The sequence below is a fragment of the Lacrimispora sp. BS-2 genome, from assembly GCF_040207125.1.
Classification (GTDB): Bacteria; Bacillota; Clostridia; order Lachnospirales; family Lachnospiraceae; genus Lacrimispora.
Map to the genome: position 1 here is coordinate 2,937,431 of NZ_CP157940.1, position 115,343 is coordinate 3,052,773.

The following is a 115,343-nucleotide window of genomic DNA, read 5'->3' on the forward strand; positions in this document are numbered from 1 at the left end:
CTTCGCTGTCAGAAATGTGGCTCTTCTATGTTGGTTTTAGAAGTTTACCACAAAAAAACTGCACTATTTGAACGATATCGAAAGGTCATGGGATATGGATATATCCATATCTGTAATTCTTCCTTTATAGTCAAATAGTGCAGTCAAACCAACAAAACAAAAAACCTCATAAGCAACGTCATGGCGAAGCCCTCCTTCGCTCTTTTGCTATGCTATTTTTTATTTCAATACTATTATACACTATTTTTGACTATTTGTGGAATTTCCTATAAAGTAAAAAAGGCCGATATATTAATACATCAGCCATAATTACCACACAAAACAAAAAAAGCTAATCCCCCTCTCATAGAATTTGCCGCATCAATATGCCAGCAAACATTGTATTCAAACTGAATACATTTAATAAAGAAATTAGCCTATTTTTATAGTTTACCGTATGTAATATAATTTTGAACAGCCATTTAAGGGTGCCCAACAAAGATAAATTATGATACTTATAATAAAAAAAAGAGGGTCAATCACATAAGCGATATACTACTCTGATATCAATTGGATCAATCGCTTAACTTATTGACATTGGTTGCAAAACTAACGTAAGTTAGTTTTGCAACGCCCCTTTTCGATATTAAATTAATACTTTTAATAATCTGACATACTCCACTTTCTCACTATTTTTTCTTTCCTTCTTCCCAGACGCCTTCCTTATTCAGATAGTATTCTCCAACCCAGGTATCCGTAAGTCTTGCACCTCTTGTTCCGTCAGACGCTTCATTCAGGTAGTACCATTTTCCGTCAATCAATTGCCAGCTAGTAAGCATTTTTCCATTCGTGGCATCTAACGCGGTATTCAAATAATACCATTTTCCGTTGGTGAAAACCCAACCAGTAACCATGTAACCATTCTTATTAAAATGATACCATTCGTTCTTCCCTAACGTTTCCAGTTGGAACCAGCCATCCTTTGGATAGGTTCTGTCGGCGTTCTGATACCACCAGCCGGTGGCATTCTGAATCCATTTTCCGCCTTTGGCGGTTGTGGCTGCGAACCTGCCGCGGGGGCCTCCACCGCTGTGGCCGCCACCGCCTCCGCTTGAGTTAGAGGATGATGGTTTCATAATACTAAAGGTTGAAAAACTGCTGGTCTGGAATGTGGCTGAATTGTCTTTTCCATCATAAATGAAGTCCAGCCATTCATCAATTCCATTTCCCACATGATGAATTCTTTCACCGGCAATGTATTCTCCCGGAAGCATAACCTTTACAGTGACCGGAACTGCAAGCGTTACAGGATTGCCGTTCTTACTGAGAGTACAGTCAAAGGTCACTACCGCTCCGGTTTCCGGCTGTTTCTGCACTACGTTAAATTTCACCTGCTTACCAGTATCAGTAGTCGTAATACCTGCCGCAAGCAGAGCTCCACTAATTTCTGCCCCCTCTATCTGTTTTTTTCCTGTAATCTCTGGTGGTATAACCAACTGGGTAGCTGGTGTGATTCCGGTTGCCTCCTGTAACAGTTGTTCCACCTTTTCCAGCGTTTCCGGATTCATGTTTTTTCGTTTCGCTGGATCCATCTCCCTGATTATATTCGCCACTTTATCAATTTCATCCGGATCGTCAGAATTCATATTTTTTACTGCCTCTACTATCTCATCTACTGTAGAATCCTCGTTGAGACTGCTGCCCTTTTCAATTTTCAGGTATTTATATTGGCTGATACCGTCCGCATCATACTTTACTTTGGGGCTGCCGCTAGAGTCTGTGCTGGCTATGATTTTAATGTTAGTATAACCGCTGGTATCCGGCGCCTTGTTCATAGCTGCGCCGCTGCCTTGATTTCTTACCGTCACCTTGGCATCAGCGCTGATTTTAATTGTGCTGTCAGCACCCGCCTGAAAAGCAGCATCTGAACTATTGGCAGTTACATCCATACTGGTAGACTGGTCAATTATCACGTTGCCTTGCACTTCAATTTTACCATTCACCGTCAGCTTGGCGTTGTTATCGGCATTCGACCAGATTGTGAGATCTTTAGGCACGACAATAGCGGATTCTGAACCATCAATCTTGACTTCGCCCCTGTTAATCTTAATTTGGGCGGGACTTTCAGTCGCAAACACGATTTGTTTACACCCCTTGAAATCACTGTTCAAATCCAGGTTATTCTTATTCCAGTTCCAGCCCTCACTTTTGACTCCGCCAGCCTGGGAAGTAAGCGTCAGGATACCGTCCTTCAACCCTGTTGCAGCGGCGGAGGCTTTGACAAATTTGTTCTCGCGGTCTCCCACATAGAGACCCGCGGTAAGTTGATTATCAGCAGCAGCGGTATCGGCTGCTCCCACGGTCACCTCGTTTCCTGAATTAAATGTTTTCCCCTGGTCACTAAGTTTATTGGCCATACCTTGGACTTTGGAACCCTCTATTAAATAGATACTGCCGCTGTTCTCACTGATCAGCACGCCACCGTCAATGTTAATCTTGCCGTTTCGAGTCAAATTGATACCGGACGGATTACTTCCCTTTCCGCTGGCATTAATGGCGATGGTTCCCCCATTGTTTATGTTTATGGTACCATCGCAGATGATAGCGCTTTCATGGAAGTTTTCAATCTCAATGCTGCCGCCCTCGTTTACGTTCAGTGTCTTGGACGATGCCACACTTATCAAATTTTTATGTTCTGAGGAGTCCACTACAATCTTCGCACCAGCATTCACGTTTAGTATATCAGCCCGTATACCATTATCTTTTTCTGTTTCCAACCAAACAGTAATGTCCTTCAGTTCTATCTTGCCACGCAGAGCCTTACCTTGCATACGTACAGCCCCTCCGCCCTGGATAGATAAAATCTTTCCTCCAGCACTAAGCGTCTCAATGATAGTCAAGGTTTTTCCACTGGGAATAACCAGGGTATGATCCGCCTTCATCGTTACCATATTCTCCAATTTGATGTCATCACTCACAGTAATGCTAGACCCGGTGGTGTTTGTCAACGCACTGATTAGTTCAGTAGCATTGGAGACGCTGACAGTGCCGGTGCTTCTTCCAATTCTGACAACCACCGGAGAAAAATGCTCCATTTCAGCCTGTACTGCCTGCTCTGTCACGGTGGTATCACTCTTCTCCATAACCTGGTTCTCTTCGTCCAGATGATAGATTTGATAATCCTGCACTTTTGTCCGCTCTGCGCCCTCCGTCTGCTCTATCAGGTTTTCAAAGGATATGGTTATACTACCCTTTTCATTATCGGGCTGTACTTCATTTCCGTCTTTGTCCAGGACAGTAACATCAAAATATACCAGGTCCTCGTCGACTATATTAATGTTCCCTTCCAGTTCTTCCAATGCCTGTTTGAGGTTTTCAGTTGCGTCCTTGCTTTCAATCAGTTTTACTAACAGGCTCACATCCTCTGGGAACACATCTGTATCAGCGGATACCATAACGAGGTAATCTCCAGCCTCGGCGGTGAGGACAAGACCATCTTTTTCCGTTTCATCCTCCACAATCACCTTAATTTGTGGCAGGGATACGTCTATGTCCATCTTATAGCCGGATGGTATCACCGGCTCATAAACATAGGTTCCCTCTATGTCGGAGATAAACTTTTGCTCCGTACTTTCCACAAAATTTAGTTCCCATTCTATTTCCTTAATTTTCTTTCTTATGGTTTTTTTCTCAGTTTTCTTTTTATCCCTCTCTGACGCTTCTGCCTGGGAAGAAGTAGCTGGCTTTAGTTGGCTGCTTGTCACATCACCCTCTGCCGCCACGTCATCAGCCAGTTTCTCGTCCTCTATTTTTTCTATAAGCATGTCCGCCCAAATGCCGGCAGGAAATTTGATATCCTCCTCATCTGCCCCTATTGGCAATTTCTGCAGTGCATACTTCTCATTCAGATTCTCTAAACCAACAATCGTTTTTTCGGCATTACCGTCTTCTGCCGCATAGAGCGATCCAATATTTATACTGGATAACGCCAGAGCGCCCGTCAAAAGTACCGACAGTTTCCGTTTTAATTGCAATTTCATACTCTGCACTCCTTTTATCTATATTTTTTGTAATACCTATGTCATGAAAGTCTCATTTGCTATGCCAGATAGCAGGAATCCCGCAATGAAACCAGTCCCAAATAAGTCCTCCAGCTTTCCTTCCAGGCCTCCCTGGTATAATGGGCACCCAGAACTCCTGTTACATTATAGAGCTGAAGCGAGGACTGCCCCACATACCAGACGCCCATATTGTCCGGAAGAACAATCTTTTCCCTGTTGTATTTTCCATGCCAGGGCATGGGGATATCTAAGGGAGGATTGGAAGCAAGAAACATGGTGCTTAAAAACAACGGTTTCTCCGTATCCCGTTCATCTGCATTTTCTCCCAATCTACTCTTCCACTGTAATGCTTTGAATCTTCTCACTCTTCACCTTGAATTCATAGCCATCTACATCCACTGCATTTTTCTTATTTTTAACAATATCACCATTGGGACCGATTAGATAATACTTCACACCTGGCGGATCGTACCTTACAGTCCACACAGTTTCTTCCTTTTTTTCATTATAAATACCTGAATTACATACCTCTGCAATGAAATCTTCGACTTCCATCTTATCAAGCTTTTTATACTTAAATAAAACATTTGTATGAGGATTCTCCTCTGATACCGATTCCTGCCTGATAATAGCATACTTCTGTTCCTCTTCCGGTTTAAGCAGCCAGCCTGCCCTATACAGCCTGCCATCTTTTTTCCCATTTACACCGCTTCCTTTTAAATAACCGCTATCTTCAAACATAAACTCAAAGGACTGATCACCCAGCTTTACTATCTGCTTTCCCGTCAGAGCAGAGCTATTTGGACCGCTAAAGAAATAAAAACGCCTTTTGTGATTATATATTTCATCAGCGAAACTTTCTCTCAGGTATCCGCCAACGCGCCTTTCATAATCTAATAATTCTTCAAATTTCTCTTCGTCAGAAAATTCACGCCCCTCTTTGTCCTGGTACCATGTGTTTATAATTCGGCTGGATGTTCCTTTGTCTTCCATTTCCAGGCATACCAGACCGCTTATCAGTCTGCCATAATTGTCAAACCCATATCTCTCACCGTCAATGGTACGAATTTCATTTGCATAAAGATTTCCATCGCCATCCGCATAGTACGAATAAGTTTCATTATCTAAATGCTTAGACTCCATCAGGTAACGGCTTGGAGTAGCTCTAAACCATCCCTTGCTATATCGCGCTCCTGATTCCGGGCTGCCAAAATACATAAATTCCTTTGTATATAAGGAGCCTCCCTGCCTTGCAGTTAAATTTTCCTCCGCACTCACGTTCTTATCATAGATGTCCGTTGTAATAAGATCCGGATCCGCGTACCAGGAAGAAATCATACGCCCACATTCATCAAATCCGTATTTCTGTCCATCGATTGTCTTTTGTACAAGCCGATCTGGCTTACCCCTGGTTTTTTTACCGGATGAAGAGAAATAAAACCATCTTTCCTGTTGCTCATCATCCCACAAACCATCACCGGGCATCATTTCGTCCTCAGGATCCGCCTCCACGCGGATCCGATCCCAGCCACGACGCATTGCCCCATCACCTTCCGGGCCAAAATAATAATCACAGTCTTTCCATGCATCCTCACCGGTCTGACGTTCTCCATCTGATACCCAGCCATAGAGCATCCGGCCTTCTGCATCAAATGTATATTTCTTTCCATCTATTTCTTTGGTCTTTATGGAACCGGAGGATGCGCTGTCAGGTCTCTTGCAAGCTTTTCCATTATCTTGAAAATAGTACCAATACTGCTCTGGTTCACCCTCCTGGTCCGCATTTTTATTGTCAAGGGCCACCCATTGGTCATGAGCCATGGCTCCATTCTGCTGAAGGTAATAATAATTATTATCAATCTCTAACAGCTGCTCCGCGGCCATTTGTCCGCTGCTGTCCATCCAAAACCAGTCATTTCCGGATTTGACCCAGTCTTCGGTTACTCTCTCTCCATTTTCCTCATAATATGCCCAGCCGCAGTTTTCCTCTATCCAGCCACTGGCTGCAAAGGATGTCAGCGCTGCAATGGCCGATAACATTGCTGATGTGGAAAGGGCCATTATTAATTTTGTCTGCTTCTTCATAAATAATTTCCTTTTCTCCTGATAGAATATTTTATTTGTTCAGCTGCAAATGATAGGTACCGGCCTGTCCTGTGAAGTAAATAATACCGCCTTCTTTTTTCGCTGTCTTCTTCTGGGATATGCCCTGTTCATCCGTAATGCTCCATTCTCCCTCAGAGATTCCTGCAACCGTCACCGCAACCTGCCCTTCTCCCGGAATTGTAACAGATACGTCCTTGGTCAAGCGCTCCTTATTTTTAGCAAATAAGGTTACCTTATCAAAAATTCTTGCGCCCAAGATATCCTCAGTTTCAATCAAAACCGCCTTATCCACCGGAGACTGATTGTTAGCGTCGGATACATACATCACATTCAGAAAATAGTCCGTTGCCGATTCTCTGGATGGACTGATTTCCACACGTCCCCAGCCATGCTCGGAACTGTAGTAGCTGTCGTAGTTTTGATAGTATTTACCGCCCTTTGGAGGGTAATTTCTGTCTAGCACCCAATACTGGCGTCCCGGTCCGCCTACCTTTGTAATCTGTGCATTCTGGGGATATAGGGTCTGCATTGTCAGTTTTCCGTTATAGCCAATGGTATCTCTCTTTATTTCGATAACATTGCCATCTACCTTTGGTTCCTGAAGTGAATGCATCAGGAAGATTTTCTTAAAGGATGGTTTTCGTGCCGTCACCTTGTCCATTACCACGAAGATTGCCGGTTTTTCTTCAATCCCTGTAGGCATGAACAGCATAGAACGTCTTACTTCCGATACCTTGTTGGAATATCCTGGTGCCAGATCGCCGCTTATGTAAGAATATTCCGGTTCCTTGGGGTCTTCCCCATATTCCATTGCAAGAAGATTTGCCTTATGTGATTTTTCATCCAAAAGGTCAGTCAGCACTTTCTGTTCTGCAGCCTCTCTCCGCTGTCCGCCAGAATTCCTGGGAGCCGGTATGGTTGTATTGCTTACCATTTTTTCATCCGGATCATAAATCAGAAGAGAGTTATGCCCAATTGTCTCCTTGGAAAAGTTGGCGTCATGCTGAGACCCAAAACTGTCATAACGGCCGATATCCCAGGCAAGCTGTCCCTTATAATAAATCTGGAAACTTCCTGAATCCAGATGGGCGTGATTTCCCACATATGTTTCTCCAATTTTAGCCCAAACAATTGCATCGGAAGACTCCACACCTTCGTTTAAACCGGTTCTGGCTACCATCAGACCATTGGGTGAGCCAAATAGCCTGGTATGAGGAAGTTCGGTCTTGGGCTTGGAAACCACATATGGATCGTTAACAATCAGGAAATTAGTTGGTGTCAGCAAAGGATGAAAACTATTATACGAAAAGAATTTATATCCGTTGCTGCACCTCTCATATTCACTTTTCAGATATCCGTCGTCCCAAATGGAAGAAGCATACAATAAATGGGGCATATCCCCTCTTGTCCAGGTAGGTATCTTGCCCACCAGGGAATCTCCATTTGTATCCCCTTCCGGGAAGGAACGGCCGTCAGGTCTGTTGTTATATACCAGCATATAGGGTACTTTTCCCATATCATCACTATACAGCTTTGTTCCGTTCATCCGGTAAAACAGAAACTCGGCCTGCAGCTCCACGGCAAACCTTAGGGGATTATATCCCAGGCCCTGATGGTAGGTGCCAGAACGATACCACCAGTTTTTAGTTTCAACCAGGCCGTTCATGATATAGCCGCCCACCAGATTGTAAATATCTGGATATTCATCATAGCAGGCAATGGAAAACGCCAGGAGATCCCGCTGGATATGGGTCTCAGAATTGTGCCCGTGAACGGCGTATACCTGGGTCATGGGCCAGCCGCCCATACCAGTAATCGTGGCCGCCAGCTTTTCCGCATGATCCACAAAAAGCCTCTTATCCTCTGCCGACATCAAAGGATAGCACCAGTCATAGACCAGTGCAGACAGATAGATAGTGGAGCCCTTTTCTCTTACCACATCTGACGCCTTGGGATTATATTTAAATGTATTCACTAAATTCCTGGTAGCTGTAACCGCCTTTTTCCCATTTTCCACATTCCCGTTAAGCGCATAGTCAAAGGCATATGCCTCAATGACTGCAAAAACCTTATAATCAAGATTGGATCCGGCCCCTGTCAATTCTTCGGGCAGCATACCGTCTGTATCAGTTGCCAGTAGCTTCTCCAATTCCCTCATAGCCGGCGCACCCTCGGCTCCAGTCATGTTGGCCCGTATAGCAGGAATATCCTTTTTTGAAAACATTACCCGCGGGTGCTCCCCCTTCACCGGGTAGGTGGACGGCATACCAAAACTTGCCGGCAGTATTTTTCTCTCAGCCTCCGTCTGAGCACTTGCTTGCACCGCCGTACCCGCCACTGCTTCATTTGTCGCAAAACTGATGTTTGTAGAAGAAATTACCATAGCGGCAATCAGCAACAAACTGCCCACAGCCCTTTCCCATTGTCCTTTCATTTGCGAACCCCTTTCCCATCCTTTTTCTAAATTTTCCTTATTTGTGCCGGTTCTTTCTCTCAACTATCCATGGTGTTTTTATTGACAGATAGTATCGGCATCTGGTAAATCAAACTTATCATGGAAGATATACAGGCACAATAACCAAAAAAATGCGAAATAACACTTTTTTGCAATCTGGCGTAAAAAACCCCGAAAGTACCGTACTATGAGCAAGGAAGGAATCCGGTATCGAATGAATCGCTTGATTCAGGCAGAAGGAGCCTTTGGAGTATTGAAATACGATTATGGATTCAAGAGATTTCTGACATGTAGAAAAACCAATGTAAAAATTGAACTTCTTCTGCTGAGTATGGGATATAACATAAATAAACTGCACTCAAAAATGAACTGCATCCTGTCAAGTAGACACATAAAACATCTAAAAATGTGGGCATGGTATACTTTTACAAAAACCTGTTATTGTCACCGTAAAACTCCTTTTGCTATACTGAATTTGAATCAAATTCAGCTTCACAAAAAGATCAGACAGGAAGGAGACCGGCCTCAAAAAGAGACCGGCAAAAACAGGGATGCATATTACAGAAGTACTAAAGGACGGCATGTCCGTAAGTGATGTTCTGAGGAATTTGGAGAAACGCGAAGAAAAATTTTTAAATGGCATGACATTTGCCGAAAGAGGAGCTATTATCCGTAAGCTTTTCCCACAAGTCTGCGAGACGAGGATCAAACAGGCTGACAACAGCCTGGAGGGCCACATGATTCTTCCCGGCTGCTCTTCTCTTCATTTTATCGGAGATCCGGTAAAATGGCATGAGAACATCTTTGATTATGATGAATACACCTATCAGCTAAACCGCATGGACCACTGGCGTTTCCTGGCGGAAGCATATTCCTACACCGGAGACCGGCGCTATGCAGAAAAAATCATCAGGGAATTCTACCACTGGATCGACGACTGCCCTTCCCAGCTGCTCTACCGCGCCAACGGCGAACTGGCAGTCGAAGATTTTGACGGCTGTGCATGCAACCAGGGAATCTGGCGCTCTCTTGAAGTGGGAATCCGCATGTATCGAACCTGGCCGTGGGTCATCCATCATTTAATAAGCGGCGGCTTTATCAATGAGAAATTTTTGGAAGCTTACTTAACAAGCGCTTATGAGCACGCTCAGATTCTCTATCTGGTGGCGCCGAAGCTGTGGCCCAACGCGGATCATAACCACTATCTGATGGAAAACAACGGGCTTTTATATTTAGCCTCCATGTTCCCTGAGTTTAAGGATTCTGAACTTTGGCAGAAGCACGCACTTCATGAGATGGACCGGAGTATCAATGCTCAGATAACCGAGGGCGGCGGGCAGATTGAAGGCTGCGCCTCCTACCACAACAGCTCTGCTTACTGGTTCTGCCTCCCCCTTCTACTTTCGGGAAAGTACGGGTTTACCGTCTCTGACGCCTATAAGACAAGACTTGGAAAGATGGTAGAATATTCTGCCCACGCCACCCGTCCCTGCGGCGGCAATTCTTCCTGGGGCGACAGCCACACCTACAGCAGCACACTGTCTACCGGCGCTTTCTGCCACTATATGGCCTTCGGTGACCCTTCCTACATGGAAAACGCCCATTATTATTACACCATGGATGAACTTCTGGGGGGTATGGCTCCCTATATCTGGGAAGTTCCGGACTTATATGACTTGCATAAGCAGATTGAGCGCATCACCACTAAAAAGACAATGCCGGATCTGCCCGTCTTCTCCTGGCAGAAGCAGCTGAAACAGGTGTTTTTACGAACCGACTGGTCCAATGATGCGCTGTATGTCATGTTTGCCTGCCGTACTCCTATCCAGAATAATCATGCCCATATAGATCCCGCAGGCTTTGAATTTACCGCTTACGGCCGCTGCCTTCTGGGTGATCCCGCCATCTATTATTACAAGGATGACGAGAACAGAAAGAATTTAAAATCGGCTCATTGGCACAACTGCCTTACCTTAAACAATAAAAATCCCTGGGAATACATCTCTTCCTGGCAATATGGAGAGCAGCAGCCCGGAGACATTCTGGCAGTAAAACAGACCGACCGGCTGATCTACTCCGTGGCTGAACACAGTAATTACCGGCCAACACTGCATAAACGCGCAGTCGCCATCGTTGATCAGAAGTTCCTTCTGGTTCTCGATATTCTGGATCATGTACTCCCGGACACCAGCGTTCAGATTAATTTCCATATGGACTCTCCCGTTGCTCTGGTCAATACGGAAGCTTCTTATGCCCACTCCTTAACCGGGGAAGCCAGCGTTGCTGTCTATTCTGACGCAAGCCTAAAACCGACCCTGGTTCCCGCCAAGATTTCCACCAAAAATGATGTCTGGCATGATACCGTTATCGCCCATTTTGAGGCAGAGCATTTAAACGACGCGCAGTGTGCATTTGTATGTGTTGCCATACCAGCCCGCGCCGGCGAGGTCCCCCTGAAGGTTACGGAGATAAAAAAGGAATTATATGCCAATGGAGCAGTCAAAGTAACCTTCGCAGTCTCCCACCAGAATTATGAACTTACCTTTTTAAATAACCAGCTTTCTATTAAATGATCCAGACAGAAATGCCGACAGCAAAGAGGCTGCGTTTGCGACAATCTATCGAAAAAGCAGCCTCTTTATTTTTTAATTCAAAATCTTCATACAGAGATATCCAGGGTTTCACCGATCTTTATTCTGTCTGTTTTTCTTAAACTGAAGTGGCGTTATCCCGTACGCCTCTTTAAATACTTTAATAAAATACTGGGAAGAGCTGTATCCCAACTGCTCCGCTATTTCTTTGACACTGTATCCTTCATCCAGCAACCGGATAGCGCGGTTTAATTTCTGTTCTTTGATATATTCCGCGTATCCTTTGCCCATCATCTGCTTAAACATACGGCTGACCGCGTCGAGACGCATGTGCAGTTCATCGGCCAGATAATCCAGAGAAATACAGGTCTCCAGGTTTTCATCAATGATCCGGAGGATTTTATCCTTTAAATCCACATCAACAGATTCCTTCTGATGCCTGATATTTCTGATAATGCTTTCACCCAGGTAATTTCCCCACTGATGGAAGGCGTCAATATCCGGAATCTGCATATAATATTCCCTGATGTCATAACCGAACACTACCCACATATCCAGCTGATACTGCTGCATCATGTGATAGAACATGGTAACTAAATCCCGAAGCGTGGAATTGCAGTAAGTGATGTCATAATTTCTGCTCTTAAAGGACACGATCAACCCTTCCATGCGGGTTTTAAAATCCAGAAAATTCTCATTTACAATATCACGCTCCATGACTCCAAACAGTTTTAAATGGCTTCCAGAGTGTTTCCGTTTTTCCAGCTGCAGCATCTCGTAAGACAGCCAGGCCTCTTCTACATAAATATAACGGTATTTTGCAGCTTCAGCCGCAGTTCTGTAGCTTTCCTTCACTCCCTCTTTTTTCATGGAGCAGTTCCTGCCGGAAACCATGCGGCACATATTCCACCGGACTCCCATCTCTTTCATGAAGCTTTTTCTGGCTGCCGTCATATTCTGCTCAGATGCAACAATAACAGCTACAAGCCCATCGTTCTCCATGGTTGTAAACAGCACTTCATAAGGTCTGCTTCCAATCGCATACTCTTCCTGCAGGCTTTCCACCGACAGCTTTCTGCCATCTTTTTCCGAGAGATAGAGGAAGAAGGTACATACACAGTCTCCCGTAAGATAGGGTTCCAGTTTATCATACCCCATCTCCGGATTTTTATTGAGAATGACTGACCGGACCGCGCTTTGAAACAGCAGCGCTTTGGAAGAGTCGATAGACTGATGCAGGGAACTGATTTCACTGGTCAGCACCTGGAGTGTTCCCTCAAAGCTTCTGGTGGCCTGTGAGATATCAATCCCCGCCCCCCTGGATACCTGCTGAATCCGTGTTCGATAGGCCGTGTTATTATAGTAGGTAATCATGGCAAGTACCAGCAGGTTAAAGGCGATTGACACCAGATAACCAATGATAAACATACGCTTTGTCACGTTATATTGCTGATAGAAGTTGCTGTCGGCAACCCGGTAAAGATATAACAGCCCTGTGTCCGGGGACACCGTATAAAACACGGTCTGCCTGTCTCCGCTCACATTCAGCGATACCGGCTGTCCGCCTTTTTCAAATACGATTCCATTTCTGCGGGCTTCTGCCATAACGGCACCCGCCGACATTCGTTCCGCTTCATATAAAGGAGTATCATAGATGACCTGCCCCTCTTTCCCTAAAATGGCCAGAGATCCCTCCTGCTCACTGATATACTTTCCAAACGCAGACTTCGCGATATGGATTCCCAGATAGATGGAGCTTCCCTTCCACTTGTGCTGGGTCAGCTTTACCACATACGTGATTACCGGCTCTTCTACTGAATACACGTTTATAGATCGGTGCATAAAACCATTCTCCTCCCCGCCCTCTTTCCATGGCTCAAGCCAGGGAAGATACTGAGTAAACCTCTCCTGAGTTTCCGGAAAATGAACCTTATCAAAGCCGGTCACCACAGTCCCCGTACCTTCATAGTAAATATCCATGCTTTTCACATAGGGGTAAACCTTCTGCAGCCTACGCATTTCGGCCACCAGCGCCAGAACCCTCTCCGGCGAACCGGCAATATCCTGTTCCTGGGGATACAAAAGGTCATCATTCTCCACCACGGGAGAAAAGTAGAACTGGGGGGTCTGGTAGGCAGACATCATAATTTGCTTATCAATATTGCTGAAGGCCAGATCCGTCACCTGGCTGTTGTACTCAATAAAACTTTTTAAATATGCTTCGTTGCTCATCCGGTGAAATACAAAATAATTAAACAGAGAGACCGCTGCGATGCTGAACAGGTTGAGCCATAAAATCACCACAAATACTGACGATTGCAGATATTTCCCTCTGACAGTTGTTTTGTGCTTCATACCCCACCTCCTGATACAGACACCTGGCGGTCTCTTTTTTAATTAGTATATCATATTTGTCTATCCTTTTACAGAACCAACGATCATGCCTTTAACAAAGTATTTCTGGAGAAACGGATAAGTACATACAATGGGTATCAGCGATAGTACCAACGCCGCCATCTTCATCGTTTCTGTATGAACCAGAACATCTGCAGCCGCTTCCATATCCGCGGTCTGTCCATTAGTCAAGATTGTCTGCAGTACATATTGCAGGACATACAGACTTTTTTTCGACACATACAGCATATTATCCATCCATGAGTTCCAGTGCTGCACGCAGTACCAAAGGGAAATCGTTGCCATGACCGGCATGGACAGTGGTAAGTACACCTGAAACAGTACCTGTAAGTTTGTAGCGCCGTCAAGCTTCGCTGACTCTTCCAGCGCAGCCGGAATCCCCATAAAGAAGTTTCTTGTGATAATCAGGGCAAATCCCGTAATCAGGCAGGGCAGAATATAAACCAGGAAGTTATTCGCTAAATGCAATTCCTTGATCAACAGGTATTTGGGTATCATACCTCCAGAGAAATACATGGTAAACACTATGAACATCATCAGGAACTTGCGGTAAGGAAGATTGGATTTTGCCAGCGGATAGGCTGTCAGTACCGTCACCAGCACTCCCGCCGCCGTACCGGCCACCGTTCTAAAAATGGTAATCAGATAGCTGTGCCAGAAATTGGGATCTGTAGAAATCTGCTCATATCCCGAAAAATTAAACTTGGTCGGAAACAGATGAAATCCCGTTTCATTTACAACTGATGCCGGGCTCATGGATATGGTGACTACCTGCATAAAGGGAAGCAGGATCGATACCATCAGTATCAGCGCAAATCCGTATGCGACTCCGTCTACAAGCCAGTCTTCCGCTGATTTTTTTCTTTTTCTTCGTATGGTGTTCATGACCACTCCCCCTTTACCATAATGCGTAATCATTTGTCCTTCGCGCTATGTAGTTCGTCAGCATGACAAGCATGAAAGAAATGATATTTTTAAATAAATCAACTGCTGTGGTGAAACTGTACTGCATGTTCTGAATACCCATCCGATATACGAAGGTGGAGATTACATCACCTACTCCATAAGTTGTCGGAGACAGGAAGTTATATACCTGCTCAAAGCTGTCGTTCAGAATTTTGCCGGACTCCATAATCAGCATAACCGTAACAATAGGCGCCAGGGCCGGGAGCGTAATATGCAGAATTCTCTGTATTCTGCCCGCCCCGTCCATCTCTGCCGCCTCGTAGAGGGCCGGATCGACAGAGGTAACCGCAGCCAGGTACACGATAGAGCCCCAGCCAATGGACTTCCACATGTCGGAAAGCACTAAAACTCCGCGGAAATACCTGGCCTCCCCCACAAAGAATACGGGGTCAAATCCCAGGTTCTGCAGCAGAATATTAACCGGCCCCCTGGATGGGGATAAAAACTCGATGATGATACCGGAGACTACAACCCAGGAAACAAAGTGCGGCAGATAAGAGATGGACTGGGCCACCTTTTTAAATTTAACATGTTTAATCTCGTTCAATACCAGGCACAGAAAAATCGGCGCCGGGAAGCATATCAGTAATTTATATAAACTGATAATTAATGTGTTTTTCAATACTGATAAAAAGAATGGATTGGAAAACAAACTCTTAAAATGCTTCAGACCTACAAAAGTACTTCCTTCAATTCCCTTCAAAGGATAGTAATCCTGAAATGCAATGATGAGTCCATACATAGGTCCATAGCAGAATACAAGGAAGAACAAAATTCCCGGAATCAGCATAATATAATACTCTTTATACTGTGATAAATTACCCAAAAAACCTGTCTTTTTTGGGGCTGCTTTTATTTTTGCTACTGTCATCTTTACCTCCCGAATTGTTCAGCCATTATTTCTGCAGCGCTTTCTGCTGCTCCGCATAAGCTTCCTGAACAGCCTTCTCAGCCGTGTCTCCGCCGGCTGCCTTAAATTCTGCTACGAAGGTATCGAAATAGTCAAGAGGTTTTGCACCTGTGATCATGTCAAAATAAGCCTGTTCAGTCAATGTATCCAGGGTTGCGCTTACATTGGCAAATTCTTCTGTAGCGGGAGCGTTAAAGCGATAGTAGCCGTTTCCTGTAATATCATTACCAAGCTTCACTTTTGATGCATTTAAACTCTCCGCATAAAGAACCGTGTCACCAAAATCCACCTGCATAATGCCCTGTTTACGAAGCTCAACTCCGTCTCCAATACGCTTTCTCGTTTCTCCGGCCATCTCGAAGTGCTTGCCTTCCAGACCATAGTTTGACAGTTCCATAAATTCTACATCTGAATAGTAAGCATCCAGAATTGCCAGGAATGCATCAACTTTTCTAGGATCGGAAGCGCCCTGTGTGGTCAGGCAGGTTAAGCGTCCTACTTTTGACCATGCCTCTGTACCGGATTTTCCATCTGGACCTACCGGTGCAGGTCCTGCTACAATTTTCGCTTCCGGATTCAATGCCTTCATCTCTTTTAAGCAGATAGCCTGGTTGTTTACATCATCAGAATCTGTGCTGTAGTAAAAATAGTGATATGGCATAGCGCTTGTCAGACCAATCTGTCCGTTCATAAAGGAATGAGACAGCCATGCGTAACCGCCATGATTTTCGCCTGTGATGAACTCCTTGTCGATGATTCCCTTTTCATACCATCTGTTTAATACTTCCAACGCCTGTTTTGCTTCGGGACGGATATATGGGAAGAAAGGAACGTTATCATCACCAAGCTGCATTTCCTCTACCAGGAAGCCTGGATTACCGCCGGTCATGCAGCGAAGACCAAATGCACCGAATACGGCTCCGATGGCTCGTTCCGCCATACCTGCTGTATCTTTTTTACCATTGCGGTCAGGGTCCTGCTCTACAAATGCGGTCAGCACCTCTTCATATTCTTCCAGTGTTTCCGGTACTTCCAACCCCAGATTATCCAGCCAAGTCTGGTTCCAGAACATGGCCATAGGCACTACGCTCATGGGATTGGAAACCCCATAGTTCTTTCCTTTATAGATCATCGTACTCCACAATGAGCCATCATCGTTTTCATCCGCACATTTTGCGAAGTTCGGCGCTTTCTCCCTGATAGTTTCAATAGGAAGTTCTGCAATAATGCCACCCTCCACATAGGTAGCCAGATCAGCCGGGCTTCCAATAACCATAACATCCGGCATCTCGCCACCGGCAAACTTTACATTTAAATTTTGCTGATAATTATTGGAATCTACATAAAAACCTTTTAAATCAATATTGAAGCGTTCCTCTATCATCTTAACTACTTCCGCGTCATCATCCACCTCTGCGGAGGTCTGACCAGTCAGCCACGACATTTGAACCGGCTCCTCACTTACCGCCCCGGTTGTACTTCCTTTATCGGATGCAGTTGTCTGGCCGGAACCACATCCAGTCAGCATACTTCCTGTCATGGCTGCCGCCATCATGCACGCTGTCCATCTCTTCCATCTTCTCATTTTATCGTCCTCCATTATAATTTGAAATTTGCCTTTTTACTCGCTCCCCATTTAGTACTCCATGATTTACTCCCAGCCTGGCGCCTGTCTGTATAAGGAAGGCGGAGCACATGGGCCGTACATTAATGTGAGAATAGCACATGTCTTTCCTCCAGACAATCCACAAAAAATTGCAAAATAACACTTTTTTGCAGCCGGTATATACTTCGTCTTTTCTATACCTTTTCCATATATCCATGTTATTCCCTTTGTTTATTTGGTTTTTTGCCTCACCACCCAACAAGAAGATATCATATTGCAGAAATGTATCATTGAAGCTGCAAACGGCTTTTCTTATAATAAAGATAACATTTATACAGGAGGATTTTTATCTATGATTACTATTCCGGTAAAGGAAAGGGAAGTAACTGATGAAGATTTATTTTCTGCTCTTCAGCTGTCGTATCCCGGGCTTTCAGAAGTACGTCATTCGTTAGAAGCCGGCAACACACTTCTTGCAAAAAAAGAACTGGTCACTTATTTTCAGACCCGGACCAATGTAACTTATTACTTTGATTACCGCAGTCTCCCTTTAAAACCCATCGATACCGACAGCAATCCTCAGCTGTTCCAGGCGGCTCTAGGACTGAAGGGCAGCTTAAAAGAGTTCTGTCTGTATGCAGGAAAAAAGATGATGGAGCGTGTGTATGTCCGTCCGGGCGGAGATGTGGAAATCGAGCTGGGGCCTGACTACGAGAATCTCCCTCATTTTAATGTTAAAGAAGATATAGGTAAAAAACACCGTACGGTTCTGGATATCTTTTCAAGGGGACAGTTTTTTGAATACCTTGCCGTCCTTTACCATGAAACAGGGGACCGGGCAGTGTTGGAAAAATTGGAAGAAACCCTTCAGATGTTCTGGGAGCATTATCCCTTGGATCTGGAATTTACCGATCCGGATATCTCTCATTTTTTACATACCGAGGACCGAGATGTGATGAGTACCGGGTTTCTGACCCTTTGCTATCTCAGTTTATTTTATACAAGGATTCCTTATGAGATTTCTACGGAAATGGCTTTTGGAATCCTAAAACGAATCTGGTTCCTAGGTATCCAGTTCCGCCGGTTTGACACAGATACATACCGGAAATTCAACCATCATATGTGGGAAAGAGGTCTGGTGCCGTTTATGCTGGCTACCCTGCTTCCTGAGTTTCCGGAGCTTGCAGCCATGAAAGACAGGGGTACCCAGGTAGTCCGCCAGCACGTCATGGATGATTTCAATGAGGCCGGAGGTTACAGCGAGCATTCTATTCCATACTGGAGCGGCGCCGCTCTGGGCGAGATGATCAGCAACGGCATTTACTTAGGAAACTTAAACCGTACAACGCTTCTGGATGAAGAAAGCGGATGCCGAATTCAGACCAGCTACGATATCCTGGCTAGTATCGCCCCGCCTCATGACCGTTTTCCGTCTCTGGGAGATAACGGCGGCCCCAAGGTGAACCAGATCTTATCCAACGGTGCTTACCGTGCGGGCAATGATGCCTGCAGAGAGCTGCTCGAATACCGGTTAGGACAGACTGAAGAGCTCCCGAAGATACCTCTGGATTACTGCAATGACAAAAGCGGTTTTTTCTGTTCCCGAAGCAGTTTCTCTGCCGACGCCAACTATGTTTTAATGTCTGCCAAGGTGAATTGCGGTGACACCGGGCATAACCACATGGATATGCTTTCACTCTTTATTTCCATGAGGGGACAGGAACTTATCGGTGAGCCTCATTCCAGACAGCTTTACCACTCAGTCCGGGCAGGAAGCCCCCAACGCGGATATATGTATAATATGACTTTCCACAATACGGTACTGGCTTATGGAAACCCGGTTCAGGATGACCGGTTCTATGCTTTAAAATGGGGCGTAATGAGACCGGACTCTCCCGTAGAGTACTTCACCTCCAGGGAAGAAGGCTGTTTTGTCAGCGCATACCATGATGCTTATACCTTCTGCCGCCATACCAGAAAAATTCTCGTCTGCCGGGAGAAAGGATTTCTGATTCATGACTGTATCCGGGGCGGTGACCGCCTTCCCGATTCCCATATACAGCGGTGGAATCTTTTTCCTGACGTATCATACCGTCAGCTTGATGACCGAAGTGTCCTTCTGGAAAAAAACGGCGCTCTTACCCTGCTTTTATGGAACGGAGCCCCCAGTCTGCATATCTGGCAGAAAGAGGACTTATATCCTGAAATCGTCAAAGACCGGAATCAGCTGTCAACCATCGTCGATGTGCACTTTACACCTGTCATGGATGCTGATTCTGGTATCGGCCCTGTCTCGCAGAGTTTGCTGATTCTGGATGTGACAGACGGTATTCCTACAATCGGGGATAGCGACAGCCTGTGTGCCGGTCTGCTTTCCTGCGCGGAACACGATAACCTTGCCGGAGCCCTCGACTTATTCCTGCAAATAAAATAGTTTTATTAAAAGAAAGGAAGATAATTTCATGAATGGTCTGTTTTCAATCAACAGTCCCCTTTGGAGTATATCCAGCAAAGCACTGAATTTTTTGTGGCTGAGTATCTTATGGCTGGTCTGCAGTCTGCCGGTCATCACCATAGGGGCTTCAACCTCCGCACTTTATTCCATAACGCTGAAATACGTCCGCAATGAAGAAGGATACTTAACAGCTTCCTTCTTCACCGCTTTTCGGCAGAATCTCAGGCAGGGAGCCATTATCTGGCTCGTACTCCTGCTGGCCGGTTTATTTCTGGGCCTTGATTTTGTGTTCTATTACCGGGGTGAACAGACCGGGATCGGATACATGATATTAATGACCCTGTTTTTCAGCCTGGCACTGGTCTTTGTCCTGATGAATTTGTATGTGTACGCGGTCCTGGCCAAATTCCAGAACTCTGTCTTCCATATCATAAAAAGCTCCTGCATCATGGCCCTCTGCCACTGGCCTTCCAGCCTAGCTATGCTGATGCTGTCACTGTTAATTCTGGCGGTGGGATTCCTGGCATTTCCACCTCTGCTTTTCTTCGCACCGGCCGGCCTATGCTATATGCATTCCAAGTTTTTATGCCGGATATTCGACGGCTACATCGCAGCCTGATGCCATCACTCATTTGGAATGCAGGCAAAGAATACGGATATGCAGACATTTACTGATTCTTTCCATCGTGTTCTCCCTTTGCTGAATAATCTCCTCACCATATCAGAAAATCTTTTTCTGCAAGACGAAGAACAGCCTCTGCCATAAAATAATCCGCATAAATCAGATCTGTCTGCTGATTCCCGGTGCTGTGGTAATCTACCTTACAATTCTGGACAACAGAATCATTTTCCGGATTCCAGTCACAACACCGCTCTGACACCGCCTTCACAATCTGCTCCGCATGACTGCGGTACAGCCGCTTCTCCTGCTCTTCTACATGTTCCGCTATCTCCAGCAATCCACAGGCCGCGCAAAGCCCGGCCGACGCGTCCCAGTATACCGGCTTCTTAGGCTGTCTGAAATCGCACAGAGGAATATAATCCGTTAAAGAGATATTAGAAATAAAATAATGAGCCGTCCTTTTTGCCGTATCCAGATATTCAGGATCTTTCGTATAACGGTAGCTCAACGCAAATCCATATAGTATCCAGGATTGTCCGCGTGACCAGGAAGAGGCGGCCGAATATCCCTGTCCCGCCATAATCTCTGTAAGTTCACCGGAGTCCGGATTCAGGCATGCAATATGGCCGCAGGAACCGTCGGCCCTGACAAGAGTTCTTTTTACAGTATCCGCATGAGCCTTTGCAATATAATAAAATCTGGGATCCTTTAGTTCTTTAGAGGCCCAGTAAAGAAGCGGTATGTTCATCATTGAATCCACGATGATCCAGCCGGTACAATCCTGCCCTTCTTCCACACATTCAGGATTCCAGGCTCTGATATATTTTCCTGCCGGATTATATCTGCCCGCCAGAATATTGGCCGCCAGAAGCCCGCGTGTTCTGGACTCCTTTGAATCGGTCAGCCGGTAATCCGCAACTGCACTGTGAAGCCACATAAATCCAATATCATGATGCAGTCCCATAAAATCATGCAGCGCCTTATCCAGCTTCCTCTCCGCCAGTTCCGCACATTTACGATAGTTATCCTTCCCCGTGGCATGATACATCTTCCATAAAATCCCCGGCCAGAAGCCATTTGTCCACCAGTAAATATCCGTTTCACCATAATCCGTTTTATAGCTTCCTTCTATTGTCCGATAAGGAATCTTATCCCCCATTCTTTCACATTCTGCCTGAAATTTGATATCCATTTTTTGAAATAAAAGCGCTAACCATTTTTCCACAGCGTAAAAACCTCCTTTACATAAACCGGTTAATAATTATAATTTTTCATAAATTCTGCGGGATTCCAGGGCGGAAGAACCAGATCATCCTGTATCTCCTGAAGATGGGATTTAAGCAGTGTATTCAGTTCCATCGCTGTTTCCCAGTATCCGTTCTTTTTATCTTCCTCTTCTTCAAACAACAGATTTTTTGTTTCCTGCCTGTCATTTTTCAAATCGTAAAGTTCCAGATAATACTCATCTTTAAAAAGATCCACAATATATTTATAGTTCTTCCATATCACGCACCTCTGGAAATTGCCGCGGGAACCATTGCCATCATACTGGATATAGACAGGGCGTTCTTTAACTCTTCCTGTCCCCTCTAAAAGCCCCTTTAAGGAAGCGCCACTTACATCACTGGCCGGAGTGACTCCGTAAAAATCGCAGATTGTAGGAAATACGTCAATATGGCTGATAAACTCTTCCCTCACCATCCCTTTTTTACTTCCCCCTGGCAGATGAATGCTGAAAGGAGTTTTGGCAGACTCTTCATACATGCACATTTTCTGGAACAGGCAGTGAGAACCCAGCATTTCACCGTGATCAGAGGTGAATACAATCATAGAATTCTCATACAGGCCCTTTTCCTTCAGCTTCCCGATAATCCGGCCCACACACTGATCCAGCAGGGATACCAGCCCCAGATAGGTCCTCCAGGCTTCTTTCCAGTCTTCCAGCCGGTAAGCGCCACCTATGTATCCCGTAAGATTATATTTTTGTAAGGGCGACTGGTTCTCATACCATCGGTTCACATTGTCCGGCAGTTCCACATCCTCTGTTTTTACCTGAGAATACCAGGGGTCCGGAATATCAAACGGTGGGTGGGGCGCCACATACATCATGCTCAAAAACAAAGGTTTTTCACCGGAAAATCCGTCCAGCGCCTTCACGGCAGCATTCGTAAAATAACCGTCGAAATAACAGTCATATCCTTCCTCGTACAGTCCAGTATGAGGATTGGAATAAGAACAGACTCTGGTATGTACACCGTCAGCCATCTCCGGGATCGGGGTGGTAAAGAGTGGCCCTCCCGGCATGCGCTTCCCCTGACCTCTCACAAAAGTACGGTAACTCTCCTCTGTCGTCAGCCATCTTGTCTTCGTATCAGGGCGCTTCTCCAGCGGTATTCCTTCTACAAATAAATGCTGTTTTCCACTGTGGATACACTCCATCCCCAGGTGTTCCATAATGCTGTAGAGATGGTCAGTCCCTTCTTTTACTTTGGAATACGGTTCCTCGGGCGGAAACCATCCATTAATCAGGCTTCCATTCACTCCCGGATAAGTTCCGGTAAACAGCGCGCCTCTGGCGGGCACACAGAGTGGACTTGCACAGTACGCGTTGGAAAAGCGGACACTGTCCTGCATCAGGGCGTCAATATTGGGGGTGTATCCTTTCTCCAGCACATCATAACGAAGCTGATCCGCAGCTATTAATATACAGTTTGGCATATCTTCCTTTTTGCCGTTCTTATTCATGTTTTTCCCTTTCCCCTCCGTCCGTATAATTGTTTTTTATACAGATAAGGCGTAGTTCCATTATAGTGAACATATCATGCATATTCTTAAAACACAATAATCAAATAATTGTAAAATAACACTTTTTTGCATGGTGATTTCCCCTCATATTTTCAATTATTTTACGGATATACCCACTTTTTTTGTTGTTTTCAACAGGTTTTTCTTCCTTTTACACACGCTCCGCAAAAAGATTGTTACCCCGCGAAAAAGTATCATTGAAGAAATCTTATCCTTAAATTACACTGAAACCAAGCATAATGCCAGGCACAATACAAGAAACAATCAAACTGAAAAAGAGGGGATAAACAATGGTACAGAAAATCAGGATAAACACTTTATGTGAAACTCTGCTGAAAGACTGGTGTGAAAAGCTTTTAACCCTGCAGATTACATGCTCTGACGATAAAGGGCTGTACGGCGGTATTCTGTGCCCTGCCTGCGCTGGCCGCCTGTTCCAGAATTACCGGGGATACAGAATTAGAATACAGGGTTGCACGGTCTTTCGAAACCCATCTGCATGCGTTCTTGCCTGACGGAGGCTGGAATAACAGCTTTGGTACACGGAATTACAAATGGAGCTACTGGGTAAGCCGTACTACGGATGGTTCTGCATTCGGCCTGCTCCTACTGGCAAACCATAATCCCGCATTCGCCCCGGCGGCATACGCCAATCTCCAGTTACTCCGGCGGTGTACCCACAACGGTCTGCTCTATGACGGCCCCCACTATACTGCAGTCGGTGAACGCGCCTGTGTACACCATACATTTACTCACGCAAAGGTTCTTGCGGATATTTTAAACCAAAAACCTTCTTTTCCGGAATCGCCCATGCCTGTTCTCCTTTTCAGAGACGAAGGTATCCGGCATTTTGCTGATATTGACAGTTATTTCATCAGCTGTCACGGTATGCTTGCTTCTATCACCGCAAATGATTTTGAATATATTCCGGGTGGTCACGCCAGCGGCGGAAATCTAACCATGTTATGGCACCCCGCGGCCGGCCCCATTTTGTGCGCCTCAATGAGTCAGTACCAGACAGAAGAACCGCCGAACATGTAGCTTCCCCGTTTCGCCCGCCACGAGTGCCTTTCCCCTGCCCTGGAATATGAGGAAGACGGCATACGCTTCACGTCCCTGTACGATTTCGAATGCGTGATGTCATATCAGGACACCCCAGGCGAGTACACAGTACACGTCCAGGGGCATCTTCCTGACATAAACCATGCACTCCCCGCTAAGCGGACAACACATGAAAGCCGCTATACTTTCCGGGAAGACAACTTTCGTTTCAAAGCAGATGTAAGCGATTCCCGCGTTTTTTATCAGTGCCCCCTGATCTCAAAAGCGGAAGAATCCGCATTACTGAGCGAAAACCGGCTTATAATCAAAAAAGAGCTCTCGGAAATCATCTTAACCGTAGAACAGGGCCATTTGCTTCTGCCCCATGGCCTGGAACGATGTTATAATCTGGCTCCGGGATTACAGGCCATAAAGGCAGTAATTGCCTCCAAAGACAGTCAGATTTGTTTTCATCTGAAAGTAAATAAACTTTAATTTAAAAACCAACAGCGAAAGGAGGTTTATCAGTCCGTCATGGGCTGATAAAAACAGCATGAAACACATTACAGAAGTATTGAAGGACGGACTTTCTGTCCACGACGTCCTCGTGAACCTTAAGGAACGGGAAAAAAAATTCCAGCAGGGCATGTCTTTTATGCAGCATGGAGATACCATACACCGTCTCTTTCCTGACATTTATAAAGTGCAGGTGGAACAGGGTGAAAGCTGCTTTAACGGAATGGCCGTTCTCCCTGGTTCCGCTTCCCCGCATTTTATCGGTAATCCAGTAAAATGGCATGAGAACCTTTTTAACGATGCGGAATATACCTACTTTTTAAACCGTATGGATCACTGGCGAAGCATGCTGGAGACCTATTCTCTGACCGGTGATGACAAATATGCCGGTAAAGTAATAGAAGAGTTCTATCACTGGATCGAAGTCTGTCCGCGCCAGCCATTATATGATGAGACCGGGAACGTGATTGTAGAGAATTTTGGAGGCTGCGGATGCAATCAGGGTATCTGGCGTTCCCTCGAAACCGGCATTCGCATGTACCGGACCTGGCCGTACATAATCCATCATTTAATTGATACCAGCTATATAGATGAAGATTTTCTAGAGACCTATCTCACCAGCGTCTATCAGCACGCCGAAGTCCTCTATGCCGTTCCTCCGATTCTATGGCCCAACGCGGATCATAACCACTACCTGATGGAAAATAACGGACTGCTCTACTTATCCTGCATGTTTCCGGAATTCAGAGATTCTGAAATGTGGAAGCAGCACGCTGTGCATGAGCTGGAACGCAGTATTTTCGCTCAGGTCACCTCCGGAGGAGGACAGATCGAGGGGTGCCCGTCTTACCATAACGGCTGTCTTTACTGGTTTGTCCTTCCTATTTTGCTGTCAAAAAAATACCACTTTACTGTCTCTGATGAGTACCGTAAACGTTTAAAGCGTATGGTGGAGTATTCCGTTCACGCCACCTGCCCCAGCGGGGGGAACTGTCCATGGGGAGACAGCAATACCTTTACAGGAACCTTTTCCTGGGGAGCTTTCTGCCATTATCTGGCGTTTGGGGACAGCAGTTATATCGCCCAGGCACGGACCTATTACAGTTATGAAGAACTGGAAAAAGCCGCCTCAAAATATATCTGGGAAGTGGACGACTTATATGATTTACACCGCGCCCTCAACAATGCAAAGGAAAGCCCATCGCTTCCTGTACTGCCCACAATTTCGTGGCAGAAAGACTTAAAGCAGGTATTTATGCGCACAAACTGGTCACAGAATGCCCTCTCTTTGATGTTCGCCTGCCGCACACCAATCCAGAACGCACACGCGCACATGGACCCGGCAGGATTTGATTTTACCGCTTACGGATTCCCTCTTTTGACCGACCCGGCCATCTTTTGTTTTCGTGATGATGAAGACCGCAAAAAATTTAAATCCATCCACTGGCACAACTGCCTGACACTCAATCATCAGGACCCCTGGAAATATATCTCCTCCTGGAACTACGGCCCACAGCAGCCAGGTGACATTCTATCAGTGAGCTCAACAGACAGACTGATGTATGCCGTGGGAGAGCATTTAAACTATACCCCGGCCATTCATAAACGCGTTGTTTCCCTGGTGGACAAACAGTTCCTGCTGATCTTGGATCTGCTGGATGAAGTTGTGCCTGATTCCAGTGTGCAGATCAACTTCCATATAGACTGCCCCACTGTCATGGTTGATTCGGAACACCGTCTTGTCCGTTCTCTGTCCAATGAAGCTAACATCGGTATATTCTCTGACGGCCAGACAGTTCCTTCTCTCATTCCCGCCAGAAGATCCACGAGAGATGACGTGGCTCACGACACCATAATTGCTCGGTTTGAAGCAGAACATCTTGCTGAAGGACGCCATGGTTTCGTATCTGTTGCTTATCCAGTCCCTGCAGGAAGCCCCCTTCCGGAAGTTACCAGCATTAGTAAAGAGTTCCAGGCCGATGGTACCTTCCTTGTATCATTCAGAACTGACGGACACGACTACCGCCTGTCGCTACATCAAAACGAGCTGACGCTTCTATTGTAAACCTGTAAGCAAAATGAGGCTGAAAGCCTGATTAACTGAATAATGCGGGCATTTGCTGCAGATGATTGCCTGGCTGATTTTTGCTGATTTTTAAGATAGAGCTTTTCCTTAACATTTTCTGTATTAAAGGATAATATAAATGGTACCAGAAAATTTAATAGCAAGTTGTATTAACACACAAAACCCCAGGGGCGCAATGAACTGCCTGTCTCAGATGCAGCGGAACAGCTAGACATCCATATAATAGTTTATATCGTTGGATTCATGAATACGAAGATTATAGAGAAAGTGCGTTCCCAGGTCATGGGTGCGCACTTTATAATTATCAGTATAAATTTAATAAATTAAAGAGTGAAAATAAGTATTTGTTTGTCCCTCATTACTTCGACGCCCTCTGCGATCCACCGCAAGTGTATATCGCGCGACTGCCAAAATCGGCAGATACTTAACCTAAAAATAAAATATTTTACTGTTCTATTAACGGGAATAACTCCACTTCAAACAGTACCCTGATGGTCAGACACAGAAACAGAGGCTGTTCCCCTCCTTTCCATATCTTTCTATCAGGGTACATTTTACTTTTTTATGAAATGCCTTTGTTTACCGTCAGGCATTTATCAATGGAAGCTTTATCAATTTCATTAATATTGGAAGAATTTTCCGTACGGGTGTAATAGCAGCTAGAATCACTGTTTATGGATCCTATGGACAGCGTAAAGGTTTCTTCCGAGCCGTTCTTATCATAGGTATAGGTAACGACCGCAGCCGGCTGATCCAAGCCGTAGCCTGCCAGTTCATTTTCCTGTACCTTATAATTGGGACAGCTTTTTGCCTTTAAGCTGCTTAAGGAATCCGCCAGAACATTTAAGCCCGAATTATCGGAAAGTTTGTTGTCCGGCTGATCTGCCGAGTCCCTGTACCATTCGATGGTCCCATCTTTACCATCCAGCTTCTTTTTTACATAGAACTCACTGGAGCCTGCCTTTGTAACCGTAATGGTATTTATGTCAGCTCCGGAAACAGCCGGAAATTCTTCCAGGGCCATCAGATCATTTAGTCCGGTGCTGGTTTCGTTGTACAAGGCAGAACTTATAAGATACGGGGTGTCCTGCCCCTCCAGAGCGGCATAATAATCCCCGTCCCCGGTGGCATTGCCAAGGAGGATCACAGATTTCGTCCCATCTTCTGCTGTTGCGGTAATCCTTCTTATGGGCTGATCCAGGCCATAGGCCCTTAAGCTGTCACCGCCTTCCAGCTTCCGCAGGGCTTCAAGCTTTGAAACCGTGAAAGCAATGGCATCCACTTCCTCCTGTTTCACCGGGAAAAGGTCATCTCCGTCATAGTTCCATTTACCCTCCTTCTTTGAAAAGGACAGCTCCTGGCCGTCAAAATCATAGGAAAGGCTGGAAACATTGGAAAGGTCGGTGAGATAGACCATCTCTCCCTCCTTCTCCTCCTTCGCCAGCTCCTGGGCGCGGTTCATATACTGGCCCACTCCCACATAGACCACACACAGGACCGCCAGGGCGGCTATTCCGTATAAAAGGCCTCTCTTCTTTTTCATGTTATAGCCTCCTTTTACAGACGTCTGCGCTTCAGCCAGATCATAAGTCCCGCTGCCAGCGTCACCACGGGGATGACAAAAATAAACAGGATTCCCCACATGCCTCCATGGGTAACCGTGTTATAGGTCACATCCAGACTCTTGGCCGGAATGGATACATTGGAAACATCATCAAAATTGGCTGTAACCGCATTCATGAAAAGATCTAAATTGATTAAGTTGGTAAAGCTGGTGTTTAAGCCCTCATCAATAAGGGAAGGGGTACTGAATACGGTCAAACGTGCTGTTCCTGAGCTTAAAGTCTTTTCTGCTACGGCTCCCAGAATATAGGTCCCCTGTGTCTGCTTATCGGCCGTTACCAGCATACCTTCGTCACTGGTCTCCATAAAGGGAGTGACTTCCACGCCTTCCGGCAAATCCTCCCTCTGGGTAAGGGCTGCGGACTGCAGGACAAGAGCCGTACTTTTTTCGTCAATGCCGTTTGTCACTTCGCTTCCTGCCTGTATGGTCGGAAAGATATAGTAGGGATTGTTCTGATAAAAATTCCTGGTATCTGCCGCAAGTCCGTTTTCCAGATTCAGGCCGTAATCATTCATCAGGGCACTTAAGTTAGGACGGTCCTTCTCAGCATAGCCGGCAAGGATCATGACCCTTCCGCCTTTATCCAGGTAATCAGAAATCATCTTCTTTTCATCATTAGCCAGGTCTGATGCCGGAGCATTGATGAGCAAAAGTTCACAATCCTCAGGAATACTGCCTCCTGTCAGGAGATTTAAAGAGTTCACAGTCAGGTTAGATTTTTTCAGCATGTCAGAAGCCGCAGCTCCCAGAGCCGGTTCTCCATGGCCTTCTGTCACGTAAACCGTTTTCTGCACATCGTTGATCACACGGGAAATAGCCCCGGTAAGCTGGCCTTCTCCGTCAAATTCGGTTTCCTTGGACTGTCCGTAATAATAGTAGGACATTTCATCTATTTTAATAATATCCATCAGGGCGATGGATTCTGTCCTGCCTGTAGAATCGCAGCTTACCAAAAGCGTATTATCCTGGGCTTTCAGTTTTTTTACCTGGTCCGGATGAAGGACAGAATCCACGGTCTCTACCTTGATGTGACCGGACAAATCCTCATAGCGTTTTATAAAGCTTGTAATCCGCTTATCCACAGAATCCGGAGCAGCCACTACATAAATCGTAACATCCTTATCAAGTCCCTTAACAAGATCCTTTGTGGTCCCGCCCAGAGTATAGATCCGGCTGCTGCTCATATCCCATTGCCGTACCTTTTCCGGAAGACGGCCCACGATTAAGTTTAATATTACCACGGCAGCTATGACGATCACGGAAAGAATCGCCGTATAGCCTCCCTTTTTTAATTTTCTGGTCATTTCCATCCTCCTAACTCCATCTGCGTTTCTCTATGGACTGCACGGTCAAGAATATCAGCAGGAATATGATGCTGATATAGTAAACCAGACCGCCTACATCAAAGATGTAATGACTGGCAAAGTTCTGGAACACGTCGGTCACCGCAATCTTTTCCAAAACATTAGTCAGAGCACGGTCATAAAGACCTTTTTTCACAAGGTACAGCACTGCAATGCAAAGGACTCCTGCCGTTTCCAGAACCGCTGCAAGGGGAGCATGGCTTGTTACACGGTAAACAACAAAAACAATTCCAGTCCAGAGAATCAAAAACCCTGCTGCAGAGCCGGCAGCCGATGTGGGCAGAAACCCTACAAGACTGGGCCATAAAAGCAGCAAAAGGATGATCCCAAAGGTTCCTACCGCAGCAATGATCTGGCTCTCAGTTAAGGAAGAAATAAACATCCCTACAGCAATATAGACACAGCCAAGCAGGAAAAAGGCCAGTATGGCAGCATAATCCGCCTTTAAATTCCCATTTCCGTTCAGCTTGATGATAAGAGGACAGATTCCAGAAAGCAGTACCGGAACAGCAAAGACGGTTATCATGGAAAAATATTTTCCAATAACAATCTGGGTAACGGATACCGGAGAGGTGAGCAAAAGCTGGTCTGTTTTCGTCTTCCGGTCATCCGCAAAGCTTCTCATGGTAAGCACCGGAATACCGATCATGATAATGGTCACCATGCCGGATAAGGTATAGGAAAAATAGGGATATCCGCTCAGCATGTTATAGGCCATAAAGTAAATTCCTATGAACAGCACCATAAAGGCGATAAATACGTATCCTGTCATGGACTGAAAGTAGGCTTTCAGTTCCCTTCTATATATAGCTGCCATTATTCTTCATCCCCCTCTCCGTCTGCATTCTCTTCCTTAAAGCCAGACTTTGAAGGCTCCTCTTCAAAATCATCTGTTTCAAAGCCTTCGCCTGCCTCTGTAACCTCTGTCTCCCCTTCTCCAGTCAGCTCAAGGAACACCTCTTCAAGAGAAGCCTTTGTTGTCTGCATGGAAAGAATAGGAAGCCTCTGGCCGGCAAAAGCAAAGAAAATGGTTTCCCGGATATCCTCTCCGCTTTCTTCCTCTTCTGTGGAGATTCGGAAAGTCACCCTGCTTATTCCCTCTTCTTTGCTCTCCTGTACCAATATATCGGCTGCCTGGGGAATGGTTTTCAGAATGTTAAGGATCTGTTCTGATCCTCCTTTCACCAAAAGCTCCATTCCGGCGGTTCCTGCCATCTGGCGCTCCAGATTCTCGGGCGTATCGCTGACGATCAGCTTTCCCTTATTAATGATCATGATGTGATCGCATACAGCGCTGACCTCGGAAAGGATATGGGAGCTTAAGATCACCGTATGCTTCTGCCCCAGCTTGCGGATGGTATCCCTGATTTCAATGATCTGCTTGGGGTCCAGTCCCACGGTAGGTTCATCCAGAATAATGACCGGCGGAAACCCTAAAACAGCCTGGGCCAGACCCACACGCTGCCGGTAGCCTTTTGATAAGTTGCGTATCAAACGGCCTTTCACATCAACCAGTCTGGCAAGGTCCATGACCTGGCAAACAGCCTCATTTCTCTCCTTTTTCGGAATTTTCTTTAATTCTGCAGCAAACAGCAGCTGCTCCTCCACAGTCATATCCACATAAAGCGGGGGAAGCTCCGGCAAATAGCCAATACACTTTTTTGCTTCCTCCCCATCTTCCAGTATATTATGGCCATTGATCAGCACATCCCCCGAACTGGCACCGATGTACCCGGTCATAATGTTCATTGTAGTAGATTTTCCGGCTCCATTTGGCCCCAGAAAGCCATATATCTGGCCATCGTTGATGGTAAAACTCAAATGGTCCACAGCCAGATGGCCGCCGTAATCCTTTACCAGATTCCTGACTTCAATCAACTCTCTCTCCTCCTGTTCTTTTATGCATTACGCATCCATACTTAGGGTAAAAGGGAATTGTGAAAATTGTGTGATATATTTTTGTTTATTGTGTGATGAAAGTATGAAACATTTCGACAAACTTAAAAATGAGCCATACACAGGAATGACTTCATTCCTGCACATGGCTCAAGCTGCAAGGATCAAACACCCGGCAGCTTGCTGCGGGAGGTCTGATTTATCTTATAATAAAACATATACTGCTGTAGAATTCCGGCATATCCCTGATACCTCTCCAAGGGAAAGCCCTGAGGATAGTGAAGCTCTAAAATCTGCTTTACGTGGGTATCCACAGGAAAGGCCCCCACATGATGAAGACCGAACAGACAGACACAGTCTGCAACCTTTCTTCCGATCCCATACTGCTCCATCAGCATGGTGTGGGCACTTTTATAATCCGCTTCCTTTAAGCGCAAAAGCCATTCCCTTCCCTCCGGTCCGCTGCAGATTTCTGCAATGGACAGGATATATTTATCCCGGTAACCAAGGCCCAGGCCGGACAGTCCCTTTAGCCCTGCCGCAGAAAGGCTCTCCGGCTCCGGAAAGGCATCATAGTCTCTTTCCGTTTCTTTCCAGCTTCCGTCAGGAGACATGGTCAGGCCAAGTCCTTTCCTTTTATCGCCGAACCGTTTGCACAGCTCCTTAACGCTGCCTGTAATGCGGGTGATATTATTATTCTGGGAGATCAAAAAGGTCACCAGCATTTCCCACAAGTCCTGATGAAGGATCCGGACACCCCACCCCCATTCCATGGCTTCCTTAAGATAGGAATCCTCAGAATCCACACGTCTTTTATAGCCGCCGTAATCAGTCTGCAAGTCAAAATAACCGGCCCATGTTTCCTTGAACTCCCTTTCTTTGCAGGAAAAGAGGAAACCATCTTTCTCTTTCACCGCTTCCACATATTCTCCTGCTGCCGCAATCGTCCAGACTCCGTTTTCTTTCTCCCGGCATTCCATCCGGAAGCACTGGCCTGATCTGGCGATCTGTTCAAAATCCATATCCTTTATCTGAATCCGGTACATAATAAGCGTTTCTCCATTTCATTGCAAAACCACAAAACCTCATAATTTCAGGCTACTTCTAGTTATCGTTGATATGGGTCAAAAATTCCTTCAGCCGTTTCACATCTCCGTCCTGGAAACAGTATCCATCCATGCTGCAGGCCCTGGCCCCTTCAATATTCATGGGCAAGTCATCGATAAAGAAGCATTCCTCAGGCTTTAAATGGAACCGTTCGAATAAATGGCTGTACATTTCCTTTTGGGGCTTCAAACACTTTACTTCAGCGGAAAATAACCTCCCGTCAAAATGTTCAATTCCTGGAATGATATGATAACACGTCAGCAGACGGAGAGAAGCATTGGAACAAAGATAGATGCCATATCCTTTCTCCTTAAGCTGTCCTACCAACTCCCCCATCTCTTTATCTGGCCACATATTATATTCATGCCAGTGCTCCAGGCAAAGAGCTGCCATTTCCCTTGCATGAGCGGTGTCAAGACGCGCCTGCATCTTCTTTAAAGCCTCTTCCTCTGAAATCAGCCCCATATCCAGAAACAGCCACTCCTGCGACTCAAAAACAGCGATTCTTACTGCCTTCCGCTCCGCTTCATCCTCAATAAAATGCCGGCAGACAATGTCTCCATCATAGTGTACCAGCACTCTGCCCATGTCAAATACTATATTTTTAATCATGATTTCTCTCCTGTAATAATTCATTTTTCTTTTTAAACCAGAAATAGTAGGGAACCTGATATAGCAGCATACAGGCCCAGCCAGCCAGACATGCATAGGGAACGCCGTTCATTCCCATGGAGGGAACAAGCAGGACCACCAATGCCACCCGGACGGAAATCTGGATCAAGGTGGAGATCAGGGTGATGGACATATTTCCCATTCCCCGGAAAAATCCCTGGATCCCATTGGTAAAGGCCGGCAGCAGATAAAAAAAGGCCATAAGGCTTAGATATTCCGCTCCAATCCTTACCATGTGCCCATCACCATTGGACACAAATAATCTCATCACCGGCTCTTTCACCAGCCAGATAACAATGCATATGATCACCCAGTAACCTGCTTCTATGATAAGCCCGGTCCGAAAGCCCTTCTTCACCCGTTCCCCGTTACCGGCTCCCCGGTTTTGAGCTACAAAGGTCATTATTCCGCTGGAAATGCTCTGCTCCGGCGTAAAGGCAAAATCATCCACCCGGTTCACCGCCTGAAACGCAGCAATGGTGCTGACGCCCAGAGGATTTATAACCCCCTGTATTAAAAGCTTGCCAATTGGCTGGCAGGATTGCTGCAATGCCGTGACCGCTCCCTGACCGGCCGTAAGTCTTAAAAGCTCCCGGTCTATACGGAATTCCTTTGGCTTAAGTTTAAGAAAGGGAACTTTTTTATATATGTAGGTAATGCACAGGACCGCGGAAACTGCCTCCGCAATGACCGTAGACAGTGCCGCCCCGAAAACTCCCATGCGAAACTCTGCCACAAATAAAAGATCCAATAATGCGTTTAAAACCGAAGCCATGGCCAGAAAGTGGACCGGGGTCTTTGAATCGCCTACACTCCGGAGGGCCGAGGCCACTCCATTGTAAAAAAAGGTAAAGGGCGTTCCTATTAATATAATCCTTAAATAAACAGCTGCATCTTCTGTGATCTCTTCCGGCACACGGAGAAGCCTTATGATCCCGCCGGAACAAAGCAGCCCCAGGCCCGCAATAACCAGAGAAAAATATAAACCAAACAACAGGGTGGTAGCTATCTCCCGCTTTAGCTTCTCACGGCTTCCCGCGCCAAAGAATTCACTCATCAGCACAGAAGCCCCAATGCATATCCCCGTAATCCCCAGGATCACAATGTTCATGACGGGGCCTGCCGCACCAACCGCTGCCAACGCCTCCTCCCCTGCAAACCGTCCTACTACGATGGAATCCACCGCGTTATAGGTGAGCTGGAATAAATTTCCCAGAACCAGCGGAATGGAAAACAATATCAGCCCGGAGGAAATGTTTCCCCTTGTCATATCTTTCATCATATCAGCCTGTCCCTTTGGCAGATCAATAGCTTCTCAGCTTGTCACTGCCATCATCCTTTGTATTTTCCAGGCGCTTCACCACTACGTAGTAGCCTGTTTTGTCATCAACCTTTACATAAACCCGGTCACCTACCTTATGCCCCATGATCGCCCTTCCTAAAGGGGACTCTGAGCTTATAAGGCCTTTCATGGAATTCCCGCGGACAGTTGTCACAAGCTTATAGGTCTCCTCCTCGTCATCATCCTCAAAATAAAGATCAACCGTATTATAAAGTCCGATCTCATCGTCTTTGGATTCATCTGATATGATTTGAGCCGTTTTTATCATCTTTTCCAGATAACGGATTCTGCTTTCATTCTGGTTCTTATCCTTCTTTGCGGCATGGTATTCAAAGTTTTCACTTAAATCCCCATGGGCTCTTGCCTCTTTTACCGCTTCCAAGGCTTCCTTCCGGACGACCAGCTTCCGGTAGCCTATTTCTTCCTGCATTTTTTTAATATCATTTTCCGTTAATTTGTCAAACACGTTATCCCTTCCTTTTTTTGCATTCTCCTATAAGAACTGTTATTCCTTCTTTTGGGCGATCACCTCAATGCGCCCGGAAGCAGTCCCAACATGACGGTATGATTTTATGGAAAGTCCGCATTTTTCCGCCAGAGCATCTATTCCCCTGTCCGTCAGGCAAACCTCTGCCGCCTCTCCCTTCCACATGGAAGCTCCCTTTTTCTCCAGATTTCTAATGGATTTATCCAGGTCCGGCCCGTCAAACCAGAGAATCCCGTCATCTGCCAGGTACTCCGCCGCCTGGGTTAAGATCAGCTTCATATCCTGAGTGCGGGGGATCCGGTCAATGAGGACGATCCGGTATGTGTCCTTACCGCCTTCCCTCTGGCTTCCGGCTTCTTCCAGGGACATGGCCTGAGGATTATATCCGGCCTTTTTGGCTTCTTTATATAATGGACTTTTCTCTTCTCCAATAAACAGCATGGTTTCTTCTGCCGCAAATACACCGATATCAGCCAGAAGCTGTTCACATCTTGCCTTTGTGCGGCGAGAGCCCTTTTTTCCGTTTACAAACCGGCTTTCTTCCTTTGTAAGATAATAATTACCGCACTCTCTGCACTTCATAAAGATCCGGACCGGCTCCAGCACATATTGATCCGGCTCTCCGCTTTCCATATAGAACACTGCCCCATAATGGGGGCTGCCTTTCCCTGAGCAGACGGGACACCGTTCTATTTCTGCCGTCATCAGATTCCGAAGTTCCTTTAACGTTGAAAAATACCAGCGGTACAGCCTGTTTTTAAATTCCTGATCATAAACAAACAGCCTGTTCTTTATGACTTCTGCCATCCATCTCGTTTCATGGATCACGGATTTATCTGCCTTAAATACCCTTAAATTCTCCTCCAAAGTAAAAAGCCCTGTAACAGCGTCCTCATTCAGCCGTTCATTTTCCTCATAGGCCATAAGGTGTTCGATTCCTTCTACAACACTACTGCATAAATTGACCATTACCAACAGCTGATTCATTCTGCCTGTTGCCATATTATTTCCCTTCTTTCAGTTGCCTGTATTGTCCATGCATACTCTTTTATATTAGCATTTTTAAGGGGTGAAAAGCAAGATGCAATCAGGAAAACCAAAAATCAGTACATGGGAACCGTCTGCCATGGCTCCCATGTACTGATTTTTTTGAAATGGTATAAGGCTTATAAAAGCAATTTTACTTAAGTGATATCTCTGCTGAATAAATCGGTTTCTTCCAGCAGGCTTTCAATGCTGTCCAGGTTTAAACGGTGCAGCAGCTCGATCACATATGGATTCTCAGCGGGATGCCCATAAGTTGCCTTTTCTCCGTAATCATTGACCAGTTCTGTTCCCTGTTCCACTCCTAATATTGCTCTTGGGCCGCCCACACAGCCTCCCACACATCCCATGCCTTCATAAAAGTTTGCTTCGATCTTTCCAGCCATAATATCCTGGATCATTTTCCTGCAGGCAGGCACTCCATCCGCCTGTTTGGTACGGATCTCTGTTTTTTTATTGGGATTAATGGCTCTTACCGTACTCTCCACCGCTTCACTGACTCCGCCCTTTCTGGCGTAAATTCTTCCGGCTCTTGAGGAATGGTCCTTTTCACTTTCTTCCATGACAGCCGGATCGATTCCCAGGGCATCAAATATATTCTTTACCTCCTGGAATGTGAGCACATAGTCAACTGCACCAGCCAGATCCTTTTCCCGGGCTTCCGCCTTTTTGGCAAGACATGGCCCGATGAACACGGTCAAAGCATCGGGATGGAGCGCTTTTACCACTCTTGCGCAGGCAACCATGGGTGATACTGAGCCAGGCACATGGGGAACCAGCTGGTTATAGACCTTACGGATCATGCCGATCCACATGGGACAGCAGCAGCTTGTCAGCTGGTAATCGTTAATATCATTAATATTTTTATCAAATTCAAGGGCTTCTTTTAATGTAAGGATATCCGCAAACAGAGCAACCTCCAGCATTCCGTCAAACCCTACGGCTTTTAATGCCGTCCTTAGCTTTCCGGGAGTAACCTCCTTGGAAAACTGGCCTAAAAATGCGGGAGCTATCATTGCGTATACCAGTCCCTTGGAGCTTCTGACCGCTTTTAAAGCAGGGATAATATCCGTACTGGCTGTCAGCTTTTCCGGGGCGCAGCCTTCAATGCAATTTTCACAGCCCAGACACAGTTCCGGATCAACGGTAACCCCATCCTTTCCGATTCCCAGGGCACCGAATGGACAGCGTTTTAAGCATTCCTCCCGTTCCTCTTTGGAACAGCTGCAGGTTCCGGTGCGGATCACCACCGGGTGCTTCTCCGGATTCAAAAGACAGTCCAGATGATGAGGATCATATGAGGTTTCTAAGTCCTTCTCAGGATCCGAATCATTATTCAATACGGACTTTACCATACTTTCATACAACTGCTTAAATGTCTGCATAATATACCTCCCGCAAGTATGTTTTGATTTACTTTATAGTGCTGTGATTTTTTCAATTCAGGTGATCATATTACAGCTATTATTATAATACTTTTTCTTCATCCTTACCATACCATTCATGGGGAAGGTGATAATTTCAGGAAAATTATGGATGGAACAAGAAAAACCCTTGTTTCATATTCATTTTCTATTTTTCCATAAATTCCTTTTCTATATGCAAATGCTCTATTTTATCCGTACATGTTCCGTTTTCAAAATCTAGCTCTATGATATATGGCATCCAATCCAGAATCCGCAGGAAAGAATCACAGTTAAAGCCTGTATCATAATGATTCCCATTTCTCCCACTTTCCCGTTCACGGAGGCGTTCATCGGTGATGACTTCCTTTTCATAATACGCTGCCGCTTCCTCTATGGTATCCATACTCCGCTTGTATGGGCTGCAATAAAATGAATCAATATTTTTATCCTGCAAAAATTCCAGCACCTTCCTGGAATCCTTCCTGCCTTCCACTGTCAAGGGCCTGGTCCTGTCATCCTCCCAGGCATGGTCAGGCTGTGCGTGGCGAACAAAATATACTTTTGTCATTATGGCTTATTCTCACTCTCTGTCCGTTATAGCTTATTTTGTCAAATAAAATACTCAATGGTATCTGCCGGTCTCTTCTGTGTCACTCTGTTAAAAATGATGACAGCTTCTCTTGTTTCCCTGGGTCCAAGGGCATAAGTGCCTTTTCCCGTGTCATTAAACATTTCCCATGGGACGCACCGGTTCCTTTGGTAAGGCATATCCGTGATCAGCTCCAATCCCTTTTGCTTAAAAGGTTTCTTTCTGAAATAAGGATCAAACAAATAAACGTTCTGACCATCAGCCTCTGTCAGCAATACATAGTGCCAGCTGCCATACATCACCCTCGCAACCACAACTCCGCCCTGCTGCAGGCCATACATGACCTTGCTGTTTTCCCCAATAAACACCTCGTCTCCAGTCAGATACTCGCTTTGAACAGGAAACTTTTTCATCTTGCCAAACTGGTTGATCCAATTGCTAAAAAACATCATCGCCATACGGGAGGTTCCGTTTTTCCCAAACTCCCCCTTCGCATTATAGGAATCGAGACAAAAAAGCATAATATGTTTGATGATATCCGGCGGAATCTGTTCTCTGGTAAAGAGATAGCTCATTGCATTAAGTAATGTGGTGGGGCCGCAGTCGTATTCCGTGACCTGATAGTTTAGTGGATTTTTCATATTGGGTTCACTTCCTTTAAAATTTTCATACACGGTTACCCGCCATATGTTAAAAATACCGGATATCCCTTTAATCGTTTCTTACTATTACAGGAGCCAGACAATCTTCCTTAATAACCTCATATACCATCTTTCTTATAAGCATTATTTGTATCATTTTAACACACTGTTGTCAATATAATTCCATCTCAATTAATACCCTTTATATCCTGCCGTCATAATGCTTAAACCTTTTTGCCGGCTGATGATTGTTTCTTTCTTGGCAGATCGTATGGCTGGTTCACTATAACATTGTGCCACAAATTTTAACCCTTATTACATAAATGTAATTCATTCCTTTATAAATTCCATATATAAAAAAGACCCCATGAGAAAACTCTCAGAGTCTTTTCTTACCCTGCAATTTACAGGCAATCCTTATCTTCAGGAAAATAGCTGGGAGGTTGGAAGTTGCTTTTCCAGCTGTTCACTTAGTTTTTGCTTGGTCTTCTCCATATGATTTATTTTCTTCCGTATGTAATAAGTAATCCCTGCACCTTTAAAAATGATTTTCGTCTTTCCGTATTTCTAAAATATTCCGCTATTTTAGATTGCATATTTATATAAGCTTCCGCCTCAACACGATCCATCCCTCTATTCATTAATAACTCAATGGTATTTTCCCTATCGGATATGTCAGAAGATTTATCCCAGCCATGTATTTCAATAAAATCCTGTACTTTCTCCTCATAATCCTGCATATCAGGATTTACATATATGATTCTGTCATTCATGCGGATATCGATATTACGCAGCCCTATTTGTTCCATATAAAATGGTAACCGCATTCCGATAGCATAATCTCTGCCTTCACATTCCAGTTCTTTCTTCCATACCTTATGAAAATCAAAAGCCCTGCAAAGATAATCATAGCTAATGTCATCAAAGTATAATCCAACATTTTCCAACTCCCGATTGACATCCATACAAACAACAAGGCCATCTTTTTTAACAGACTCCACCATTTTCTTTAATACTTCCATTGGCTTGTTCATATGACGTAATCCTACCTGGCAAATAGCTATGTCATATTTTTTATTTGTTTTAAGAGAGTATATATCTGATACAATAAAATTTATATCAAATCCCGTGTTATTAAAGTTTAATTTAGCTCTATTAGTAAAATATTCATTATCAACCCCTGTATAAGTACTTCCTGCAGGCAGATATTCAAGCAACTGCATTCCTAAGCAGCCTTCTCCACATCTTAATTCAATAACATCTACTGGTCTATCTACGTGCCAGACATTCTTCAAAAGAAAATTCAGGTAGTCATCATTCCAAAAATATTTTCTATTCTTATAAAGTTCATTAGTCTTTCCATTCCAATTATCACGATAATCTGTATTACGTGGTATGTAAGCTTGTTGGCGCAGTGGTTTAAGGCCTAATAGTTCATCTACAGAAACATTAAAGTACTCAGCAATGCCTGGCAGCAAGGTTATATCGGGCATCGTTGTACCAGTTTCCCATTTGCTGACTGATTGAAAAGACACACCCAATACATTTGCTAACTCCTGCTGGCATATCCCTTTATTCTTTCTCAATTCTGCAATTTTAAATTTAACTGCTGTCATATAATGACCTCCCATAAATTTATAACTGAATTTTAACACACAATTCCAGTCAAACCCATAACGCAACAGGCGAATTTACTCGCATTTAAGTTGAGAAATTAAATTTTATAAGAGGACGGGTATTATTGGGTTTGTTCATTTTTCACCAATATCCACCACCACTTTACACCGTAGTCCGGTAGCAACCGGATCATCAAACCAAAGAGTATAGACCTGTAAGGTATCTGTACCTAATAATTGATTAAGACCACTAAGATTCTCAATAACGAAAATTCCACTCTTCTCCAGCATTCTGTCAGCAGGCTCATGCTCTTCTCCACGGCGTATCCCCGAACAGTCAATTCCCAAAAAGCGAATTGGCTGATTCGAAAGCCACTGAATCAACTCGTTAGATAACTGGGGGTGTTCCTTAAAATAATCAGGTGTACCATACTTTTCTTTCTCACTTCGGCCAGTGCGTACTAGAAGAAATGCATTTTCAGGTATATTTAAATTCTTAATATCGGAAAGGGAAATTTCACGGTTTTCTGCAATATCTGATACATCCCAAAGAATGCCTGGGCAGGTCATGTACTCCAGCGGGATAACACTTTTCTCATAGGTGTCTAAATGCGTACCCACATGTCCTGTGGCTAAATGGCGGTTTTCCTGTGTGGAGAGCCATTGTTCCATGAAATGCGGGTCCACTTGTGTTGTTAAGTCATATTTCATTATGATTCCTCCTGTATTTTTGCTTGCAGGTAGTTATTAAATTTCTGAAGAAAGTCAAGGATTACTTCTTGATCCTTTATTGGAACAGAATATAAAAAAGCAATATCTCGTTCTTCCCATTTTATATGAGCAACCTCATGTTCCTTATAAAGAACCTCTCCTTTCGAGGTCAGCCGATAGTAAATTTCTTTTTTATTATCAGGCAGAACATAACGTTCTATAAGGCCGTCCTGCAGCAATCGTTTAGCCAGCCTCGTAACTGCCCCCCGGGTCATCGAGAGAATTGCAGCGAGCTGCACTCCATTTGGGTGATCAAGCTTTCCGATTACTTCAATACAATGCAATTCAGAATTACTATATCGTGAATTTAAACCACTATTTATAAGGTTGCTAAGCATGTCCTGATTGTTATAAAGCTGTGTAAACTGTTGAAGTATTTCTCGCTCCATTTTTTATCTCCTTATTGTTTCCTGGTAAGCAATAATATAATAGCATGGTTAAATATTGTTGTCAAGTCAACAAAAAACAGAATAAAAAATGAGCTGGATTTTGATTACGTTTTCATTTTATCATCGTAATCATAAATCCAGCCCATTGGTTTCTTAAATCCCCATCTCTTCCTTTACGCATTTAAAGCATTCCACCGCAAAATCCAAATCCTCCCTGGTGTGGGCGGCAGATATCTGAGTACGGATTCTGGCTTTTCCTTTTGGCACCACCGGATAACAGAAACCGATGACGTATACGCCACGTTCCAGCATCCTTGCTGCAAATTCCACAGCCGTCTTTGCATCATACAGCATAATCGCCACAATCGGATGATCACTCTCTATAATATCAAATCCCACCTCTTTTATCTTTTCCCTGAAATAACGGGTATTTTCATGAACACGGTCCCTGTATTCCGTACTCCGCTCCAGAATTTCCAAGGTCTTTATGGCCCCGCCGGCGATTGCAGGAGCTACGGTATTGGAAAACAGATACGGTCTGCTCTTCTGGCGGAGCAAATCCACGATTTCCTGTCTGGCGCTGGTATATCCGCCGCTGGCTCCACCCAGGGCTTTGCCCAGTGTACCAGTGATGATATCCACCCGGCCCATGACGCCGCAGTGCTCGGGTGTGCCTTTACCAAGTCTTCCCATAAATCCTACCGCATGGCTATCATCCACCATCACCAGCGCGTCGTACTTGTCAGCCAGATTGCAGACTGCTTCTAAATCAGCCACAATGCCGTCCATGGAAAATACACCGTCCGTGGCAATCAGGCGTATCCTGGCATCCTGGGAATCCTTTAAGCACTGTTCTAACTCCTCCATATTATTATTGGCATAACGATAGCGCTTTGCCTTGCATAAACGTACGCCGTCAATGATGCTGGCATGATTTAACGCATCGCTGATCACCGCATCTTCCTCCGTCAGCAGTGTCTCAAACAGGCCTCCGTTTGCGTCAAAGCAGGAGGAATACAAAATCGTATCATCCATGCCCAGGAAGGAGGAGATTTTTGCTTCCAGCTCCTTGTGTATCCCCTGGGTTCCGCAGATGAAACGTACGGAAGACAATCCGTATCCCCATGTATCATAAGTAGCTTTGGCAGCTTCTATGATCTCCTTGTTATCAGAAAGTCCAAGATAATTGTTGGCACACATATTGATGACATTTTCTGTCTTCGTAGTATTGATTCTGCTTCTCTGGGGAGTTGTGATTATGCGCTCTTCCTTGTATGTTCCGTCTCCTTTGGCCTGCTCCACCGCATCTTTAAAATAGTTTAATGCTTTTTTCATCATATTACCTCTCTCCTATGTTTTATTATCTATGTCAAACTAAATAAACTTATCCTTGTCAATCTGTTCTTCCCTTCCTCTTTCAGACCTGCGTCCAGTCCAGAACTACCTTTCCGCACTGCCCGCTGTTCATTACGTCAAAGCCCTTCTGGAACTCCCGGAAATCGAATTTGTGTGTGATAATCTTTTCTATCTCAAGACCGCTGTTCAGCATTGCCATCATCTTATACCAGGTTTCAAACATTTCCCTTCCATAAATTCCCTTTAACTGCAGACAGTTAGTCACGATCTTATTCCATGGCACCACGGTATCACTTCCCTGAAGTCCCAGAACCGCAATCTTGCCGCCATTGTACATATGGTCAATCATGGAAGTAAATGCCTTACCGTTGCCGGACATCTCAAGTCCGATATCAAAGCCCTCCTCGATATGAAGCTCCCGCATCTTATCATCTAAGCTCTCCCTGGCTACATTGACAGTATGGGCATCGCAGATTTCCCGGACCAGGTTCAGCCGGTAATCATTGACATCCGTGATCACCACATGTTTAGCTCCCACGTGGCGGCAAATCGCCGCAGCCATGATGCCGATAGGACCAGCTCCTGTGATCAGCACATCCTCTCCCACCATATTAAAGGACAAAGCTGTATGCACCGCATTGCCCAGTGGATCAAAGGATGAGCATAATTCCTCGGGAATTCCCGGCTCACAGATGATGACATTGGTCTGCGGAATCACCAGATACTGTGCAAATGCTCCGTCACGGTTTACCCCTACACCCACGGTTTTTTTGCAAAGATGGCGCTTTCCTGCTTTACAGTTACGGCAGTGCCCACATACGATATGCCCCTCTCCCGATACGATATCTCCGATTTTAAATTCCTTCACCAGGCTGCCCTTTTCCACGATCTCACCTACAAACTCGTGTCCAATGGTCATCGGCGGTTTTATGGTTTCCTGAGACCACTTATCCCAGTTATAGATATGTAAATCCGTACCGCAGATTGATGTGTAGTGAATCTTGATCTTTACATCATTTTCTCCTGTCTCGGGAATGGGGACCTCTCTAAGCGCCAGACCACTGGCCGCCTGCTCTTTTACAATTGCATACATCATTCTTTCTTTCATTGTAAACCTCCACCTTTCTTATCATTTTATATGTCTTTGTGAGACGAAAAATGTCTTTTCAGTGCAGACACTTTTCCTTTTAATGTCTCCCCCTCAGGGACATAATAGCATGAATGATGGTAGATTGCAATCCTTTTTCTTATGATTTTCGTTGGGAAATTTAGCGAGAAAAAACAAAAGACCAGGACAATTGATCAGGAGGTTTTCACGAAAAAAACTTTGCCTGCAGGACCTCCTCCATGCCGGGTAAATTAAAAAGGAGAGGGGTTGCTTCGTCCTTTTACGCCTTATTTATTACACCCTTGTGTGTACTGTCTGCCACGCTGATAAGATTTTTTTCTATGTCGATACCCCTTAGAATAATCTTCTGATAGTTCTATGGTTCTCTGTGTGCTCTGTGTGTTCCCTAAATTAGTTTTTTGTGGTTTTTCACACCTACCTGAAAATAAAGAAAACCCCGAAAGTATAAGCACCTTCGGGGTCTTCGCTGTTTTAAATAATTTGAATTTATTATCTCTTTGAGAACTGTGGAGCACGACGAGCTGCTTTTAAGCCGTACTTCTTTCTTTCTTTCATTCTTGGATCTCTTGTTAAGAAGCCTGCCTTCTTAAGAATCGGACGATACTCTGTATCTGCCTGAAGTAAAGCTCTTGAGATACCGTGTCTGATTGCACCAGCCTGTCCAGTGAATCCGCCGCCGTGAACGTTTACAAGAATGTCAAACTTATCAACTGTCTCTGTAGCAACTAACGGCTGACGTACAACAAGCTTTAATGTTTCAAGACCTAAATACTGGTCAATATCTCTCTTATTGATGGTGATCTTACCTGTACCTGGTACTAAATATACTCTAGCGATAGATTTTTTTCTTCTACCTGTTCCGTAAAATTTTGCATTAGCCATGATAACTTCCTCCTTTCAGCGCCTCTGATTAAAATTTGAACTCTAAAACTTCTGGTTTCTGAGCAGCATTGTTATGTTCTGCACCTGCGTATACGTGAAGTTTTGTTATCATGCTTCTACCTAAAGGTCCCTTTGGAAGCATACCTTTAACAGCCAGTTCAATTACTTTTTCAGGCTTCTTAGCCATCATTTCTCTTAAAGTTGTTTCTCTCATACCACCCACATAGTCAGAGTGATTGTAGTAGATCTTCTGATCTAATTTCTTACCGGTTACGGTAATCTTATCTGCGTTTACAACGATCACATAATCGCCGCAATCCATATGCGGTGTGTAGATCGGTTTATTCTTACCTCTTAATACTTTAGCTACTTCTGAAGCCAAACGTCCTAATGTATATCCTGTAGCGTCAACTACGTACCATTTTCTTTCAATTGTTGCTGGACTAGCCATAAAAGTCTTCATTGGACAACCTCCTGTAAATTATGGTGTTTTTAAGCATAACTATATTACAAAATGCTCACTCCGGGGCTTTGGCTGAACATTTTCGTCTAACGTCACAGTTATACATTATATTACATTCAGCCGGATGTGTCAACCTCTTTTCCCATAAAATCAAGGTTTTTCGGCTTATTTTTGCGTCACGCACCACTCATGGTTTTCAGGATCAGCCTGAAAAGTATAAAATCCATAAGGCTTTCCCAAAATGATCCTTCCATCCTTTTCCTCGTCCCGTACAAAAATGGTTTTAGCACCGTTTTGCACTGCCTGATGGACCACACGGATCAAAAGCCTTTCAAAGTCTTCTTCCCTGCACCGGTGAATATGAAGCCAGGCCTTTCCTTCCGAAACAATCTTATCCTGGAAAAGAGTATAGCTCCATTCCTTATTCTCTCCCTGGATCTTTTTCTTAAGTTCCTTTTCATAATCAAGGCTTACCAGAGTAAGCCCCTTTGCCGCAGCCTTTGGCCCGGCCACCATCCGGTCCCTGGCATCGAGGATCTCTTCCACATGGGCCGGCGGATACACTCCCATGCCGACCTTCATCAGGGTCCCGGCAATGATCCTCACCATGTTGTATAGAAAACCGCTTCCCTTGATGCGGATTGTAATGAGATCCCCGGTCTTTTCAATGTCCAGGCTATAAATGGTACGTACGGTTTCTTCCGCCTGTCCACGGGCCGTACAGAAGCTTTTAAAATCATGTTCTCCCACCAGGTAAGCCCCGCCTTCCCGCATCCGCTCCACATCCAGGGGGAAATAGCAGAAATAGCTGTAAAGCCTCATGGTAGGCACTTCAATTTTCCGGTTCATGATTTTATATTCATAGGTTTTAACGCAGTTCTGTTTTCTCGGATGATAATCCGGCGCTACCTCCTCAGACTGCAGGATCCGGATATCATCCGGCAGCCTTTGGTTTAAGGCAAAGCATATTTTGTCGGCAGGCATTCGGTTTTCCGTATCAAAGACTGCTACATTGCCCTCAGAGTGAACCCCGGAATCGGTTCTGCTTGCCCCGATTACGGTTATAGGCTCCTTTAAAAGACAAGTCAGCTCCCTGTTAAGAACCTCCTCAATGGTGATTCCGTTTTTCTGGATCTGCCAACCGCAGTAATTGGTACCATCATAGGCCACAATCATTTTAACCCGTTTCATACATCCTCCTATTTTATGGGAACCTTATCCCATGATCCGAAGTCCTGCGATAGCGGCCAGATATACCAGAAACACCAGATAGGCGATCCCGTCCTGCTTCCCGTACCGGAGAGGCTTCATTTTAGTCCTTCCCTCTCCGCCCCGGTAGCATCTGGCCTCCATGGCCATTGCCAGATCCGTGGCACGGCGGAATGCGGAAATAAATAAGGGAACAAGGAGAGGAATCATATTTTTTGCCTTCTGAATCAGATTCCCTGTTTCAAAATCAGCTCCCCTTGCCATCTGAGCCTTCATGATCTTATCAGTTTCTTCCACAAGGATGGGAATGAATCTTAAGGCAATAGACATCATCATGGATACTTCATGGACCGGAACTCCCACTTTCTTTAAAAATCCCAGGCTCTTTTCCAGGCCGTCGGTCAGCTGGTTCGGTGTGGTGGTAAGAGTCATGATGGAAGAACCGACCACCAGGTAAATGAGCCGGACTCCCATGAAGAGCGCCGTTTTCACACCTTCCCTTGTCATTTTCAAGAAGCCCAGCTGGAAGATGGGCTCTCCCGGAGTCAGGAACAGATTAAAGCTGACACTGATGAGCAGCAGAAATACAATTGCCTTTAACCCCCGTACCATGAACTTAAATGGAACCTGACTGAAACGGATTGCTGTGATAAGAAAAAAAGTGGCGATCAAATACGCCCATATATCATTTGCAATAAAAAGGGATATGATGAAAACCATAGTCCCAAACAGCTTTGTCCGGGGATCCAGCCTGTGCAGCTTTGAGTCCACCGGATAATACTGTCCTAACGTAATATCTTTAAGCATAATATCTCCCGATCTATTTTCCAAGAAGCCGTAAAATCTCGTCTCTGGCTTCTTCTACGGTTGTAATGTTATCATCAACAGGAACTCCGTGATCCCGCAGCGAATGGACCACATAGGTGATCTGAGGCGCTGCAAGACCAATGGCTTCCAGCTCCTTATAATGCTTGAACACTTCTTTTGGAGTATCATCAAACACCTTTTCCCCGTGATTCATAACCAGAATCCGGTCCACATACCGGGCAATGTCCTCCATGCTGTGGGAAACCAGAATTATGGTCATATTCCTTTCCTTATGAAGCCGCTCAATCTGGTCCAGAATCTCGTCTCTTCCCCTTGGGTCCAGGCCGGCAGTAGGCTCGTCCAGTATGAGCACCTCCGGCTCCATAGCTAAAACCCCTGCAATGGCAACCCGCCTTTTCTGCCCTCCGGAAAGCTCAAAGGGCGAACGGGCATAAAAGCTTTCATCAAGCCCTACCATAGTAAGTGCTTCCCTTGCCCGTTTCTCAGCATCTTTTCTGGAAAGCCCCTGATTCTTTGGACCAAAGCAAACGTCCGTAAATACATTGATCTCAAAAAGCTGGTGTTCCGGATACTGGAATACAAGTCCTACCTTGCTTCTTAAAGCCCGCAAATTGTATCCTTCCTCATAAATGTTTCTTCCATTATAATAGATGGCGCCGTCAGTGGCTTTCATCAATCCGTTTAAATGCTGGATCAGGGTGGATTTTCCGGAGCCTGTGTGCCCGATAAGGCCAACAAATTCCCCATCCTTTATTTCCAGATTCACGTCCTTTAACGCGCGCTGCTCAAAGGCTGTTCCAAGCCCGTAAACATAATTCAAATGCTCTGCTTTAATTGCCATCTTTTACTCCATTCTCCAGGGTTACCTTTCCGGGAAAACGCTCTGCAAACTTTGGCAGAAGATTTTCCATCAGCTCTTCCAGTGTCAGTATCCCATCCGGTAAGTCCACACCATTCTTTTGAAGCTCATAGGAAAGCTCTGTTACCTGGGGAACATCAAGACGGTAGGATTTAAGCTCTTCAACCCTTGAAAAAATATCCTTTGGAGTTCCGTCCATGACCACCTTTCCGTTGTCCATGACAATGACCCGGTCTGCGTCTGTGACCTCCTCCATATAATGGGTGATCAGCAGGACCGTGATTCCTTCCTTCCTGTTTAATTCCCTGACCGTTTTCACAACTTCCTTCCGTCCGTTAGGATCCAGCATGGCTGTAGGCTCGTCTAAAACAATGCACTGAGGCCGCATTGCCATAACGCCGGCAATGGCGACCCTTTGCTTCTGGCCTCCGGAAAGCTTATTGGGGGACTTTAAACGAAATGCAGCCATTCCAACACTTTCCAGGCTGTCATTCACCCGTTTCCATATCTCTTCCGTAGGAACACCCAGGTTCTCAGGCCCAAACCCTACATCTTCCTCTACGATATTTCCAATGATCTGATTGTCCGGATTCTGGAATACCATTCCGGTCTTTTTCCGGACCTCCCACAAATTCTCTTCCACGGAAGTGTCCATTCCCTGAATCCACACGGTTCCATCCGTTGGAAGCAGGATCGCATCCAACTGCTTTGCAAAGGTAGACTTCCCGGAACCGTTGTGTCCAAGAATGGCTACAAACTGCCCTGACTTAATATCCAGGCTGACGCCGTCAATGGCACGCTTAATTTCTTCAATATTTTCTTCCTCATCTCTTCTGATATAATCATATATCAGCTTTGAAGTTTTTATTATTCCCATAACAGACCTTTCTCTGATAAATTCAAACAATCATATGCCACATAATTTTAGATGAATATTCCACAACAGTCAAGCATCGGCGCGAATCTTTTGCAAATTCATGTTGATAACAAGGCAATATAATGAAGGTTCTGGTGGATTACTGCTGAAGAAAGGGGAATAAAACGGGTAATAAAAATAGCACAGATGCCTGTGCCATTTTTATTACGGAATCCAAAGCCCGGAAGCGTCAATTTGGTAAATACCATTGACCTTCGTATTCACTGCCAGGCTGCCGTCACTATAGAGATAATACCACTTTCCAGGCTGCGGCTGGATCCAGCCGATAGCCATGTCACCTTCAACGTTTAAATAATACCACTTTCCGTTTATCTGCTGCCATCCGATCATCATCTGGGCGTTTGCTCCCATATAATACCATCTGTCACCTATAAACTGCCAGCCAACAACTGCGTAGCCTTCTTTATTAAAATAGTACCATTTTCCGCTGACCATCTTCCATTGGCTGACAACATAATTGCCGTCCTCACCCCTGTACTTTTTCCCGTTCTGATACTCAGCCCAGGTTCCCGAAGTATCTCCCAGTTCCTGAACCACGGAATCATCAGAAGTAGTCACTTCTCCTTCTTTTAAATAATCTTCCTCAGAAGAATCCTTTGGGATTGCCTTTACGGTATAGTAGTATTTATAACCACCCTCCATATACTGTAAAAGGTCCACAGAAGTAGATGAGGTGGTCAGGCTCTTGATCCAGATGCCGCCTTCCTTATAAAGGACTACCTGATACCTGGATGCAAAAGGAACCTTTTTCCAGGAAGCCTTTGTTTTTGCGCTGTCACTCCAGCCTGCCCTTTCCGGGCATTCCAGCATTGCTACCGGAACATAGGAGACCTTTATTTCGGTTTCCCCATCCTTTGCGTTTACAGAAACCAGCTTTCCACCATAAATAGTGCAATCGGATCTGGTAAACGTGCCGTTTACTGTTATGATGCCGGTAATCTTCTTACCGGGAACCCAATCATCTGTATCATCCTTGCTCCATTCCGGACTTATCTCGGAATAGTTGGCGGTTACATCCGGAACCTGTATTCCTGCCGTCCAACTGGTCCTGCTCCCATGATCCAGACGGATCTTCAAGCTTCCGGAAGCCGGTACAGTCATCCCTGTTCCAAGAACCATGAAAGCGCATAAAAGCACCAGCCACTTCCTTTTCCCCTGCATCCATTTCATTGATATCTACTTCCTTTCCTCCTATTACTTGCGCCAGATGCCGTTGCCATCTACCGGGAAACCACTGATCGTGGTATTGACAGCTTTTGAACCTTCTCCTGGATAGAAGTAGTACCAGTTTCCGTCTACCTGCCTCCAGCCTTCCTGCATGGCTCCGGTGGAATCCGTATAATACCATTTGTTATTGTAATTGATCCAGCCAATGAGCATGGCTCCCTCTACTCCGCTTGTAGTAGATGGATTTAAATAATACCATTTGTTATTAGAAACAATCCAGCCGGTCGTCATTGCACCATCGTTGTTTAAGTAATACCATACATTATTTCTCTGCTGCCAGCCAGTCACCATAGCGCCGTTAGCATCAAACAGGTACCACTTATTATTGATCTTCGCCCAGTTGTTCTTTTGATAGGTTCCATCAGGATAGCGGTAATACCAGACGTTTCCGGTCTTGATCCAGCCAACCTGGCCGTTTGCTACAGCGCTGTCATCCTGGCCGCTTCCATCGGATACCTTTTCCTGAGGTACATATACTTCGTTAGATTCTGTCCAGTCACTGTTCTTTCCATACTTCTGCTCGCTTTCTGTATATGCTACGGTACGGACTTTAAAGCTATAGGTACCCGCTTTCGTCATATAAGGATAGAAATTGTAGCTGGTGGCCTTAAGCTTCTCCACCTTCTTTACCACACTGCTTCCGCGGTACAAATAAACATCATAGGCGCCTGAACTATTATCTACAGAACTCCACTTGGCACTGCCGTATCCGGACTCTCTCCAAAAAGCATCCTCCGGTGAATCATAAGTGCCCTTTATTGGCTTAAAGGTAAAAGTAACATATAGAGTATCTGATCCTGAACGGCTGGCAGAAACATAGGTTCCTCCCTTAATGGATACGTTACTGGACTGATAGCCGCCCTTAAAAGCATATTCATCAGAGTTTGTCGCTCTTAAAGTTACCTTCATCTTTGGTTCAGAACCAACCTTCATTTCCTTGGTATCAGATGTGACCCAGTCCAAATCCGTCACTTCGTATCTGTCGTTATTGGTATAAACGTAATTTCCAGTTCCTTTATTCGTCTCAAAACTACTCTCCGCTGGCAGAGTCTCTCCTGAGTCAATCTCCTCCAGTCCTGCGTAAATGGTCACTGATGGTATGGTCTTTACAGCAGCCAGGGATTCAAATGGGATACTAAGTCCCAGAAGGCTCACCATAGAAGCCAAAGCAACCAACCGTTTAAAATGTCTCATAAAAAAAACCTCCCACTATAAATTAACGTAATTTGACAAAACAGTCATCTACTTCTACTACTGACATTATATCCCTAAAAGCAATTATCCGTCAACTTACGATATTCTTTCTTTATTCTTGCGCTTCTGTATGGATTAGAAGAAAAACAAAAAAATCCCGGTATTGGGGGTGTCCAATACTGGGATGGGGCATTCGCCCTATGAATAAAGGCCCGATATAACTTTCTTATGTGCGAGCACAACGAAAATTATATCAGACCTTTATTCAACACTGCTCATTGCTTTCGTGGATTATACGAGTTCAAGCACAACTGCCATTGCTCCGTCACCCTTACGCTGGCCGATCTTAACGATACGTGTGTAACCACCGTTGCGGGATACGTACTTTGGTGCAACTTCATCAAACAGTTTCTTTGGCAGATCAACAGATTTTGTATTTTTCTTTCTTCCTGCAGCCTGTGCGGGAACTTCTGTTACATCGTAAAGAACTTTTAACATCTGTCTTCTTGCGTGAAGTCTGGAAGGAAGGTCTTTCTTGATCTCTTTCTCTACTTCATCGTATACGGTAACTTTCTTGCCGTTAACAACTTCTTTTACTCTCTTGCCGTCTTTATCTTTACGTGCAACCTTTGCGGTAACTTTAACAGTCTCAAAGTTGTCTTTTTCTTTTACCGCTAAAGCGATGAGGCCTTCAGCCACCTTGCGGATTTCTTTTGCTCTTGCCTCTGTTGTCACGATTTTGCCATTATATATTAATGCAGTTACCTGGCTTCTGATTAATGCTTTTCTCTGGCTGGAAGTTCTTCCCAGCTTTCTATATCCTGCCATTTTAATATTCCTCCATTTGTGGAACACAGGTACACGCTTCTTCGGACTTACTGTACCAGTGCTTAATCTCCATAAATTACCTGCTTCAAGCGGTCCAGTTATACACCGGCATCATCGCTTGGGTTAAGCTGCAAGCCTAACTCTTTTAATTTGGCCAACACTTCTTCTAAAGACTTGCGGCCCAGGTTACGAACCTTCATCATGTCTTCGGAGGTACGGTTACACAGTTCTTCCACTGTATTGATACCGGCTCTCTTCAGGCAGTTGTATGAACGGACAGAAAGCTCCAGTTCATCAATGTTCATCTCCAGAACCTTTTCCTTTTCATTATCCTCTTTTTCCACCATGACTTCTGCAGTCTTAGCGTTCTCAGATAGATCAATGAACAGGTTCAAGTGCTCGCTGAGCACCTTTGCGGCAAGGCTGACCGCCTCATCCGGTGCCGAAGTACCGTTTGTAAATACATCTAATGTCAGCTTATCATAATCGGTAACCTGACCTACTCGGGTGTTTTCTACCGTCATATTGACGCGCTCGACTGGTGTATAGATAGAATCAACGGCAATTACGCCAATCGGTAAATCTTCACTCTTATTCTTGTCTGCGCTTACATAGCCACGGCCTTTGGTGATAGTAAGTTCCATATAGAATTTGCTGTCAGTGCCGCCGCTGAGTGTTGCAATGATCTGCTCCGGATTCATAACCTCAATATCCGGATCCGCCTGAATGTCCGCAGCCGTTATTACGCCTTCGCCTTCAAACTCAATGTATGCAACCTTTGCTTCGTTGGTATCGCTGTTATTTTTAATAGATAAGCTCTTGATGTTCATGATGATCTCAGTCACATCTTCCTTAACACCTGGAATAGAACTGAATTCATGCAAAACGCCGTCGATTTTTACCTGACTGACTGCAGCGCCCGGTAAGGAAGAAAGCATGATTCTTCTTAAGGAATTTCCTAAAGTCGTGCCATAACCTCTTTCAAGCGGTTCAACTACAAACTTGCCATATTTCTTGTCTTCTGAGATTTCAGCAATCTCAATGTTTGGTTTTTCAAAATCGAACACTAATAGCCCCTCCTTTTGGGTATTTTGTATCGAGGGTCTTATACTCAAACCTTGCCCAGGGGGGGAACCCCCGGGCGAAAGCCGGCTTCAATCAACAGACTTTCAATTATTTGGAGTACAACTCGACGATAAGCATTTCATTCACCGGAACATCAATCTCATCTCTTGTTGGTAACTCTTTTACAGTACCACGTAAATTCTCATGGTCAACATCAAGCCATGCCGGAACCATACGTCCTGCGGTTGATTCCTGAACACTTTTGAATCTTGAATTGGCTTTGCATTTCTCTTTAACTTCGATCACATCTCCAGCCTTAATTAAATAGGAAGGAATGTTTACGCATTTGCCGTTTACAAGAATGCTCTTATGGTCAACCATCTGTCTGGTCTCTCTTCTTGTTCTTCCGAATCCCATACGGAATACTACATTGTCAAGTCTTCTCTCCAGAAGGATCATCAGGTTTTCACCTACCAGACCATTCATTCTGGAAGCCTTTGCATAGTAGTTACGGAAAGGTTTCTCAAGAACTCCGTAGATGAATTTAGCTTTCTGCTTTTCTCTAAGCTGAATGCCGTATTCACTCATCTTTCTGTTAGCTCTTTTTAATTCTCTGTTTGATTTTTTATCTATTCCTAAATAGATTGGATCAAGACCAAGGGATCTACATCTTTTAAGAACAGGAACTCTATCAACTGCCACTGTAATTACCTCCTAATTAGACTCTTCTACGTTTTGGTGGACGACAACCGTTATGTGGAACCGGGGTTACATCCTTAATGCTGGTTACCTCTAATCCGCATGCCTGAAGTGCACGAATAGCTGCTTCACGGCCTGAACCAGGACCTTTAACCATAACGTCTACTGATTTTAAACCATGCACAAGAGCTGCCTTAGTAGCAGTTTCTGCCGCCATCTGAGCTGCATATGGAGTAGATTTCCTTGAACCTCTAAAGCCAAGACCACCAGCACTTGCCCAGGATAATGCGTTACCCTGTGTATCTGTTAATGTCACGATCGTGTTATTAAAAGATGACTGGATATGTGCTTGTCCGCGTTCAACGTTTTTCTTTACGCGCTTTTTTGTCACTTTTTTAGTAGTGGACATTTTTTTAGCCATTTTAAACTAACCTACTTTCTTTTTACTTGCATCTGAATCCTGTTATTCCTGTTTTTAAAACATGTAACGTGATTCGCTGTTATTGGGTGTGGATATTCTTATCCCTGCTTATTTCTTCTTGTTTGCTACAGTCTTTCTAGGACCCTTGCGAGTTCTTGCGTTGGTCTTTGTCTTCTGACCACGAACTGGCAGGCTCTTTCTATGACGGATTCCGCGGTAGCATCCGATTTCCTGAAGTCTCTTGATATTCATAGCGATCTCTCTACGTAAATCACCTTCAACGATCTGAGATTCAGTAATTACTGTTGAAATTCTCTTTACTTCGTCGTCTGTTAAGTCCTTAACACGAGTATCAGGACTAACGCCAGCCTCTGTCAGAATGCGGTTTGAACTTGTTCTGCCGATACCGTAGATATAGGTCAAGCCGATCTCAACACGTTTTTCTCTTGGTAAATCAACACCTGAAATACGAGCCATTTGTGTATTACACCTCCATTAATTTTTTTAACCTTGTCTCTGCTTATGCTTAGGATTTTCACAGATTACTCTGATACTGCCTTTTCTCTTGATGATTTTGCACTTTTCGCAAATTGGTTTGACTGATGATCTAACCTTCACAGCAATTCTCCTTTCCGTTATGCGCCCTTTCCCACTCAGCATTTACCGTCTGTCTTTCAGACGTTTCCGCACAAAAGCGCTCCCACACCCGTCCGGCTCTTTTACGAGCCTGGTGGCGATGGAGCTCTTTTTAGAAAGAGCCTTCTGAGTATACCCGCAGTGTGTTTTATCGTAAAACCAGTGCTGCCCGTAAGGGCATAATACACCCAGTATTTCAACAAAGTCGCTATAGCATTATAACACTGTTTATTTTAAAATGCAAGCACTTTTTCCTATATAATTATTAACCCTTTACCCTGGCGTGTCGCGCCTGAGAAACAGGCAGTGTTTTATGAAACAACGCCTTATTTGTCTCTCCAGATAATTCTTCCCTTGCTTAAATCATAAGGGGACATCTCAATGGTCACTTTATCTCCCGGTAAAATACGAATGTAGTTCATGCGAAGTTTTCCGCTGATGTGAGCAAGTACCTGATGGCCATTCTCCAGTTCTACCTGGAACATGGCGTTGGGAAGCTTCTCCACAACGGTTCCTTCAATTTCAATAACATCTGCTTTTGACATAAAGCTTACCTCCTAACAACCTGTTCTTCTCTTTTGAAACATCTGATGAAATGTTTGATTTCTTCATCGGTGACTGATTTATTTTCCCGGATCTTCACTCCGGGAGAATGCTTCTCCCATAAAAGGGCTTTCACATGCTTTTTCTTTTTCTTCTTCGGGCAATTGAAACGTCTGCTTTTTCCGTCCACCAAATATATATATTCGCCTTCTTCCCGCAATATGAAGAAATAACCGCCTTTATCGTGTCCCGCCGTAGATTTCACCAATGCCCCGGTACTTAATTCCATGGGCATTTCCTCAGCGGACATGGGAAACCAGACTAAGAATCTCCGGTTCACCCTCCGTAATCAATACGGTATTTTCATAATGAGCAGAAAGGCTTCCATCCTCTGTTACCACGGTCCAGTCATCATCAAGCCATACGACCTCCGGTGTTCCCCCATTGATCATGGGTTCGATGGCCAGGGTCATTCCCGGCTTTAATTTGATTCCCCGTCTTTTCCGTGCAAAGTTCGGCACCTCCGGCTCCTCATGGAGATGAGTGCCGATTCCATGGCCTACCAGATCCCGGACAACTCCAAATCCAAATTTTTCTGCATGGATCTGGATTGCAGCAGATATATCATTGAGATGATTGCCAGATTTTGCAAATTTAATCCCTTCAAAGAAACATTGTCTTGTCACTTCTATGAGCTGCCCTGCGTGGGGAGTGATCTCCCCGATTCCGTAAGTCCTTGCCGCATCGGAATGATATCCTTTGTAAATAACCCCGGCATCCAGGCTTACGATATCGCCCTCCATTAAAACCCGTTTTTTACTTGGAATCCCATGAACCACTTCATCGTTTACAGAAACGCAGATGGAGGCAGGATAACCGTTATAATTCAGGAAAGAGGGTGTACAGCCGTAGCTCCTTATGATTTCTTCTCCCAGATGATCAATATCCCAGGTTGTCATCCCCGGCTTCAAGGCTTTTGAAAGTTCTTCGTGAGTTTTACAAAGAATCCTTCCCGCCTCTCTCATAAGTTCTATCTCTCTTGCAGATTTAATCGTAACTGACATAAACTATGCTCCTAATAGGACAGCGATGTCCGAGAACACCTTGTTTAATTCCTGTGTTCCATCAATATTCACCAACACACCGGCTTCCTTATAATATTCGATCAGAGGCTTTGTCTGATCATGGTAGACCGACAAACGCTTTTTAACGGTTTCCGGTTTATCATCATCCCGCAGAACAAGTCCTGCTTTGCACACGTCGCATACATCGGGAACCCTGCTTGGATTATACACAATATGGTATGTAGCTCCGCAGGCAATGCAAGCACGACGGCCTGCCATTCTGTCTATAATTATCTCATCCGGTACATCCACATTAATCGCAAAGTCAACCTTCTGTCCCATCTCTGAAAGCGCCTTTTTAAGGCTTTCCGCCTGGGGAATGGTTCTTGGAAAACCATCCAGCACGTATCCGTTTTCACAGTCATCATCCTGAATACGGTCCATCAGCATGCCAATGGTCAGTTCATCCGGCACAAGAGCGCCCTGATCCATGTATTCCTTTGCCTTCCTGCCTAACTCTGTTCCTTCTTTAATATTGGAGCGGAAAATATCTCCAGTAGAAATATGGGGAATCTGATACTTTTCAGCAATCTTTTTTGCCTGGGTACCTTTGCCGGCACCAGGAGCACCTAACATGATAATTCTCATAAACAGTCCCTCCCTTACATGAAATACGTAACTTTCTTAAGGTTAATGATAAGAAACATGCTATGCGGGCTTCTTATCATTACCGCGGCAGTGGCCTCATGGACATGCAAGCATGCTCATTGGGCTCGTTGCACGCGTAAATAACACAAATTCCAAGAGAAACACGCCGTGCGTGTTTCTCTTGGTTTGTCCTCTAATCGTTTAAAAATCCTTTATAATAGCGCACAAGCATCTGAGATTCAATCGCCTTCAACGTCTCTAAGACTACACTGACGATGATGATTAAAGATGTACCTCCAAAGGATAAATGGCTTACATTGAATAAGCCGGAAACCATGATCGGAATGATACAGATGATCGTCAAGCCGCATGCGCCTATAAATACGATATAGTTCAAAATAGAATTGAGATAATCACTGGTTGGTTTTCCTGGACGGATGCCCGGGATAAAACCGCCGGATTTTTTCATGTTATTCGCAACTTCAAGCGGATTAAAGGTGATTGATGTATAAAAATAAGCGAATATAATGATAAGTGCTACGTATACAAGCAGACCAATGGTATATAAGGGTCTTTCCGGTTTGAACCAGCTGGAAGAATTCAGTGCCGTTAAAATGTGGCCTCCAATGCTGTTGTAGTTGATCTTAGTCCCAAAAAACTGGGAAATCACTACTGGGAACGACATAATGGAGGAAGCGAAGATAACCGGGATAACACCGGCTGTATTCACCTTTAACGGAATGTTGGTGGCTTGACCGCCGACCATCTTCCGTCCCTGCATCTTTTTGGAATACTGCACAGGAATTCTTCTCTCACCATTCTGAAGGATAACAACAAATACAACTATGGCTACGATAACAGCTACGATAATAATGGCTGCAACTGCTGCTACGGCAACCGCTTTTCCAGAGATAAATCTGGTATATAAGGTTGACGCATCGGACGGAAAGCTGGAAATAATGTTAAAGGTCAAGACAATGGAAATACCATTTCCCACACCTTTTTCCGTAATACGCTCACCGATCCACATCAGAAGAGCACTACCTGCCGTCATGGTTGCAACAGCAATGATAATACTTAATACGTTAAATTCTTTTAACAGACCCTGGCCGCCGAATCCAATCGCCATAGCGACGGACTCGATTAAAGCCAGACCAACTGTTACGTAACGGGTGTATTCTGCAATCTTTTTTCTCCCATCTTCCCCATCGCGCTGCATTTCCTCAAGCTTTGGAATCGCTATAGTCAAAAGCTGCATAATAATGGAAGATGTGATGTAAGGGGTAATGCTCAGTGCGAATACTGACATGTTGGTAAAAGAACTACCTGTCATAGCGTTGAAGAATCCAAACGCGTCGTTATTCTGCCGAGCAAAAAAATCTTTAAAGAAGCTTGTTTCAACTCCTGGAATCGGCAATTGAGAACCGATCCTAGTAACCACCAGCATCATGAACGTATAGATGAGTTTCTTTCTTACGTCCTTGATCTTGAATGCATTACGGAGTGTTTTTAACATATTAGATCACCTCGCAGGTTCCACCTAAAGCCTCGATTTTGGTTTTTGCGCCTTCGCTGAAAGCATCTACCTTTACTATAAGCTTTTTGGTTAATTCTCCATTTCCAAGGATCTTAACACCGTCACGCGGATTCTTAACAATACCGCTCTCTAATAAAGTTTCAACAGTAATAACTGCACCATTGTCAAAGCACTCTAAAGCACTTACATTGATACCGATAATTATTTTTGTATTTCTATTTGTAAAGCCTCTCTTAGGAATACGTCTGTATAAAGGCATCTGACCGCCTTCAAAACCTGGTCTGGTTGCACCGGAACGTGCTTTCTGTCCCTTATGACCTTTACCTGCTGTCTTGCCGTTACCTGAACCATGTCCGCGGCCTCTTCTGAAGTTGTCGCTGTGTTTGGAACCTAACGCAGGCTGTAAATTTGATAAATCCATCGCTTGCACCTCCTTACTGTATTCTCTTAAATCTCTTCAACTTTTACTAAATGACGCACGCTGGCGATCATACCTCTTACCGCGCCATTGTCCGGCATCTCAACTGTCTTGTGAAGCTTTTTTAAGCCTAATGCTTCAACGGTTGCTTTGTGCTTCGGAACAGCGCCGATCGGGGATTTCACCAATGTGATTTTTAATTTATCTGCCATCTTCTTATCCTCCTTAGCCTAAAATCTCTTCTACAGATTTGCCGCGAAGCTTTGCAACTTCCTCAGGAGTTTTTAATCTAGTCAATCCTTCAATTGTAGCCAGAACTACGTTAGTCTTATTATTGGAACCTAAAGACTTTGAATGGATATTCTTAATTCCTGCAAGCTCTAAAACCGCACGTGCAGGGCCTCCTGCGATAACTCCTGTACCTTCGTTCGCTCTCTTAAGAAGTACGGATGCACTTCCAAATTTGCCGATCAGGTCATGAGGAATACTGTTGTTCTCATCCATGGGGATTGCAACCATGTTCTTAACTGCAGCCTCTTTTCCCTTACGGATTGCTTCTGGAACTTCACCGGCTTTGCCAAGACCTGCACCTACGTGGCCGTTGCCATCACCTACGACTACTAAAGCAGAGAATCTCATGGTACGTCCACCCTTAACGGTTTTAGATACACGCTTGATAGCAACTACTCTGTCGTTTAACTCTAACTGATTTGCATCAAAAATTGTACGTTTCACGCTGTCATTCTCCTCTCTACTTAGAATTCCAGACCAGCTTCTCTGGCTGCGTCTGCTAATGCCTGAATCTTACCATGATATATAAAACCGCCTCTGTCAAAGACAACTTCCTTAATTCCTTTTTCAAGGGCTCTCTTTGCAACTACGGTACCTACATATGCTGCAGCATCAACGTCGTTAGTTTTCTCTAATTCTGCCTTTACTTCTTTTTCTACTGTAGAAGCAGCGACTAAAGTCTTACCAACTGTATCGTCAATAATTTGAGCATACACATGATTATTGCTTCTAAACACAGCTAAACGTGGTCTTTCTGCAGTGCCTGCAAAACGGTTACGTAATCTGTTGTGTTTTTTAACGCGAACTTCGCTTCTTGACTGTTTGCTAACCATCTTTACACTCTCCTTAATTATTTCTTACCAGTCTTACCAACTTTACGTCTGATAACTTCGTCAGCATACTTGATACCCTTGCCCTTATACGGTTCAGGTCTTCTCTTATCTCTGATTTCAGCAGCGTACTGGCCAACTTTTTCTTTATCGATACCTTTAATAATGATGACGTTCTGTCCTTCCATGGTAGATTCGATTCCTTCCGGATCTTCCATCTCTACCGGGTGGGAATAGCCCAGAGAAAGAACAAGCTTCTTGCCCTGCTTCTGTGCTCTGTAACCAACACCATTGATCTCCAGTTTCTTTTCATAACCGTTCGTAACACCAACGATCATGTTGTTTACTAATGTTCTTGTCAGACCGTGTAAGGATTTCATTTTCTTTAAATCATTCGGTCTTGAAACAACGATATGACCATCTTCTTCTTTGATTGTCATCTCAGATGGCAACACTCTTTCAAGAGTTCCCTTAGGACCTTTTACAGTCACTTTGTTATTTTCTGCGATTGCAACAGTTACGCCTGCCGGAATCGCGATAGGCATTCTTCCTATACGTGACATGCCGTCTACCTCCTTAAATTTTCGGAAAAAGCTCTGCGCTTCTTCTGTTTTCAGATGTTTCGTTAATTACCAAACAAACGCCAGTACTTCTCCGCCGATGCCGATGGTGCGCGCTTCCTTATCGGTAATAACGCCCTGGTTTGTGGAGATGATAGCAGTTCCTAAACCGCCAAGTACTCTCGGTAACTCTTCCTTGTTTGCGTATACACGTAAACCTGGCTTAGAGATTCTCTTAATACCTGTGATGATTTTCTCATTTTTATCTTTACCGTATTTTAAGGTGATCCGGATGGTCTGGAATGCACCGTCTTCTACGAGATCGTATTTCTTAATGTATCCCTCTTTTACAAGGATATCAGCAATAGCTAATTTCATCTTAGATGAAGGTACATCTACTGTATCATGTTTTGCAGTATTTGCATTACGGATTCTTGTAAGCATATCTGCGATTGGATCGCTCATTGTCATTTTGAAATTGCCTCCTTCCTTATTTTACCAGCTTGCTTTTTTAACGCCTGGGATCTGGCCCTTGTATGCTAATTCACGGAAGCAGATTCTGCAGATTCCGTATTTTCTCAAATAAGCATGTGGACGACCACAGATTCTGCAACGATTGTATTCTCTTGTGGAGAATTTTGCAGGTCTCTGCTGTTTGATCTTCATTGAAGTCTTAGCCATGGATTATTCCTCCTACTATTTTGCAAATGGCATATTGAATAATGTCAAAAGTTCACGGGCTTCTTCGTCTGTCTTAGCGGTAGTAACGAAAATAATGTCCATACCTCTTACCTTGTCAACTTTATCGTACTCAATCTCAGGGAAAATAAGCTGCTCCTTGATGCCAAGAGCGAAGTTTCCTCTGCCATCAAACGCATTAGGATTTACACCTCTGAAGTCACGTACACGAGGAAGTGCAAGGTTGATCAGGCGATCAGCAAATTCATACATTCTCTGGCCGCGTAAGGTTACTTTACAGCCGATCGGCATACCTTCTCTGATCTTAAAGTTAGCAACTGACTTTTTAGCCTTTGTTAAGACTGCCTTCTGACCGGAGATGATTTCTAAGTCTCTGACTGCAGAGTCTAAAATCTTGGCATTTTCCTTTGCTTCACCAATACCCATATTGATGACAATCTTATTTAACTTCGGTACTTCCATGATGTTCTTATATCCAAATTTCTTGATCATAGCTTCTACGATCTCTGTCTGGTACATCTCTTTTAATCTAGCCAATTTTTATTCCTCCTCTCCGAATTAATCAATTACTTTACCGGTTGCTTTTGCAACGCGGACTTTTTTGCCGTCTTTTACCTCAAAACCAACTCTGGTTGCTTTTCCGTCAACAACAAGCATTACGTTAGAGATATCAAGTGCAGCTTCTTTCTGAACGATACCACCCTGTGGGTTTCCCGGGCCTGGTTTCACATGCTTTGTGATCATGTTAACACCTTCCACTACCACTTTGCTATTCTTCGTATCTACGTGAAGAACTTTGCCCTGTTTGTCTTTATCTTTTCCTGCGATAACCTTTACCAGGTCGTCTCTTTTAATTTTATGCACAGTCCGATACCTCCTTATAATACTTCCGGAGCTAAGGAAACAATTTTCATGAACTGTTTCTCTCTTAACTCTCTGGCAACCGGTCCAAAGATACGAGTTCCTTTTGGAGTCCTGTCATCTTTGATAATTACGGCAGCATTCTCATCGAACTTGATATAGGAACCGTCTTTGCGGCGTGCGCCCTTAACAGAACGTACGACAACGGCCTTTACAACGTCGCCCTTCTTCACAACACCACCAGGTGTTGCATCTTTTACGCTGGCAACGATAACATCACCAATATTAGCATATCTTCTTGTAGATCCGCCCATAACACGGATACAAAGAAGCTCTTTTGCACCAGTATTGTCGGCAACCTTTAATCTGGTCTCCTGCTGAATCATGCCTGTTACTCCTTCCTGGATATATTATTTCGCTCTCTCGATAATCTCAACAAGTCTCCATCTCTTGTCTTTGGACAGCGGTCTTGTTTCCATTACTTTAACTGTATCGCCCATGTTGCAGTCGTTGTTCTCGTCATGAGCTTTTAATTTATACGTTCTTTTTACGATCTTGCCGTATAAAGGATGTTCTACATGGTCTTCAATAGCCACAACGATGGTCTTATCCATCTTGCTGCTTACAACCTTACCAGTACGGGTTTTTCTAAGATTTCTTTCCACGTTCGGTATTCTCCTTTCGAGTTTTGGCCCTGGCGGCCGAATCTATAAGTTTACACACACTCGTGTGTGTCATGCTTTTTAAAAAACTGCAACTTAAGCTAATTTAGCCTTCTCAGTTATAACAGTCTGAATTCTGGCAATGTTCTTGCGAACCTCTTTGATCCTGCTTGTGTTGTCAAGCTGGTTGGTCGCGTTCTGGAATCTTAAGTTGAAAAGTTCTTTCTTTGCAGCTACTAATTCTTCATTCAGTTCTGCAGCTGATTTTCCTTTTAATTCTTCAACATACTTATTAATTTTCACTGTCATTCACCGCCTTCTAAATCTGCTTTAGCAGCAATCTTACACTTGCACGGTAACTTATGCATAGCAAGACGTAAAGCTTCACGTGCTGTTTCTTCAGGTACTCCAGCGATTTCGAATAATACACGGCCTGGTTTTACTACTGCTACCCAGTATTCCAGAGCGCCCTTACCGGAACCCATACGGGTTTCTGCTGGCTTTGCTGTTACAGGTTTATCCGGGAAAATCTTGATCCAGACTTTACCGCCACGCTTGATATAACGGGTCATGGCAACACGGGCTGCCTCGATCTGGTTAGATTTGATCCAGCATGGTTCTGCAGCGACTAAACCGAATTCACCATAGCTGATCACATTGCCTCTTAAAGCTTTACCAGCCATGGATCCACGGAACTGTTTACGACGCTTAACTCTCTTAGGCATTAACATTATTTATCGCTCCCTTCCTTGTTTCCTTTAGTTGGAAGTACTTCGCCATTGTAGATCCATACCTTTACACCAATCTTTCCAAAGGTTGTATCTGCTTCAGCGAAACCATAGTCAATATCAGCTCTGAGTGTCTGTAACGGAATGGTTCCTTCGCTGTAGAACTCGGTACGAGCCATATCAGCGCCGCCAAGACGTCCTGCAACTGCAGTCTTGATGCCCTTTACGCCAGCCTTCATGGAACGGCCCATGGTGGACTTCATAGCCCGGCGGAAGGATACACGGTTCTCTAACTGCTGTGCAATGGATTCAGCTACTAACTGAGCGTCTTTATCAGGTCTTTTGATTTCCTTGATGTCAACAAATAACTTTTTATCTGTAAGCTTCTGAACTTCAGCTTTTAATTTTTCGATCTCAGATCCGCCCTTACCGATTACAACACCTGGTTTTGCGGTGTGAATTGTAAGCTTCACGCGGTCAGATGCTCTCTCAATTTCGATACCGGAAATGCCAGCGCTGTATAATCTCTTCTTAACGTACTTTCTGATAGCATAATCTTCTACCAGGTTATCTGCGAAATCAGCTTCAGCATACCATTTTGAGTTCCAGTCTTTAATAACACCGACTCTTAAGCCGTGTGGATTAACTTTCTGTCCCATTATTTGCCTCCTTATCTTTCATTAAGCACAACGGTGATGTGGCTCATTCTCTTTTCGATCCTGTAAGCGCGGCCCTGTGCTCTCGGTTTTACTCTCTTCATTGTCGGTCCCTTGTTTGCAAAGCATTCCTCTACGTAAAGTTTTGCAGGGTCCATACCGTTGTTATTCTCAGCATTAGCGATTGCTGACTTTAATAACTTCTCTATTAAAGTAGAAGCATATCTGGGATTGTAAGTTACAATACCAAGTGCTGTCATTACATCTTTGCCTCTGATGGCATCTAATACGAAGCATGCTTTCTGAACAGAAACCCTAGCATAGGATAACTTTGCTGATGGTCTGGTGTCCTTCACGGCATTTCTTTCTCTCTTAATCTGGCTTCTATGTCCCTTAGCCATTGGTGAATCCTCCTTTCAACTTAAACGCCCCTGGGAATCCGGAAGAATACCCGGAGGAGTTTGTTTCTATCTACTTACGGCCTGATTTTTTCTCGTCCTTACCATGTCCTCTGTAGGTTCTTGTGGCAACGAATTCACCCAGTTTATGTCCAACCATATCTTCTGTAACATATACCGGAACGTGTTTTCTGCCATCGTGAACTGCAATTGTATGTCCAACCATCTGCGGGAAGATTGTAGAACGGCGAGACCAGGTCTTTATTACCTGCTTCTGTCCTGCTGCGTTCATAACATCTACTTTTTTCAGTAAATGAGCATCTGCAAATGGTCCTTTTTTAAGTGAGCGAGCCATAGATTCTAACCTCCTTCAATTATTTAACGGTCTTTCCATCTCTTCTTCTAACGATCAGTCTGTTAGACTGCTTGTTTTTCTTTCTGGTCTTTAAGCCAAGCGCTGGTTTGCCCCATGGTGTACTTGGACCTGGGCGTCCGATACCAGTCTTGCCTTCACCACCACCGTGAGGATGGTCATTGGGGTTCATTACGGAACCACGTACAGTAGGTCTGAAGCCCATGTGACGTTTTCTACCAGCTTTACCGATATTGATCAGGTTGTGATCGCCGTTGCCTACAACGCCGATGGTAGCTCTGCAGTTGATTGGAACCATTCTCATCTCGCCGGAAGGTAAACGAAGAGTTGCATATTTGCCTTCTTTTGCCATTAACTGAGCAGAATTTCCTGCAGAACGAACTAACTGTCCGCCTTTTCCAGGATAAAGCTCAATGTTATGAACCTGAGCACCAACCGGAATCTTGCTTAATGGTAAGCAGTTGCCGACTTTTGCTTCTGCCGTCTCACCGCTCATAACCTTCATGCCGTCTGTTAAACCAGCAGGAGCAAGGATATAAGCCTTTGTACCATCTTCATAGCAGATCAGTGCGATGTTGGCAGTTCTGTTTGGATCGTATTCGATACCGATAACAGTTGCTGCAATTCCGTCTCTGCTGTTTCTCTTAAAATCGATGATTCTATATTTTCTTTTAACGCCGCCTCCGCGATGTCTTACCGTGATCTTACCCTGGTTATTACGGCCGGCTGTCTTATTGATCGTTTTGCTGATTAAGGACTTCTCAGGAGTTGACTTTGTGATTTCACTGAAATCAGAACCAGTCATGTGTCTTCTGGAAGGGGTATATGGGTTATACTTTTTAATTCCCATGATATTTCTCCTTTCTTCTTTACTGTCCAAGGGTTTTGGACATAAAGGGATGCCCTTGGCGTTTCTGCTTTATTCCCCGCGTTCTCAGGGTTAAAGGTCAGTACTTCAACGCCGCCTGGCGTATCTCAATTATCGTGATATAATGTTCATCACATAGAAAACTGAAAACCGTTTACGCCGGGTTTGAATAAATTCTCACCAAGCGTCCCGATCTTACAGTCCTTCGAAGATTTCGATGTCTTTGCTGTCTGCTGTCAGCTGAACGATGGCCTTCTTTGTCTTAGAGGTCTTTCCAAAGGTCATACCCCTTCTTTTTGTCTTACCATCTAAGTTCATAGTGTTCACTCTGGCAACCTTTGCACCTGGGAACATCTTTTCAACAGCTTCTTTGATCATAGCCTTATTAGCATCTGTGTGCACAATAAATGTGTACTTTTTGGACGCCATAGCGTTCATGCTCTTCTCAGTTACTACAGGCTTCTGGATTACGTCGTAATACTTAATATCTGCCATTATGCGTACACCTCCTCGATTGCTGCAACAGCAGTCTTGGTAGCAACAACTGTGTTGTACTTTAAGATATCGTATACGTTGATGGTGTTAGCAAAAGCGGTCTTAACAGCAGCGATGTTTCTTGCGCTCATTACTGCATTTGCGCTGTCGTCGCCAACAACTACAAGAGCTTTGGATACCTTTAAGTTATTTAATACAGTCTGGAATTTCTTTGTCTTGATCTCATCAAACTTTAACTCGTCAACAACGATGAACTTGTTGTCATTTACTCTGCTGGTCAGAGCAGACTTAAGAGCAAGTCTTCTTTCCTTCTTGTTAAGTCTGATTGTATAATCTCTTGGTGTAGGAGCAAAAACAACTCCACCGCCTGTCCACTGGGGAGATCTTGTTGAACCCTGTCTTGCGTGACCGGTTCCTTTTTGCTTCCACGGTTTTCTTCCGCCGCCAGATACTTCTGCACGTGTCTTTGCTTTCTGTGTTCCCTGGCGCTTATTTGCAAGCTGGCTTACGACTGCCATGTGTACGAGATGCTCATTTACATCTACGCCAAACACTGCATCGTTTAACTCTAATGTGCCAACTTCTTTACCTTCCATATTGTAAACAGATACGTTTGCCATCTGTATGATCCTCCTTTCTTATAAAAGCATTAGTTAGATGCCTTTACTGTTTCCTTGATTGTTACTAAAGACTTCTTAGGTCCTGGTACGGCACCCTTAACCAGAATCAGGTTGTTTTCTGCATCAACCTTAACGATTTCAAGGTTCTGGATTGTAATCCTCTTGTTACCCATCTGGCCAGGCATCTTTTTGCCCTTGAATACCTTGCTGGGATCAGAAGCAGCACCGTTGGAACCTGCATGACGGTGGAACTTGGAACCGTGAGCCATAGGTCCTCTGGACTGTCCGTGTCTCTTAATAGCACCCTGGAAACCTTTACCTTTGGAGATTGCGGTTGCATCGATCTTGTCGCCTGCCGCGAAGATCTCAGCCTTGATTTCATCTTTTACAGAATACTGATCAGCATTCTCAAGCTTAAACTCTCTTACATATCTTTTGTAAGATACACCGGCCTTATCAAAATGGCCTTTTACTGGCTTGCTGACAAGTTTTTCTCTCTTATCAACGTAACCAACCTGTACTGCACTGTAACCATCGTTCTCTACGGTCTTTACCTGTGTTACTACACAAGGACCAGCCTGAAGAACTGTTACCGGAGTTAAGACTCCGTTTTCATTGAAGATCTGTGTCATTCCGACTTTGGTAGCTAAAATACCCTTCTTCATGTTTTTACCTCCTGTTTGTTAATTCTACAGCGGATTGCTTTCGCAATCATCCTAGAACAGCCCAATATACGTGGAACACTATGACTCCGTCTGACGGTATCATGATCGCACTGCAATCATGATCACCATTCGCCGCTGACAGAAAGTGGTAACACTCTCTTCTCGCTTTTGCTCATGGAGATGTTGATTCCTTACAGGAAAAAGTGTTGCTTCTATATTAAAACCCTTCAGGACATGCATGGAATAGTTTCCATAATGGTTCTGATGAAGATTATTTATTCTTCATCTTGATATCGATATACACACCTGCCGGCATTTCCAGTCTGGATAATGCATCAACAGTCTTCTGGCTTGGTGTAATGATATCAATGAGTCTCTTATGCGTTCTCTGCTCGAACTGCTCTCTTGAATCTTTGTACTTGTGAACCGCCCTTAAGATGGTTACCACTTCCTTCTTGGTTGGTAACGGCACCGGTCCACTCACTTTTGATCCTGTCTTTTTTACAGTGTCGATAATTTTACCTGCAGACTGATCAACCAACTGATGATCATACGCTTTTAATGTGATTCTCATTACTTGACTTGCCATAAAAAAAGTCGCCTCCTTTTCGCACTTAGTAGAAGTACGACAAGCGGTGACTGTACACGTTCCCGTGTGTGTCCTATAGGATCACACACTGACTTCCTGTTTAGATAAACAGAATTTTAAATTGTACAGTGACTTGTCGCCAGTTTCCTAACTTGACATTCGCTCCACGGAAAACCTGCTTTTATAAGCAGCAACCTCACGCTTCACAGCTATCCTGCCACAGCCTTTGTATGATAACATATTTTTTTTTACATTGCAAGCATTTTTTTCAAAAAAATTGGCGTAAAACCTGATTTTCCAGGTTTTACGCCATAAATCGCTCTTTTCCTAATTCCATGCCGGTTCTGTGGGGGTTCTGCCTTCTCCGCTTGGGTTTTCATCATCTACCTTTAATAAATTCCCGTTGCTTCCGGTCTTATACTTCACTCCCTCAGAGTTCTTTACCGTGGTATTTTTGGCTACCTTGCCGGAAGTATTCACCACATAAGTAGTGGTGGTGCTTCCTGTCGGAATGGCAATGGCTTCATATTTGGTTCCTTCATCCGCACATTGAAGCTTTCCCATATAATACAGGGAACCATCCTTAACTCCGGTATAACCGCGGCCGCTGTCACTGAAATAATAGGTGGCATCGCTTCCGTCTCCCTCGATCACCTTTACCCTTCCCTTTTGCATGGTGCTGGTTTTCTTATCTCCGAAATAAAATGCCGTATATTCTGAAGAATTTCCAATCATCACCTTCTGCAGTCCATATACAGGGTTGCCCAGGTTGTTAAACAGATAGGTTTTATCATTAATTTTAGTTATATTCTGAGTGGTGGCCTTTCCTTCCTTTGGACCGGTCTTTGGAACACCGGAATTTGAAAAATAAAACCATTCTACGCTCTCTTCATAGCCGGAAATATCCTGAGGCGGTTCCACAGAATACCAGCCCACTCTCAGTTTTCCATTGCTGTCATAATATTTATAATTCTGGATATCATACTCGGCAGTTTCAACTCCAACGTTCTTCCAGCCGGTCTGAAGCGCTCCCTCTGAATCAAAGCAATAGGCTACTCCGTCAATCTTATAGGAAGCATAATCCCCGGACATATCCCTTGGTGTATACTTTTTCCCGCTGTCATTAAAGTAATACCAGTATTTTCCATCGTCGTTATCCCCAGGAGTGACACGGTCACTGTCGTAATTGCTGTCCGGGGAGAAAAGCTTCTGCCAGCCGGTACGCATGGCTCCATCGGTTCCGCAGTAATACAGATTATCAAGGACCCAGCCGGTCTGCATCTCGCCATTGGGATCAAAGTAATACCACTTGTTATTGATCTTGGACCAATTATCCATAATGGCTTTTCCGCTGCTGCCAAAATAATACCACTTGTACTGAGAGCTGCCTGAATCCTGGAATTTCATCCACTTATCCGTGACCAGGATTCCGTTGGAGTCCATATAATAAGTATTTTCCACCCAGGTATTTACGGCCATCTCACCATTGCTGTTTAAATAACGCCAAAGGTTGTCCGCTCCCTTTTTCCAGGTATTTGTAACTCTGTTCCCACTATCATCTTTATAAATCCATGCATTCCCCGAACCAGACTGTTCCCAACCAGCCCAAGCGTCCATGGATGAAGTACCAATTGCCAGCATAGCCGCAGCAGCTAACACAATGAGACCTTTTCTTTTCATATCCTCACTCCTTACAGGGATTTCCTTTTTTGCTATTATTTATTTTAACAATTAATCTTAGATTATTCAACTGTTTTAATCTTTCAATTCTATTACGAAATTATTTCCCTCTGCCTTTTTTACGTCTTTACCTTAAAAAGAGCAGTCAAAAATATTGAAATATTTGATTTACTGAGTTTATTTACTGAGTTTCACATCAACTCGAAAAAAGAAATGCAAACTAATAGGACTGAGTCCTGTACAATACAGAATCCAGTCCCATAAAGCTGCTTAATGAAATGATGCCCTGCATAGAATCCTCAAACAAGAATTCTTTTTAAGCTAATTGCAGCGATTGTTACAGCCCCAGCTGCCACAGCATCTATTGCACCGGTTGCAGCAGCCCCGATTACAGCAATTATTAAAGCCGCTGCTCCAGCCCCAGTTACATCCATTGTTCCAGCCCCAGTTACATCGGTTGCAGCAGTTATTATTGATTCCCCAATTCCAGCCGCAGCCGCAGTTACCGGCAGTAAATCCTATATTAAAACAACACATAAATTTTACACCTCACAATTTGGAATTATACTATATTATATAGGACAAAAGACAAGGTGTGATTATAGCCCTTTTTCCATCGATTTTCCCGTACTTGACGCTCCCGGCTCTATCCAGTATAATCAAGGAAGTTCAAATTGCCTTTGGCTCATTGAACGGATCATTTGAGAAAACTACTATTAACTATTTATGGAAAGGGCGGCACCAATTATGTGGATTGCAGACGGCTGGAAAGATTATGAAGTGATAGACTGTTCAGAAGGAGAAAAGCTTGAGCGCTGGGGAAACTATCTCCTTGTTCGTCCTGACCCACAGGTTATCTGGTCCACTCCCAAGAAAGAAAAAGGCTGGAAGAAAATGAACGGCCACTATCACCGCAGCGTGAAGGGCGGAGGCGAGTGGGAGTTTTTCGATCTTCCGGAACAGTGGACAATCAGTTATAAGGATTTAACCTTTCAATTAAAGCCTTTCAGCTTTAAGCATACAGGACTCTTTCCGGAGCAGGCAGCCAACTGGGACTGGTTCAGTGAAAAAATAAAACAGGCCGGACGGCCTGTAAAAGTGCTGAACTTATTCGCCTACACCGGAGGTGCTACCCTGGCAGCGGCAAAGGCCGGAGCTTCTGTCACTCATGTTGATGCGTCCAAGGGAATGGTCGGCTGGGCCAAGGAAAATGCCCGCTCCTCCAATTTAGAATCCGCTTCCATCCGCTGGATCGTGGATGACTGCGTGAAATTCGTTGAAAGAGAGATCAGAAGGGGAAACCATTACGATGCGATCATTATGGATCCTCCTTCCTACGGAAGAGGGCCAAAGGGCGAAATCTGGAAAATAGAAGATGCCATACATCCTCTCGTTCATCTGTGCGCCCAGCTTTTATCCGAAAAACCACTGTTTTTCCTCATCAATTCCTATACCACAGGCTTGGCTCCTTCTGTATTAACCTATATGATATCCATTGAGGTGAAACAAAAATACGGCGGTGTTGTAGAGTCCGGGGAAATCGGGCTTCCAGTCACAAGCACCGGTCTTCTCCTGCCCTGCGGCGCATCCGGCAGATGGTCGGCAAACGCGTAAGACCCGTTTACCTTCCACCGTTTAACAGACACCACAGGCCCGGAAGGAAACGCCTTAACAACCGCCCTATCTGATAACTGAAGAAGACACAAAAAAGCGGCATGAGCAGAAACAGGCCAAACGGCACTGCAGAAACAGTCGGGAGCAGCAATGCTCCCGTTTTGTTCATCAGCCTCACCATGGCAAAGTGAGTTGCATAAAGGAAAAAGTTCTGCTTCATCCATTCCTTTGCCTCTATCAGATGCTTCTCCGGTACCATGAGCCATAATCCCACCGGAACAAGAAGCCGGAAACATACGTCAGAAGCTGCCATCTCCCCTTTGATATCTCCTGGAAAATCAACCCAGTATAGAAAAAAGGCTGCTATAAGAACCGCGGCACCTGCCTCAAGGTATTTTAAATTCCAGGGCCCTTCTACGATCTTTTTCCCATGAATGGCTGCAAAGGCCCCGAAAGAATAATAAAACAGGGCATCCAGATTCAAAAAAGGAAGCACCGCTCCCATATAGATTGCTGCCAAAATTCCCGCAAGAAATAAACAGCCCGTTTTCTTCCGCTTTACAATGATATAAATAAGGGGGGCCAGAAGGATCAGCTGGATCAGTTGGTTCAAATACCAGAATACATAATTATACTTATAATGAAGGACCGATTCAGCTGCCATGGTAATTGTAAAAGGCACTTTTCCCTTTCCTATGATATCAGAAAGCACCGGAATCCGGCTGCCGACGACATATCCAAGATAGTAAAGGAAATTCCATACAATATAGGGAACCAACACGCTCCGTATCCTGGAATTCCACTTTACCATGAGGCGGTCCAGAGTAAAGCCTCGAAAGAAAAGATAGGAGGAAATCAGGAAGAAGCCCGGTACGGCAATCTGCGCCACCGCGCCACCTAAAAACCGTTCCATCCAGTCTGTCTTATAGGCCAGCCTTGTGCTGCCTAAGAACAATACCGCATTGTAGGAGTGGACCCATATGACCAGAAAACTATATAGAAATGTAAACCATGTGATTTTATTTCGAAAATATTTTTCTTCCACGAAAGCCCTCCTCTCTGCATTTTTATATTTTATCACAGGACAAGAAGCTTTATCAAACTATTTTCACCAAAACGATTCTGATTGGTCAAATGAGGCATTACTACCAAAATAAGGAAAATTTTCAAAATTTTCACATGTTTTTCCACCCTACTGCGTAGGGTATATGGTATAATACACACGAAAGCAATGAGCAGTGCGAAACAGTCCATGACAAGATTTTCGTTGTGCCTGCACATAAGAAAATCTTGTCATGAACTGTTTCATAGGGCGAATGCCCGTGAGCTGGTAAAACCGCAGGTTTTACCAGCTGCACTGCGGACCTATGGCATAATAAAAACAATTTCAAAAATTGTTTTATATATAAGGAGATAGAAACCATGAAAAAAACAACTCGCGCTGCCTGTCTGATCCTAGCCCTCCTTCTCGCAGGCCTGCCCTTTATTAACAGCCCTGATCCCGGAAAAGCCCCCCAAAAGACCTTGACCAGCGCACTTCAAACATATTCTTCGGACAGCGGACAAGCCTTGCGGACTATGGCCCTTGGCCCGGGCCTTGTAAACTTATCCCCCTCGGATGAATTTTCCACTTACCAGTGGGGACTAAAAAATGACGGAGAATTCCACCTTATAGAGTTAAAATCCAGATTTAAATCCGTTGATAATATTTACGATGGGAGGAAATCAAAAGATGGCGCATTAAAGCCCGGCCCCGGAGATTATGAATCTACAGTAATCGGCGCTGTCACGGGAATTGATATTAACATACAGCCTGCATGGAAACTTTATGACCAGGCTGAAAACAAGCGTTCCGTTATTGTTGCCATTATCGATACCGGCATTGATATCAATCATCAGGAGCTTAAAGATGCCATATGGACCAATCCCGGCGAGATTGACGGGGATGGGATCGATAACAACGGCGACGGATATGTGGATGATATTCACGGTTGGAATTTTTATTCCGGAAACAACCAGGTCTTTACCGGCAGTGAGGACACCCATGGAACCCATGCGGCAGGAACCATCAGTGCTGCACGGGGAGCCTACGGCATTGCCGGAATCACGGATAATAATTACGTTAAGATCATGCCCTTAAAGGCCCTTGGAGGCGAAGACGGACTGGGATCCCCGGAGGCAGTAATCCAGGCTATCCATTATGCCGAAGCACATGGTGCTTCCATCTGCAATCTGAGCATGGGCACCACTGCTTACAGTGAAGAACTGGCCCTGACCATAAAAAATTCCAGGATGCTGTTTGTGGTTTCCTGCGGAAACGGCGGAATCTCCGGACTTGGATATGATACAGACATCTACCCTGTTTATCCGGCTTCCCTGCCTTATGACAACATCATTTCCGTGGCAAACCTCCTGTTTGACGGAAGCTTGGGCAAGGATTCCAACTATGGCGCAAACAGTGTTGATATAGCCGCCCCTGGCAGCTACATATTAAGTACTGTTCCAGGAAATGCCTATGGCTTTATGAGCGGCACTTCCATGGCAGCTCCCATGGTAACAGGCGTAGCCGCTATGCTCTATTCCTACCGGCAGGATATATCCCTGTCTGATGTAAAAAATATTCTTTTAAGCTCCAGCAGGAAGCTGGATACCCTGACAGGAAAAATGGTAAGCGGAGGCCTTTTAGATGCCCACGCCGCCCTGACATGGCAACATTCACGATAGCAATGAGCAGTGCGAAACAGGACAGGAAAAGATTTTCGTTGTGCTTGCACATAAGAAAATTTTTTCCTGTCCTGTTTCATAGGGCGAATGCCCGCGAGCCAGCGAATCTGCAGGATTCGCTGGCTGCACTGCGGACTTACGTCACACTGAACAATAAAAAAAGTCTGTACCCCCCAGCTTTCACCAATGGTTACAGACTTTTTTATTATAATTTTTTAAAGGAAAAGAATTATACCAACTTCACCCCAAGCCCCTTTTGAATAAAAGGCAGATATTTCATATGAGAATCATGTACCTGTCCTATGACATTTACCCTGACCTCACCAGGCAAATCAACTCTGGCAATTTCCAGTTCTCCCATATACCTTAAATAATGAGCATTGGACATGCAGACACTTCCCCGCTTCCTCACTTGTGACTGATTATCAGTATCAGGCTTAATATCCTGCCTATATTGTCTTGATTCCTGGGAACGAAAAACATATTTGCTGGAATCCGGCCTGTCATGATGAATAATATCCCTTACAAATTCACAGGAAGGAAGTATGTCCGCCTTAAGCTCCACATAATCGTGGCTTAAGCATTGAATATCCTTCCAGTCCTTTTCTTCCACATCCACATCGCCGATCAGAACCACATCGCAGGAACCTTCATAATAAAGCTCCAGCATGTTCAAAAGCACCTGGTCTTTCCTCTCCCGGTGTTCCTCCACCGTGGGAAGGCCTTCAAATAAGGGACCTCTAAGCTCCAGATTCCCAGGCACAAAAGCCATGGTAGTAAATCCAAGATATTGAAGCCTCTGATTCATTTCCCTAGTCCGTTTTAAGGACAGGGCCGTAAACTGCTTGGGATAAAAATTATGGCAGGCTGCAAATCTGGTAAAATCAGCCCCATACTTTTTCCACTCCAAAAGTTCCTCCTCCATAATGGTGGAGGCATTAAACACCACATGAAAATCCTTGGAAATCTCTACCGTTTCTTTTGCATCAAAGCCATAATCAAGGCGGACATGGGTGATCCCAAGCTCTTTCAGCTCTGCAATGCTTTCTGTTCCAAGCTTTTCAAGGGTCTCCGGGCCAACATCCACAATGAGATTTAACCCGCCTTCCCTGCACATGCCCAGGAGCTTTTGCACATCCGAACGGTAATCGACTCCTGTCTCCTCCGGAATGTGGAGTGAAGTAAATGCATACTTCACTCCGCTCTTTACCGCTTTTTTTATTAAGCGTTCATTTTTTTCCATTCCGTTTGAAAAATAGATTGAAATTCCTGTATTCATTTATTCTCCATATACCTCATTAATTCTGTCTTCATCCACTCCAAAGAAATAGGTTACCAGGAAGCCGCCTGCATAAGCAATGAGCATGGATAGTATATAGCCGATCTGCTGACCTGGCTGGACAATCAATAAGCCAAATAAACCGGATACTCCCTGAGATACGGTACCAAGGTGCATCAGTGCTGCAACAGCTCCTCCAAATCCTGAGCCAACACAAGCGGTAATAAAGGATTTGCCAAGAGGCAGGGTTACTGCATACATCATGGGCTCTCCGATTCCAAGAATCCCTACTGGTATAGAATCCCGGATATATCTCTTTAATTTTACATTTTTAGTCTTTACATACAATGCAATACCGGCACCCACCTGTCCGCCGCCTGCCATCATAAGGATGGGAAGGAGATAGTTGATTCCTTTTGTTGCTCCTTCCGGATCATTTAACAGGGCATGGATGGGGGTTAAGGCCTGATGTAAGCCTACCGCTACCAGCGGAAGGAAACCTGCTGATAAAATGTATCCGCCTACAACGCCCATTTTTTCATATACAAAATTTAAAACAGCAAAAATCACCTTTGTTAAACCTGCACCCAGAGGCTGGATTACCAGCAGTGCAACGATACCGCCGATGATAAGCACTAAAAGAGGGCTTACAAAGGTATCAATTAAGTCAGGCATACGTTTTCTGATATTCTTCTCAAGGAAGGCAAAAAACGCACCTGCGATCAAAGCTGCTAAAAGTCCGCCGGAAGCCGGATTAAATACCGTATTGGTTATAGGCAGAAGAATCTGGGCATCATTTACCTTTGCAAGCAGAGGCATACCCGGATTGGCAATGGACATGGCGCCTGCAATGGCTCCAAGAACTCCTGAACCGCCGAATTCCTTTGCCGCATTGTATCCAACCAGAATGGGCAGATAAGCAAACAGTGCCCAGCCCATAGTCCGGATGCATTGATACCACCATACTCCTGAAAAAGCTCCGCCTGTAGAAACATTAATAACATTACAGATACCATTAATTAAGCCTGCTGCAATGATGCCGGGAAGCAGTGCTACGAAAATATTGGAGATCTTCTTCAAAAATCTTTGTACCGGCTTATCATATTTCGCCTTCTGAAGAGCCTTGTTTTCCTTTGCAACCTCATTGATCCCCTGGTCCGGGCCATTCTCAGCCTGTCCCTTTGCAAGCCCTGTAAGCTTATAAAATTCATCTAATACCTTATTTACTTTCCCCGGTCCAAATACAATCTGGATCGTGTCACTTTCAACTACTCCAAGAACTCCCTCTACCTTTTTCACACCTTCAATATCTGCCTTGGATGTATCCCTTAAACCGACACGAAGCCTTGTCATGCAGGCAGCATTGGAAGTTATGTTCGCTTTTCCCCCAAGCAGAGTTAATAATTGTTCACTGATTTGCTTGTAATTCACGATTATCCTCCTTTTAAAATATAATGATGTTGCTTAAAATGCTTTTAAAACCCCTTTTTTATCTTAAAGCCTTTCGGATCTTTCCTCCGGCCTGCGATAACTTTTGTTTTGCATCCTCTGGATCACAGTCCAGCAAAATCATGGTAACAGCAGTTTTAACATGCCCTTCTGCCTGTTTTAATACCTTTTCGGCCTCTTCTCTGGTACAGCCTGTTGCGGCTATCACAATGTTCTGTGACCTGACCACCAGCTTTTCGTTGCTCTGCTTTACGTCAACCATGAGATTTTCATAGGCTTTTCCGATTCCAACCATGCTTCCCGTTGAAATCATATTGAGGATCATCTTTTGTGCTGTTCCTGCCTTTAATCTGGTTGATCCTGTCAATACCTCAGGTCCGGTCACCGGTTCAATGGCAAGTTTCGCTTTTTTCCCTACATCAGATCCTTTATTACATGCAATGGCTACGGTATGACAGCCTGTTCTATTCGCATAATCAAGGCCGTAGATTACGTAGGGCGTTCTGCCGGATGCCGCCAGGCCGATCACAATATCCTTTGAGGTAAGGCTGATTTCCTTTAAATCCGCCTCACATAAGGTCTCACTGTCCTCAGCTCCTTCTACCGCCTCTACAAAAGCTTTATCTCCCCCTGCAATCAGGCCTACTACCAGTTCTCTGGGGACACCGAAGGTAGGTGGACATTCTACCGCATCCAGTACTCCCAGACGTCCTGATGTTCCTGCACCAATGTATATGATACGGCCTCCTGCTTTTAAGCTGTCCGTCGCCCATTCAATTGCTGTGGCAATCTGGGGGAGGACTTCTTCTACGGCTTTTACGGCTCTTTCATCTTCCTGGTTCATAATGGCCGCAATTTGAAGTGGTGTCATTTCATCCAGGTTCATGGTATCCGGATTACGGGACTCTGTTGTCAGCACTGACAAATCAATCATGCTCTGTACTTCCTTTCCTTAATTATTGTCCATGCTTTCTGGACGTAGAGGTATCCCTGAAGGGGGTTTCTTCTGTATATAATTTTTAGTGAATTTACTCATACATACCTCATAATTTCTATTAACATAAGCAGTAAAAAAAATGTCTATTACATTTAATTGTGAAATACGGGAAGACATGGCGCCGCTTCTGTGTATCAGCTCTGTTGCCGCAACGGGAAGGACGAAATCAGCCTCCGAAGCAAGTTCTGATTCCACTGCCCTTGTTATGGCAATCACCTTTGCCCCATTTCCTTTTGCTTCTTTCACACATTGAAGTATTTCTTCCGTAAGTCCTGAATAGCTGATGGCAATGGCTAAGTCATCTTTTCTTAAATTTCTGGCAGCCAGCAGTTGTGTATGCCAGTCATCGCAGACATTGCACAGCACATCCGCCCGAAGGAGCTTTAAGTATAAATCTCTTGCCGCCAAAAGGGAGGTCCCCAGTCCAAATAAGGTAACACTTCTGCAGTTTTCCAGCAGCTTCACACATTCTATTACAACCTTAGGTTCAATAAGCTTTTGGGTAGTTTCCAATGATTCAATATTTTTCTTTGTGACCTTATAAATAATATCCTCTATGGAGTCTTCCCGTGTGATCTTCTGAAACGCAATTTTCCTGCTCTCCTGGAATAATGCCACCTCATAAGCAAGGGTATTCTGAAAATCCTTATATCCCTTACAGCCCAGCTTCTTGCAAAGTCTTACAACGGTTGCCGGAGAGGTATAAGTTTCTTTGGCAATCTCCTTAATACTCTTTCGAAGGACAGATTCAGGATTTTTATGCAGCCTTTTTATCAGCTCTTTTTCCGCTTCTCCAGCCTCCTGGAGATAGCTGTCAATTCTTACAAGTAGACCCTTCATGCATTTCTTCTCCTTTCTTTAAAGCCAGAAGAAATTTCACATATCTTTTACCTGATATCATTCTAGCTTTATTGCATTATTTTTTCAATATATCCAATGTTTTATGAAACTTTTTTTCATATTATGATGCTTTAAAAAGAAAAAGCAAGTTGGAAAGCGGATTGCGAATGTCCGCTTCCCCAGATAATTAAAACGCAAAATGGAGGCGGAAACATTCCGTTCCCACCTGTTTTTAATATGCAGAAACCGCCTTTAAAATAATTTTAAAGGCGGTTTCATGCTTAAAAAGCTAAATATTCGTTGCGCAATTTGCTATTATTATTTCTCCAGAGATCTCCACCGGAAATTTGGAACGACATCAGACCATTTCTCAATTCCTATGATGGATTTGGCGAATTCCGTTGATTCCAGCGTGTATTTCTTTTTATCAATATCCCTGAATACCTGCCAGATTTTACGGCGCCTTGTGGCTACAATGTCATCTCCCCGGTCCATGGAACATTCCCAAAGTCCGAAGGATAAGCCGCTCCTCACTTCCAGAGGGGCATCCACCTGACGGCTTAAGATATAAGCATCAATATAAGGATTGCTGTCAACCATGTAATAGGAATAAGCATAAGCGGCCGCCTGAATCTGAGCTACATTGCCTCTTGTCTGGCTTGTTGCCGTAAATCCCTGTTCTGTCAGAATGATGTGGCGCACATGGCCGGCAGGAGATTTTAAGGGATCCTGAGCCATGTAATCGGTCAATGTGGTTAAGTTTTTGAAGTTAATGACCGGAGAGTTGAAATCATTGGTGATCAATCCGGTCTGTTCATCATCCCAGAATTCCGGTTCTGTCATAGGACAAGGATAAGGATGATAGGATAACCCCCAATCCATCTGCCCCTGTTCATTGGCAATGGAATTAAAGGTATCTACAATTGCTCTTCCACCGTACTTCAGCTTATTATCGATTTCATTATTCCAGTTATAATCCAGGGAGTAATATACCCGGTCATTGGCACTGGTGCTCTTAATGGCTGTGTAGAAAATCCGGAACGCATCCTGGTAAGCCTGTACGTAGCTGTTAATATCCTTAGGCCCCATGTAATTCCACTGCTGGTTGTTGATCTCATTACCAATGATCCAGTTGGATATCTTTCCATGGTTTGGATTGGTACCATTGTACCGCTCCGCTAAGAAAGCGGCAATGGCTCTTGTCTGGTCCAGCCCTTCCTGGGTCGCCGGATTGAACATGTAATAAAATGCATTGGCATTTTTCTTTGTTCCCGGATAGATCAGATTCGGCTCGGCATCATTCCACCCATTTAAAATAATGGCTGTTACCGTCATTCCCTTGCCGGATAAAGCGCTGATCGTCTCATCATAGCTTGCGATGGCATTCTTATCAAAATGATAGGTCTTTCCATCGTACTGGTAATCAATTCCCTGGCCCAGGATCTGATGGAAAGAGATATTGGTGGCAACGTGCTTCACGCCTAATTCAAAAGCATCACCAAGCATGTTGAGCTGAATGTTTAAGCCCTTCTTGGTAAGAGGATCATTAAATGGCTGGGTATTTGCCGCAACCATTTCAGGGTTTGTAATATAATGAGGTTTGCTGATTTCAATATATTTTGTTCCATCCCAGACAGCAATGACGAATTTGCTGTAAAGTCTGTCCTGGTCCGTATTACGGTTTAATGGAAATGTAAAGGTAACCCTGCTTCCCGGTGCTGCAGAAGCCGCATAATCCGTTCTGCCGTCCAGATTGTTCTGGTAAGGCTGAAGCTCTACCAGGTAGAGAACGCCATCTGTTCCTGCCATATTCGCATTGCTTTCTGCCTGAACCGTCACGCTGTTCTTGTCAGAATTGACCAAACAGGACTGAATCGTTGCCTGTACACCGGCTGCGCCTACATCTGCCAGCGCAACAAAGGCAGAGGCACAGCATAAAAATGCAGCGGTAAAAAGTCCGGTCATGACCCTGCCTATATTTATTTCCTTCATCTTCGCATCCCTCCATGTTGTCTTAATCAGGTTCCATACAATAATAACCAATTTTCCTACTTTTTACAATAACGTTTTTATTACGTATTCGTAAAAAAACCGTAAGGACCAAAAAATCCGCATTGAATACTTGACAAATTAAATATCACCTGCTAAACTGATAATCACATTATCGATAATTCAATTATCAATTCTGTAACAGGAGGTAACATAGATGGCCAGACCTGATCATTCCATTGATCCCCGAATTCTAAACAGCGCTAAAAAGGTATTTTTAACACATGGGTTTCAGAACGCATCCTTAAAGGAAATCTGTGAGGATGCCGGTATCACTACCGGTGCCCTGTATAAGCGTTACAAAGGAAAAGAAGCCTTGTTTAACGCCGTAACGGCGGATACGGTTGCTGCACTTGATGACTTTTTAAAACAGCGATGCACTGTGGAGGCCGGATTGTTGTCTGATGAGGCACTGATAAAGGCATGGGATATGGACGAAGAATACATGTTGGGATATTTTCGATTCTTACAGGAATACCGCGACGGTTTTATTCTTCTCATAAAATGCGCAGAGGGAACGGCGTATTCCAACTTCCAGCACGACTGGGTTGAGAAAATGAGTGTAAAGACCTACGAGTATTTTCTGGAAACGCAAAAACGAGGACTGACCCACAGAAGCATCTCCATGGAAGAGCTGCATATCCTGCTTTCCGCATTCTGGACGACGATCTACGAGCCGTTTATCCACGACTTCACATGGGAACAGATAGAAGCCCATTCCAAACTCATCTGCGGTCTGTTTAACTGGTATCAGGTTTTGGGGTTTTAGCACCCTGCCTCCCCTCCCATGGAGGGGTTCCTATTTGCTCGTTAGTTAGTCAAAGCTAACTTACATAAAATCATAAAGGAGGTAACGATCTTGTTTCAAAAAGTACTGGAATATGCCGGTGATTACCGCAAAACAACCTACGGGGCCATTGCCGCCATGCTGGTTGGCATGGTCATGAACGTACTGCCGTTTTGGTTCATTTACCAAATCATCCGTCCGCTGCTGATGGGGGAAAATATGACGGCAGCGTATGTTGCCTGGCGCATTGCCGCCATCGCAGCCTGTGGACTGATGTATGCCGTGTTCTATCTCTGGGGCCTTTCCCTCTCCCACCTTTCAGCCTATAATACGTTGAAAAATCTGCGCATCTCCCTGCAGAGCAGGCTGGAGAAGCAGCCCCTGGGTGCTATTCAGGAAAAAGGCGTCGGCACCATCAAAAAAATGTTTATTGACGACATTGAGACCATTGAGCTGCTGCTGGCCCACGCTCTCCCTGAGGGGATTGCCAACCTGGCCATCCCGGCACTGGTATTCGCCGGAATGTTCCTTGTAGATCCCAAGCTGGCACTTCTGGCCCTGTGCTCCCTGCCACTTGGAATGATCGCCATGATGGTGATGTACCGGATCGGCATGAAAGACATGGGCAATTACTATGGGGCGGCGCAAAAGATGAACAATACCATTGTGGAGTATATCAATGGCATGGAAGTCGTCAAGGTGTTCAACCGTGACGGCGAATCTTACCACCGGTTCGAAGGGGACGTAAAAAGCTACCGGGATTTCACCCTGGCATGGTATAAGGCCTGCTGGCCCTGGATGGCACTTTATTCCAGTCTTGTTCCCTGTGTGGCACTTTTTGTCCTGCCTGTGGGTTCCTATTTTGTCATTCAGGGGTATTCAACGCTGCCGGATCTGGCACTGGTTTTGTGCATGTCCTTCGGGGTGGGGGGACCGCTTCTAAAGGCCCTTAGCTTTATGTCTACCCTGCCTCAGATCAATCATAAGATCTCCGGCCTGGAGCAGATGATGAACACGCCGCCGCTTAAACAGTCCGACAAGCCCTTTTCCGGAAAGAATCATGGAGTGCAGTTTGAGGATGTGCGGTTCGCTTACAAAGATACCCAGGTACTGCACGGCATCACACTGGATGTGCCGGAGGGCACTCTGACCGCGCTGGTAGGGGAATCGGGCGGCGGCAAGTCCACCCTTGCCAAGCTGCTGGTGCATTTTTACGATGTAACAGGAGGTTCGGTCAAAATAGGCGGGCAGGACATACGCAGCATGAGCCTGGAAGCACTTAACGACCAGATCTCTTATGTTGCCCAGGAGCAGTTTTTGTTCAACATCAGTCTGCTGGAAAATATCCGCCTCGGCAAGCCGGAAGCAACGGATGCTCAGGTAATGGAAGCAGCAGAAAAAGCACAATGCGGTGAATTTCTGGCCCGGTTTGAAAAGGGCATTCACACCATGGCAGGCGATGGCGGAAAGCAGCTTTCCGGCGGTGAACGCCAGCGTATCTCCCTTGCCCGCGCCATTTTAAAAAACGCGCCCATCATTGTTCTCGATGAAGCCACGGCCTTTATGGATCCGGAAAATGAGGAAAAGATGAATGAAGCCATTGCCCAGGTCATCCAGGGGAAAACCGTCATTGTTATCGCCCACCGCCTCCACTCCATTATGGATGCGGATCAGATTTGTGTTATGGATTCCGGTAAGCTGGCTGCCGCCGGAACCCATGAGGAGCTGCTTAAGAGCTGCCCCGCCTATCAAAAGCTATGGCAGGCCGCTGAAGGCAGCGCCCAGTGGACAGTCAGCACGGCGAAAGGAGGAAATGTACAATGATCGCTTTAATGAGACGCATTCTGGCTGTTTCCGGGGATTATCAGGGCAGGATCAAACTGGCCTTAGTATTTTCCTTTTTTAAATCAATTCTGGCAAAGGCTCCCATTGGCTTTGCATTTTTTACCCTGGCCTCCTTTTATCACGGTACGGCGACGGCAGAAATGTGCCTGCGGATCGGTTTTGCCTTGGCCGCCTGCCTGTTGGTGCAAATGCTGTTCCATCACATTGCCGACCGTCTGCAGTCGGCGGCAGGCTTCCTGTTGTTTGCAGAGAAGCGCATGGAACTGGGCAGGCATCTGCGCAAAATGCCTATGGGGTATTTTACCGAGGGCAATATCGGAAAAATCAGCTCGGTACTTTCCACGGACATGGTATTTATCGAGGAAAACTGCATGACAGTTCTGGCGGATATGATGAGTTATATATTCGCACAGGGCATTATGCTCCTGTTTATGCTGTTGTTCAATGTATGGCTTGGACTTGCGGCCATTGGGGTTGTGGTGATTCTGCTTCTCACGGCAAGGGGGCTGGAAAAAGAGGCTCTGGCAGATTCCGCCATCCGCCAGGAACAAAGTGAAAACCTGACCGAAGCCGTTCTCGACTTCACCGAGGGAATCGGAATCATCAAAGCCTATAATCTGATGGGCGAAAAGTCAAAGGCGCTCTCCGACAACTTCCGTGAGACCTGCCGTACCAGCATTGCATTTGAAGAAAACCACGCCCCCTGGCAGCGCCGGCTGAATATCCTCTATGGGTTCGGTGCAGCCGCCATTATCACCCTTTCCATGTACTTAAATTCCCGTGGTCTGCTGGATGTGACCTTCCTCGTTGGCATCATGCTCTTTGTATTCGATCTGTTCGGTCCTTTGAAGGCGCTGTACGGCCAAAGTGCGCGGCTCACTGTCATGAACAGCTGTATGGATCGCATTGAAGCGGTATTTCGGGAACCGGAACTGCCGGACAATGGTACAGACATCATCCCGGAAGCCGGAGATATTCCTGAGGTACAGTTTCAGCATGTCAGCTTTGCCTATGGGGAGAAAGAGGTGCTGCATGACATCTCCTTTGACTTATCAAAAAATCAGATGCTGGCGCTGGTGGGCCCATCCGGCGGCGGAAAATCCACCATCGCAAGCCTCCTGACCCGATTTTGGGACGTTAATTCCGGCAAGGTTCTGATTCGCGGCAAGGATGTGAGGGAAGTGAGCTTAAGCGAACTGATGGATCATATCAGCATGGTGTTCCAGCGGGTATACCTGTTTCAGGACACAATCTACAACAATATCAGCATGGGGCGGCCTGCTGCCAGCCGGGATGAAGTGATTGAGGCGGCAAAAAAGGCCAGGTGCTACGACTTTATTATGGCACTGCCCCTTGGCTTTGACACCGTGGTGGGCCAGGGCGGTGCAACCCTTTCCGGTGGTGAAAAGCAGCGCATCTCCATTGCCCGCTGCATTTTAAAGGACGCCCCCATTGTAATTCTGGATGAAGCCACCGCCAGTGTCGATGCGGACAACGAAAGTTACATCCAGCAAGCCATCAGTGAGCTGTGCGCAGGAAAGACCCTGTTAGTGATCGCCCACCGGCTGAATACTATCCGCCATGCCGACAAGATACTGGTGATCTCGGACGGCCGTATTGCACAGCAGGGAACCCATGAAGAGCTGATACAAAAAGGCGGCATCTACAAAAACTTTGTAACAGCCCGGGAGAATAACAGGGGGTGGAGCAGGAGAAATTCACATATATGCATTCAAAAGATTGGCAGAGAGGAATTATCATGAGTGACGCAATCAAAGAAAAACAAAAACAATTTATTCTGACCGGAGAGCTGTGGAACGTTATGGCCCAGCTTTCATGGCCGGCGGTAGTGGCAATGGTGCTTTATGGATTTAATACCATACTGGATGCCATTTTTGTAGGGCAATTTGTAGGCGATGTTGCCGTTGCTGGAGTTTCCCTGGCTTATCCCTCATATGCGCTGTCCTATACATGCTCATAGCCTTTACTTTTGCAAAACCCCTCATTGCCATGATGGGCGGAACGGGCGAGGCTCTTGCCTATGGCGTCAGCTATTTCAGAATCTGCACTGTGGGCGCTTTCTTCTGGATTTATGGGCTTGCAGGCAATATGATCATCCGCGCTGAGGGCAGGATGAAAACAGCGGCATGGATGATGGGCACGGGTCTTGTGGTAAACGCCATCCTCAACTACATTTTTATGGGGATTTTTGATATGGGCGTGGAGGGTGCAGCCTAAGGAAATCACAACCTCTGTTTTGCGCCTTGGCATGTCCTCGCTAATCATGTCGTTCATGTCTCTGATTCAGGGCCTGGTGGTGTTCAATGCTCTGGCACGTTACGGCACAACGGCGGATGTGGCTTTTTACGGGGTGGTTTACCGGGTGTTCCAATTCCTGCTTACGCCCATCTTCGGACTGATGCGCGCCCTGATCCTGACGCTGCCCTTCTGGCTTGCCTCACTTGTTGTACCAGGTCCGATTCTTGGCATGATGCTTAAAGAACAGGTATTTACAGGCGCTCACTTCCTGTATTTCAGGGTGTATATGGTGATTCTTCCTGCCTTATCCTTTATTTTCATGGCCATGACCTTATTCCCGTCCATTGACAAGGGCAAGCCAGCAATGATTATAGGTTTGGCAAGGCAGTTTGTGTTCTACATACCGGTGATGGTGCTGCTGCCAAGGTGGATTGGCGTGAGTGGCGTATATTACGGTTCCCTGGCGATCGACGCCGTAATCGTCCTGTGGACGATAATTATGGTGAAGAAGGAATTTAACCGCTTAAGGCACAGGCCGGCAATGGAAGCCGCCACCTGAAGCGGCCACCCAAAATATATAGAATTACTGCAAAAAAACAGTCATTAAGAAGCACTTCTATTCTAAAAGGCGGATGGGGCATTATTTATACTGCCCTATCCGCCTTAATTATCTGATTTTTCCGGTGACAATCCACCCTGGTTTATTTATCGGTTTCCAGGGAAAACATTTCCTTACACTTTTTCCCATCAAAAATGTGGTTATACACCAGATATTCATAGTTCATGATCAAGTCCCTGTACGGACTTTCCGGATCCCGCAAAGCCTCCCAGGAATAGTAGGTTCCTTCTTTATTAAAGCAGCCGATGGGGTGTACCACTGGAAAGGTCTCTTCCATTGTCAGCAGAAACTGCTGATAAGGCGTCATATTGACTCTGGCTCTCTTTAACAGCTCTGAGGAGAGATAAATAGCCCCCATTTCCCCTTTTTCCTCTGCCTGTGTTTCATAATTAGTCCAGATCATAAACGGGGTCTGGTACCACATCAGCCGGTCCTTATTCTTCACAAGATTGCTGGGTGTCCCTGAAATATCATCAAAAAATTCATCTTCCACACTGGGCTGATGATCCCCAAAAAGAACGATCATGGTAGGCTCCTGGCTTTTCTCAAAATAAGAGATCAAATATTCCAGCGCTTCATCCGACCGTTTCATAAGAGATAAATACTGATCAGCCTTAGGATATTTTCCCTTCAGCCTTCCGGTCAGCCATACTTCCTGGTCAAAATTATCATACAGGGTTTCATAGCCTCCATGGTTCTGCATGGTCACATTAAAAAGGAACAGCTTATCCTCCGGATTCTCCTTGGATTCCACCTTTTCTATCAGCTTTTCGTAATCTGCCCGGTCACTGACATAGTTTCTAAGCATCTCACTGCCTTCATAATCTTCTATATCTAAAAATTCATCAATCCCCATGTTCCGGTAGCACTCCTGACGATTCCAGTTTTCTTTTGGATAAGGGTGCATGGCAACTGTCTCATAGCCCTGAGATTTTAAAGTACTCACAAGGCTATATGTATTAGGCTTCACATTAAACTGGTAAGCAATACTGTTAGCCGGAAGCAGGGAAATAGAATCTCCCGTAAGAAATTCAAACTCAGAGTTGCTGGTCAAAGAGCCGAATACAGGAACGCTAAGGCTCCCCTTCACCGTATTTTCCTTCAAACTGTTTAAAAAAGGAAAATATTCCTGGTTTGTTTCAAATTCTCCTGCTACTTTTAAATCGGAAAAGCTTTCATTCATAATGCATATAATATTGACCGGCGTTGTATTGCCTTCTCCCTCTACGTCTACATCTCCGGCAGAAGCCAGAAGAACCTGATTGTCCGCTATCACAGAATCATAAATCTGCTTTACTTTTGAAAAGCTGTAGCCCTTCGGCTTTTTCTTCACCGCATAATTAAATGAAACAGCCGTTGAAAGCACATATCCGTATTCCTGATAGGTCTCACCTACCTCCCACATATTGATTTCAAGACCTTTGTTTGGGATTAAGCAGGTATAAAACCATAAAATAAAGCTTAAGACAACACCTGTACTTCCCCCGGCAAAAACCAGACGTTTGTTCCTGCCCTTTACCCTTTTAGGGAATATCAGGGCAAAGATGCAGATTGCCTGGACTCCCAGACAGGCAAGGTACATTTCTTCCGTCAAAACAAATTCATAATTTCCTGCCACACTCATGGCGGTACGCAGAGCCAAAACGTCCCAGATCATGATGGGCCTTCCACGAAAACCTGCAACCAGATATTCTGCTACGGATACAGCATACAGAAAAACTGCTGTCAGAGGGATCCCTATTCTGGTGCTTCCGCTGACAGCAAAAGCAGTAAGATACAGCAGGTAGATCCAGCCTATGTTTAAAACAGCCATGGACATGGGGATTGTCGGCAAATTGCCGGTCACATATTCAAACAGAATATAAGATGCGCAGGGAATCAAAAGCATGATGACAGTGGTCATAAATATCCCTGCAGTTTTACACCACTTAAATAGCCGTTCTCTTATCACTTAAAACATCCTCTTTTTCCTAATTTAGAATGATTTAATGGTACCACAAAGTGGCCTGGCCAGCAATATACAAATTATGACACAATTCCCTTTTATTGAACCATATTTACTGCCTGCCCTCCAGGGTACCGGTGTAGTTGTCATCTCTGCTACGCCAAAAGCAGCGCCCTCGTCCTGTTAAGATGAGGCGCTGCTTTTAGCGATCAAATCATTTACCAATCAAATGTTACCTGACCTGCACCCGCCTGCGGAACGGTATAGGTATGGTTATTTCCCCCTTGCCAGATCACCTTTCCTGATCCGTCTTTCTTGATTGCCTTAAACTCTATGGCCGTTCCTGGCATAAGGCTGACCGTAAGGGTCCATGCAGGATAATTCGGACAGGCTGCCGGGCCTGCTCCTGCAGCCGGGTTCCAATTTCCAAGTTCTGCACAGTTTCCGGCAATATAGATGTTTTCTCCCCAATTTGTCTTTGCATGATTCACTGTAAATGTAACCGGAATCATTGTCTGTGCATTTTCATCTACCTTATAAATCTTAGAATTATTTCCGGTAAGTGAAATTGTAATCTTTCGGTCTTGGGTTACCGTAATCTTATCATTTGGATTCATCACATTTACCAGTGTGGTTCCTGCCGCAATACTGCTTTCTGCCCTCAGGGACATAGTTGTGCTTTCTGTCCCTTCCGCATTGTGGAAGGCGCATATCAGCTCCTGTCCTTTGTCCTCACCTGAATCTACCCGTCTGGAAAAAGCATACGTGTGCATCGACGTCCACATTTCTCTCTGAGTTCCATCTGCCAACGCCCGATACCGGCTCCTTAAATCATTCAATTTGGCTATTAACTGATAAGTATCGGTTGAGGTGTTAAAATAGTCATGAAGCACATTCCCGTTCCCATCCTTTGTTACCATAGACCAACGATTCCAGGTATCTGCAATCCCACTGATCACCTGGCCATTTGCATTCCCCCGGTTCTGCTCTGTTCCCTGGAATACAACCGGGACTCCCCGTGCTGTGAATAAGAAGGTCAATGCATTATGAAGCTTATCCTTATTTCCCCCAGCCTCTGTCAGGAACCGGTTCCTGTCATGATTATCGATGAATGTCACCATGTCATTTACATGGGAACCATACAATTCATCCTGATCAAGAATGGCCTGAATGGATATCTCTGAAGTATTGTTGAAATTCTTTCCATAGGCGAAATCATTGACAATGGCCTGAAAGAGCGGAAAATCAAGCATGCCTGTTTCCGCATTCGCACCAACCCAATCCTTCACGAAATCGACATGCATATCAAAGTTTTCTCCAAAGGTTGCCACACTTAAATACTCCTGCAGTTCGTGGATGTCCGATGGCTTCATACACTTTGCCGCATCGACCCTGGCTGCATCTGCACCTGTATAGGTAAACCAGTTCTTTATGGAATCAAATACTGCTGTCTTTGCTTCTGCATTGTCAAAATCGATGTCATCTAAACCTCCAAGGTCGTGATCTTCCAGCATCCGGGTACTTGAAGGGGTATGTGGATGTTCCAGATCCCAATTAATATCGCCATTATTATGATACCACTGGATATTATTAAATGGTGCAGCGGGCTGTACCTGTGAGCCTGGTTTTAGTCCTGTATTCGTAATATAATGTGCACTGCTTCCGGTTCCCTGCAAATAGTCGCCTACGTGGTTAGGAACAATGTCAAAAATGACCTTAATACCATTCTCGTGGCAAACATCTACCAGTTCTTTTAGCTTTTCCTTACTTTCTTCCGGGTCTTCCGCTCCGAAATACCGGCTTGCCCGGTTGGGATCATACATATTATACCCATGATATGCAGTGGGCCATTGCCTGCCATTGGAATCAGGGACACTCCATAGCTGAGGATCCGTTACCGGAGAAATCCAGATAGCGGTATACCCCATATCCTTGATATAGGATATCTTATCAATAATCCCCTGCCAGTCACCGCCATGCATATACCTGAAATCATCCTGTGAGTTCTCAGCATAACGGAAGGCCTCTCCGGTTGCATTATTTGATGCATCACCGTCATAAAAGCGGTCTACCATGATCTGATAAATCGATTCTCCCCGCAGGCTGTCCGCCGCCGAGGCAGTTACCGGAGGGATTACCGATAAGGATACAACTGCACACAGTGCAGCAGCCCATATTCTTTTTAACACTCTTTGCAATTTCATACATTCATTCCTTTTTTCAAAATTATATTATTCTATGAATTACTAAATACCGATATTTGTATCATAATTATAACAATTTATTTGTGTAAAACAAACTTTTTTTATACAATTTGCTTGATTTTTTTAGGTAAACGTTATACCATAAATGGCATAAAGCTTAAAAAGAAGAAAGTAGAGAGTTGTATGTCTATCACAATTAAGGATGTGGCAAATGAGGCAGGTGTTTCGATTGCAACTGTGTCAAAAGTAATCAATAACAGGCCTTCCATATCAGAAGCTACAAGGCAGCATGTTCTTCAGGTCATGGAGCATCTAAATTACCGGCCCAATGCACAGGCCAGCAATTTTGCAAGAAAGAGATCTGAAAATATTATTTTTCTTGCCGTCACAGAAGCGCATACCCCTTACCATAACCCCCATATGTTTGAAATTCTCTGTGGTGCACAGAGCAAAATCAGGGAAAAGAAATACAATTTCAGTTTTATCGGTTCCCCGAATAAAGAAATTGCTTACAAAGAAGTGGAAGAGATTATTGGCAGAAAAGCAGCCGATGGACTTTTGATCCATGGTTCCACTACGTCACGTCCTCTTGCCTCCCTGCTTACCAATACCGGCTTCCCCCACGTAATCATCGGCAGGCCCCCTTTTTCCAACACCACCTGCTGGATTGACATCAACAACCATGTCTCCGGGGAGATGGCAACAAAACACTTAAATAACTGCGGCTACTCAAAGATTGCCTTTATCGGCGGCCCGGCTGATGATGAGATATCCAGACACCGCCTGAAGGCCTTTGTTTCTTCCATGAATATCAACGGCTTTTCGGTACCTGACTCTTTTATCAAATATGGAACCTACAGCAAAGCAAGCGGTTTCGCCATGATGGAGGAGATTCTCCGGGGGGATCATCTTCCTGATGCGGTAATCTGCGAATACAATCAGATTGCCATGGGGGCTGTCAGTGCCATTAAAAAACGCGGACTGTCAATCCCTGAGGATATTGGGGTAATTACCTTTGATGATTACCCATTATCCCAATTAATTGACCCTCCGCTGACAGTGGTAGACATTGATGTACATGAAATGGGACGGTATGCTGCTTCTATATTATTAAAGAAAATCAAAAACCCGGCATTGCAGATTCAGTCTTTTGCCATACTTCCATCGCTGATTGTCCGTTCTTCCACGCGAAATCAGAAAACAATTTAAAATACCCTGGTTCTGCTTCCATACTTTCAGCAGCACCAGGGACTTAAAACCTCTTATTGCGTCCGACAGATAAGGTATCCATTTTCTTTCAAAACTCCTTGTCCGTATCCTTTTTCCATCAGCACCTTCCCATTCCCAAACTCTGGTATTTCTTTATCGAGCCCGGCATTTATAATAACCATGATTTCCTTTTCCTTATTTTTCCGGCAAAACGCAAATGCCCCATCCCCAATCATGTGCCACAGCGGCCGGTAATCCGTTGATATATCAATGTAATCCTTTCGAAGCCGAATCAGCTTTTCTATGAATTCACAGAAATTTTCCTTTTCCTCCCAGATCATTGCCTGCCGGTATTCTGACTCTGTTGCCCCCATCAGTCCCTGCTCATCCCCATAAAACAGGCTGGGCACGCCCGGCATCAGCATTAGCAGAATACATGCCTGTTTCCATCTGTCCGTATCTCCCCGGCACAGGGACAAAAAGCGCGGCACATCATGACTGTCCAAAAGGTTCAGCTGCCCATTTACGATATTGGTGGGGTATCTAAGCCGCAACTGTTCAAATTGATAAGCAGCAGCCATTGCATCAGGGGCATCTGATGTAAGGTATTCCCTGCAGATCCGGCGGAAGTCGTAATTCATGACCGAATCAAAAGCATCCCCCCGTAACCAGGTCTCAGCATTTTCCCATACTTCGCCGATCAATACTGCCTCCGGGTTTTCTTTTTTTACCGCAGACCGGAATTGTCTCCAGAAATTCCGGTCAACCTCATTTGCCACATCCAAGCGCCAGCCGTCCACATGGTATTCTTTTATCCAGTAGACACCTACATCTGCAAAATACATCTGCACAGTCTGCTCTCCCGTATTAAGTTTGGGCATTTTCCTTTCGTAGGCAAAACAGGTGTATTCCGGTATTGTATCGGGAGTTTCCGGCTTCCTTACCGGAAATTCCAGGTTGTAAAACCATTTGCAGTAACGGGATTCTTTTCCCTTTGCAATTACATCTTCAAATGCAAAGAAATTCCAGCTGCAGTGGTTGAATACCCCATCGATAACGATTTTCATTCCCCTTCTGTGGAGTTCTTCCACAAGCTCCCTAAACTCTTCTTCCGTTCCCATACAGGGATCGATATGATAATAATCCATCACATCGTATTTATGGTATTCTCCTCCCACAAAAATCGGATTCAGGTAAATACATGTAAATCCCATTTTCTGTATATAATCAAGGTTTTCGGTGATCCCTTTGATGGTTCCTCCAAGCCTCCCACGGCATGCCCTTCCATCCTCCAGATACTGTATCTTCTTTTCCTTACACAAGAACCTTTTCTCACTTGCAAAGCTGTCCGGGAAAATATTATAAACCACCGCTGTCTTAAACCAGTTTGGAACATCCGGTATTTCTTCCCTTAAAATAAACGGATACTGATAATATTCGCTTCTCCCGTCCACAAGCTTCCCATCCACATAAAAATCCGGCAGGCTTTGTGTAAACCGGTCTGCATAATAGTAAATCCACTCCTGCCCTTTCACCAGCTTAAAATAATAACAGATCCGGCTGTAAGAAGATTCTACCTTTGCTTCGAAGTATTCAAAATACTCATCTTCTGCACAAACCTGCATTGGAATCTCTTGAAATTCAATGGGGGTCTTCCTGCAGACACGGTCTGCATAGTATAAAAGGCACTTGGACAAATCCTTCTTTTTTGCCCTGATGCGGATGATCAGACTGCATTCCGACTCTGCAAACGCATACTGAGATAAGGGGATATGTAACACTGCCCCACGGTCTATTTTTTCTTCTGTACCAATCATCCTTTCACACCTCCTGCTGTCAGTCCCGATATCATATACTTTTGAATGCAAAAGAAGACAATCAGAAGTGGAATCGAAACCAGTATCGCTGCCGCCGAAAACAGCGGCCAGCTTGTACTGTAATCATTAGACTGCAGCTGATACAGTCCGGCTGCCAATGTATAGTTGCTTTGATTCATCATAAATGTAGTGGAGAACAAATATTCATTCCATACAAAAATCAACACCATCACTGCCGTCACAATGATGGCAGGTCTTGCAAGGGGAAGCACCACCTTAAGCAATATCTGGTTCCCGCTCGCTCCATCGATCCGTGCTGCTTCTTCAATTTCCACCGGTATGGTGTCAAAATATCCTTTCATATTCCAGATACCGAAGATACACATGCTGCCCGCATACGCAATAATCAGACCCACGTAAGAATTTAACAGATGAAAGGTCTTGAACAGACGGAATATGGCAAACATGGACAATATCTGGGGAAATGCATTTAGTATCAGTAACATCTTCAATACTCCATTCCTTCCCTTAAAACGATATCTGGAAAATGCATAAGCAGCAGTGATGGCGGTCCCCATGGCAACCACCATCGTCCCACCGCTTAAGATAGCTGAGTTTTTGATCCATAACATAAATGGTTCATCCAGTAAAATGGCAGAATAATTTCTAAACATCACCTCTTTTGGCCAAAACAAAAGCCCGGAACCAAGTGCGGCGTTCCCGTTGCTCAAAGAAAGGGAAACCGCATACAGAATCGGAATCAATGCAACAATGCAGATAACGGTAAACAGTACATTTAAGGCAGTAAGTCCCACCACATGTCTTATTTTCTTTATACTCATGGCTCCTCCTTAATTCCCCGGTTCATAAATAATGAAAAGATAATAATAAAGCCGAAAACAACAATGGAAACTGCCGAGGAAAGTCCATAATTATTTGATACAAAGGCATTTTGATGTACGTAAGTAATAATCGTCTGAAAGGTGGATCCTGACAAAGCCCCCTTCTGCATCGTCAACAAGTATACAATATCAAATTGTTTAAATGTCGTAAATGTTGTCATGATAATCGCGGGAACCAGCATTGGCTTTATTGCCGGAACCGTAATATACCGGTTTTGCTTCCAGAATCCAGCTCCATCAAGCTTTGCGCTTTCATAATAGCTCCTGTCTACACTCTGCAGCGCCCCGTCCATCATCATGATCATAAACGGCAGCGCCATCCAGAGATTCAATACCATACAGGAAATAAAAGCCTGGATATTGCCCGCCAGGAAATTTATTTTTCCAACTCCCATTGCCGCCAATATCTTATTAAAGAACCCGAATTCCGTATTGAACATCCCCACCCGCCATAATAATATGGAAACATATGCAGGCATTGCCCACGGAAACATCAGCAGGGTTTTATAAACCCTGGCAAGTTTAAGCCCTTTGGCATTTAACCCAAGTGCAATGAAAAAAGCCACGCCAACCTGTATCACTATATTCAAAACAGTCCAGATAATCGTTGCCATAAGTGCGCTTAAGAACCCATAATCCACCTTCAGCAAAGCCCGCCTGAAATTCTCCAGCCCGATCAGATGGTAGTTATCCCAATGGTACATATTCATGTTGGTCAGCGATATGTATCCTGTATACAGGATTGGAAAAATCACAATCACCCCCACTAAAACCAACCCTGGCAGGATGTACAGCCATGGGAGAAATTTATGTCTGCTCTTCATTCTTTGTTCTCCCTCTCTCCATATATTACTTCATATTCGCAATTGCTGCTTCCGCTTCTTTCTGATACTGCCCTGCAGAAGAATCCAAATCTTTATCCGATTTGTTTACCGCTGCCAGCAAGGCTTCTGCCGGTCCCCACATAACACTCATCTCCGGAATGTTGGGCATGGGCTCTGCTGTTTCTGCTGTTCGTTTCATGGCCACAATCATTTCATCCTCAGTAACGGTCTCTGTTTCATACGATTTTTGATTTGCTGGTGTACAGCCTGCCTTTTCTGCAAGTGCAACTCCCACCTTCGGATCTGACAAAGCTGTAAGCACCTTGCCTACGGCATCCTTTTTCTTTTCAGCCGCATGTTTTAAGACACCGATTCCCTGAACACCAGAATACGGTGCCAGTTCCTTTCCATTTGGCAATGTGAAGTCTGACAGGGACTTGATGCCCAGTTCGATTCCCGCATCTCTGATACCGGATACCAGCCATGGCCCGCCGATAATGGCTGCCGCCTTTCCTTCGTTGAACAATGTGGTTACTGTGTTATAATCCCCATCTGCCTGAAGCTTGGCGAACTTCTTATTATATTGGATTCCTTCCATGGTTTTTTCATTATTCAGTCCTGGATTTGCATCTTTATCAATAATGTATCCACCAAATCCATTGATAAACGGAGCTACATTATATGCCGTTGAATGCTGGTTCACAAGTGCATAGGTACCTGCTGCAGTATCGGTATGTTCCAGCATATAGGCATATAAATCTTCAGTTGTAGAAGGAACCTCTCCTTCCCACAGATCTTTGTTATACATAAATAGCAGTGTTTCAAAATAAACCGGCAGCAAATACTGTTCCTTATTATATTTTCCTGCCTCTTTCGTCATTGGAAGCATATCCTCATACACGCTTTCATCAACTAAATCTGTAATCGGCGAGAGCACCCCCATCTCTACAAACATTCCCAGAGAATCATGTGCGTACATATAAAGATCCGGGCCGTCTTTCTCATCGTTCCCATATAATTTTATCTGATCTGTCAGCCCGCTCCTCTTTTCAAATTTTACGGTAATACCATCGTCCCTAAGGGATTCATTTACTTGTTCCTCAATCACGTTCATAATTGCCGCATTCCCATCATGCCAGATGCTGATTTCCTCTTTACCCGAAGAATTCCCATAATCAATGCTGCTGTCAGAACCTGCTTCTTTTACCGGCCCACAGCCGGCAAACAAGGTTGAAACCATTACCATACTAAGGACCACTGCGATTTTTCTTTTCATGCAACCTCCTCCATTCCTTAAATAAACTTTTCCTTTTTCATATTTTTACCAAATAGATGCCTTGGGTAATTTTTATCATATACTGCTGATAAATTCAAGAAATACGGTATATCTCTCCTGGTAAAAGTGAGAAAACGTTTTCCTTATAAACTTCTCCCGGATGCAAAAAAAGAGCCGAAGCCTTTAAATAGAAAAGGCTTGGCTCTTAGTTTTAATGATTCAAGGATAAAAAATAACTCTTATCAGGATCCTTGGCAATCCCATAAATGCGGTGATTTTATAGATTTTTCGGTCCGAATCCCATGGGCAGCAGCTCCTTCAGATAAAATATCTTATACTCTTCTCTGCCGGACGCTAATATAATCCGAAATGTTTCCGGATCGCAAAACTCCATCATCACCTGACGGCAGACACCGCAGGGAGCCGTAAGCCCTGTAGGGATCCCCTCTTTTCCTCCAACGATGCAAATTGCTCTAAATTCCTTTTCGCCTTGGCTGACTGCCTTAAAAAATGCCGTTCGTTCCGCGCAGTTACTGGGAGTATAGGCTGCATTTTCGATGTTGCAGCCCTGATATAAAGTGCCGTCAACAGATAATAATGCCGCTCCCACCTTAAATCCTGAATATGGAGTATATGCCCTGCCCATAGCCTCAAATGCCTGATCGATCATTTTCTTTACAGGAAGCTCTGTTCCGGCCAAATTCCCGCTCCGCCCAGCACTTTTCATGGTTTCTTCTTTCATTTCCAACCTACTGGCCACCACCCTCTCCTAAAACCGGAGCCATATTTTTCTGCAATCTACAATTCCAGGGCGATTTCTATCATTTTTCCAAATCCAAGCTGCCTCTTCTCTGCGCTCAGTTTCTCCTCTCCAAAAACAAGATCGGAAATCGTCAGCATGCAGAGAGCCTTTTTACCGGCCGCAGCCGCATTCATATATAAAGCCGCTGTTTCCATTTCAACGGCCAGAACTCCCATATTGCGCCACTTGTCATTCACTCCGCTGTCAGCATTATAGAAAATATCACTGGAAAGCACATTGCCCACAACCGCTTTCGTTCCCTGCTTTCCGGCCGCTTCTGCCGCTCTAGCCAGGAGCTCATAATCAGCAATAGGCGCAAATGTACCCGGAAGTCCATATTGGTAAGCATAATTGGAATCCGTGCAGGCCCCCATGGCGATCACCACATCCATAAGCTCTACTTTATCCTGAAGGGAACCGGCGGAACCGATGCGGATAATCTGGTCCACATCATAAAAATTGTACAGCTCATAGGAATAAATTCCCATGGACGGCATTCCCATTCCGCCTCCCATAACGGAAATTTCCTTCCCCTTATAGGTTCCGGTAAATCCAAGCATGTTCCGGACCGACGTTACCTGAACCGGATTTTCCAGATACGTTTCCGCAATATACTTTGCCCGTAAGGGATCCCCCGGCATTAAAACTGTTTTTGCTATTTCACCTTTTTTTGCCCCATTATGGGGAGTTGGTGTTATCTCCATTTGATCTCCTCCTCTTTTATGATTCTTCCTGACGTATCATTAGCCGAATGGCTTCTACGGCTGTTCGTATGGCCCCATCCGTATCATGGACGATCGGATTTTCAAGACCAAGTCTTGCCCGTTCCTGGTTCGCTAATACAAGGAATATAGAACCGACCCTCACCTTAAGCGCACTGGCTGCAACAAACAGAGCCGCGGACTCCATCTCCGAAGCCTTGCAGCCCAGCTTCATCCAGGCTTCCCATTTGTTTAACAGTTCATGGGATACTGGCTTTGTTTCCGGAGAATGCTGCCCATAAAAGGAATCCTTACACTGGACAACTCCTACATGACAGGTCTTATTAAGGGCCTTTGCCGCAGCCGCCAGGGCTCCTGTTACTTCAAAATCCGGGACTGCCGGAAACTCAATGGGCGCATACTCCCGGCTGGTTCCTTCCATGCGGATGGCTCCGTTCGCAATGACTAAATCCCCGCTTTTTACCTCCACATCCATTCCGCCGCAGGTACCGACGCGGATGAAAGTATCTGCTCCGGACATCACCAGTTCCTCCAGGGCAATGGCCGCCGAAGGACCGCCGATCCCCGTAGATGTGACGCTGACTGACTTACCGTCTAACGTACCGGTATAGGTCACGTACTCCCTGCTGTCTGCGATCAGTCTGGGATTGTCAAAATACTTTGCAATAAGAGCACAGCGCTTGGGGTCTCCGGGCAAAATGACATATCTGCCCACATCCCCTTTCCCAACCTGGATATGATACTGTTTTCCTTCTGTTTCTGAATAATTTGTCATACTTAATCCACCCTTCTCTATATCTCATTCTCATCGATTTTTTCTGCAACCACGGCCTTAATCCGCCGGTACTGCTCTTCATCGATAATAATGGTCCTTCCTTCCCTGGAAATGTACCCTTTTTCCTCCATCTGGCTGACGCACCGGTTCACGGTCTTTATGCAAAGACCGGTACTGTTTGATAAGTCTTTTCTTGCAAGCTGTATGCGGCAGGTCCCACGGTGGGATGATTTCCGGTATATCTCCATAAAGAGCAGGAACAGCCTGTCGCTTCCCTGCAAAAACAAAAACAGACGTTCCTTCCTGACCTGCTCTAAAAGATAGACCCCCATGGCCTTTACTTGTTCTAAAACCGCATGGATATCCGAAAGCATCCAGCGGCTGAACTGATCCTTGGATACACAGAGGAACCGGCAGTCCGTTTCTGTCACCAGAGTGGTCCGGTATAAGTCAAAGCCCATGAGAAATTCCATGGCTCCAAACACCTCCACCGGATAGAATCTGGTATAGTCGTAGGCGATTTCCTGAACCCGGTAATCCGTAGCCTTTACGACACCTTCCACCAGAATATATATGGTGTCCACGTTTTCATTTTCGTGAATAAAGGTGGTGCCCTTTTTTAGGTTTACTATCTTAAAGGCTTCCAGGAGCCATTTAGGCGCATTGGCCAGATAATTATTTAAGTATTCCCGCGGCTCACTGTGAAGTTCATTGATTAAAGACATGGCATCGTTCACGATCTTGCTCCTTTTCCTTTCTTTCTCTTTGATTTCATCATACCATATTTATGATCCGCCGGGAATCATTACTTGTCTCTAAACGCTTACCTTGCATCCTTTTCGTATGGCTGCCCGCTGGCTTTCGGCGCAGAGGATTTGCCCACAAACAGAATCAGGATCATAATCGTAATAAGATACGGAAGCATAGCCAGAATGGAGGAAGGAACTACAAATCTTCCCCCTCCCAGGGTAACGGTAAGGGCCTGGGCCGCTCCGAATAACAGGCAGGCGCCATAAGCTCCGTGAGGAGTCCATTTTCCAAAAATCACTGCCGCCAGTGCAATAAATCCCTGCCCGCTGATGGCGGTGGGCGTAAACTGGGGGATAATGGCCAGGGTCATGGACGCACCGCCCAGCCCGGCTAAAATGCCGGAAACCAGCACACAGATATACCTGATTTTATAAACGTTAAGTCCCATGGTATCTGCTGCCGCCGGATGCTCTCCCACTGCCCTGATATGAAGTCCCCACTTTGTTTTATAAAGAAAGAACCAGATAAAAACAGCCAGTACAAACGCGATTACAACCGTCACATCCACATTTAAATTCTGAAACGCCTTTGAGTTTAAACTTCCAAATACCTTTGGTATCTTATGAGGCACCGGCAGGGACATGGTGGCGCCGTCAAAAAGCAGGCGGCAGACAAACAGAGCCACGCCGGGGCCGATCAAATTGATGGCAATGCCGGAAATCGTCTGGTCCGCCTTGCATGTAATTGACGCAAAGGCATGAAGAAGTGCAATAACGCCTCCTGCCAGACCGGCCGCAAAAAATCCTGCCCAGGCACTTCCTGAATAATAGCCCACAGTAGCCCCTGTAACCGCTCCGATGGTCATCATTCCTTCAATACCAATGTTGGTAACGCCGGACCGCTCCGACACCACTCCACCCAATGCTGCAAATACCAAAGGAGTGGAATACATAAGTGTAATGCCCACAAATAGCATCAGACTGTTAAGCATGTTTCTTACCTCCCTTCGAAAAACGGTCCACCAGCGGCGGAATGATACGGGTCAGCGCCACAAAAAATACGATGACACCAATAACGATGTTGATAATTTCTGACGGGGCTCCCACCTCGTACTGCAAAGACTGGCCGCCATAAATCAAACCGCCAAAGAGCAGTCCCGCAAAAATACAGCCGATTGGTGAACTTGCCGCAATCAGACAAACGGATAATCCGTTAAAGCCCGTGTTTTCAAAGGCTGCCAGTGTGGCAATCCCGTGAGGAGAATTTCCGGTAATATAAAGAGATGCAGCCAGCCCGCAGATAGCTCCGGAAATAAGCATGGAGTGCAGGATATTTCGGTTTACATAAATCCCGGAAAATTCCGCTGCGCTCTTGTTGAAGCCTACCGCTCTCAGTTCAAATCCCTTAGCGGTTTTATATAGAAGGAACCAGATAAACACAGCCAGAATGACTGCAATAATAATTCCCACGTTTACATCTGTTTTCAGAATGGTGCTGCGCAGAAATTCGTTCTGTGCAAGGGCCGCCTTCCCTGCCTCCGTTGTCTTGTAATTTCCCAGAATCATCGTATAGCCGGAACGGTTGATGGGGTAGGTCCCAATGGTATCCGGCTTATGGAACCGGTTTAAGGTGCATATATAATTGGAAAAGTAAAGCGCGATCCAGTTCAGCATAATGCTGGTAAGAACCTCATGGATGCCGAACTTCGCCTTTAAGAAACCTGCAACTCCGCCATACACTGCCCCGGCTGCCACACCTGCAAGGACAACGAGAGGAACCTGGATCACCGGAGGAAAATCAAACAGAATACCGACCACAGTAGATGCCACACACCCCATAATAAACTGGCCTTCTGCTCCAATGTTGAAAAGTCCGGTCTTAAATGCAAATGCAACGCCGATTCCCGTGAGAATAATAGGCGTACTTTTGATAATTACATTGGAAATGTGTTTCGGACTGGAAAAGACTCCGTCAAATAAAACGGCTAGTGAATGAACGGGCGGATATCCCGCCGCCGCGAGTATGATCCCCGCTACGATAAATCCAAAGAAAACAGCGATCAAAGTCATTGTTAATGGTTTTTTTAATATCTTTATCACTTTATCCATGATTCTTTCCTCCTGCCATTAACAGACCGATGGTATTTTCATCTACGGTTCCCTGTTGAAACGTATCTTGAATTTTTCCGTCGTAAATCACCGCTATGGTATCAGAAACATTCATAACCTCGTCCAGTTCAAAAGAGATTAAAAGCACAGCTTTTCCTTTATCCCTTTCACGGATCAGGGTCTTATGCACGGTTTCAATGGCTCCTACGTCAAGTCCTCTTGTGGGCTGTACCGCAATCAGTATATCCGGATTCATGGCGACTTCACGTCCGATAATAACCTTTTGCTGATTTCCGCCTGAAAGTTCCCCCACCCGTCTGGAACCGCAGTCATCCGGCCGGACATCATACGCCTCGATGAGGGTTTTGGTAAACTCTTCCATTTTCTTTCTGTTTAAGATCCCTTTTCTGGAAAATGGCTCTTTGCGGCACCGTTCCAATACCGCATTCTCATTTACAGTGAAGTCAAGGACAAGCCCCCTTTTCTGCCGGTCCTCAGGAATGATGCTGACGCCGCTGTCTATGACCGTCCTTGGGTTTGTGTTGATGATCGGTTTCCCGCAGACCGTAATGCTTCCCCTCTCTGCAGGAACCAGGCTGCTGATGGCTTCCACCAGCTCCTTCTGCCCGTTTCCGTCTATTCCCGCGATCCCCACGATTTCTCCCTTGCGGACCCTTAAGTTAAGCCCCTTTACCGCTTCAAGCTTTCTCTCATTTTTCACAACAAGGTCTTTGATCTCCAATACCGTTTCACCCGGCTTTGCCGGAGTCTTATCCACCACCAGCTTTACTTCATGGCCTACCATAAGCGCAGCCAGCTCCTGCCCGGAAACCTTCTCTACCGGGACCGTATCAATGTATTCGCCGCGGCGGATGATGGTACAGGTATCGGAAGATGCCTTGATTTCCTTCAGTTTATGGGTGATGATGATAATGGCCTTTCCGTCATCTACCAGGTTGTGCATGATGGAAAGAAGATCTTCAATCTCCTGAGGAGTCAAAACAGCAGTAGGCTCATCAAGGATTAATAATTCCGCTCCCCGGTACAACGCTTTTAATATTTCCACCCTCTGCTGCATTCCCACAGAAATATCGCAGATTCTGGCATCCGGATCTACTTCCAGCCCGTATTTCTCAACGATTTCCAGGATCTGGTTCCTGGCCTTTTTCATATCTACAATGCCAGCACGGGATGTGGTTTCATTTCCTAAAATAATATTCTGTGTGACCGTGAAATCCTCCACCAGCATAAAATGCTGATGAACCATGCCAATGCCGTTTGCTATGGCCACATTGGGATTTTTTATGTCCACTTTTTTCCCATTGATAAATATTTCTCCCTCATCGGCCTGATACAATCCGTACAGTACATTCATCAGCGTCGACTTTCCCGCACCGTTTTCACCCAGAAGAGAATGAATGCTGCCCTTCTTAACATCCAGACTCATATCCTTCAAAGCGTAAAATGCACCGAACCGTTTTGTAATTCCGTGCATCTGGACCGCATAATCGCTGTTTACCGTGACCATGTCAATACTTTCTCCTTTCATTATTGTCCATGCTTTCTGGACATAAAGGTATACCCGCAGGGTGTTTCGGTTTTACACCGCAGGCTCTTTCGATTCCTGCGGTGTAAAATTTTATCTCCTCTATTCAGAAATAAATGCTTCATATTCCTCTTTCGTGGTCGGCGGTGTCAGTTCTCCGCTCTTAATTTTATCCTTCACCTTTAAGGTATCCTCATAAACCCCTTCCGGCATGTTACCATGCTCCTCAGGAATTCCCACACAGTCTTCCTGTAAACCAAAGGTAAGGGTTTTACCACCAATTTCCTCGCCGTTCATTGCTTCTTCCGATACTTCCTGTACTGCTTTTCCAACTAATTTAAGAGCTGATGTCAACACATTTTCCGGTGCCAGATATGCCTGATCGCGGTCTACACCGATTACCCACTTGTCCGCTTCCTTGGCCGCCTCGATCACGCCGGTTCCTGTACCGCCAGCCGCATGATAGATAACATCACAGCCATCAGAATACATTCTTGCAGCAATTGCCTTTCCCTTAGCCGCATCACTAAAGCTTTCTGCATACTGCACGGAAATATCAATATCCTTGCCAAGCTCTTTTGCCGCATACTTTACGCCGGCTTCATAACCGTACTGGAACTGGTCGATCAGACCTGAAGAAATTCCACCTACAAAACCTACTTTTCCAGTCTGTGTGGTCCGTCCTGCCACATATCCGACCAGGAAGGATGGTTCCTGTGCGCGGAACATAACTCCAGTCACATTGGAAGGGGTATCCTCATAAGCATTGTCAATGATCGCATATTGGATATCAGGATTGCTGCCGGCCGCCTCCAGCACTGCATCGGCACAGGCGTAGCCTACGCCCCATAACAGATTGGCGCCGCTGTCTCCCAGTCTCTCCAGATTCGTTACGAAATCTGATGCCTGCTTTGACTCAATGTAGTTGACCTCTGCGCCGGTCTTGTTCTTTAACTCGGTAAGCCCTTCCCATGCAGACTGGTTAAAGGACTGGTCATTGATTCCGCCTGTGTCCGTAATCATTGCAACGGAAAAGCTGCTCTTTCCCCCGGAAGTCTCCTCCTGAACCTTTGTAGACTCTGTTTTTGCGCCTCCGCAAGCCGTAAGTGACAGCACCATCGCTGCTGTTAAACTAAATACAATACCTCTTCTCATCATAACCTGATTCCTCCATTTTTCATTCTATACAATTTGTATTTCTTTAAACCCACATTGAACCGCCAGTTCCTTTAACTTCTCCATTTGTTCCGGCGAAGGGCTTTTTCTCTTTTCCATTTTTCCTCTTACTCCATAATTGCGGAATGTAATGAGCTTTAACCTGAAATTCTCCAGATAAGGGGTCACTTCGGCGGCCACGCCCTTAATGACCTCCTCCATATCCACATCTTTATCTTCTGCCAGACCGGAAGAAGATTCTCCATCCAGGCATACAAGTCTTACCTCATATAATTTTCCTGCCTGTGCCAGATAGTTCAGATTTTTTTTAACAATACAATTATCTCTGCCTGTCAGCCGGTGAAACACATGGGAGTCCCAGGCTTTTACATCCAGCATGACTTGATCCGTCACCGCCATGAGTCCCGGATGCTTTGTGAAATCCACACAGCCGTTGCTGTCCAGAAAACAGGATAGCCCGGCTTTCCCTGCAAGCGTAAACAGCTCCGTAAGAAATTCCGGATAAAGACTGCATTCACCGCCGGATACGGTGATCCCCTGGATAAACGGTATGTTTTTTGAAATTTGCTCCCAGACCTCCAAAGCCTCCATCCACTTCACCTTTGGAGATGAATGATTGGGACAGACCCGGATGCAATTATCACACTGGGTACAGACCGCCTCATCCCATATCACATGACTGCCTGAAAGGGACAATGCACCAGCCGGACACTGGCTGACACAAATACCGCAGCCATTGCACAGTCTCTGTGTCTCCGGGTTATGGCAGTAAGCGCAGGCGATATTGCAGCCCTGGACAAACACTGCAGTCCGGCATCCCGGCCCGTCCACTACGCTTAAGGGAATCATTCTATTGATCGCGGCTCTCACTGCAGTCCCCTTACCTTCCGGTTCTCAAGATGGGCGTTGCGGTAATTGTCACCGCCTAAATGCACCGTATTCTGGAGTACGGCTTCACCTTCATAATATTTTTCCATCTCGCTCCGTTTGACCAAATATCCCGTTATCCGAACCAGATCGCTGTCTGAGGCATAAAAGCTTATATATTTGTCTCCCAGAGAAAATGCTCCCTTTACAATATCCAGCATGGCAGCCGGGTTGTTTCTTCCCGTGGGATCAAAAGAGAAAATATCCGCACAGCCAGTTGGGAAAAACTTGTGGAACCTGGCGCTGTGACGAAGGTGGTCATACATTAGCTCCGGCTCCAGCCCTACCGGGATCCGTACGCCTGAGGTAATGCCATGGTCCGAATCAATGCCGACCTGGGCGTGAAGTGCAAAATGGTTATCAAAGACCTCTGAATATAAGGCTTTTGTATTACCTGCATAATCTGCAATCACCTGCATGATCTGTTCTGCCAGGTCATCTGCTTCTTCATTGTGGCCATATGTTTTTTCCGGATCTTCCATCAGCATATTGGTGCATTCCGCCAGCCCTACGACTCCGAACATGGCAAGGAACTTATCCCTGGAGATGAAGCCTTCCCGGGAAAGGAAAGAGGTCTCAAAGAAATTGGATTCTTCTACAAGGAAACGGATTCTTTCATTCATGTAGTCACCCATGCAGGAAAGACAATCAGGCAACCGTTCTGTCAGAAACTCTTCCCTGTTCTTTGCTTCCGCTGCCAGCCTGGGAAGTACGATTCTCGCCAATGTGTAGGAACCTCCCCCAATTGGAAGGATATTATAGCAGCTTGATATTCCGTAATCACCGTAGGTGTCTTTGTGCATCTTGTGATTGCAGATAGCCGGGTTCGCACAGTACAGGGAGGTATAAAGAGCAAGCTCTGCATAAGAATCCGGCGTAATGCCCCTGTCATATTTCAGCGTTAAATTAGGAACTGCATTTTGAAGCTCCTTTTCAAGCTTTAAAATCAGGCGGCCCGCTCTCGTCTCTTCCGGTCCCAAATTGGCGTGGCAAAAGCCATCGGTTATGGTCCGGTCCAAATAAATGAGGAACAGCTTCAGCTTTTTTTCCGCTTCTTCATCTGTCATCCCTTCAAGAAACGGTTCAATCAGTTTATCAATATTACCCAGATAAACGGGATAACTGGTGATAGAGGGGACATGGCGGTACAGAATCGTCAAAAACTGCAATACTTCGTCCAGGTCCTCAGGTGCGTCCAGTTGTAAAAATTCACAGCCGTTTTTTATTGCTTTTTCGTAGTCCGGCATCACGTATCTGGGACGGTAAGGGGCGTGTCCTTCATCCAGATCACAAATCGCGCCGATGTCCATGTAATGGCGGGTTTGTTCCGGTATGGAAAGCACCTCCAGACTATTTTCCGCCGCATGGGCCAGCGCCACAACCTTTTGCTCATAAGTCAGGTTCTTTGATGTAACAATGTCTAAAATTTTATTCATGCATCCTACCTCTTTCATTTCAAGTCTTATCCACCATAAAAGGACTTATATCTCTGATACCCCTGAAATATTCACATTATAGCAATTACTTTTTACTATCTAAAGGACTTATGTCCTTTTTTAATTAAATATAATACGATTTGTACATAAGTAACATTTTTATGGTTGATATTTTAGTAAAAAGTACAACAAAATTTGAGTGGTTTTTTATGCGTAATGTGTCTAAATTTTTACATGATTACATCTTAAATTGAATAAAAGTACGATATTAAGTGCAAGGAAGAACCAAATCTCTTTGTAAACAAAGGGCTTGGCTCCCAATATTAATTATTTAACAAAAATAATACCTTTTCTTAGGACCTTATGCTGATCAAATTAATACCTAATTATTATTTAGCTCTCGCCTTTGATGGAAAATATTGTATAATATGATTGGGTGTACGTTACGGAAAGAAGGGAAGCTCAGGAATGAACACTAATTGCCAGAATTCATGGCTACATATTTTTAAACCAATTATGTTATAGCTACTCTGAATGCTATCTCATACCCTTTTCCATCTCTGAATTTATATCACTATCTCTGGCGCTTGGGTAGGTTTCGTACGAATATGGTAACCTGCCCAAGAAAAAAACTTAGGAGAAAGTGGTATGAGAAAAAATTCAGAGAGAATCACAGTTTTAATGCTTACGTTGCTGAGCACTTATGGAAGAGACACTATGCAATATATGTACACCCTTGTTGTCATTCACCCAAAGATTTTTTGTTTTGTATGCTTTGCAGCATGCGCTTACTTAATTATTTTCAGTAGACGTAGGTAGAAACAGCGTCAGGGAGGACTGCAGCCGAACTGACGCTATTTTCCCTAATTTCTAATATTGGTTTGAGTATTTTAAACTGCACCTCTGGTTCCGTATAACTTTCCAGCTCTTCTTCTCTGCCATAGAGGAAGAATTATATCATGTGGATTATATACGTGGGGGAGGTATACCGAAGATTATCTGTGGATTTATTATATAGACTGTGAACTACCTATAGGCCAGGAACAGTTGATACTTTTAGATGAAAGTATTGATCCCCCTCTTTTATTTTAATTGAATAAGATTAAAGAAATACACTAAGAATTTTAAAAAATAATCTTTCATACTGAAAGAAGAAAACCGTTTTTCTATCGAATTAGTACCTTTATAATATATTTAATCGGGGAACCGGAGGGGCGATACCAGCCACTGGACACTTTGAAAGGGGCTGGTGTTATGATTACATACTCTGATTTATTTACGTTTGTAATTATGCTTTGTGCAATTATCACTCTTGTTAGACACAAAAAGTAGCGCCCTCGTCCTGGTAAGATAAGGCGCTACTTTAAACAGTAAATTATTTTGCCAGCGGCTGGACTTCACCCAGCTTCCGGCTCTCTTGTTAAGTATATTATACGCATAAAATATGCATCTGTCAAATATAAAGAACAGCCCCAGCTGCATAATACAAACTCGTATTCACAACTTTAGCACAGCCATGTCAGCCTATAGAGAGCTTAGTATCAAAATATAGGAGTCCAAAAGTTCAATTCAGTCAAGCGGATATTCGCAACCCGCTTCGCTACTTGCTCGCAGCGTGCGCCGCTCTACCGAGTATAACCGAACAGTAGCTGTCGCTGCTTGTCAGGCGGAGCTCTTGCATCTTGTCGCGAAGCATCAAGATGATGATACTCCACCTGACACAAGCAAGTCCCCACTCACCACTTAATTATTTTCACATTTGAAACAGAGGGCTTACTTAATTTGGTTAAAATAGTACCATTTTAATACCACAAGACAAAAAAAGCCGAAACCCTTATAAACAAAGGGCTCGGCTTTTAAATTTAATTATTCAACGATAGTAGCAACTCTACCTGAGCCTACTGTACGGCCGCCTTCACGGATAGCGAAACGAAGACCCTGCTCCATAGCTACCGGATGAATCAGCTCTACAGACATTTCTACGTTATCGCCAGGCATACACATCTCTGTGCCTGCTGGTAAATCGCAAACGCCAGTAACGTCAGTTGTTCTGAAATAGAACTGAGGTCTGTAGTTGTTGAAGAAAGGAGTATGACGTCCACCTTCATCTTTTGTTAAAACGTAAACCTGAGCGGTAAACTTCTTGTGGCACTTTACGGAACCTGGTTTAACCAGACACTGTCCTCTTTCGATTTCAGTTCTCTGAACACCACGAAGTAATGCACCGATGTTATCACCAGCCTGAGCTTCGTCAAGCAGCTTACGGAACATTTCGATACCGGTTACAACAACCTTACGTGTCTCTTCATGAATACCAACGATTTCAACTTCATCAGATACGTGTAATGTACCACGCTCTACTCTACCAGTAGCAACGGTACCACGGCCTGTGATGGAGAAAACATCCTCAATTGGCATTAAGAATGGCTTATCTGTTTCACGTACAGGATCTGGAATCCACTCATCTACTGCAGCCATTAATTCAAGAATCTTGTCGCCCCAAGAGCTGGAAGGATCTTCAAGAGCCTTTAAAGCAGAACCCTGGATGATTGGTGTATCATCGCCTGGGAATTCATACTCGTTTAACAGTTCACGGATTTCCATGTCTACTAATTCAAGTAATTCTGCATCGTCAACCATATCGCACTTGTTCATGAATACAACGATGTAAGGAACGCCTACCTGACGGGAAAGCAGGATGTGCTCTCTTGTCTGAGCCATAACACCATCGGTAGAAGCTACAACTAAGATAGCGCCATCCATCTGAGCAGCACCAGTGATCATGTTCTTAACGTAGTCAGCATGTCCTGGGCAGTCAACGTGTGCATAGTGTCTCTTCTCTGTCTCATACTCAACGTGAGAAGTAGAAATTGTGATACCACGCTCTCTCTCTTCCGGAGCCTTATCGATATTCTCGAAAGCTACTGCCTGTCCAGTACCTAATCTTTCATGAAGAGTCTTTGTGATAGCAGCTGTTAAAGTAGTTTTACCGTGGTCAACGTGACCAATGGTACCGATGTTACAATGGGTTTTGTTTCTTTCAAACTTAGCTTTAGCCATTTTATAACGTCCTCCTTAATTTATGCTCTTTTTGAGCTTTCATTTTTATGTTAGGCTGTTTTTTATTATATGCTATTTGTGCACTATTTTCAAGCCTATTTGACGGATTCCAGACAGTCATAGCCGTCTGGAACCCAGTGGAACCAGTTAGGAATTATTTGCCCTTTTTCTCTGCAAGAACTTTTTCCTGTACGCTCTTCGGTACCTGCTCATATTTCTCAAAGAACATGGAGTAGTTACCGCGTCCCTGTGTTCTGGAACGTAAATCTGTGGAATAACCGAACATCTCTGCTAACGGAACATATGCTTTAACCATCTTTCCGCCGCCGATGTCTTCCATACCTTCGATACGGCCACGACGGGAGTTGATATCACCGATAACATCACCCATATAGTCCTCAGGCATGGTTACTTCCACCTTCATGATCGGCTCAAGAAGAATGGCGCCGCCCTTGTTCATCGCATCCTTAAACGCCATGGAACCGGCGATGTGGAATGCCATTTCACTGGAGTCTACCTCATGGTAGGAACCGTCGTATACGTTTGCCTTAACACCCAGTACCGGGAATCCGCCCAGAATACCGGACTTAGTAGCTTCCTCAATACCTTGGCCGACTGCCGGAATGTATTCCTTCGGAATCGCACCACCGACAACGGAAGACTCGAACTTAAAGGTCTCTTCGCCGTTAGGATCCATCGGCTCAAAGCGAACCTTACAGTGTCCGTACTGACCACGTCCACCAGACTGTTTCGCATACTTGCTGTCAACTTCAACAGATTTTGTAAATGTCTCCTTATAAGCAACCTGAGGAGCACCTACATTGGCTTCTACGTTGAACTCACGAAGCAGACGGTCTACGATGATCTCCAGATGAAGCTCTCCCATACCGGAAATGATAACCTGGCCAGTTTCCTGGTTGGTCTTTGCACGGAAGGTAGGATCTTCTTCTGCAAGCTTAGCTAAAGCTTCGCCCATCTTGCCCTGACCAGCTTTGGTCTTTGGCTCGATAGCAATATCGATAACCGGCTCTGGGAACTCCATGGATTCCAGGATAACCGGATGCTGATCGTCACAGATCGTATCACCTGTTGTTGTTACCTTAAAACCAACGGCAGCAGCAATATCACCGGAATAAACCTTGTCCAGCTCGGATCTCTTGTTGGCATGCATCTGAAGGATACGTCCAACACGCTCTTTCTTGCCCTTGGTTGCATTCAGCACATAGGAACCGGAATTCATAATACCGGAGTATACGCGGAAGAATGCCAGCTTTCCAACGAACGGGTCTGTCATGATCTTAAACGCCAGAGCTGAAAATGGCTCTTCATCAGAAGAATGACGCTCAATTTCATTGCCGTCCATGTCAACACCCTTAATAGAAGGAATGTCAGTAGGAGCAGGCATATATTCAAGAACTGCATCAAGGAGCTTCTGAACGCCCTTGTTTCTGTATGCGCTTCCGCAGCATACAGGAATAGCTGTGCAATTACAGGTTGCAGCTCTTAATGCTTTCTTTAATTCTTCTACGGAAGGCTCTTCCCCTTCCAGGTACATCATCATTAAGTCATCATCTAACTCGCAGATTTTCTCAATTAATTCACCACGGTAAAGCTCTGAGTCATCCTGCATATCCTCAGGGATATCAATGATGGAAACGTCATCGCCCTTATCGCCGTTGAAGATATAAGCCTTCATTTCAAACAGATCGACGATTCCTTTGAATTCATCTTCTGCACCGATAGGCAGCTGAATGCAGATTGCATTCTTGCCCAAACGGGTTTTGATCTGTTCAACAGCGCCGTAGAAATTTGCACCCATGATATCCATCTTGTTGATGAATGCCATACGGGGTACGTTATAGGTATCAGCCTGACGCCATACGTTCTCGGACTGTGGTTCAACACCGCCCTTTGCACAGAATACGCCTACAGCGCCATCCAGTACACGTAAGGAACGCTCAACCTCTACAGTAAAGTCAACGTGTCCTGGAGTATCAATGATGTTGATACGATACTCAGGAGCACCCGGCTTCACCTGGCAGTTTTCATGCATGGTCCAGTGGCAGGTTGTAGCAGCTGAAGTAATTGTAATACCTCTTTCCTGCTCCTGCTCCATCCAGTCCATGGTGGCAGTACCTTCATGAGTATCACCAATTTTGTAGTTTACACCAGTATAATAGAGGATACGCTCAGTCAATGTGGTTTTACCTGCATCGATGTGGGCCATGATACCAATATTTCTGGTTCTTTCCAATGGATATTGTCTTCCAGCCAAAGCTTTTTCCTCCTCTTAGAATCTATAATGAGAGAATGCCTTGTTTGCCTCAGCCATCTTGTGCATATCTTCTTTCTTCTTTACAGCAGCACCTGTGTTGTTGGCAGCATCCATCAGCTCATTAGCAAGTCTTTCTTCCTGAGTCTTTTCGCCTCTCTTACGAGAGTACAGAGTAATCCATCTTAAGGCTAATGTTTGTCTTCTCTCCGGTCTTACTTCAATCGGCACCTGATAGGTAGCTCCGCCGATACGTTTTGCCTTTACTTCAAGTACAGGCATAATGTTGTTCATCGCTTCTTCGAATACTTCAACGGCTGGTTTGCCGGTCTTTTCTTCCACACGGGCAAATGCACCGTATACGATCTTCTGAGCAACACCTTTTTTACCATCATACATGATGTTGTTGATCAGCTTTGTAACAATCTTATTATTGTAAAGCGGATCTACTAATACGTCTCTTTTTTGAGTATGTCCTTTACGTGGCACGTTACTTCCCTCCTTAATATGGCCGTTCAGCCTTTACCGGCTAATCGGCTATTCATTAGATCCTAGGTACTCACAAACATTCAAGTTGCGTTCGCGCTCGGTTTCTATCTATATAATCCTGCAACCTACAGGTTCAATATCTAAAGTCCGGCACTAGAAATTTAAATGTGTGGTTCTAATTATTTTTTCTCTTTAGGTCTCTTTGCACCATACTTGGAACGAGCCTGTCTTCTGTTAGCTACTCCTGCGGTATCCAGTGTACCTCTGACGATATGGTATCTGGTACCTGGTAAGTCTTTTACTCTACCGCCACGGATTAAAACAACGCTATGCTCCTGAAGGTTATGACCCTCACCTGGGATGTAACTTGTTACTTCGATACCGTTAGAAAGACGTACTCTGGCGATCTTTCTAAGAGCTGAGTTAGGTTTTTTAGGTGTAGCAGTCTTAACTGCCGTGCAGACGCCCCTCTTCTGTGGAGCAGAAATATCAGTTGCTTTCTTCTGTAAAGAGTTGTAACCCTTCTGCAGAGCTGGTGCCTGAGATTTCCTTGCGCTTGTCTGTCTACCCTTTCTTACTAACTGGTTAAATGTTGGCATTCCATTCACCTCCTGTGATATTGTCTGTGGTTGCTGTTATCTTCAGCTTAATTTACGCACAAAAACATGACGCGTTAATGCACGCCTAATTATTATATACATTTTGTATTTTTCTGTCAAGGTTTTTTTTAATATGTGCTGATAACTTATTAAAAAACATAATTCCATAAAAGCAAAGGCAATCAATGGCTAAAGCCCAAAGATGTGATTTCCAAGAAAATTCCATCTCCGGGCTTTGCAATTTATGGGCTACCTCATTGCTTATTATACCATCTCATTCTCGTCAATATCCAGAACCTCTTCCGCCTCATTAAATTCATCTTCTGTCAGCCTGATCTCATCCTCATCCTCTGACAGATTGATCTCATCCTTTTCCTCGAAAGCAGAATCTGTATTAAGTCCAATGGTGCGGTAACGTTTCATACCGGTACCTGCCGGAATCGGCTTACCGATGATTACGTTCTCCTTCAGACCAATTAAGTGGTCGACCTTGCCGTTAATGGCAGCTTCGGTCAGAACCTTAGTGGTCTCCTGGAAGGAAGCGGCAGATAAGAAGGAATCTGTAGCCAGAGATGCTTTTGTAATACCAAGCATAACCTGCTTTCCTTCTGCCGGGTTCTTTCCTTCAGCAAGAAGTGATTCATTTAAATCATTGTAATCCAGAACATCCATAGAGGTTCCCGGAAGCACATCACTGTCTCCGCTTTCCTCGATTTTGATCTTTTTAAGCATCTGTCTTACGATCATCTCAACGTGCTTGTCATTGATTTCAACACCCTGCAGGCGGTATACACGCTGTACTTCCTGGATCATGTAATCCTGGACAGCACGAACGCCCTTGATCTTTAAGATATCGTGTGGGTTCACACTACCTTCTGTCAGCTCATCACCGGCCTCCAGCACCTGGCCATCCTGAACCTTGATTCTGGATCCGTAAGGGATCAGATAGGTCTTGGAGTTGCCTGTTTCGTTCTCCGTCACAATGATCTCACGCTTTTTCTTAGTATCCTTAATGGCCACTACGCCGCCGAACTCTGCAATGATTGCAAGACCCTTTGGCTTACGTGCCTCAAAAAGCTCCTCAACACGGGGAAGACCCTGTGTGATATCGCCGCCGGCAACACCGCCGGTATGGAAGGTACGCATGGTCAGCTGGGTACCGGGCTCACCGATGGACTGGGCAGCGATGATGCCGACTGCTTCGCCTACCTGAACCGGCTGTCCGGTGGCCATGTTGGCACCGTAACATTTTGCACAAACACCCAGATGGGATTTACAGGTCAATACGGTACGGATCTTTACGGAATCACGGCCAAGCTTCCCTAACACGTTCATGACCGCAGCCGCACGCTTCGGTGTACACATGTGGTTCGCCTTTACGATAACTTCTCCGGTATCCGGATCAACAATGGTTTCCGCAATGAACCGTCCTGTGAGACGCTCCTGCAGGCCCTCAATGGTTTCCTGGCCATCTGTAAATGCCTTAATTTCCATAAACGGTGTATCCTTGCCTTCGCAGCAGTCGATCTCACGGATAATCATATCCTGGGAAACGTCTACCA

General features: G+C 44.9%; 111 protein-coding genes and 3 pseudogenes (2 of these 114 running past the window's edge). 18 read left to right on the plus strand and 96 right to left on the minus strand.

Translation table 11 applies throughout. The features are described from left to right. On the plus strand, positions 1-138 hold the end of the coding sequence (locus tag ABFV83_RS13825; RefSeq protein WP_349944603.1) for a transposase. 1,023 nt of this gene lie to the left of the window's left edge; 138 of the gene's 1,161 nt are visible here — the last part of the coding sequence; the start codon falls outside the window, past its left edge; the stop codon is at positions 136-138. A 629-nt stretch (positions 139-767) separates the two neighbouring features. Here the strand turns inward: ABFV83_RS13825 and ABFV83_RS13830 are convergent. The 4 genes and pseudogenes from ABFV83_RS13830 to ABFV83_RS13845 form a co-directional block, all read right to left on the minus strand. After that, positions 768-956, minus strand: a pseudogene (locus ABFV83_RS13830) (N-acetylmuramoyl-L-alanine amidase family protein); the annotation flags it as partial. A gap of 3,122 nt (positions 957-4,078) precedes the next feature. Beyond that, on the minus strand, positions 4,079-4,369 hold the full coding sequence (locus tag ABFV83_RS13835; protein WP_349944604.1) for a hypothetical protein: 291 nt from the start codon (positions 4,367-4,369) through the stop codon (positions 4,079-4,081). Between the two features lies 1 nt (position 4,370). Beyond that, positions 4,371-6,125, minus strand: coding sequence for a cell wall-binding protein (locus ABFV83_RS13840; RefSeq protein WP_349944606.1), 1,755 nt, complete (start codon positions 6,123-6,125; stop codon positions 4,371-4,373). A 31-nt stretch (positions 6,126-6,156) separates the two neighbouring features. Beyond that, positions 6,157-8,580: a heparinase II/III family protein gene (locus ABFV83_RS13845; protein ID WP_349944607.1), complete on the minus strand. Its 2,424-nt coding sequence runs from the start codon at positions 8,578-8,580 to the stop codon at positions 6,157-6,159. A 211-nt stretch (positions 8,581-8,791) separates the two neighbouring features. Here ABFV83_RS13845 and ABFV83_RS13850 point away from each other — a divergent pair. Together ABFV83_RS13850 and ABFV83_RS13855 are read left to right on the plus strand one after the other, a co-directional pair. Continuing rightward, positions 8,792-8,965 (plus strand): annotated as a pseudogene (locus ABFV83_RS13850) (transposase); the annotation flags it as partial. A 187-nt stretch (positions 8,966-9,152) separates the two neighbouring features. Beyond that, positions 9,153-11,174, plus strand: coding sequence for a heparinase II/III family protein (locus tag ABFV83_RS13855; RefSeq protein ID WP_349944609.1), 2,022 nt, complete (start codon positions 9,153-9,155; stop codon positions 11,172-11,174). Positions 11,175-11,282: 108 nt separating this feature from the next. Here the strand turns inward: ABFV83_RS13855 and ABFV83_RS13860 are convergent, their stop codons facing one another. From ABFV83_RS13860 to ABFV83_RS13875, 4 genes are read right to left on the minus strand one after another with little or no spacing between them, the layout of a single operon-like run. Further along, a complete protein-coding gene (locus tag ABFV83_RS13860; RefSeq protein ID WP_349944611.1) occupies positions 11,283-13,547 on the minus strand; it encodes an AraC family transcriptional regulator in 2,265 nt (754 codons plus the stop codon). Positions 13,548-13,607: 60 nt separating this feature from the next. Then, complete coding sequence (locus ABFV83_RS13865) at positions 13,608-14,492, minus strand: carbohydrate ABC transporter permease (RefSeq protein WP_349944612.1); 885 nt, start codon at positions 14,490-14,492, stop codon at positions 13,608-13,610. Positions 14,493-14,505: 13 nt separating this feature from the next. Continuing rightward, positions 14,506-15,444, minus strand: coding sequence for an ABC transporter permease subunit (locus ABFV83_RS13870; protein ID WP_349944613.1), 939 nt, complete (start codon positions 15,442-15,444; stop codon positions 14,506-14,508). Positions 15,445-15,469: 25 nt separating this feature from the next. Further along, a complete protein-coding gene (locus ABFV83_RS13875) occupies positions 15,470-17,068 on the minus strand; it encodes an extracellular solute-binding protein (protein WP_349944615.1) in 1,599 nt (532 codons plus the stop codon). Positions 17,069-17,441: 373 nt separating this feature from the next. Between ABFV83_RS13875 and ABFV83_RS13880 the strand changes: the two genes are divergently transcribed. Together ABFV83_RS13880 and ABFV83_RS13885 are read left to right on the plus strand one after the other, a co-directional pair. After that, entirely contained in the window at positions 17,442-19,523 is a 2,082-nt protein-coding gene (locus ABFV83_RS13880) for a heparinase II/III family protein (RefSeq protein WP_349944616.1), read from the plus strand. Positions 19,524-19,551: 28 nt separating this feature from the next. Continuing rightward, on the plus strand, positions 19,552-20,163 hold the full coding sequence (locus tag ABFV83_RS13885; RefSeq protein WP_349944617.1) for a YesL family protein: 612 nt from the start codon (positions 19,552-19,554) through the stop codon (positions 20,161-20,163). Positions 20,164-20,257: 94 nt separating this feature from the next. Here the strand turns inward: ABFV83_RS13885 and ABFV83_RS13890 are convergent, their stop codons facing one another. Together ABFV83_RS13890 and ABFV83_RS13895 are read right to left on the minus strand one after the other, a co-directional pair. Further along, positions 20,258-21,391 (minus strand): glycoside hydrolase family 88 protein, encoded by a 1,134-nt coding sequence (locus tag ABFV83_RS13890; protein ID WP_349944619.1) that lies wholly within the window; start codon positions 21,389-21,391, stop codon positions 20,258-20,260. Between the two features lie 29 nt (positions 21,392-21,420). Beyond that, the gene (locus tag ABFV83_RS13895; protein WP_349944621.1) at positions 21,421-22,911 is read right to left on the minus strand and encodes a sulfatase-like hydrolase/transferase; all 1,491 of its coding nucleotides are present in this window, start codon (positions 22,909-22,911) and stop codon (positions 21,421-21,423) included. 350 nt (positions 22,912-23,261) lie between these two features. Between ABFV83_RS13895 and ABFV83_RS13900 the strand changes: the two genes are divergently transcribed. The 4 genes from ABFV83_RS13900 to ABFV83_RS13915 all read left to right on the plus strand — a co-directional run bounded on the left by ABFV83_RS13900 (position 23,262) and on the right by ABFV83_RS13915 (position 26,593). After that, positions 23,262-23,486, plus strand: coding sequence for a hypothetical protein (locus ABFV83_RS13900; protein ID WP_349944623.1), 225 nt, complete (start codon positions 23,262-23,264; stop codon positions 23,484-23,486). Next, positions 23,479-24,012: a hypothetical protein gene (locus ABFV83_RS13905; RefSeq protein ID WP_349944624.1), complete on the plus strand. Its 534-nt coding sequence runs from the start codon at positions 23,479-23,481 to the stop codon at positions 24,010-24,012. Before ABFV83_RS13900 ends, ABFV83_RS13905 begins: the two co-directional genes overlap by 8 nt. Positions 24,013-24,105: 93 nt before the next feature. Beyond that, positions 24,106-24,507, plus strand: coding sequence for a hypothetical protein (locus ABFV83_RS13910; protein ID WP_349944625.1), 402 nt, complete (start codon positions 24,106-24,108; stop codon positions 24,505-24,507). A gap of 58 nt (positions 24,508-24,565) precedes the next feature. Next, the gene (locus tag ABFV83_RS13915) at positions 24,566-26,593 is read left to right on the plus strand and encodes a heparinase II/III family protein (RefSeq protein ID WP_349944627.1); all 2,028 of its coding nucleotides are present in this window, start codon (positions 24,566-24,568) and stop codon (positions 26,591-26,593) included. Positions 26,594-27,176: 583 nt separating this feature from the next. Here the strand turns inward: ABFV83_RS13915 and ABFV83_RS13920 are convergent. The 59 genes and pseudogenes from ABFV83_RS13920 to ABFV83_RS14210 all read right to left on the minus strand — a co-directional run bounded on the left by ABFV83_RS13920 (position 27,177) and on the right by ABFV83_RS14210 (position 70,914). Beyond that, complete coding sequence (locus ABFV83_RS13920) at positions 27,177-28,157, minus strand: DUF4340 domain-containing protein (RefSeq protein ID WP_349944628.1); 981 nt, start codon at positions 28,155-28,157, stop codon at positions 27,177-27,179. Between the two features lie 14 nt (positions 28,158-28,171). Further along, complete coding sequence (locus ABFV83_RS13925; protein WP_349944630.1) at positions 28,172-29,542, minus strand: GldG family protein; 1,371 nt, start codon at positions 29,540-29,542, stop codon at positions 28,172-28,174. 10 nt (positions 29,543-29,552) lie between these two features. Continuing rightward, positions 29,553-30,419, minus strand: a complete 867-nt coding sequence (locus ABFV83_RS13930) for an ABC transporter permease (RefSeq protein WP_349944631.1) — start codon at positions 30,417-30,419, stop codon at positions 29,553-29,555. Continuing rightward, positions 30,419-31,480: an ABC transporter ATP-binding protein gene (locus ABFV83_RS13935; protein ID WP_349944633.1), complete on the minus strand. Its 1,062-nt coding sequence runs from the start codon at positions 31,478-31,480 to the stop codon at positions 30,419-30,421. Before ABFV83_RS13935 ends, ABFV83_RS13930 begins: the two co-directional genes overlap by 1 nt. Positions 31,481-31,662: 182 nt before the next feature. Then, positions 31,663-32,544, minus strand: a complete 882-nt coding sequence (locus tag ABFV83_RS13940; protein ID WP_349944634.1) for a DNA glycosylase — start codon at positions 32,542-32,544, stop codon at positions 31,663-31,665. 58 nt (positions 32,545-32,602) lie between these two features. After that, positions 32,603-33,217 (minus strand): HAD family phosphatase, encoded by a 615-nt coding sequence (locus tag ABFV83_RS13945; RefSeq protein ID WP_349944636.1) that lies wholly within the window; start codon positions 33,215-33,217, stop codon positions 32,603-32,605. Further along, positions 33,210-34,556 carry an MATE family efflux transporter gene (locus ABFV83_RS13950; RefSeq protein ID WP_349948927.1) on the minus strand — a complete coding sequence of 449 codons (1,347 nt, stop codon included), beginning with the start codon at positions 34,554-34,556 and terminating at the stop codon, positions 33,210-33,212. The genes ABFV83_RS13945 and ABFV83_RS13950 overlap by 8 nt, the downstream gene beginning before the upstream one ends. 25 nt (positions 34,557-34,581) lie before the next feature. Then, a complete protein-coding gene (gene greA, locus ABFV83_RS13955) occupies positions 34,582-35,085 on the minus strand; it encodes a transcription elongation factor GreA (RefSeq protein ID WP_349944638.1) in 504 nt (167 codons plus the stop codon). Between the two features lie 39 nt (positions 35,086-35,124). After that, entirely contained in the window at positions 35,125-36,108 is a 984-nt protein-coding gene (locus ABFV83_RS13960; protein WP_349944639.1) for a hypothetical protein, read from the minus strand. 182 nt (positions 36,109-36,290) lie between these two features. Next, a complete protein-coding gene (locus ABFV83_RS13965) occupies positions 36,291-37,535 on the minus strand; it encodes a [Fe-Fe] hydrogenase large subunit C-terminal domain-containing protein (RefSeq protein WP_349944641.1) in 1,245 nt (414 codons plus the stop codon). A 187-nt stretch (positions 37,536-37,722) separates the two neighbouring features. Further along, complete coding sequence (locus ABFV83_RS13970) at positions 37,723-38,124, minus strand: phosphoglycerate mutase family protein (protein WP_349944643.1); 402 nt, start codon at positions 38,122-38,124, stop codon at positions 37,723-37,725. A 41-nt stretch (positions 38,125-38,165) separates the two neighbouring features. Continuing rightward, on the minus strand, positions 38,166-38,786 hold the full coding sequence (locus ABFV83_RS13975; protein ID WP_349944645.1) for a peptidase C39: 621 nt from the start codon (positions 38,784-38,786) through the stop codon (positions 38,166-38,168). A gap of 500 nt (positions 38,787-39,286) precedes the next feature. Continuing rightward, positions 39,287-40,402 (minus strand): helix-turn-helix domain-containing protein, encoded by a 1,116-nt coding sequence (locus ABFV83_RS13980; RefSeq protein ID WP_349944646.1) that lies wholly within the window; start codon positions 40,400-40,402, stop codon positions 39,287-39,289. A 135-nt stretch (positions 40,403-40,537) separates the two neighbouring features. Next, a complete protein-coding gene (locus ABFV83_RS13985) occupies positions 40,538-41,113 on the minus strand; it encodes a cyclase family protein (RefSeq protein WP_349944648.1) in 576 nt (191 codons plus the stop codon). Further along, positions 41,113-41,562, minus strand: a complete 450-nt coding sequence (locus ABFV83_RS13990) for a MarR family transcriptional regulator (RefSeq protein WP_349944650.1) — start codon at positions 41,560-41,562, stop codon at positions 41,113-41,115. Before ABFV83_RS13990 ends, ABFV83_RS13985 begins: the two co-directional genes overlap by 1 nt. Positions 41,563-41,715: 153 nt before the next feature. Next, on the minus strand, positions 41,716-42,897 hold the full coding sequence (locus ABFV83_RS13995; RefSeq protein ID WP_349948928.1) for a glycine C-acetyltransferase: 1,182 nt from the start codon (positions 42,895-42,897) through the stop codon (positions 41,716-41,718). Between the two features lie 82 nt (positions 42,898-42,979). Continuing rightward, entirely contained in the window at positions 42,980-44,011 is a 1,032-nt protein-coding gene (gene tdh / locus ABFV83_RS14000) for an L-threonine 3-dehydrogenase (protein WP_349948929.1), read from the minus strand. Between the two features lie 525 nt (positions 44,012-44,536). After that, on the minus strand, positions 44,537-44,929 hold the full coding sequence (gene rpsI / locus ABFV83_RS14005; RefSeq protein WP_349944651.1) for a 30S ribosomal protein S9: 393 nt from the start codon (positions 44,927-44,929) through the stop codon (positions 44,537-44,539). 28 nt (positions 44,930-44,957) lie between these two features. After that, positions 44,958-45,392 carry a 50S ribosomal protein L13 gene (rplM, locus tag ABFV83_RS14010; RefSeq protein ID WP_349944652.1) on the minus strand — a complete coding sequence of 145 codons (435 nt, stop codon included), beginning with the start codon at positions 45,390-45,392 and terminating at the stop codon, positions 44,958-44,960. A 459-nt stretch (positions 45,393-45,851) separates the two neighbouring features. After that, positions 45,852-46,583, minus strand: a pseudogene (gene truA, locus ABFV83_RS14015) (tRNA pseudouridine(38-40) synthase TruA); the annotation flags it as partial. Positions 46,584-46,607: 24 nt separating this feature from the next. Next, positions 46,608-47,408, minus strand: coding sequence for an energy-coupling factor transporter transmembrane component T (locus tag ABFV83_RS14020; protein ID WP_349944654.1), 801 nt, complete (start codon positions 47,406-47,408; stop codon positions 46,608-46,610). A gap of 13 nt (positions 47,409-47,421) precedes the next feature. Further along, the gene (locus ABFV83_RS14025) at positions 47,422-48,270 is read right to left on the minus strand and encodes an energy-coupling factor transporter ATPase (RefSeq protein WP_349944655.1); all 849 of its coding nucleotides are present in this window, start codon (positions 48,268-48,270) and stop codon (positions 47,422-47,424) included. After that, positions 48,260-49,165, minus strand: coding sequence for an energy-coupling factor transporter ATPase (locus ABFV83_RS14030; RefSeq protein ID WP_349944657.1), 906 nt, complete (start codon positions 49,163-49,165; stop codon positions 48,260-48,262). Before ABFV83_RS14030 ends, ABFV83_RS14025 begins: the two co-directional genes overlap by 11 nt. Before the next feature lie 204 nt (positions 49,166-49,369). Further along, entirely contained in the window at positions 49,370-50,395 is a 1,026-nt protein-coding gene (locus tag ABFV83_RS14035) for an N-acetylmuramoyl-L-alanine amidase family protein (RefSeq protein WP_349944658.1), read from the minus strand. Positions 50,396-50,419: 24 nt separating this feature from the next. Beyond that, positions 50,420-51,646 carry an N-acetylmuramoyl-L-alanine amidase family protein gene (locus ABFV83_RS14040; protein ID WP_349944660.1) on the minus strand — a complete coding sequence of 409 codons (1,227 nt, stop codon included), beginning with the start codon at positions 51,644-51,646 and terminating at the stop codon, positions 50,420-50,422. A gap of 291 nt (positions 51,647-51,937) precedes the next feature. Further along, positions 51,938-52,474: a L17 family ribosomal protein gene (locus tag ABFV83_RS14045; RefSeq protein ID WP_349944661.1), complete on the minus strand. Its 537-nt coding sequence runs from the start codon at positions 52,472-52,474 to the stop codon at positions 51,938-51,940. A 98-nt stretch (positions 52,475-52,572) separates the two neighbouring features. Next, a complete protein-coding gene (locus ABFV83_RS14050; RefSeq protein ID WP_025231347.1) occupies positions 52,573-53,541 on the minus strand; it encodes a DNA-directed RNA polymerase subunit alpha in 969 nt (322 codons plus the stop codon). A gap of 106 nt (positions 53,542-53,647) precedes the next feature. After that, the gene (rpsD, locus tag ABFV83_RS14055) at positions 53,648-54,241 is read right to left on the minus strand and encodes a 30S ribosomal protein S4 (protein ID WP_025231346.1); all 594 of its coding nucleotides are present in this window, start codon (positions 54,239-54,241) and stop codon (positions 53,648-53,650) included. A 16-nt stretch (positions 54,242-54,257) separates the two neighbouring features. Next, positions 54,258-54,659: a 30S ribosomal protein S11 gene (gene rpsK, locus ABFV83_RS14060; protein ID WP_024348298.1), complete on the minus strand. Its 402-nt coding sequence runs from the start codon at positions 54,657-54,659 to the stop codon at positions 54,258-54,260. A gap of 108 nt (positions 54,660-54,767) precedes the next feature. Further along, positions 54,768-55,136, minus strand: a complete 369-nt coding sequence (gene rpsM, locus ABFV83_RS14065) for a 30S ribosomal protein S13 (protein ID WP_313155553.1) — start codon at positions 55,134-55,136, stop codon at positions 54,768-54,770. A 27-nt stretch (positions 55,137-55,163) separates the two neighbouring features. Then, positions 55,164-55,277 carry a 50S ribosomal protein L36 gene (rpmJ, locus tag ABFV83_RS14070; RefSeq protein WP_003497809.1) on the minus strand — a complete coding sequence of 38 codons (114 nt, stop codon included), beginning with the start codon at positions 55,275-55,277 and terminating at the stop codon, positions 55,164-55,166. A 344-nt stretch (positions 55,278-55,621) separates the two neighbouring features. Next, complete coding sequence (infA, locus tag ABFV83_RS14075) at positions 55,622-55,840, minus strand: translation initiation factor IF-1 (protein ID WP_013274317.1); 219 nt, start codon at positions 55,838-55,840, stop codon at positions 55,622-55,624. Positions 55,841-55,845: 5 nt separating this feature from the next. Further along, entirely contained in the window at positions 55,846-56,127 is a 282-nt protein-coding gene (locus ABFV83_RS14080) for a hypothetical protein (protein WP_349944665.1), read from the minus strand. Between the two features lie 10 nt (positions 56,128-56,137). Then, the gene (gene map, locus ABFV83_RS14085) at positions 56,138-56,902 is read right to left on the minus strand and encodes a type I methionyl aminopeptidase (protein WP_349944667.1); all 765 of its coding nucleotides are present in this window, start codon (positions 56,900-56,902) and stop codon (positions 56,138-56,140) included. Between the two features lie 3 nt (positions 56,903-56,905). Next, complete coding sequence (locus ABFV83_RS14090; RefSeq protein ID WP_349944669.1) at positions 56,906-57,550, minus strand: adenylate kinase; 645 nt, start codon at positions 57,548-57,550, stop codon at positions 56,906-56,908. Between the two features lie 193 nt (positions 57,551-57,743). Then, a complete protein-coding gene (gene secY, locus ABFV83_RS14095) occupies positions 57,744-59,066 on the minus strand; it encodes a preprotein translocase subunit SecY (RefSeq protein WP_349944670.1) in 1,323 nt (440 codons plus the stop codon). A 1-nt stretch (position 59,067) separates the two neighbouring features. Next, a complete protein-coding gene (gene rplO / locus ABFV83_RS14100) occupies positions 59,068-59,508 on the minus strand; it encodes a 50S ribosomal protein L15 (protein ID WP_349944671.1) in 441 nt (146 codons plus the stop codon). Between the two features lie 26 nt (positions 59,509-59,534). Then, a complete protein-coding gene (rpmD, locus tag ABFV83_RS14105; RefSeq protein WP_349944673.1) occupies positions 59,535-59,717 on the minus strand; it encodes a 50S ribosomal protein L30 in 183 nt (60 codons plus the stop codon). 13 nt (positions 59,718-59,730) lie between these two features. Further along, the gene (rpsE, locus tag ABFV83_RS14110) at positions 59,731-60,240 is read right to left on the minus strand and encodes a 30S ribosomal protein S5 (RefSeq protein ID WP_349944674.1); all 510 of its coding nucleotides are present in this window, start codon (positions 60,238-60,240) and stop codon (positions 59,731-59,733) included. Positions 60,241-60,260: 20 nt separating this feature from the next. Further along, positions 60,261-60,629 (minus strand): 50S ribosomal protein L18, encoded by a 369-nt coding sequence (rplR, locus tag ABFV83_RS14115; RefSeq protein WP_349944676.1) that lies wholly within the window; start codon positions 60,627-60,629, stop codon positions 60,261-60,263. A 17-nt stretch (positions 60,630-60,646) separates the two neighbouring features. After that, a complete protein-coding gene (gene rplF, locus ABFV83_RS14120) occupies positions 60,647-61,189 on the minus strand; it encodes a 50S ribosomal protein L6 (protein WP_054740803.1) in 543 nt (180 codons plus the stop codon). Positions 61,190-61,255: 66 nt separating this feature from the next. Further along, entirely contained in the window at positions 61,256-61,657 is a 402-nt protein-coding gene (gene rpsH, locus ABFV83_RS14125) for a 30S ribosomal protein S8 (RefSeq protein WP_054740801.1), read from the minus strand. A gap of 24 nt (positions 61,658-61,681) precedes the next feature. Then, entirely contained in the window at positions 61,682-61,867 is a 186-nt protein-coding gene (locus ABFV83_RS14130; RefSeq protein WP_002566501.1) for a type Z 30S ribosomal protein S14, read from the minus strand. 15 nt (positions 61,868-61,882) lie between these two features. Then, positions 61,883-62,422, minus strand: coding sequence for a 50S ribosomal protein L5 (gene rplE / locus ABFV83_RS14135; RefSeq protein ID WP_054740798.1), 540 nt, complete (start codon positions 62,420-62,422; stop codon positions 61,883-61,885). A gap of 21 nt (positions 62,423-62,443) precedes the next feature. After that, positions 62,444-62,749 (minus strand): 50S ribosomal protein L24, encoded by a 306-nt coding sequence (gene rplX / locus ABFV83_RS14140; RefSeq protein WP_349944678.1) that lies wholly within the window; start codon positions 62,747-62,749, stop codon positions 62,444-62,446. Positions 62,750-62,763: 14 nt separating this feature from the next. After that, positions 62,764-63,132, minus strand: a complete 369-nt coding sequence (rplN, locus tag ABFV83_RS14145; RefSeq protein ID WP_038281352.1) for a 50S ribosomal protein L14 — start codon at positions 63,130-63,132, stop codon at positions 62,764-62,766. Positions 63,133-63,156: 24 nt separating this feature from the next. Next, positions 63,157-63,411 (minus strand): 30S ribosomal protein S17, encoded by a 255-nt coding sequence (gene rpsQ / locus ABFV83_RS14150; RefSeq protein ID WP_054740796.1) that lies wholly within the window; start codon positions 63,409-63,411, stop codon positions 63,157-63,159. Positions 63,412-63,504: 93 nt separating this feature from the next. After that, complete coding sequence (rpmC, locus tag ABFV83_RS14155) at positions 63,505-63,711, minus strand: 50S ribosomal protein L29 (RefSeq protein WP_041709469.1); 207 nt, start codon at positions 63,709-63,711, stop codon at positions 63,505-63,507. Between the two features lie 2 nt (positions 63,712-63,713). Continuing rightward, positions 63,714-64,139 (minus strand): 50S ribosomal protein L16, encoded by a 426-nt coding sequence (rplP, locus tag ABFV83_RS14160; RefSeq protein ID WP_054740795.1) that lies wholly within the window; start codon positions 64,137-64,139, stop codon positions 63,714-63,716. Next, entirely contained in the window at positions 64,139-64,795 is a 657-nt protein-coding gene (gene rpsC, locus ABFV83_RS14165; RefSeq protein ID WP_349944681.1) for a 30S ribosomal protein S3, read from the minus strand. The genes rplP and rpsC overlap by 1 nt, the downstream gene beginning before the upstream one ends. An 11-nt stretch (positions 64,796-64,806) precedes the next feature. Then, positions 64,807-65,193 (minus strand): 50S ribosomal protein L22, encoded by a 387-nt coding sequence (gene rplV / locus ABFV83_RS14170; RefSeq protein WP_054740793.1) that lies wholly within the window; start codon positions 65,191-65,193, stop codon positions 64,807-64,809. Positions 65,194-65,263: 70 nt separating this feature from the next. Further along, positions 65,264-65,545 (minus strand): 30S ribosomal protein S19, encoded by a 282-nt coding sequence (gene rpsS, locus ABFV83_RS14175; RefSeq protein ID WP_013274336.1) that lies wholly within the window; start codon positions 65,543-65,545, stop codon positions 65,264-65,266. Positions 65,546-65,564: 19 nt separating this feature from the next. Continuing rightward, positions 65,565-66,413 carry a 50S ribosomal protein L2 gene (gene rplB / locus ABFV83_RS14180; protein ID WP_349944683.1) on the minus strand — a complete coding sequence of 283 codons (849 nt, stop codon included), beginning with the start codon at positions 66,411-66,413 and terminating at the stop codon, positions 65,565-65,567. 213 nt (positions 66,414-66,626) lie between these two features. After that, entirely contained in the window at positions 66,627-66,926 is a 300-nt protein-coding gene (rplW, locus tag ABFV83_RS14185) for a 50S ribosomal protein L23 (RefSeq protein WP_349944684.1), read from the minus strand. After that, complete coding sequence (gene rplD, locus ABFV83_RS14190; protein WP_349944685.1) at positions 66,926-67,546, minus strand: 50S ribosomal protein L4; 621 nt, start codon at positions 67,544-67,546, stop codon at positions 66,926-66,928. The genes rplW and rplD overlap by 1 nt, the downstream gene beginning before the upstream one ends. 29 nt (positions 67,547-67,575) lie before the next feature. After that, entirely contained in the window at positions 67,576-68,211 is a 636-nt protein-coding gene (gene rplC, locus ABFV83_RS14195; protein ID WP_349944686.1) for a 50S ribosomal protein L3, read from the minus strand. 271 nt (positions 68,212-68,482) lie between these two features. Continuing rightward, on the minus strand, positions 68,483-68,800 hold the full coding sequence (gene rpsJ, locus ABFV83_RS14200; protein ID WP_013274341.1) for a 30S ribosomal protein S10: 318 nt from the start codon (positions 68,798-68,800) through the stop codon (positions 68,483-68,485). Positions 68,801-69,127: 327 nt separating this feature from the next. Continuing rightward, positions 69,128-70,480: a cell wall-binding protein gene (locus tag ABFV83_RS14205; protein WP_349944687.1), complete on the minus strand. Its 1,353-nt coding sequence runs from the start codon at positions 70,478-70,480 to the stop codon at positions 69,128-69,130. Positions 70,481-70,779: 299 nt separating this feature from the next. Beyond that, positions 70,780-70,914 carry a hypothetical protein gene (locus tag ABFV83_RS14210; protein ID WP_349944689.1) on the minus strand — a complete coding sequence of 45 codons (135 nt, stop codon included), beginning with the start codon at positions 70,912-70,914 and terminating at the stop codon, positions 70,780-70,782. Positions 70,915-71,227: 313 nt separating this feature from the next. Between ABFV83_RS14210 and ABFV83_RS14215 the strand changes: the two genes are divergently transcribed. Beyond that, positions 71,228-72,094 carry a class I SAM-dependent methyltransferase gene (locus ABFV83_RS14215; protein WP_349944690.1) on the plus strand — a complete coding sequence of 289 codons (867 nt, stop codon included), beginning with the start codon at positions 71,228-71,230 and terminating at the stop codon, positions 72,092-72,094. A gap of 7 nt (positions 72,095-72,101) precedes the next feature. On the opposite strand, the gene ABFV83_RS14220 is transcribed toward ABFV83_RS14215, so the two are convergent. After that, entirely contained in the window at positions 72,102-73,139 is a 1,038-nt protein-coding gene (locus ABFV83_RS14220; RefSeq protein WP_349944691.1) for an acyltransferase, read from the minus strand. A 377-nt stretch (positions 73,140-73,516) separates the two neighbouring features. On the opposite strand from ABFV83_RS14220, the gene ABFV83_RS14225 reads away from it, so the two are divergent. Further along, positions 73,517-74,818, plus strand: a complete 1,302-nt coding sequence (locus tag ABFV83_RS14225) for a S8 family peptidase (protein ID WP_349944692.1) — start codon at positions 73,517-73,519, stop codon at positions 74,816-74,818. Between the two features lie 229 nt (positions 74,819-75,047). Here ABFV83_RS14225 and ABFV83_RS14230 read toward each other — a convergent pair whose 3' ends face one another. The 5 genes from ABFV83_RS14230 to ABFV83_RS14250 form a co-directional block, all read right to left on the minus strand. After that, entirely contained in the window at positions 75,048-76,097 is a 1,050-nt protein-coding gene (locus ABFV83_RS14230) for a MupG family TIM beta-alpha barrel fold protein (protein WP_349944694.1), read from the minus strand. Beyond that, positions 76,098-77,528 (minus strand): PTS transporter subunit EIIC, encoded by a 1,431-nt coding sequence (locus ABFV83_RS14235; RefSeq protein WP_349944695.1) that lies wholly within the window; start codon positions 77,526-77,528, stop codon positions 76,098-76,100. A gap of 58 nt (positions 77,529-77,586) precedes the next feature. Then, positions 77,587-78,480: an N-acetylmuramic acid 6-phosphate etherase gene (gene murQ, locus ABFV83_RS14240; protein ID WP_349944696.1), complete on the minus strand. Its 894-nt coding sequence runs from the start codon at positions 78,478-78,480 to the stop codon at positions 77,587-77,589. Positions 78,481-78,498: 18 nt separating this feature from the next. Continuing rightward, the gene (locus ABFV83_RS14245) at positions 78,499-79,383 is read right to left on the minus strand and encodes a MurR/RpiR family transcriptional regulator (RefSeq protein WP_349944698.1); all 885 of its coding nucleotides are present in this window, start codon (positions 79,381-79,383) and stop codon (positions 78,499-78,501) included. Between the two features lie 318 nt (positions 79,384-79,701). Continuing rightward, positions 79,702-81,375, minus strand: coding sequence for a DUF5722 domain-containing protein (locus ABFV83_RS14250; protein WP_349944699.1), 1,674 nt, complete (start codon positions 81,373-81,375; stop codon positions 79,702-79,704). Positions 81,376-81,589: 214 nt separating this feature from the next. Here ABFV83_RS14250 and ABFV83_RS14255 point away from each other — a divergent pair, with 214 nt between their 5' ends. From ABFV83_RS14255 to ABFV83_RS14280, 6 genes are all read left to right on the plus strand, one after another. After that, positions 81,590-82,201 (plus strand): TetR/AcrR family transcriptional regulator, encoded by a 612-nt coding sequence (locus ABFV83_RS14255; RefSeq protein WP_349944701.1) that lies wholly within the window; start codon positions 81,590-81,592, stop codon positions 82,199-82,201. A 90-nt stretch (positions 82,202-82,291) separates the two neighbouring features. Beyond that, positions 82,292-84,043 (plus strand): ABC transporter ATP-binding protein, encoded by a 1,752-nt coding sequence (locus tag ABFV83_RS14260; RefSeq protein ID WP_349944702.1) that lies wholly within the window; start codon positions 82,292-82,294, stop codon positions 84,041-84,043. Continuing rightward, complete coding sequence (locus ABFV83_RS14265; RefSeq protein ID WP_349944704.1) at positions 84,040-85,827, plus strand: ABC transporter ATP-binding protein; 1,788 nt, start codon at positions 84,040-84,042, stop codon at positions 85,825-85,827. The genes ABFV83_RS14260 and ABFV83_RS14265 overlap by 4 nt, the downstream gene beginning before the upstream one ends. Next, entirely contained in the window at positions 85,824-86,045 is a 222-nt protein-coding gene (locus ABFV83_RS14270) for a hypothetical protein (protein WP_349944706.1), read from the plus strand. Before ABFV83_RS14265 ends, ABFV83_RS14270 begins: the two co-directional genes overlap by 4 nt. Further along, positions 86,036-86,302, plus strand: a complete 267-nt coding sequence (locus ABFV83_RS14275) for an MATE family efflux transporter (RefSeq protein ID WP_349944707.1) — start codon at positions 86,036-86,038, stop codon at positions 86,300-86,302. Before ABFV83_RS14270 ends, ABFV83_RS14275 begins: the two co-directional genes overlap by 10 nt. After that, the gene (locus tag ABFV83_RS14280; RefSeq protein ID WP_349944708.1) at positions 86,292-86,882 is read left to right on the plus strand and encodes a hypothetical protein; all 591 of its coding nucleotides are present in this window, start codon (positions 86,292-86,294) and stop codon (positions 86,880-86,882) included. The genes ABFV83_RS14275 and ABFV83_RS14280 overlap by 11 nt, the downstream gene beginning before the upstream one ends. A 142-nt stretch (positions 86,883-87,024) precedes the next feature. On the opposite strand, the gene ABFV83_RS14285 is transcribed toward ABFV83_RS14280, so the two are convergent. Both ABFV83_RS14285 and ABFV83_RS14290 read right to left on the minus strand, forming a co-directional pair. Further along, positions 87,025-88,845, minus strand: a complete 1,821-nt coding sequence (locus ABFV83_RS14285) for an LTA synthase family protein (protein WP_349948930.1) — start codon at positions 88,843-88,845, stop codon at positions 87,025-87,027. 260 nt (positions 88,846-89,105) lie between these two features. Further along, positions 89,106-91,091, minus strand: a complete 1,986-nt coding sequence (locus ABFV83_RS14290; protein WP_349944709.1) for an alpha-amylase family glycosyl hydrolase — start codon at positions 91,089-91,091, stop codon at positions 89,106-89,108. A gap of 183 nt (positions 91,092-91,274) precedes the next feature. Here ABFV83_RS14290 and ABFV83_RS14295 point away from each other — a divergent pair, with 183 nt between their 5' ends. Further along, positions 91,275-92,300: a LacI family DNA-binding transcriptional regulator gene (locus tag ABFV83_RS14295; RefSeq protein WP_349944711.1), complete on the plus strand. Its 1,026-nt coding sequence runs from the start codon at positions 91,275-91,277 to the stop codon at positions 92,298-92,300. 53 nt (positions 92,301-92,353) lie between these two features. Here ABFV83_RS14295 and ABFV83_RS14300 read toward each other — a convergent pair whose 3' ends face one another. From ABFV83_RS14300 to rpoC, 19 genes are all read right to left on the minus strand, one after another. Further along, positions 92,354-94,117 (minus strand): glycoside hydrolase family 13 protein, encoded by a 1,764-nt coding sequence (locus ABFV83_RS14300; protein WP_349944713.1) that lies wholly within the window; start codon positions 94,115-94,117, stop codon positions 92,354-92,356. Next, entirely contained in the window at positions 94,114-94,959 is an 846-nt protein-coding gene (locus tag ABFV83_RS14305) for a sugar ABC transporter permease (RefSeq protein ID WP_349944715.1), read from the minus strand. Before ABFV83_RS14305 ends, ABFV83_RS14300 begins: the two co-directional genes overlap by 4 nt. Then, entirely contained in the window at positions 94,956-95,843 is an 888-nt protein-coding gene (locus ABFV83_RS14310; RefSeq protein WP_349944716.1) for a sugar ABC transporter permease, read from the minus strand. Before ABFV83_RS14310 ends, ABFV83_RS14305 begins: the two co-directional genes overlap by 4 nt. 25 nt (positions 95,844-95,868) lie before the next feature. Further along, positions 95,869-97,119, minus strand: a complete 1,251-nt coding sequence (locus ABFV83_RS14315) for an extracellular solute-binding protein (protein ID WP_349944718.1) — start codon at positions 97,117-97,119, stop codon at positions 95,869-95,871. A gap of 277 nt (positions 97,120-97,396) precedes the next feature. Continuing rightward, on the minus strand, positions 97,397-97,846 hold the full coding sequence (locus ABFV83_RS14320; protein ID WP_349948931.1) for a cytidine deaminase: 450 nt from the start codon (positions 97,844-97,846) through the stop codon (positions 97,397-97,399). Between the two features lie 71 nt (positions 97,847-97,917). Beyond that, positions 97,918-98,625, minus strand: coding sequence for a purine-nucleoside phosphorylase (gene deoD / locus ABFV83_RS14325; protein ID WP_349944720.1), 708 nt, complete (start codon positions 98,623-98,625; stop codon positions 97,918-97,920). Positions 98,626-98,641: 16 nt separating this feature from the next. After that, positions 98,642-99,418 carry a uridine phosphorylase gene (udp, locus tag ABFV83_RS14330; RefSeq protein WP_349944721.1) on the minus strand — a complete coding sequence of 259 codons (777 nt, stop codon included), beginning with the start codon at positions 99,416-99,418 and terminating at the stop codon, positions 98,642-98,644. A gap of 17 nt (positions 99,419-99,435) precedes the next feature. Next, positions 99,436-100,155, minus strand: a complete 720-nt coding sequence (locus tag ABFV83_RS14335; protein WP_349944723.1) for a Crp/Fnr family transcriptional regulator — start codon at positions 100,153-100,155, stop codon at positions 99,436-99,438. An 86-nt stretch (positions 100,156-100,241) separates the two neighbouring features. Continuing rightward, the gene (locus ABFV83_RS14340; RefSeq protein WP_349944724.1) at positions 100,242-101,159 is read right to left on the minus strand and encodes an ABC transporter permease; all 918 of its coding nucleotides are present in this window, start codon (positions 101,157-101,159) and stop codon (positions 100,242-100,244) included. Beyond that, a complete protein-coding gene (locus tag ABFV83_RS14345) occupies positions 101,152-102,276 on the minus strand; it encodes an ABC transporter permease (protein WP_349944726.1) in 1,125 nt (374 codons plus the stop codon). Before ABFV83_RS14345 ends, ABFV83_RS14340 begins: the two co-directional genes overlap by 8 nt. Then, the gene (locus ABFV83_RS14350; protein ID WP_349944728.1) at positions 102,269-103,825 is read right to left on the minus strand and encodes an ABC transporter ATP-binding protein; all 1,557 of its coding nucleotides are present in this window, start codon (positions 103,823-103,825) and stop codon (positions 102,269-102,271) included. Before ABFV83_RS14350 ends, ABFV83_RS14345 begins: the two co-directional genes overlap by 8 nt. Before the next feature lie 99 nt (positions 103,826-103,924). Beyond that, complete coding sequence (locus ABFV83_RS14355; RefSeq protein WP_349944730.1) at positions 103,925-104,980, minus strand: BMP family ABC transporter substrate-binding protein; 1,056 nt, start codon at positions 104,978-104,980, stop codon at positions 103,925-103,927. A gap of 24 nt (positions 104,981-105,004) precedes the next feature. After that, positions 105,005-105,868 (minus strand): YjjW family glycine radical enzyme activase, encoded by an 864-nt coding sequence (locus ABFV83_RS14360; RefSeq protein WP_349944732.1) that lies wholly within the window; start codon positions 105,866-105,868, stop codon positions 105,005-105,007. Continuing rightward, positions 105,865-107,361 carry a YjjI family glycine radical enzyme gene (locus ABFV83_RS14365; protein WP_349944734.1) on the minus strand — a complete coding sequence of 499 codons (1,497 nt, stop codon included), beginning with the start codon at positions 107,359-107,361 and terminating at the stop codon, positions 105,865-105,867. Before ABFV83_RS14365 ends, ABFV83_RS14360 begins: the two co-directional genes overlap by 4 nt. A 1,866-nt stretch (positions 107,362-109,227) precedes the next feature. Beyond that, the gene (gene tuf, locus ABFV83_RS14370; RefSeq protein ID WP_349944736.1) at positions 109,228-110,421 is read right to left on the minus strand and encodes an elongation factor Tu; all 1,194 of its coding nucleotides are present in this window, start codon (positions 110,419-110,421) and stop codon (positions 109,228-109,230) included. Between the two features lie 154 nt (positions 110,422-110,575). Then, positions 110,576-112,696 carry an elongation factor G gene (gene fusA / locus ABFV83_RS14375; RefSeq protein ID WP_349944737.1) on the minus strand — a complete coding sequence of 707 codons (2,121 nt, stop codon included), beginning with the start codon at positions 112,694-112,696 and terminating at the stop codon, positions 110,576-110,578. 15 nt (positions 112,697-112,711) lie between these two features. Further along, positions 112,712-113,182, minus strand: a complete 471-nt coding sequence (gene rpsG, locus ABFV83_RS14380; RefSeq protein ID WP_054742207.1) for a 30S ribosomal protein S7 — start codon at positions 113,180-113,182, stop codon at positions 112,712-112,714. A 179-nt stretch (positions 113,183-113,361) separates the two neighbouring features. Beyond that, complete coding sequence (rpsL, locus tag ABFV83_RS14385; RefSeq protein ID WP_349944739.1) at positions 113,362-113,781, minus strand: 30S ribosomal protein S12; 420 nt, start codon at positions 113,779-113,781, stop codon at positions 113,362-113,364. A gap of 264 nt (positions 113,782-114,045) precedes the next feature. Then, positions 114,046-115,343, minus strand: partial view of a DNA-directed RNA polymerase subunit beta' gene (gene rpoC, locus ABFV83_RS14390; RefSeq protein ID WP_349944741.1) — the end only. Its footprint extends 2,362 nt past the window's final position; only the last 1,298 of its 3,660 coding nucleotides appear in the window; its start codon lies beyond the right edge, outside the window; the stop codon is at positions 114,046-114,048.

What these genes read in the sequence shown, in the direction of transcription:
- ABFV83_RS13840 (WP_349944606.1), bottom strand. Translation starts at nt 6,125, where the DNA reads ATGAAGAAGCAGACAAAATTAATAATGGCCCTTTCCACATCAGCAATG.
- ABFV83_RS13845 (WP_349944607.1), bottom strand. Translation starts at nt 8,580, where the DNA reads ATGAAAGGACAATGGGAAAGGGCTGTGGGCAGTTTGTTGCTGATTGCC.
- ABFV83_RS13855 (WP_349944609.1), top strand. Translation starts at nt 9,153, where the DNA reads ATGCATATTACAGAAGTACTAAAGGACGGCATGTCCGTAAGTGATGTT.
- ABFV83_RS13860 (WP_349944611.1), bottom strand. Translation starts at nt 13,547, where the DNA reads ATGAAGCACAAAACAACTGTCAGAGGGAAATATCTGCAATCGTCAGTA.
- ABFV83_RS13865 (WP_349944612.1), bottom strand. Translation starts at nt 14,492, where the DNA reads ATGAACACCATACGAAGAAAAAGAAAAAAATCAGCGGAAGACTGGCTT.
- ABFV83_RS13870 (WP_349944613.1), bottom strand. Translation starts at nt 15,444, where the DNA reads ATGACAGTAGCAAAAATAAAAGCAGCCCCAAAAAAGACAGGTTTTTTG.
- ABFV83_RS13875 (WP_349944615.1), bottom strand. Translation starts at nt 17,068, where the DNA reads ATGAGAAGATGGAAGAGATGGACAGCGTGCATGATGGCGGCAGCCATG.
- ABFV83_RS13880 (WP_349944616.1), top strand. Translation starts at nt 17,442, where the DNA reads ATGATTACTATTCCGGTAAAGGAAAGGGAAGTAACTGATGAAGATTTA.
- ABFV83_RS13885 (WP_349944617.1), top strand. Translation starts at nt 19,552, where the DNA reads ATGAATGGTCTGTTTTCAATCAACAGTCCCCTTTGGAGTATATCCAGC.
- ABFV83_RS13895 (WP_349944621.1), bottom strand. Translation starts at nt 22,911, where the DNA reads ATGAATAAGAACGGCAAAAAGGAAGATATGCCAAACTGTATATTAATA.
- ABFV83_RS13900 (WP_349944623.1), top strand. Translation starts at nt 23,262, where the DNA reads ATGGTACAGAAAATCAGGATAAACACTTTATGTGAAACTCTGCTGAAA.
- ABFV83_RS13915 (WP_349944627.1), top strand. Translation starts at nt 24,566, where the DNA reads ATGAAACACATTACAGAAGTATTGAAGGACGGACTTTCTGTCCACGAC.
- ABFV83_RS13920 (WP_349944628.1), bottom strand. Translation starts at nt 28,157, where the DNA reads ATGAAAAAGAAGAGAGGCCTTTTATACGGAATAGCCGCCCTGGCGGTC.
- ABFV83_RS13925 (WP_349944630.1), bottom strand. Translation starts at nt 29,542, where the DNA reads ATGACCAGAAAATTAAAAAAGGGAGGCTATACGGCGATTCTTTCCGTG.
- ABFV83_RS13930 (WP_349944631.1), bottom strand. Translation starts at nt 30,419, where the DNA reads ATGGCAGCTATATATAGAAGGGAACTGAAAGCCTACTTTCAGTCCATG.
- ABFV83_RS13940 (WP_349944634.1), bottom strand. Translation starts at nt 32,544, where the DNA reads ATGTACCGGATTCAGATAAAGGATATGGATTTTGAACAGATCGCCAGA.
- ABFV83_RS13945 (WP_349944636.1), bottom strand. Translation starts at nt 33,217, where the DNA reads ATGATTAAAAATATAGTATTTGACATGGGCAGAGTGCTGGTACACTAT.
- ABFV83_RS13950 (WP_349948927.1), bottom strand. Translation starts at nt 34,556, where the DNA reads ATGAAAGATATGACAAGGGGAAACATTTCCTCCGGGCTGATATTGTTT.
- ABFV83_RS13960 (WP_349944639.1), bottom strand. Translation starts at nt 36,108, where the DNA reads ATGGCAACAGGCAGAATGAATCAGCTGTTGGTAATGGTCAATTTATGC.
- ABFV83_RS13965 (WP_349944641.1), bottom strand. Translation starts at nt 37,535, where the DNA reads ATGCAGACATTTAAGCAGTTGTATGAAAGTATGGTAAAGTCCGTATTG.
- ABFV83_RS13970 (WP_349944643.1), bottom strand. Translation starts at nt 38,124, where the DNA reads ATGACAAAAGTATATTTTGTTCGCCACGCACAGCCTGACCATGCCTGG.
- ABFV83_RS13975 (WP_349944645.1), bottom strand. Translation starts at nt 38,786, where the DNA reads ATGAAAAATCCACTAAACTATCAGGTCACGGAATACGACTGCGGCCCC.
- ABFV83_RS13980 (WP_349944646.1), bottom strand. Translation starts at nt 40,402, where the DNA reads ATGACAGCAGTTAAATTTAAAATTGCAGAATTGAGAAAGAATAAAGGG.
- ABFV83_RS13985 (WP_349944648.1), bottom strand. Translation starts at nt 41,113, where the DNA reads ATGAAATATGACTTAACAACACAAGTGGACCCGCATTTCATGGAACAA.
- ABFV83_RS13990 (WP_349944650.1), bottom strand. Translation starts at nt 41,562, where the DNA reads ATGGAGCGAGAAATACTTCAACAGTTTACACAGCTTTATAACAATCAG.
- ABFV83_RS13995 (WP_349948928.1), bottom strand. Translation starts at nt 42,897, where the DNA reads ATGAAAAAAGCATTAAACTATTTTAAAGATGCGGTGGAGCAGGCCAAA.
- tdh (WP_349948929.1), bottom strand. Translation starts at nt 44,011, where the DNA reads ATGTATGCAATTGTAAAAGAGCAGGCGGCCAGTGGTCTGGCGCTTAGA.
- rpsI (WP_349944651.1), bottom strand. Translation starts at nt 44,929, where the DNA reads ATGGCTAATGCAAAATTTTACGGAACAGGTAGAAGAAAAAAATCTATC.
- rplM (WP_349944652.1), bottom strand. Translation starts at nt 45,392, where the DNA reads ATGAAGACTTTTATGGCTAGTCCAGCAACAATTGAAAGAAAATGGTAC.
- ABFV83_RS14020 (WP_349944654.1), bottom strand. Translation starts at nt 47,408, where the DNA reads ATGCTTAAAGATATTACGTTAGGACAGTATTATCCGGTGGACTCAAAG.
- ABFV83_RS14025 (WP_349944655.1), bottom strand. Translation starts at nt 48,270, where the DNA reads ATGGCAATTAAAGCAGAGCATTTGAATTATGTTTACGGGCTTGGAACA.
- ABFV83_RS14030 (WP_349944657.1), bottom strand. Translation starts at nt 49,165, where the DNA reads ATGGGAATAATAAAAACTTCAAAGCTGATATATGATTATATCAGAAGA.
- ABFV83_RS14035 (WP_349944658.1), bottom strand. Translation starts at nt 50,395, where the DNA reads ATGAAATGGATGCAGGGGAAAAGGAAGTGGCTGGTGCTTTTATGCGCT.
- ABFV83_RS14040 (WP_349944660.1), bottom strand. Translation starts at nt 51,646, where the DNA reads ATGAGACATTTTAAACGGTTGGTTGCTTTGGCTTCTATGGTGAGCCTT.
- ABFV83_RS14045 (WP_349944661.1), bottom strand. Translation starts at nt 52,474, where the DNA reads ATGGCAGGATATAGAAAGCTGGGAAGAACTTCCAGCCAGAGAAAAGCA.
- rpsK (WP_024348298.1), bottom strand. Translation starts at nt 54,659, where the DNA reads ATGGCTAAAAAAATGTCCACTACTAAAAAAGTGACAAAAAAGCGCGTA.
- rpsM (WP_313155553.1), bottom strand. Translation starts at nt 55,136, where the DNA reads ATGGCTCGTATTTCAGGTGTTGATTTACCAAGAGAAAAACGTGTTGAG.
- infA (WP_013274317.1), bottom strand. Translation starts at nt 55,840, where the DNA reads ATGTCAAAAGCAGATGTTATTGAAATTGAAGGAACCGTTGTGGAGAAG.
- ABFV83_RS14080 (WP_349944665.1), bottom strand. Translation starts at nt 56,127, where the DNA reads ATGGAATTAAGTACCGGGGCATTGGTGAAATCTACGGCGGGACACGAT.
- map (WP_349944667.1), bottom strand. Translation starts at nt 56,902, where the DNA reads ATGTCAGTTACGATTAAATCTGCAAGAGAGATAGAACTTATGAGAGAG.
- ABFV83_RS14090 (WP_349944669.1), bottom strand. Translation starts at nt 57,550, where the DNA reads ATGAGAATTATCATGTTAGGTGCTCCTGGTGCCGGCAAAGGTACCCAG.
- secY (WP_349944670.1), bottom strand. Translation starts at nt 59,066, where the DNA reads ATGTTAAAAACACTCCGTAATGCATTCAAGATCAAGGACGTAAGAAAG.
- rplO (WP_349944671.1), bottom strand. Translation starts at nt 59,508, where the DNA reads ATGGATTTATCAAATTTACAGCCTGCGTTAGGTTCCAAACACAGCGAC.
- rpmD (WP_349944673.1), bottom strand. Translation starts at nt 59,717, where the DNA reads ATGGCAGATAAATTAAAAATCACATTGGTGAAATCCCCGATCGGCGCT.
- rplR (WP_349944676.1), bottom strand. Translation starts at nt 60,629, where the DNA reads ATGGTTAGCAAACAGTCAAGAAGCGAAGTTCGCGTTAAAAAACACAAC.
- rplF (WP_054740803.1), bottom strand. Translation starts at nt 61,189, where the DNA reads ATGTCACGTATAGGAAGAATGCCTATCGCGATTCCGGCAGGCGTAACT.
- rpsH (WP_054740801.1), bottom strand. Translation starts at nt 61,657, where the DNA reads ATGACAATGAGCGATCCAATCGCAGATATGCTTACAAGAATCCGTAAT.
- ABFV83_RS14130 (WP_002566501.1), bottom strand. Translation starts at nt 61,867, where the DNA reads ATGGCTAAGACTTCAATGAAGATCAAACAGCAGAGACCTGCAAAATTC.
- rplN (WP_038281352.1), bottom strand. Translation starts at nt 63,132, where the DNA reads ATGATTCAGCAGGAGACCAGATTAAAGGTTGCCGACAATACTGGTGCA.
- rplP (WP_054740795.1), bottom strand. Translation starts at nt 64,139, where the DNA reads ATGTTAATGCCTAAGAGAGTTAAGCGTCGTAAACAGTTCCGTGGATCC.
- rpsC (WP_349944681.1), bottom strand. Translation starts at nt 64,795, where the DNA reads ATGGGACAGAAAGTTAATCCACACGGCTTAAGAGTCGGTGTTATTAAA.
- rplV (WP_054740793.1), bottom strand. Translation starts at nt 65,193, where the DNA reads ATGGCTAAGGGACATAGAAGCCAGATTAAGAGAGAAAGAAATGCCGTG.
- rpsS (WP_013274336.1), bottom strand. Translation starts at nt 65,545, where the DNA reads ATGGCTCGCTCACTTAAAAAAGGACCATTTGCAGATGCTCATTTACTG.
- rplB (WP_349944683.1), bottom strand. Translation starts at nt 66,413, where the DNA reads ATGGGAATTAAAAAGTATAACCCATATACCCCTTCCAGAAGACACATG.
- rplW (WP_349944684.1), bottom strand. Translation starts at nt 66,926, where the DNA reads ATGGCAGATATTAAGTATTACGACGTAATCCAGAAGCCTGTAGTAACT.
- rplD (WP_349944685.1), bottom strand. Translation starts at nt 67,546, where the DNA reads ATGGCAAACGTATCTGTTTACAATATGGAAGGTAAAGAAGTTGGCACA.
- rplC (WP_349944686.1), bottom strand. Translation starts at nt 68,211, where the DNA reads ATGAAGAAGGGTATTTTAGCTACCAAAGTCGGAATGACACAGATCTTC.
- rpsJ (WP_013274341.1), bottom strand. Translation starts at nt 68,800, where the DNA reads ATGGCAAGTCAAGTAATGAGAATCACATTAAAAGCGTATGATCATCAG.
- ABFV83_RS14205 (WP_349944687.1), bottom strand. Translation starts at nt 70,480, where the DNA reads ATGAAAAGAAAAGGTCTCATTGTGTTAGCTGCTGCGGCTATGCTGGCA.
- ABFV83_RS14210 (WP_349944689.1), bottom strand. Translation starts at nt 70,914, where the DNA reads ATGGATGTAACTGGGGCTGGAGCAGCGGCTTTAATAATTGCTGTAATC.
- ABFV83_RS14215 (WP_349944690.1), top strand. Translation starts at nt 71,228, where the DNA reads ATGTGGATTGCAGACGGCTGGAAAGATTATGAAGTGATAGACTGTTCA.
- ABFV83_RS14225 (WP_349944692.1), top strand. Translation starts at nt 73,517, where the DNA reads ATGAAAAAAACAACTCGCGCTGCCTGTCTGATCCTAGCCCTCCTTCTC.
- ABFV83_RS14230 (WP_349944694.1), bottom strand. Translation starts at nt 76,097, where the DNA reads ATGAATACAGGAATTTCAATCTATTTTTCAAACGGAATGGAAAAAAAT.
- murQ (WP_349944696.1), bottom strand. Translation starts at nt 78,480, where the DNA reads ATGATTGATTTGTCAGTGCTGACAACAGAGTCCCGTAATCCGGATACC.
- ABFV83_RS14245 (WP_349944698.1), bottom strand. Translation starts at nt 79,383, where the DNA reads ATGAAGGGTCTACTTGTAAGAATTGACAGCTATCTCCAGGAGGCTGGA.
- ABFV83_RS14250 (WP_349944699.1), bottom strand. Translation starts at nt 81,375, where the DNA reads ATGAAGGAAATAAATATAGGCAGGGTCATGACCGGACTTTTTACCGCT.
- ABFV83_RS14255 (WP_349944701.1), top strand. Translation starts at nt 81,590, where the DNA reads ATGGCCAGACCTGATCATTCCATTGATCCCCGAATTCTAAACAGCGCT.
- ABFV83_RS14265 (WP_349944704.1), top strand. Translation starts at nt 84,040, where the DNA reads ATGATCGCTTTAATGAGACGCATTCTGGCTGTTTCCGGGGATTATCAG.
- ABFV83_RS14270 (WP_349944706.1), top strand. Translation starts at nt 85,824, where the DNA reads ATGAGTGACGCAATCAAAGAAAAACAAAAACAATTTATTCTGACCGGA.
- ABFV83_RS14275 (WP_349944707.1), top strand. Translation starts at nt 86,036, where the DNA reads ATGCTCATAGCCTTTACTTTTGCAAAACCCCTCATTGCCATGATGGGC.
- ABFV83_RS14285 (WP_349948930.1), bottom strand. Translation starts at nt 88,845, where the DNA reads ATGACCACTGTCATCATGCTTTTGATTCCCTGCGCATCTTATATTCTG.
- ABFV83_RS14290 (WP_349944709.1), bottom strand. Translation starts at nt 91,091, where the DNA reads ATGAAATTGCAAAGAGTGTTAAAAAGAATATGGGCTGCTGCACTGTGT.
- ABFV83_RS14295 (WP_349944711.1), top strand. Translation starts at nt 91,275, where the DNA reads ATGTCTATCACAATTAAGGATGTGGCAAATGAGGCAGGTGTTTCGATT.
- ABFV83_RS14300 (WP_349944713.1), bottom strand. Translation starts at nt 94,117, where the DNA reads ATGATTGGTACAGAAGAAAAAATAGACCGTGGGGCAGTGTTACATATC.
- ABFV83_RS14305 (WP_349944715.1), bottom strand. Translation starts at nt 94,959, where the DNA reads ATGAGTATAAAGAAAATAAGACATGTGGTGGGACTTACTGCCTTAAAT.
- ABFV83_RS14310 (WP_349944716.1), bottom strand. Translation starts at nt 95,843, where the DNA reads ATGAAGAGCAGACATAAATTTCTCCCATGGCTGTACATCCTGCCAGGG.
- ABFV83_RS14315 (WP_349944718.1), bottom strand. Translation starts at nt 97,119, where the DNA reads ATGAAAAGAAAAATCGCAGTGGTCCTTAGTATGGTAATGGTTTCAACC.
- ABFV83_RS14320 (WP_349948931.1), bottom strand. Translation starts at nt 97,846, where the DNA reads ATGAAAAGTGCTGGGCGGAGCGGGAATTTGGCCGGAACAGAGCTTCCT.
- deoD (WP_349944720.1), bottom strand. Translation starts at nt 98,625, where the DNA reads ATGGAGATAACACCAACTCCCCATAATGGGGCAAAAAAAGGTGAAATA.
- udp (WP_349944721.1), bottom strand. Translation starts at nt 99,418, where the DNA reads ATGACAAATTATTCAGAAACAGAAGGAAAACAGTATCATATCCAGGTT.
- ABFV83_RS14340 (WP_349944724.1), bottom strand. Translation starts at nt 101,159, where the DNA reads ATGCTTAACAGTCTGATGCTATTTGTGGGCATTACACTTATGTATTCC.
- ABFV83_RS14345 (WP_349944726.1), bottom strand. Translation starts at nt 102,276, where the DNA reads ATGGATAAAGTGATAAAGATATTAAAAAAACCATTAACAATGACTTTG.
- ABFV83_RS14350 (WP_349944728.1), bottom strand. Translation starts at nt 103,825, where the DNA reads ATGAAAGGAGAAAGTATTGACATGGTCACGGTAAACAGCGATTATGCG.
- ABFV83_RS14355 (WP_349944730.1), bottom strand. Translation starts at nt 104,980, where the DNA reads ATGATGAGAAGAGGTATTGTATTTAGTTTAACAGCAGCGATGGTGCTG.
- ABFV83_RS14365 (WP_349944734.1), bottom strand. Translation starts at nt 107,361, where the DNA reads ATGAATAAAATTTTAGACATTGTTACATCAAAGAACCTGACTTATGAG.
- tuf (WP_349944736.1), bottom strand. Translation starts at nt 110,421, where the DNA reads ATGGCTAAAGCTAAGTTTGAAAGAAACAAAACCCATTGTAACATCGGT.
- rpsL (WP_349944739.1), bottom strand. Translation starts at nt 113,781, where the DNA reads ATGCCAACATTTAACCAGTTAGTAAGAAAGGGTAGACAGACAAGCGCA.